Consider the following 81294-nt stretch of genomic DNA (forward strand, 5'->3'; position numbering starts at 1 on the left):
TTCAGGTACTGACGAAGCTTTTCTTCGTTACTCGCCATCGAACGTCACTTCTCCATCAGTGAAGGGCACCGGGGGTGGGGGAAGGTTGGGGGGGGGCAGAGGGTCGCTGCTCTCGGTCGGTAGGGCGGTAGGGCGGTAGGGCGGTAGGGCGGTAGGGCGGTAGTTCAAGCGGCAGGTCGGCAGGTCATAGTTCGCGGTCGATGAACTCGAACATCTCGTCGTCGGAGACGTCGTCGAGCGCCTCCAGGCCCGCCACGCCCGCCGCTCCGGCCGCGGCACCGGCCCCCGCGCCGTTCACCTTCGCCAGCAAGGTGTTGAGGCGCCTGGTGACCCGGCCGCGCGCGTCGTCGTCGAGGGCCTGACCGAGGGCGTCCAGGGTGGACTCGATCCTGCCGAGTTCGTTGAGTACGGGGTCCGCGGCGTCCTTGAGGGGCGGCGGGGCGCCGTCGGGCGACAGGCGCTCAAGGAGGTGTTCGACGAGTGTGGCGGACTCCGGGTAGTCGAAGACGAGCGCCGCGGGCAGCTTGAGGCCGGTCGCCGCGGCCAGCCGGTTGCGCAGTTCCACGGCGGTCAGGGAGTCGAAGCCGAGCTCTTTGAACGAGGTGTCCGGGCGGACGGCGTCGTGGTCGGTGTGCCCGAGGACGCCTGCGACGTGTGTCCGGACGAGGTCGAGCAGCAGTCGGCGCCGTTCGGCGGGCGGCAGTCCGGCGAGCCGGGTGGCGAGACCGTCCGCCGAGGCGGCCGGAGCGCCCGCCGCCACGGTCCGCCGGGCGCTCCGGCCGCCCGGAACCGTGGCGGCGATGGCGCGCAGGAGGACGGGCCGGGCATCGGTGGGCTGCGCGGCGACGGCTCGCGCGTCGAGGTCCACCACGACGACGTTCGGCCGGCCGTGGGCGCGGGCGGCGTCGAGCAGCGCCAGTGCGCGCTCGGTGGTCAACGGGGTGAACCCGGTGCGTTTCATGCGTGCCAGGTCGGTCTCGCCCAGATGCCCGGTCATGCCGCTCGCGGTCCGCCACAGGCCCCAGCCGATGGAGAGGCCGGTCAGTCCCTCGGCCCGGCGGCGCCGGACGAGGGCCTCGGCGTAGGCGTTGGCGGCCGCGTAGTTGGCCTGGCCGGGGCTGCCGAGGGTCGCGGCTGCCGAGGAGAACACCACGAACAGGCCGAGCCGCATCCCGCGTGTCGCCTCGTGCAGATGGCGCGTCGCGGCCGCCTTCGCGGCCCACACCCGGGCGAGCCGGTCGGGGGTCTGCGCGGTGACGACCGCGTCGTCCAGGACGCCGGCGGCATGGATCACTCCGGTCAGCGGGTGCGCCGGGTCCGTCTTGCCGACGAGCTCCGCCACGACATCCGCGTCACTGACATCGGCCGCGACTACGCTCACCTCGGCGCCCAACTCCCTTAGCTGCACCGCCCGTTCAGTGCTTCCGGGCGCCTCGGGTCCACGCCTTCCGGCCAGCAGCAGATGCCGTACGCCCCACCGCGTGACCAGGTGCTCGGCCACGGCGGCAGCGAGGACACCGGTACCTCCGGTGATGAGCACCGTGCCGTCCGGGTCGAGAGCGGGCGGGATCTCCAGCACCAGCTTGCCGGTGTGCTTGGCCTGACTCATGAACCGGAAGGCGTCCCGCGCCCGCCCCAGCGGCCAGGACGTGACCGGCGGCGGGGCCAGAGCGCCGGAGGCGAACAGCTCTCCCAGCTCCGCCAGCATCACCCCGATCCGTTCGGGTCCGGCGTGCGGCACGAGGTCGAAGGCCCGGTACCAGGCGCCCGCGTGGTCGGCCGCGACCCGGTCGGGGTCCCGTTTGTCGGTCTTGCCCATGTCGACCATGCGTCCGCCCTCGGCGAGCAGGCGCAGCGAGGCGTCGGTGAACTCCCCCGCCAGGCTGTTGAGTACGACGTCCACGCCCCGCCCGCCCGTCGCCTCCCGCAGGACCTGCTCGAAGCCGAGATCGCGGGACGACGCGCGGTGGGCCGTGTCGATGCCCATGCCGTCGAGCACACCGTGCTTGCCGGGGCTCGCGGTGGCGTACACCTCGGCGCCCAGATGGCGGGCGATTTGGACGGCGGCCATGCCCACGCCGCCGGTACCGGCGTGGATGAGCAGCGACTCACCCGCTTGGAGGCGCCCGAGGTCGACCAGCCCGTACCAGGCCGTCAGGAACGCCACGGGCACCGCTGCCGCCTCCCGCAGACTCCAGCCCTCCGGCACCGGGACGACCATCCGGGCATCCGCGACCGCCAGCGGGGCGAACGCGCCCTCGAAGAGGCCCATCACACGGTCACCGACCGACAGATGGGTCACGCCGGGCCCGACCTCCGTCACATGGCCCGCGCCCTCGCTCCCGGCGAAGGTGCCCTTGTCGGGGTACATGCCCAACGCGATCAGCACGTCGCGGAAGTTCATGCCCGCCGCCCGTACGGCGATCCGCACCTGACCAGCCTCCAACGGTGCGAGCGCCTCCGGGGCGTCGATGACCGACAGGTTCTCCAGGGTGGCGGTGCCCGAGGTGCCGAGACGCCAGATGGAGGCGCCGACCGGGGGGACCAGCTCTTCGGGCGCGCCTGCGGGCATCATCCTGGGGACGAGCACGGAGCCGCCGCGTAGGGCGAGTTGGGTCTCGTCGAGGTCTTCGACGGCTTGGCGCAGCAGGGTTTGCGGCAGCTGGCTGCCGTCCGGGCCATCCAGGCCGTCCAGGCGGTCCAAGCCGCCCGCCGCGGCACCGGGCTCGACGTCGAGCAGGGCGAACCTGCCCGGGTTCTCCGACTGCGCGGTGCGCACCAGGCCCCACACGGCCGCGGCGGAGGTGTCCACGTCCGCATCGCCATGGGTGGCCACCGCGCCCCGTGTCACCACGAGGAGCCGCGAGTCCGCCAGCTCCGGCACGGCCAGGAACTCCTGCACCAGCGCGAGGACCCGCTCGACGACCGGCATGCCGCCGTCACCGGCGGAGGCCTCGACGGGAGCGAGCACCGCCCAGGGCACGGCGCCGCCCACCGGCACCACGTCGGCCGGACCGACTTCGCCCGTCAGCCCGACCCAGCCGGCGCCGTCCGGCGCGGCGGCCCGCGGCGCGGGGAGCGGCGTCCACTCCACGGTGTAGAGCCCGTCGACACCGGTGTTGACGGCGGACGCCAGTTGCCGGGGGTCGGCCGCGCGCAGTGTCAGCGCGTCGGCCCTCAGAACGGGCGCGCCGGTACCGTCGGCGATCTCGACCCGCAGCTCCCGCTCGGCCGCATCGCCCTGCGGGCTGAGCCGGACACGGACGTGGGTCGCACCGTCCGCACACAGGGACACCCCGCGCCACGCGAACGGCAGCCACATCTGTCCGTCGCCGGGCCGGTCGAGGAGCATGAGCGGGTGCAGGGCGGCGTCGAGCAGGGCGGGGTGAATCCCGAACCCGTCGCGTGTGCCCGCCTGTTCGGGCAGCTCAACCTCGGCGAGCAGATCGGAGCCGAGCCGCCACAGCGCCCGCAGCCCTTGGAACGCCGGGCCGTACTCGTACCCGGCCTCCGAGGCCCGCGCGTAGAAGTCCGCGACGTCCACCGCTTCGGCACCGGACGGCGGCCACTCGCCTGCCACCTGCGGCTCCGCAGGCACAGGTTCAGGGCTCACCGCGCCAACGGCATGGCACAGCCAAGCGGCGCCGCCACCCGCTCGGTCCAGTCGCGAGTACACGTGTACGTCACGTCGGCCGCCCTCGTCCGCCGCCCCCACGGTCACCTGGATCTGTAGCCCGCCGGAGTCGGGGAGTATCAGGGGCGCCTGGAGCAGCAGCTCGTCCAGGGTGGCGCAGCCCGCCTCGTCCGCCGCTCGCAGCGCCCACTCGACCAGCGCCGCGCCGGGCACGAGGACCGTTCCAGCCACCACGTGTTCGGCCAGCCATGAGGGCGCCTTGGGCGTGAGCCGCCCGGTGAGCACGTACGAGTCGGACTCGGCGAGCTCCACGCAGGCGCCCAGCAACGGATGACCGACGGAGGACATCCCGAGGCCTGCGGCGTCACCCGTGCCTGCGGTGGGTTCCTCCAGCCAGTAGTGCTGGTGCTGGAATGCGTAGGTGGGGAGGTCGACGGTACGGGGGGTGGGGTCGGCCGGGAACCAGCCCGTCCAGTCGATGTCGGCGCCTGCGGTGAAGGCGTGGGCGGCGGCGCGGGTGAGCTGGGTGGTGTCGCCGTGGTCGCGGCGGAGGGTGGGGACGACGGTGGCGGAGACGTCCGCCTGCTCGATGGTCTCCTCCATGCCGAGGTTGAGGACGGGGTGGGGGCTGGCCTCGATGAAGAGCCGGTAACCGTCGGCCAACAGCGTCTCGATGGTGTCGGCGAAGCGGACGGGCCGGCGGAGGTTGGTGACCCAGTAGGCGGTGTCCAGGGCAGTGGTATCGGCAAGCCGTTCCGCGCTCACCGTCGAGTAGAACGCCACGTCCGTACGGGAGGGCCGGATGTCGGCGAGACGCTCGGTGAGCAGGTCGTGGAGCTGGTCGATCTGGGGACCGTGGGAGGCATACCCGACGTCGATGACGCGAGCCCTGAACCCACATGCCTCGGCATCCGCCACAACAGCGGCCACATGCTCGGGCGGGCCCGAAATGACGGTGGACGAGGGACCGTTGACCGCTGCGATGCACACGCCGGGCCGGTCGTCCCCGATCAGCTCAGCCGCTTCCTCCGCACTCACCCCCAACGAGGCCATATCCCCGTGCCCCTGCAACTGCCTCAGCGCATCACTGCGTACGGCCACGATCCGCGCCGCATCCTCCAACGACAGCGCACCGGCCACACACGCAGCCGCCATCTCCCCCTGCGAATGCCCCACCACAGCAGCCGGTACGACCCCACAGTCCGCCCACACGGCCGCCAGCGACACCATCACCGCCCACAACACCGGCTGCACCACCTCAACCCGGGACAGCTCACTGCCGTCCCCGTGCAGCACCTCCGTCAGCGACCAGTCCACATACGCCGACAGCGCCCGCTCACACTCCGCGATTCGAGCCGCGAACACCGGCGACTCATCCAGCAGCCGAGCCCCCATCCCCACCCACTGCGACCCCTGCCCCGGAAACACCAACACCGGCCCGGCACCGGAAGCCCCCCGCACAGCTCCCTCGACCACATGCGCCGACGGCTCACCCGCAGCCAGCGAACGCAACCCCGCCACAAGCTCCGCACGCTCCCGGCCCACCACCACAGCCCGGTTCTCGAACACCGACCGCGTCTTGACCAGCGACCAGCCGACTTCCGCCGACGCTGCCGCCGAGGTGCTCAGTGAATCCGCAGTCGCCAGGAACTCGCTCAGCCGACGCGCCTGTTCCCGCAATGCGGCCTCGCCACGTCCGGACACCACCCACGGCACCACAGCCCCGGGCGCCTCCTGCGACACCTCAGGCACCGTCTCCTCCGGCGCATCCTCCGGCGCTTCCTCCAGGATCAGATGCGCGTTCGTCCCCGAGATGCCGAAGGACGACACCCCGGCGCGGCGCGCACGTTCGCCGCGCGACCACGGGACCGGTTCGGTCAGCAGGCGTACTCCGCCTCCTTGCCACTCCACGTGGGGGCTCGGCTCGTCGGCGTGCAGGGTGGTGGGCAATTGCTCGTGGCGCAGCGCCATCACCATCTTGATGACACCGGCGACGCCTGCCGCAGCCTGCGTATGGCCGATGTTCGACTTGATCGAACCGAGCCACAACGGCCGTTCCGCATCGCGCTCTTGGCCGTACGTCGCAAGGAGCGCCTGCGCCTCGATCGGGTCGCCCAGCGTCGTGCCGGTGCCGTGCGCCTCCACCGCGTCGATGTCTTCGGGGGTGTGGCCCGCGCCGGACAGGGCGGCGCGGATGACGCGTTCCTGGGAGGGGCCGTTCGGGGCCGTCATGCCGTTGCTGGCGCCGTCCTGGTTGACCGCCGAGCCGCGCAGCAGGGCCAAAACCTTGTGGCCGTTGCGGCGGGCGTCGGAGAGGCGTTCCAGGACGACGAGTCCGGCGCCCTCGCCCCAGCCCGTGCCGTCGGCCGCGGCGGCGAACGGCTTGCAGCGGCCGTCGGGGGCCAGGCCGCGCTGGCGCGAGAACTCGACGAAGGTGTTCGGGGTCGCCATGACGGTCGCGCCGCCGGCGAGCGCCAGGTCGCATTCTCCCTGCCGCAGCGACTGGGCCGCCAGGTGCATCGCGACCAGTGAGGAGGAGCAGGCGGTGTCCACCGTGATGGCGGGGCCTTCCAGGCCGAAGGTGTAGGCGACCCGGCCGGAGGCGACGCTCGGTGTGCTGCCGGTCATGATGCGGCCCTCGAAGCCGTCCGGTTTGCGGGCGAGGAAGCGGGAGCCGTAGTCGTCGTACATGATCCCGGTGATGACGCCGCAGGAGGTGCCCCGCAGGGCGGCCGGGTCGATGCCCGCGTGTTCGAAGGCCTGCCAGGCGGTTTCGAGCAGCAGTCGCTGCTGCGGGTCGGTGGCCGCTGCCTCGCGCGGGCTGATGCCGAAGAACCCTGCGTCGAACCGGGCGGCGTCGTAGAGGAAGCCGCCTTCGCGGGTGTAGCTGTGGCCGACCCGGTCGGGGTCGGGGTCGAACAGGGTGTCCGTGTCCCAGCCGCGGTCCTCGGGGAACGGGCCGACGGCGTCGGTGCCACTCGCCACGAGCTGCCACAGCTCTTCGGGGGAGGTCACGCCGCCCGGGTAGCGGCAGGCCATGCCGACGATGGCGATGGGGTCGTCGTCGGTGGCCGTGGTGCGTGCCGTCGGCGCGAGGGCGGCCGGGGCCGTGGGCCGGTCGCCGTCGGGGAGGAGGCTGCGCAGGTGGCGTACGAGGGCGCTGGGGCTGGGGTGGTCGAAGATGAGGGTGGCGGGGAGCCGGATGCCGGTTGCGGTGGAGAGGCGGTTGCGCAGTTCCAGGGCGGTGAGCGAGTCGAAGCCCAACTCCTGGAAGGCGCGGCCCAGTTCGATGGTGTGCGGGGAAGGGTGGGCCAGGACGGTCGCGATCTGCTCGCGGATGAGTTCGCTGAGTGCGCGGTCGCGGTCGGCGTCGGTCAGGCGGGCGAGCCGGGCGCTCCATGAGGTGGGCGCGCTCTCTTCGGCGGTGGCGGCGGTGGCTGCGGTGGGGCGCGGGGCTCGTACCAGGCCGCGCAGGGCGGGCTGCAGGGTGCGGGCGGCGGCCTGGCCGCGCAGCACGGCCCGGTCGAAGCGGGTGGCGAGGACCGTGGGGTGCGGGGAGCGGAGAGCCGCGTCGAAGAGGGCGAAGGCCTGGCCGTCGTCGAGACCGCGCACTCCGGTACGGAGGATGCGGGCGCGGTCGGCCTCGGCGAGCCGGGCGGCCATGCCTCCGGACGCCGACTCCCACAGGCCCCAGGCGACCGAGGTGGCGGCCAGGCCGTGGGCGCGCCGGTGCTCGGCGAGGGTGTTGAGGAAGGCGTTGGCGGCGGCGTAGTTGGCCTGGCCGGCGTTGCCGATGACGGAGGCGCCGGAGGAGAAGAGGACGAAGGCCGCGAGGTCCCTGTCGCGGGTGAGTTCGTGCAGGTGCCAGGCCGCGTCGGCCTTCGGTGCGAGGACGGTGTCGAGCCGGTCGGGCGTCATCGTCGCGATGAGGCTGTCGTCGATGACCCCCGCGGCGTGGATGACGGCGGTGAGCGGATGCGCGGCGGGAATGTCGGACAGGAGTCCGGTCAGCGCGTCGGGGTCGGTGATGTCGCAGGCCGCTACGCGCACGTCGACGCCGGCACCGAGGTCGGCGAGCTCGGCGCGCAGCTCCGCGACGCCTTCGGCGGCTTCGCCCCGGCGGCCGGCGAGGAGCAGGTGGCGGGCGCCGTGTGCGGTGGCCAGGTGCCGGGCGACGGCCCGGCCGAGCCCGCCGGTGCCGCCGGTGATGAGGACGGTGCCCTCGGGGGCGATGGGCGGGGCGGGGGTGTCGGGGCGGGGCGGGGTGACGGCGAGGCGCGGCACGAGTGCGGTGCCCGCGCGGAGGGCGAGTTCCGGCTCGGCGTGGCTGACCGCGGCGGCCAGGGCGGACGGCAGCGCGTGGCGTGACGCGGCGTCCTGGTCGATGTCCACCAGCAGGACGCGGTCCGGCTGCTCGGCCTGGGCGGCGCGGACCAGCCCCCAGAGGGGCGCGGTGGTCAGGTCGGCGGGGGCGTCGCCGGTGCGGGCGGTGACGGCACCGCTGGTGAGGATGACGAGCCGGGCGGCGGTGAGGCTGTCCGCGGCGAGCCAGTCGCGCAGCAGCTCCAGGGCGCGCTGGGCGTGGGCCCGTAGCTGGGCGGGGACGCCTGCCACGCCCCCCTCACGGGTGGGGGTGGCCGTCGTGCCGTCGGCCTCTGCGGGGAAGGGAGCGAAGACGAGATCCGGCTCGGGTTCGCCGTTCGCGACGGCGGCCGTCAGGGCGGACAGGTCCGGGTGGTGGGCGGCGGGGCCGATTCCCGCGTCGTCGGAGCCGAGTACGGCCCAAGTTCTGCCGGTGAACGCCTCGTCCGCCAGCGGGAGTTGCTGCCAGTCCAGGTGGTACAGGGGTGGGCTCGTGGTGGGGCGGGCGGCGCGCCAGCGGTCGGCGGGGATCAGGCGCAGCCGCAGGGTGTCGATGGTGGCGACCGGGGCGCCCTCGGGGTCCGTCAGCGTCAGCCGCAGCTGGTCGTCGCCGCGGGGGCTGAGGCGGGCCAGCAGGCGGGTGGCGCCGGTGGCGTGCTGGCGTATGTCGCTGAAGGAGAACGGCAGCCGGACCGGGGCCTCCGCCTCCCCCTCACCGTCGTGGTAGAGCTCGTCGACGGCGTGCAGGGCGGCGTCGAGCAGGGCGGGGTGCAGGCCGAACGCGTCGGCTTCGGCGCGCTGTTCGTCGGCGAGGCGGACGTCGGCGTACAGGTCGTCGCCGTGCCGCCAGGCGGCGTGGACGGCGCGGAAGGCGGGCCCGTAGTGGTAGCCCTGCGCGTCGAGGCGGTCGTACAGCGCGTCGACGTCCAGGGCGGTGGCTTCGGCGGGCGGCCAGGGCGCGGCATCGGGCGCGGACGGTTCGGTGGCCGGGCCCGCTGCGAGGACGCCGGTGGCGTGGCGGCGCCAGCTGTGGTGTCCCGCGCTGTCGCCGCCGTAGTCGGCACCGGTATCGACCCCGGCTCCGCTTCCACTTCCCGTGCCGGTGCCGGTGACGTCGTCGGCTGGGCGGGTGTGGACGGTGAGGGTACGGCGACCGGACGCGTCCGGGGCGGTGAGGGCGACCTGTATGTGAACGGCACCGGAAGCGGTACCGACACCGGAAGCGGTACCGATACCAGGACCGGCGCCCGCCTCGTCGAGCAGCAGCGGGCTTTCCAGGGTCAGATCGTCGACGGTGTCGCAGTCGGCGTACCGCCCCGCGAGCAGGGCGAGTTCGACGAAGGCGGTGGCGGGCAGCGGTACGCCGCCCGCGATGGTGTGGTCGGCGAGCCATGGGTGCGTACGCAGGGACAGGCGTCCCGCGAGCAGGAGGCCGCCGTCTGCCTGCCGGATGACGGCTGGCAGGAGCGGGTGGCCGGTTTCGTGGAGGTCGGCGGCGCGGGCGGGTGCGGCGGCGTCGGGAGTCGTACGCCAGTAGCGCCGACGCTGGAAGCGGTAGGTGGGGAGCGGCAGTTGCGCGGCCCCGGCCGGGACGAGGGAGGTGAAGTCGGCGGTGTGGCCGTCGGTGTGCAGCGCGGCGACGGCGCTCAGGAGCGTGCGTGTCTCGTCGTGTCCGGCGCGCAGGACGGCCGTCACGACCGGCGCGGCCTCCTCGGCGGTGCCGGTGCCGGTGCCGGTGCCGGTGTCGGTGTCGGCCTCGGTGTCGTCCGTCGGAACCGCCCGGTCCGGGAGGCAGTCCTGGACCATGGTGGCGAGGACGGGGTCGGGCCCCAACTCCACGTACCGCGCGACGTTCTGGCCGTCGAGCGTGACCAGCCCGTCGAAGAAGCGCACGGGGCGGCGGACGTGCCGCACCCAGTACTCGGGGTCGGTCAGGAGTTCCGCGTCGGCGAGTCGGCCGGTGAGGTTGGAGACGACGGGCAGCGTCGGCGGGTGGAGAGTCAGCGTGCGGACCACGCGCCGGAAGTCGTCGAGCATCGGCTCGATGAGCGGCGAGTGGAAGGCGTGGCTGACGTTGAGGCGCTTGGTCTTCACTCCGCCGGTCTTCCGTTCACCGTCCTTCGGCCCCCGCCCCCGCAGGGCCCGTTCGAGCTCCGTGACGGCGGTGGCCTCGCCCGAGACGACGACGGCGGTGGGGCCGTTGACCGCGGCGAGGGAGAGACGCTCCTCCTTCCCTTCGAGCAGCGGGAGCACGTCGTCCTCGGCCGCCTGGACGGCGAGCATGGCGCCGCCGGGGGGCAGGGCCTGCATGAGGCGACCGCGCGCCGCGACCAGTTTGCAGGCGTCCGGCAGGGAGAACACCCCGGCCACGTGCGCGGCGGCGATCTCGCCCACGGAGTGCCCGGTCAGCTGAGTGGGCTTGATGCCGAAGGAGGTGACCAGGCGGTACAGCGCGACTTCGAGGGCGAATAGGGCGGCCTGGGTCACCCCGGTCCCGTGCAGCGCCGCCGCCTGCGCGGTGTCGGCTGCGGCGAACAGGACGGGCTTCAGCGGCTGGTCGAGCAACGGGTCCAGGTGGGCGCAGATCTCGTCCAAGGCATCGGCGAAGACGTCGAAGTCCGCGTACAACTGAGCGCCCATGCCGGTGCGTTGGCTGCCCTGACCGGTGAACAGGAAGGCGGTGCCGCCGGGCCTCGCCGGGCCCGCGGCGCGGGTGAGGGCGGGGTGGGAGCGGCCCGCGGCGAGGGCTGCCAGCGCTGCGGCACACGCGTCGTGGTCGTCGCCGAGCACCACGGCGCGGTGCTCGAACAGGGTGCGGCGCAGCAGTGTCGCGCCGACGTCGGCCGCGGGGCTTTCGGGCCGGGCGGTGAGGTACCCGGCCAGCGCGTCGGCCTGGGCGCGCAGTGCGGCGGGGGTGCGGGCGGAGAGCAGCCAGGGCAGCGGTCGCCGTTCGGCGGTCTGCGGGTGTTCGACGGTCTGCGGGAGTTCGGCGTTCAGCAGCCGGGTGACGGGCCGTGGTGCGGCGCCTTCATCGGGGGCGCTCTCGGCGGCTGCCGGTTCGGCGCCGGTCGGAGGTGCCTCTTCGAGGATGAGGTGGGCGTTGGTGCCGGAGATGCCGAAGGAGGAGATGCCCGCCCTGCGGACCCGGCCGTCCCCCTGCGGCCAGTCGACCGGTTCGGTGAGCAGGCGTACCGCGCCCGACTCCCAGTCGGCGTGCGGGGTGGGCTCGTCGGCGTACAACGTCGCGGGCAGCGTCTGGTGGCGCAGTGCCTGGACCATCTTGATCAGGCCCGCGGCGCCCGCCGCGCCCTGGGTGTGGCCGATGTTGGACTTGACCGAGCCGAGCCACAGCGGCCGGCTCCCGTGCCGCTCCTGCCCGTACGTGGCGAGGAGCGCGTCGGCCTCGATGGGGTCGCCGAGCCGGGTGCCGGTGCCGTGCGCCTCGACCGCGTCGACCTCCGCGGGCGAGAGCCGCGCCCCGGCGAGGGCGGCGCGGATGACCCGCTGCTGGGCGGGGCCGTTGGGGGCGGTCAGGCCGTTGCTGGCGCCGTCCTGGTTGACGGCGGAGCCGCGGATGACGGCGAGCACCCGGTGGCCCGCGCGGCGGGCGTCGCAGAGGCGTTCCAGTACGAGGAGTCCGGCACCCTCGGAGAAGGCGGTGCCGTCGGCGGCGGCCGCGAAGGGCTTGCAGCGGCCGTCGGCGGCCAGGCCCCGCTGGCGGGAGAACTCGGTGAACACGTACGGGTTGGTCATGACCGTGACGCCGCCCGCGAGCGCCAGGTCGCACTCCCGGCGGCGCAGCGCGTGGGCGGCCAGGTGCACGGCGACCAGCGACGACGAGCAGGCGGTGTCGATGGTCACCGCCGGGCCTTCAAGGCCGAAGGTGTAGGCGAGTCGGCCCGAGAGGACGCTGGGGGCACTGCCGGTGACGAGGTGGCCCTCGGCCGCCGGGTCGATGTGCGGGGTGCCGAAGCCGGGCAGCGCGGCCCCCGCGTACACGCCGGTGCGGCTCCCCCGCAGGGCCCGCGGGTCGATGCCCGCACGCTCAAGCGCCTCCCAGGCGCACTCCAGGAGCAGCCGCTGCTGCGGGTCGAGTACGGCGGCCTCGCGCGGGCTGATGCCGAAGAACTCCGGGTCGAAGAGGTCGGCGTCGTGGAGGAACCCGCCCTCGCGGGCGTAGCTCGTCCCCGGGTGGTCGGGGTCGGGGTGGAAGAGCCGCTCCAGGTCCCAGCCCCGGTTGTCGGGGAAGGGGCCCAGCGCGTGGCCGCCCGCGGAGACCAGGCCCCACAGGTCCTCGGGGGTGCGGATGCCGCCGGGGTAGCGGCAGGCCGTCTCCACGACGGCCACCGGTTCCTGGTCGCGCTCCTCGGCCTCGCGCAGCCGCTGTCGGGTGGCGTGCAGGTCCGCGGAGACACGCTTGAGGTAGTCGACCAGCTTCTCTTCGCTCACCATGTGCGCTTTAGCTCCCCGCCCGTGATCGCGGGGTGCGCCGCCGCCATGCGGCTCACACCCCGAGTTCGTTGTCGATGAAGTCCAGTACCTGCTCGGCGGTGGCCGTCTCCAGCTGGTCCGCCGCATCGTCGCCGCCCGCGCCGGTCGCCGTGGCCGATGTGGCCGATGTGGCCGATGCAGCTGATGCGCCTGATGCACCTGATGCGGTTGCCGTCGCCGCCGTCGCTGTCGCCGTCGCCGCTGTGAAGTGCGCGAGCAGCGCCTCCAGGCGGGCCGCGACCGCCGCCTGGTCCAGGCCCTGCGCGAGGGCGGCGGACAGGGTGTGCTCGACCCGTGCCACCTCTTGCAGGACCTGGGCGGTGGTGTCACCGGCCTGGTCCCGCGCCCCGTCGCGGGTGAGGCGTTCAGCGAGGTGGGCGGCGAGCAGGCGGGCTTGCGGGTAGTCGAAGACCAGGGCCGCGGGCAGCTTCAGGCCGGTCGCGGCGGCGAGCCGGTTGCGGAGTTCGACGGCGGTCAGGGAGTCGAGACCGAGCTCCTTGAACGGCGTGTCCACCTGCACCGACTCGGGGTCGGCGTGACCGAGCACTCCTGCCGCGTGGGTGCGCACCAGGCCGATGAGGAGTTCCCGTCGCCCGTCCGGGGTGAGGGCGGCGAGCCTGCTCCCCCAGTCCTCCGCCCCGGCGGCCGCGGTCGCCGCCGCGGTGGGGCGGGCGGCAGCCGGTGTCCCCGTGGCCGCGAGGGCGCGGAGCACGGCGGGGACGGCGTCGGGAGTCGCGCCGGAGCCGGCCGGTACGCGGGTGTCCAGGTCCATGGCGAGGAGGTCGGGGCGCCCGTGGGCGCGCGCGGCGGCCAGCAGGGCGCAGCCGCGGGCGGCGCCGGTCGGCTTGATGCCGTACCGGTCGATGCGGGCCCGGTCGGCGGCGGACAGTGTCCCGGTCAGGCCACTGGTGGTCTCCCACAGCCCCCACGCCACGGACAGTCCAGGGCGCCCCTGCGCCCGGCGGCGTACGGCCAATGCGTCGCAGTAGGCGTTGGCAGCCGCGTAGTTGGCCTGCCCAGGGGTGCCCAAGGTGGAGGCGAAGGAGGAGAACATCACGAAGAGCCCGAGCCTCATATCCCTTGTCGCCTCGTGCAGTTGCTGTGCGGCGGCGGCCTTGGCCGCCCACACGCGGGCAAGGCTTTCGGGGCTCTGCGATCCGATCAGGGCGTTGTCGAGTACGCCCGCGGCGTGTACGACACCGGTCAGCGGATGCGCCGGATCGATTCCCGCGATCAGCGACGCGACCGTGCCGGGCTCGCTCAAGTCGGCCGCGACGAAGGTGGCCTCGGCGCCCAACTCGGCGAGCCGCTGCCCCAGTTCGTCCGCTCCGTCGGCGGCGGGTCCACGGCGGCCGGCGATCAGCAGGTGCTTGCTCTCGCCGGTACGCGCCAGGTGTTCGGCCACGGTGGCGCCGATGGTCCCGGTGCCGCCGGTGATGAGGACGGTGCCCTCGGGGTCGAGCCGCGCGGGTACGTCGAGGACCAGTTTTCCGGTGTGCTTGGCCTGGCTCATGAACCGGAACGCCTCCCTCGCCCGCCCCAGGGGCCACCCGGTGACCGGCAGCGGCTCCAGCGCACCGGAGGCGAAGAGTTCGCCGAGCCGGTCGAGCATCTGCCCGAGCCGCTCGGGCCCGGCGTCGGCGACCAGGTCGAAGGCCCTGTAGGCCACCCCGGGGTGTGCCGACCCGATGAATGCGGGCTCACGGAGATCGCTCTTGCCCATCTCCACGAACCGGCCGCCGTCGTCGAGCAACCGCAGGGAAGCATCGATGAACTCGCCGGTGAGGCTGTTGAGTACGACATCCACGCCACGCCCGCCCGTGGCCCGCCGGACGGCGTCCTCGAAGGCGAGATCCCGCGAGGAGGCCCGATGTTCGGTGTCGATGCCCATCGCTTCGAGCGCGGCGTGCTTGCCGGGACTGGCGGTGGCGAAGACTTCCGCGCCCAGGTGACGGGCGATCCGCACCGCCGCCATCCCCACACCGCCCGTACCGGCATGGATCAGCACACGCTCCCCCGGCCGCAGGCCCGCAAGCTCCACGAGGCCGTACCAGGCCGTCAGGAACGCGGCGGGGGCAGCGGCAGCCCGACGCATGTCCCAGCCGGCCGGGACAGGGGCAAGCATGCGCGCGTCGGCGACGGCCCACGGGCCGAAAGCGCCGTCCAGCATGCCCATCACACGGTCGCCGACCGACAGACGCGTCACGCCGGGCCCGACCTCCGTCACCACACCGGACGCCTCGGTGCCGGGCAGCGCGCCCTGGTCCGGGTACATGCCCAGCGCGATCAGTACGTCACGGAAGTTGATCCCCGCCGCGTGCACAGCGATCCGCACCTGCCCCTGCTCCAACGGGCGCAGCACCTCGTCACAGGCCTCCGCCACGACCGCGTCCAGCGTCCCGGACGCTCCGGCGACCAGGCGCCAGGCCCTCGCTCCGGGCGGCGGCGCCAGCTCGGCGGGGCTGTCGGCGCGGGCCCAGCGGGGTACGAGTACGCGAGGGCCGCGCAGGGCCAGTTGGGGTTCACGGGCGTTGATGGCGTGTTGGACCGCGGCCAGGAGGGAGGGGCGGGGGCCGTCGGGCGCACCCGGAGCGTCGAGTGGCCCTGCGGTGTCGAACGGTCCGGCAGTATCGAGCAGTATGAACCGGTCCGGGTGCTCCGACTGCGCGCTGCGCACCAGGCCCCATACGGCCGCACCCGCCGGGTCCACGGAGCCGATGGGATCCGCCTCCACCGAGTCCATGGGTTCCACCGAGCCACCCATGAGGTCCTCCGCATGCACGGAACCGGCCGCGTCCACCGCGCCCCGCGTCACGAACACCAGGTGCGCCTGATCCAGACTCGGCGTGGCCAGGAACTCCTGGACGACACTCAGCACCCGCCCCACCACGTCGAGCCCGTCCTCACCGGCGGTGTCCACAGGAGCGAGGACCAGGGATGGCGAGGGGGCGGAGTCGGGGAGAGCGCCGAGAGTACGCACGTCCCGGCAACGGTCCAGGCCACTCAACGCCCGGTCGGTACCGTCCAGTTCGCGGAGCACAACACACCCGGACATGTCCCGCGCACCGTCATCCTCAGCGGCCGGTACGGGAAGCGGCGTCCACCGCAGTTCGTAGAGCCCGTCCGTGCCGAGCCCCGCCGTGGCCCGCACCTGCTGGGCGCTGGTGGAGCGCAGCCGCAGCTCCGCCACGTCCAGCACGGGGCCACCGGCGGGATCGGTCACCGTCAGCGACACCGTCTCCTCGCCGCCGCCGCGCAGCCCGGCGAGCCGCACCCGCACAGTGGTGGCCTCGGTGGCCCACAGTGACACACCGCTCCACGTGAACGGCAGCCGTACGTCGGCTCCGGCATCCCCGCCCTGCCCGCGCTGCGCGAGCAGCGGATGCAGGGCGGCGTCCAGCAACGCAGGGTGGACACCGAAACCGGCTGCCGACCCGGCCTGCTCAGGCAACTCCACTTCCGCCACCAGGTCCTGGCCGTGCCGCCACAGCGTCCGCAGCCCACGGAAAGCCGGGCCGTACTCGTACCCGGCCGCGGCGACCCCCTCATAGAAGCCGCTCACGTCCACCGGCTCGGCGCCCGCCGGGGGCCACTGCCCGGCCTGCCCGGCCTGCCGGGAGGGCCGCTCCGCCGCCTCGCGCCCGAGCTCCCCGATGGCGTGGCACACCCACGCGGCCGAGGCGTCTCGCTCAAGGCGCGAGTACACGCTTACGTCACGTCGGCCGTGCTCGTCGGCCGCCCCCACGGCCACCTGCACCTGGAGGCCGCCGGTCTCGGGCAGTACCAGCGGCGCCCGCAGCGTCAGCTCCTCCAACGTGGCACAGCCCGCTTCATCAGCGGCCCACAGCACCCACTCCACCAACGCCGCGCCCGGCACCAGTGCCGTCCCGGCCACCACGTGCCCGCCGAGCCAGCCACCGCGCTCCGCGGAGACCCGGCCGTTGAGCACCACTCCCCCATCGGCGAGAGCGACCGAGGTGGGCAACTGCGCGTGGCCGGAACCGCTCCGGTCCCGTCCGGCGTTACGCGTCGCGGCGTCGGCCAGCCAGTAGCGCCGACGTTGGAATGCGTAGGTGGGGAGGTCGACGGTACGGGGGGTGGGGTCGGCCGGGAACCAGCGGCGCCAGTCGATGTCGGCGCCTGCGGTGAAGGCGTGGGCGGCGGCGCGGGTGAGCTGGGTGGTGTCGCCGTGGTCGCGGCGAAGGGTGGGGACGACGGTGGCGGAGACGTCCGCCTTCTCGATGGTCTCCTCCATACCGAGGTTGAGGACGGGGTGGGGGCTGGCTTCGATGAAGAGCCGGTAGCCGTCGGCCAACAGCGTCTCGATGGTGTCGGCGAAGCGGACGGGCCGGCGGAGGTTGGTGACCCAGTAGGCGGTGTCGAGGGCGGTGGTGTCGGCAAGCCGTTCCGCGCTCACCGTGGAGTAGAACGCCACGTCCGTACGGGAGGGCCGGATGTCGGCGAGACGCTCGGTGAGCAGGTCGTGGAGCTGGTCGATCTGGGGGCCGTGGGAGGCGTATCCGACGTCGATGACGCGGGCGCGCAGGCCACGTGCCTCGGCATCCGCCACGACAGCGGCCACGTGCTCGGGCGGGCCCGAAATGACGGTGGACGAGGGCCCGTTGACGGCGGCGACGCACACGCCGGGCCGGCCGTCCCCGATCAGCGCAGCCGCTTCCTCCGCGCTCACCCCCAGCGAGGCCATGTCCCCGTGCCCCTGCAACTGCCTCAGCGCATCACTGCGTACGGCCACGATCCGCGCCGCATCCTCCAACGACAGCACACCGGCCACACACGCAGCCGCCATCTCCCCTTGAGAGTGACCGATCACAGCAGCGGGCCTGATGCCGCAGTCCGCCCACACCGCGGCCAGCGACACCATCACCGCCCACAACACCGGCTGCACCACCTCAACGCGGGACAGCTCACTGCCGTCCCCCCGCAACACCTCCGTCAACGACCAGTCCACATACGCCGACAACGCCCGCTCACACTCAGCGATTCGAGCCGCGAACACCGGCGACTCATCCAGCAGTCGAGCCCCCATCCCCACCCACTGCGACCCCTGCCCCGGAAACACCAACACCGGCCCCGGACCCACATCACCCGCAACCCCCGACACCACATCCTGCGACGCCTCGCCCACCGCCAGCGCCCCAAGACCCGCCGTCAACGCCTCACGGTCCCGGCCCACCACCACAGCCCGGTGCTCGAACACCGACCGCGTCGTGGCCAGCGACCACCCGACCTCCACAGGCAGCGCTTCCGGGTCGCCCGTGACGAACTCGCCCAGGCGCCGTGCCTGTTCACGCAGCGCATCCGAGCCGCCCCGCCCGGAGACCACCCACGGCACCACCGCGCCCGGCGCGTGCTCAGGGGCCTCAGGAGCCCGCTGCCGCGGTTCTTCGGGTGTCTCCTCGGGTGCCTGCTCAAGGATCAGGTGGGCGTTCGTGCCCGAGATGCCGAACGCGGACACCCCGGCGCGCCGGGGGCGGCCGGTGTCGGGCCACGTGGTGGGTTCGGTGACGACCTCGACGGCTCCCGCGTCCCAGTCGACGTGCGGGCTCAGTTCCTCCACGTGGAGGGTGGCGGGCACCAGGCCGTTGCGGATGGCCATGACGGTCTTGATGACACCGGCGACACCGGCGGTGGCGTGCGTGTGGCCGATGTTGGACTTGAGGGAGCCGAGCAGGAGGGGACGGTCACGGTGTCGGCCGTAGGTTGCGAGCAGGGCGCCGGCCTCGATGGGGTCGCCCAGCTTGGTGCCGGTGCCGTGCGCCTCGACGGCATCCACTTCGGCGGGGGCGAGGCGGGCATGATCGAGGGCGGCGCGGATCACCTGTTCCTGCGCGGCGTCGTTGGGGGCCGTCAGGCCGTTGCTCGCGCCGTCCTGGTTGACGGCCGAACCCCGGACGACGGCCAGAACGTTGTGGCCGTTGCGGCGGGCGTCGGAGAGGCGTTCCAGGAGGATGAGGCCGATGCCCTCGGAGAATCCCGTGCCGTCGGCCGCCGCGGCGAACGGCTTGCAGCGGCCGTCGGGCGCCAGACCGCGCTGACGGCAGAACTCGGTGAACATCAGAGGGCTCGACAGCACGAGCACACCGCCCGCGAGGGCCAGGTCGCACTCGCGCTGGCGCAGCGCCTGGCTCGCCAGGTGGATCGCGACGAGGGAGGCGGAGCAGGCCGTGTCGACGGTGACCGCGGGGCCTTCCAGGCCGTAGTTGTAGGCCACTCGCCCCGAGATCACACTGGTGAGGCTGCCGGTGGTGGCATGCCCTTCGAACCCCTCCGGAATGCGCGGGAGTTGGGACATGTAGTCCTCGCTGGACACTCCGGCGTAGACGCCGGTGCGGCTGCCCTTGAGGGAGACGGGGTCGATGCCGGAACGCTCGAAGAGTTCCCAGGACGTCTCCAGCATCAGCCTCTGCTGCGGGTCCATGGCCAGCGCCTCGCGCGGGCTGATGCCGAAGAAGTCGGCGTCGAAGGAGCACGCGTCGTCCACGAAACCGCCGTGGCGCACATAGCTGGTGCCATAGTGGGCCGGGTCCGGGTGGTACAGGGCCTCCAGGTCCCAGCCCCGGTCGGTGGGGAAGTCCTCGATGGCGTCCTTGCCTGCGGCCACCAGGTCCCAGAGGTCCTCCGGCGAGGCCACCCCGCCCGGGAACCGGCAGGCCATGCCGACCACGGCCACCGGCTCCTGTCGGCGGTCCTCCTCCTGTGCGAGGCGGCGGCGGGTGTCGTGCAGCTCGGTGGTCACCCTGCGCAGATACTCGACCAGTTGCTCTTCAGTCGCCATGTGGGGTCACCCGGCCTTCGGAGTGGGGGTCGCGCGCGAGGTGTCGGGCCCGACACCAAGCTCGTTGTCGATGAAGTCGAAGATCTGATCGGCGGAGGCGGCCTTGAGCCGGTCGGCGGCGCTGTCGTCCTCGCCCTCGGCGGCGTTCGCGCTCTTCCACCGGGTGAGGAGCGCCTCAAGCCGTGTGGTGACCTCGCCCGTCTCTCCGTCCGACAGCTGGGCGGCGAGCGCGGTCAGGGTGTTCTCCATGCGGGTCAGGTCGCTCAGTGCGTCACCGGCGACAGCGCCCGCACCGGCGCTGGCGCCGGTCGGCCCGGCGGGCGTCCGGGCGGTCGACTCGGCTCCGGTCGACTCGGCTGCGGACGTCTCGGCTACGGGCGTCCCGCTCCCACCGGTGAGCCGCTCGCGCAGATGCCCGGCGATGGCCGTCGGCGTCGGATAGCGGAACACGAGCGCGGTGGGCAGGCGCAGGCCGGTGTCCTCCACGAGCCGGTTGCGCAGTTCGACTGCGGTGAGCGAGTCCAGGCCGAGCTGCTTGAAGGTGGCGTCGCCGCGCAGCGCCTCCGGGTCGGTGCGGCCGAGGACCGCTGCGGCGTGGCCCCGTACGGCGTCGACGAGCCGGCGGAGCTGTTCCGCGGTGGACAGGCCTGCCAGGCGGGCGGACCAGTCCGTGGGCGGCGTGCGGTCGGCGGCGGCGGTACGGCGGGTCGAAGCCTGGGCCGCGGCCAGGGCGCGCAAGAGCGCGGGCAGGGCGTCGGCCTGCTCCGCCGTCGCCAGGGCGCGGGCGACGATCCGTACGCCGAGGAGGGGACGGCCGCCGTGTCCGCGGGCGGCGTCGAGCAGGGCGGGCAGTTGTTCGAGGGCCGTGCCCTTGACGCCGACCCTCGGCGCGGTGGGCGGTCCGTAGGCCAGCGCCAGGCCCGATGTGGTCTGGGTGTGGCGTCGCAGGGCGGTGGCCTCGCGGAAGGCGTCGGCGCCCGCGGTGGCGGCCGTCCTGGGGATGCCCAAGGCCTCGCCCGCCGGGGACAGGACTGCGAAGAGAGCCAGTGGCTGGTGGGCGGTCGCGTCGTGCAGGGCGGCCGTGACGCCGGCGCTCGCCGCCCATGTCTCGGCGACGGCGGCCTCGCTGCCGTCGGCGGTGCCGGTTTCGGTGCCGACATCGGCGCCGGTGACGTGGATGACTCCCGTGAGGGGGTGCTCCTCGTCGACGGCTGCGACGGCCTCGGCCATGGCGGCCGGGTCCGTCGGGTCGGCGGCGACGAGTCGTACGGTGGCGCCCGCCTGGCGCAACCCCGCTGCCGTTGGCCCCAGTTCACCCTCATCGGAAAGATCGGAGAGGAGGAGCAGATGCGTGCACTGTCCGGTGCGTACGAGGTGTTCGGCGAGGGCAGCCACCGTCGCGCCCGCCGATCCGACGAGCAGCACGGTGCCGTCCGGGTCGAGGGGTCGTACTCCGTCCCCGGCATCCGCGTTCCCGAGCAGGGTGAGGCGGCGGGCGAGAACTTGCCGCGCGCGTACGGCTAGTTGGGGCTCGTTCACGGCGAGAGCGGCGGTCACGGCATGTGCCAGGGCGGGTTCGCCTGCCCCGGTCCCGGCGCTCGTGCCCGTTCCCGTGCCCGCGTCGGTGCCCATGTCGATGAGGAACACCCGTCCCGGGTGCCTGACCTGGGCGTCCTCGATCACCCCTCGTACCGCGGCGGCTGCCGGAGCGGGAACGCACCCATCACCCGTGGCGACCGCGCCCCGCGTGATCAGCACCAGCGGGGTATCGGCCAGACGCACGTCGGCGAGCCAGCGTGCCACTAGTGTGCCGGTTCGTCGCACCGCGGCCAGACCGGCGTCCGCCTCGCCGCCCGCGGTACCGGAAGTGTCAGCGGATACGGCGGATACGGCGGGAGCGGTGGCGAGGACGACTGACGGCACCGGCGTCCCGGCGTCGAGGGCCGCGCCCAGAGCCTCCAGGTCCCGGTACCCGTCCTCTCCGAGCCACGCCCAGGCCGAGCCATCGGCCACCGTCGTGGGTGCGGATGTGTGCGCGGACAGCGCGGTCCACGGGGTCCACTGCACGGCGTACAGATCAGGCAGATGGCCTCCCGCGGCCCGCAGCTCCCGGGAGCTCGCCGCCACGAGGTCCAGCCCTTCGCACGTCAGTACCTCGGCACCGGTCGGATCACTCACCCGGATCCGCCAGGTCCGCCCGTCCTGCGCCGCCCGCCCGTCCTGTCCGTCGTCCAGCGGGGTGAGCCGGACGCGTACGGAGGTGGCGCCGGTGGCCCACAGGGACACTCCGGTCAGGGCGAAGGGCAACCACACCCGACCGTCCTTGGCCGACGGCTCGTCGAGGAGCGCGGCATCGAGGAGCGCGGGGTGCAGTGCGGCGTCGAGGAGCGCGGGGTGGATGCCGAATCCGCCCGCGTCCTGGGCATCTCGGGGCAGTGCCACCTCGGCGAACAGCTCCGCGCCCCGCCGCCACAGGGCATGCAGCCCCCTGAACACCGGGCCGTAGCCGACACCTGCCTCGGCGGCGCGCTCGTAGAACTCGCTCAGACCGAGGGGCTCGGCACCGGACGGCGGCCACACCGCGTCCGAGGCACCCATGGCGTCCGGCGCACCCACAACATCCGGCGATTCCGGATCCGCCGCCCTGCGCAACGCGGCGACGGCCAGCCGCCCACTGGCGTGACAGGTCCAGGCCGCACCCCTCCCGTCGGGCCCCGCCTCGTCCTCCGGGCGGGCGTACACGTGCAACTCCCGGTACCCGCCCCGTACATCGGCCGGACCCACCACGATCTGCACCTGTACGCCCCCGGTCTCGGGCAGCGTCAGCGGAGCCTGGAACGTGAGGTCGTCGACGCCCGCGCAACCCGCCTCGTCGGCGGCGCGCAGCGCCCATTCCGCGAGGACGGACGCGGGGACGACGGCGGTGCCGAAGAGCGTGTGCTGGGCGAGCCACGGATGGCTTTGGCGACCGATACGGCCGGTGAGCAGGCGTACGCCACCGTCGGCGAGGTCCGCGGTCGCGCCCAGGAGCGGGTGGCCGACCGCGGCGAGACCCAGCCCGGCCGCGTCCTGCGTACCCGTGGGGGCGTTCAGCCAGTAGCGGCGCCGCTGGAAGGCGTACGTGGGCAATTGCGGTCGCAGGGGAGCCGCGTCCTCGACGGCCGAGGGGTCACCCGGCGCGGACGCACCACCGACGGGGAACCAGTTCTCCCACCGGACCGCGCATCCGGCGCCGAACGCCTGCGCCAGCGAGAGGGCCAGGCGCGTCAGGCCGCCGTCCTCGCGCCGCAGCGTCGGTACGGTGACCGCGGTGACCTCGGCCTCCTCGAAAGTCTCCTGCAGACCCAGGGTGAGGACAGGGTGGCTGCTGGACTCGATGAAGACCCGGTGCCCGTCGTCGAGGAGTGCGCCGACGGCGTCGGCGAACCGGACCGGTTGCCGCAGGTTGGTGACCCAGTAGTCGGCGTCGAGGCTCGTGGTGTCGACGCGGGTCCCGGTCACGGCCGAGTAGAACGCCACCGGGGCCGGGGCCTGGGCGGGGCGGACGTCAGCCAGGACGCGGGTCAGTTCGTCCGTGATGGCGTCGACCTGCGGGCTGTGCGAGGCGTAGTCCACGTCGATGACGCGGCCCCGCAGTTCGCGTGCCTCGGCGTCGGCGACGACGGCGGCCACCTGCTCCGGGGGGCCCGAAATGACCGTGGACGAGGGTCCGTTGACGGCGGCGATGCCTACGTCCGCGTACCCCTCGATGAGTTCGGTGACCCGGCCCCGGCCCACCCCGAGGGAGGCCATGGCACCCTTGCCCGAAAGCTGCCGCAGCGCCCGGCTGCGCAGCGCCACGATCTTGGCGCCGTCCGCCAGGGTGAGCGCTCCGGCGACGACGGCCGCCGCGATCTCGCCCTGCGAGTGCCCGACCACGGCGGCGGGTTTGACGCCGTGGTCCGCCCACACAGCGGCCAGCGACACCATCACCGCCCACAGCACCGGCTGGACGACCTCTACCCGGGACAGCTCGCTCCCGTCCCCGCGCAGCACGCCGGTCAGGGACCAGTCGACGTACGCGGACAGCGCCTGCTCACACTCGGCGATCCGCTCCGCGAACACCGGTGACTCGTTGAGGAGTTGGGCGCCCATGCCCGCCCACTGCGACCCCTGGCCGGGAAACACCAACACCGGCCCAGGGCCCACATCACGCGCAAGCCCGGTCACCACGCTTCCCGGCGTCTCCCCCGCCGCCAATGCCCCGAGACCGGCCGTCAACGCCTCCCGGTCCCGGCCCACCACCACGGCCCGGTGCTCGAAGACCGCCCGCGTCGTGATCAGCGACCGGCCGACCTCCGCCGCCCCCACTCCCTCCAGGCCGGACACGAACTCGGCCAGCGTGAGGGCCTGTTCACGCAGTGCCGCCTCGGTGCGGCCGGAGACCACCCACGGCAGCACGGTGTCGCCGTCCACCGTCTCGCCGCCGGGCTCCTGTGACGCCCGCTCGGCCTCCGCGCCCTTCCCGGTCCGCGCCTCTTCCAGGACGAGGTGCGCGTTCGTACCTGAGATGCCGAAGGAGGAGATCCCCGCGCGGCGCGGACGGTCGCCGCGCGGCCAGGCGACCGGCTCGGTGAGCAGCCGCACCGTGCCCGTCGACCAGTCCACGTGCGCGCTCGGTTCGTCGACGTGCAGGGTGGCGGGCAGCTGCTCATGGCGCAGCGCCATCACCATCTTGATGACGCCCGCGACGCCGGCCGCGGCCTGCGTGTGACCGATGTTGGACTTCACCGAGCCGAGCCACAACGGCCGTTGCGCGGAGCGGCCTTGGCCGTACGTCGCGAGGAGCGCCTGCGCCTCGATCGGGTCGCCCAGCGTGGTGCCGGTGCCGTGCGCCTCCACCACGTCGACGTCGTCCGTCGCGAGCCGTGCGTCCGCGAGCGCGGCACGGATGACGCGCTGCTGGGAGGGGCCGTTGGGGGCGGTCAGGCCGTTGCTCGCGCCGTCCTGGTTGACCGCTGAGCCACGGATCACCGCGAGGACGTCGTGGCCCTTGCGCCGCGCCGCCGAGAGGCGTTCGAGGAGGACGAGGCCCACGCCCTCGGCCCAGCCGGTACCGTCGGCGCTCTCGGCGAACGGCTTGCAGCGGCCGTCGGGTGACAGGCCCCGCTGGCGCGAGAACTCCGTGAACATCCCCGGCGTGGCGAGGACGGTGGCGCCCCCGGCCAGCGCCAGATCGCACTCGCCGCGCCGCAGCGCCTGGGCCGCGAGATGGAGCGTGACCAGCGACGACGAGCACGCGGTGTCGACCGTCAGGGCGGGCCCTTCGAGGCCGAAGCTGAACGAGAGGCGGCCCGAGGCCACGCTGGGGGTGCTGCCGGTCAGGAGGTAGCCGTCGGTGGACAGGGACGGTTCGTGCAGCCGGGGGCCGTAGTCCTGGCCCGTCATTCCGACGAAGACGCCGGTGGGGCTTCCCTTGAGCGCCTGCGGGGTCAGGCCCGCGCGTTCGAACGCCTCCCAGGCGCATTCGAGGAGCAGCCGTTGCTGCGGGTCGACGGCGAGCGCCTCGCGCGGGCTGATGTCGAAGAACTCGGCGTCGAAGTCGGCGGCGTCGTACAGGAATCCGCCCCGTCGCGTGCAGCTGGTGCCCGACCGTGTGGCGTCGGGGTGGAAGAGCCGGTCCAGGTCCCAGCCGCGGTCGGTGGGGAACTCGCCGGTCGCGTCGGTACCTTCGGCGACCAGCCGCCACAGGGCTTCCGGGGTGACGGCGCCGCCCGGGTAGCGGCAGCTCATGGCGACGATGGCGATCGGGTCGCCGTCCGTGCCGGGCTCGTCCGTGCGGGTGGGCGGTGCGGTGCCGGGGTCGGCTGCCCCGATGAGCCGGGCGCGCAGGTGGGCGGCCACGGCCGAGGGGGTCGGGTGGTCGAAGGTGAGGGTCGCGGGCAGCGGCAGGCCGGTCGCCGTGCCGAGCCGTTCGCTCAGCTCCGCGGCGGCCATCGAGTCGAAGCCCAGCTGTTTGAAGGTACGGGCGGTACCGATCGCGCCCGAGGCGGACCCGAGTACCGCTGCCACGTGCCTGGCGACCAGGCCGATGAGGGTGCGTTCCTGGTCGGCGGCGGAGAGTGCGGTCAGCCGGCCGGCGAGTCCGGGCCGCTCGTCGGCCCCCGCGTCCGCCATCGCCCGTTCACCGGGAGCGATCCGTCGGCTGTCCGTCGCGTCCGCCCGCGCCTCCCCCCGTACCAGGCCCTCCACCGCCGCGCCCACGGCGCTCGGCCCCGTGCCGGTGTCCGGCCAGTGCCGTTCCCGCTGGAAGGCGTAGGTGGGCAGGCTCGGGCGGCGCCCGGCGCGTACCGCGTCACTGTCGTACGCGGCGGTGAAGTCGATGTCGCAGCCGCGCACGTACGCCTGGGCCAGGGCCGTCATGAACGTGACCGTCTCGTCGCGGCCCCGGCGGCACGCGGCCACCGTCGCGGGGCGCGGGCCGCCCGGCCCCGTGGACGGGGGGAAGCAGGCGCGGGCCATCGCGGACAGCGGTGCGTCGGGGCCGAGTTCGACGAAGGTGGTGACACCGCGTTCGCACAGCGCGCGCACACCGGACTGGAAGCGCACGGGCTCGCGCGCGTGCCGCGCCCAGTACTCGGGATCGGCGTGCTCGGTGCCGGTCACGGGCTCGCCGGTGACGTTGGAGACGACCGGGATGGCCGGTGCGTGGAAGGTCAGGCCCGCGGCGACGGCGCGCAGCTCGTCGAGGACGCAGTCCATGTGCGGCGAGTGAAAGGCGTGGCTGACGTGCAGGCGGTGTGCCTTGCGTCCCCGTCCGCGCCAGGCGGCGGTCAGCTCGTCGACGGTGTCGCGGTCGCCGGAGATCACCACGGCGTCGGGGCCGTTGACGGCGGCGACGGTGGCTCGCCGCTCGTGGCCGGTGAGGAGTTCGGCCGCTTCGTCCGGGCTCGCCTGCCACGCGGCCATCGCGCCGGGCGCGCGTACGGCCTGCATGAGGCGGCCGCGGGCGGCCACCAGAGCGCTCGCGTCCGGCAGCGAGAGGACACCGGCCACGTGCGCGGCGGTGATCTCGCCGACCGAGTGGCCGAGGACGTAGTCGGGTCGCAGCCCGAAGGAGAGGGCCAGGCGGTACAGGCTCGTCTCGATCGCGAACAGCGCGGGCTGGGTGTAGACGGTCCGATCGAGGAGCGCCCGGTGTTCGCTTCCCTCGCCGAAGACGATGTCGCGCAGCGGGCGGTCCAGATGGACGTCCAGCGCCGCGAAGGCCTCGTCCAGGGCAGCGGCGAACACGGGGTACGCGGCGTACAACTGCCTTCCCATGCCCGGTTGTTGGGCACCCTGTCCGCTGAAGAGGAAGGCCGTCCTGCCGTCGTCGTGCGCCTCGCCGCGCACCACGGCGGCGGTGTCCGCGCCCTCGGCCAGTGCGGTCAGGGAGTCGAGCAGGTCGGTGGTGCCGCTCCCGAGCAGGACCGCGCGGTGGGTGAGGGACGCGCGGGTGGTGGCGAGCGCGTGGCCGATGTGCGCGGCGTCGGGGGCGGCGGGGCTGTCGGCCAGGTGTGCGTACAGTCTTCCGGCCTGGGCGCGCAGCGCGGGGGCGCTGTGCGCGGTGACCGGCCAGGGGATGGGTGGCGTGCCGGTCCCTGTCGAGGCCCTGCCCTGCTGCGAGGCCGCCGCGTCGGGCCGCACGGCATGCTCCGAGGCAGACGTCTCGACCGGCTCCGCGGCCAGCACGACGTGGCTGTTCGTGCCGCCCATGCCGAACGAGGACACCCCGGCGATCAGGGGGAGTCCGGGGCGCGGCCAGTCGCCCGTTCGCCGCTGGACGGTCAGGCCGAGGTCGCTCAGAGGTATGGCCGGGTTCGGGGTGGTGAAGTTCAGGCTCGGCGCGAGCTGCCCGTGGTGGATGCTCAGCGCCGTCTTGAGCAGGCCGACGATGCCGGCGGCGGCTTCGAGGTGGCCGACGTTCGTCTTGGCGGAGCCGACCGCCAGCGGTGCGGTGCGCGCCGGGTCCCGGCCGAGGGCGGCGCCGAGCGCGGCTGCCTCGATCGGGTCCCCGACAGGCGTGCCGGTGCCGTGCAGTTCGACGTACTGGACCTGGTCCGGCGTCACCCCGGCCCGTCGGCAGGCCAGCCGCACCACGTCCCGCTGCGCCTGTCCGCTGGGCAGGGTGAGGCCGTCGGTCGCGCCGTCGCTGTTGACGGCGCTCCCCCGGATCACGCAGTAGACCGTGTCGCCGTCGCGCCGGGCCGCCGCGAGCGGCTTGAGCACCACGAGTCCGCCGCCCTCACCGCGTACGAAACCGTCGGCGCGGGCGTCGAAGGTGTGGCAGCGGCCGGTGGCGGAGAGACCGCCGAAGCGGGCCGCCGCCAGCTCGGTGCTGTGCGGGGAGCAGATGAGGTTGACGCCGCCCGCGAAGGCGACCTCGCTCTCGCCGCCGCGGAGGCTCTCGCAGGCCAGGTGCACGGCGACGAGCGAGGAGGACTGCGCGGTGTCGACGGTCAGGCTCGGCCCCGCCAGGTGGTACGTGTACGAGATGCGGTTGGCCAGGATGCTGCGGTGGACGCCGGTCATGGTGTGCCGGGAGACGGTGTCTTCGGTGCGGCCTTTCAGGGTGTGCGCGTGGTCCAGGACGTGCGTGTAGTCGTCCCAGAGGGCGCCGACGAAGACTCCGGTGCGGCTGTGCGCCAGGGTGGACGGCGGGATGCCCGCGTCCTCAAGGGCCTCCCAGCTCAGTTCGAGGAGCAGCCGCTGCTGGGGGTCCATCGTCACGGCTTCGCGCGGGCCGATGTGGAAGAACGCCGCGTCGAATCCGTCGATCCGGTCCAGGTAGCCGCCGGGCCCGTGCAGGCCGGAGTCGGCTCGCCGGGGTTCGGGCGGTGCGGCGCGCACCGCGCTGCGCCCCTCGCGCAACAGCTCCCAGAACGCGTCCGGGCCATCGGCTCCGGGCAGCCGGCAGGCCATCCCGACGACCGCGACCGGCTCGGACACGGGGCGACGACTCGCGTCGGCCGGGTAGGACGACGACGCCGAAGCCGCCGAAGGCGCCGAGGGCGTGGCCATCACGTCAGCTGCGGTCGCGCTGGGAACAACTGGCTGCCACAAGACATCAACGGCGCTCCCGGTCCGAAATCGGAGATCGCTTCGAGTACCGGGCTCATCGTGGGCGGGCTCTCTAAAGGCGAACCAAACCCCGGCTAGCCACCCGCCGCTTTAGAGGCGCGCTATGGCGTGCGGCCAGCATCGGGGTCGAGCGGCACCGGCGACGTCGTGTCGGAGTGTCCGCGGCGGAGCGGGACGAGAGGGAGTGCGATGGACAGGGGCACGGCGCGGGTACCGCAGAAGACCGGGTCCGGGGTGTGGCTGCGCCGCTACCACGACGCCGCGGCGGCACCGGTGAGGCTGGTGTGTTTTCCGTTCGCGGGCGGTTCCGCGAGCTACTACTTCGGGCTCTCCGGGCTGCTCGCACCCGGCATCGAGGTGCTGTCCGTGCAGTATCCGGGGCGCCAGGACCGGCATGCGGAGCCGTGCCTGGAGTCGGTGGCCGAGCTGGCCGACGGCGTGGTGGCCCATCTGCCCGCGGACGGGAAGCCGTTCGCCCTGTTCGGTCACAGCCTGGGCGCCATCGTGGCGTTCGAGGTGGCGCGGCGTCTGCGGGGTCCGGCGGGTCCCGGTCTGCCGGTGCACCTGTTCGCCTCCGGGGGGATCGCGCGGCCCTACCGGCCCGCCGGTGGGGCCAGGCGGTTCGGGGACGCGGACCTCCTGGCCCACCTGCGGGCGATGGGCGGCACCGACGAGCGGTTCTTCGCCAGTCCTGAGCTGCAGGAACTGATCCTTCCCGCGCTGCGGGCCGACTACCGGGCCGTGGGCACCTACGAGGCGCCAGGACCCGGGCGTCTCGCCTGCCCGATCACGGCGCTGATCGGTGACGCCGATGGGCGGACCACCCCGGAGGAGGCCGCGGCCTGGCGGGAGCGCACCGCGGCGGGGTTCGATCTGCGGGTGCTGCCCGGCGGCCACTTCTACCTCGACGGCTGCCAGGAGCGGGTGGCCGACGTCATCGCGGCCGCGCTGGCGGCGGGGCCGGGGGCATGACACAGGCCGTGTAGGGGCGGACGGGCCCCTGGCGTGCTCCGCCGAGGGAAGTCGGAGCACGCCAGGTTGGACCGTACGCGGCAGCCGGGGGGACCGTGGCCGCGCGCGGTCGCCTCTCCCCCTGTGGGCCCCGCGCCCCTGCGGGGGATGTGAGGGGCGCGGGGGTCGTACGCGGCTGCCAAGGGCTGCCGCGTACGACGTCGGTCGAGGGGCGGGGAGGTGTTCCGCCCCTCCACGTCAGGGCCGCAGGTTCTCCAGGCAGCGGAGCGCCTCGTCCAGCGTGGTCGCGAAGTCCATCTCCGGGTCGTTGGCCCAGTCCATGGAGATCTGCAGCATCACCCCGAAGACGGCCCCGGTGTAGGCGCGCACCGCGGGGTCGCGCGGATCGCGTCCGGCCCGTTTGGCCACCTGCTCGCCCATGAGCTCCATGGTCTGGCTGATGTTTCCCAGACTGGCGCCCCAGAGCTCCGGCTCGGAGAGGATCAGGACGAACCGCTCGCGCTGGAGCGCCAGTTCCTGTTCGGGGATGTCCTTCAGTATCGATCGGATGGCTTGCCGTTCGGCCTGGATCGGTGACAGGTCGGGCGACTGGGCCTGGAACATCATCGCGAAGGGCAGGTCGTAGTCGTGAGAGAAGACCAGGTCCTGCTTGGTCGCGAAGTAGCGGAAGACGGTGCTGGGGGCGACCTCGGCGGCTTCGGCGATCTGCTCGATGGTCGTGGCGGAGTAGCCCTGTCCCCTGAACAAGCGCACCGCCTCCCGCTGAATCGCGGCCTTCGTTCTGGCCTTCTTGCGTTCTCTCAGTCCAGGCACGGTTTTGCCCTGGTCAGACTGCGTCTGCGGCTTCATGCTCAGATTCTGCGGGCTGGGCGGTGCTCTGACCAACATGGCGTGGCAGCCACACCACTGCGAGCAGCACGCCGAGCAGGCCGAGGGCTCCGGACACCACGAGGACGACGTCGAGGGCGTGGACGTACGCGGCGCGCACCGAGTCGGCGAGCCCGTTGGACTTGATCGCCTTGGCGACCGCCAGACCGCCGAAGACGGAGTCCTTGACCGCGCCGTGGGCTTGTTCGGGCACGCCGTCGAGGTCGAGCCTGCCGCGGTAGCCGGAGTTGAGGACGGAGCCGAGGATGGCCGCGCCGAAGCTGCCGCCGAGGGTGCGGATCGACTGGTTGACGCCGGATCCGACGCCTGCGGAGTCCTCCGAGAGGGCGCCGAGGGCCGCGTCCATGGCGGTGGGCAGGGCGATGCCGAGGCCGAGACCGTACGCCGCCGTCCATGCGGCGGCCAGGCCGGTGCCGCTGTCGGTCGCGGTGGTGGCGCCGTAGAACAGCGCGGCGGCCAGCAGGGCGAAGCCGATGCCGACCGAGGTTTTCGGGCCGAGCCCCTTGGCGACCTTGTTGGCGACGGTCACGCCCACGAGCAGGCCGCCGACCATCGGCAGCAGCCGGAAGCCGCTGCCCATCGCGTCGGTGCCGAGGACCGCCTGGTAGTACTGCGGCATGGTGAACAGCACACCGAACATGGTGAAGTTGATCACCGTGCCGAGCATGGTGCCCGAGGTGAACCGGGCCGAGCGGAACAGCGAGAGGTCGACCAGCGGGTCGGCCGTCCTCTTCTCCCAGAAGACGAAGACCACGATGGCGAGCGCGCCGCCGAGGGTCGGCACGAGCGTGGTGACGTCGGTCCAGCCCTTCTCGCCGCCCTGGATGACGCCGTACGTCATCGCGGCGAGACCCACGCTGGAGAAGACCAGGCCACCGATGTCGAACGGCTTGGCCTCCTTGGCCTTGGACTCCGGCAGCCAGGCGGACACCGCGAGGAAGGCGAGGATCACCACCGGCACGTTGATCAGGAAGACCGAGCCCCACCAGAAGTGGTTGAGGAGGTAGCCGCCCAGGATGGGGCCGAGCGGATAGGCCAGCATGGCCGCGCCCGCCACCGCTCCGATCGCCTTGGGCCGCTCCTCGTCGGAGAACATCACCGGCAGCAGCGACAACGTGGTCGGCATGATCAGCGCGGCGCCGAGGCCGAGGACCGCACGCGCGCCGATGAACGTGCCCGAGGACGTGGCGTAGGCGCAGGCGAGCGAGCTGATGCCGAAGATCACGAGCGCCGTGAGCAGGACCTTCTTGCGCCCGAAGCGGTCACCGAGCATGCCCGCGGGGATCATTCCGGCCGCGAACACCAGCGTGTACGACGTGACGAACCACTGCAGTTCGACGTTGTTCGCACCCAGATCGTCGGCCATGGCCGGCAGCGCCAGGCTGAGGATCGTCACATCGAAGCCCACAACCATCGACGCGAGCACGAGAGCCCCGACGGCCCACCACCGCCGCGCACCCAGATCTGACACGAGAGTCGACCTCCTAAAGAGAGCTCAATCTTTAGTCGGAGCCTACTCTCATTTTTTTCGGCGCGGTACCACCCGTTCCGTAAGGGAGCCGTCAAGACGCGCGGGCCCCAGTAGGGGTGGTCCCGGATTGCCCTTAGGGGCTGTTGAGGGGCAGGGCTGGGGTTGTGACCGCCCGCGGCGCGCCGTGACGCTGAGGCCGTGACGAAGAACGCGACGACCAAGAAGCCCCCGACGGTGAACAAGACCGTCGCCCCCGAGCCCAGCGACATCGGCCACTACTACGACCACAAGGTCTTCGATCTGATGACCCAGCTCGGAGACGGCAACCTGCACTACGGCTACTGGTTCGACGGCGGCGCCCAGGAAGCCACGTTCGACCAGGCCATGGTCCAGATGACGGACGAGATGATCCGGCGTCTCGACCCCGGCCCCGGCGACCGCGTCCTCGACATCGGCTGCGGCAACGGCACCCCGGCCATGCAGCTGGCCCGCGCCCGCGACGTCGAGGTGGTCGGCATCTCGGTGAGCGCCCGCCAGGTCGAGCGCGGCAACCGCCGGGCGCGCGAGGCCGGCCTAGCCGACCGCGTCAGGTTCGAGCAGGTCGACGCCATGAACCTGCCGTTCGACGACGGGTCCTTCGACCACTGCTGGGCCCTGGAGTCCATGCTGCACATGCCCGACAAGCAGCAGGTCCTCACCGAGGCGCTGCGCGTCGTGAAGCCCGGCGCGCGGATGCCCATCGCCGACATGGTCTATCTCAACCCCGACCCCGGCAAGCCGCGCACCGCCACCGTCAGCGACACCACCATCTACGCCGCGCTCACCGACATCGGGGACTACCCCGACATCTTCCGCGCGGCCGGCTGGACGGTCCTCGAACTGACCGACATCACCCGCGAGACCAACAAGACCTACGACGGATACGTCGAGTGGATCCGCGCCCACCGGGACGAGTACGTCGACATCATCGGCGTCGAGGGCTACGAACTCTTCCTGCACAACCAGGCCGCCCTCGGCAAGATGCCCGAGCTCGGGTACATCTTCGCGACCGCGCAGCGCCCCTGAGAGGGCCCGCCCGTGAAGAACCTCCGCGTCCCCGTCTCGAAGACCGTCACCCTCAACGTCCGGCACCTGCCCGCAGCGGGTAAGGGAGCCGTGGGCCGCCCGTACCTGCTGCTGCACGGCATGCTCTCGAACGCCCGGATGTGGGACGAGGTCGCCGGACGCGTGGCCGCTGCAGGACACCCGGTCTACGCCGTCGACCACCGCGGCCACGGCGACTCGGACGCGCCGCCGGACGGCTACGAGAACGCGGCGGTCGTCGCGGACCTGATAGCGGCGGTCACCGCCCTCGGCCTGTCCGGCGCCCTGGTGGCCGGCCACTCCTGGGGCGCGCACCTGGCGCTGCGCCTCGCGGCCGGGCGGCCCGACCTGGTGTCCGGTCTGGTCCTGATCGACGGCGGCTGGTACGAGTTCGACGGGCCGGTGATGCGGGCCTTCTGGGAACGCACCGCCGACGTGGTCCGACGGGCGCAGCAGGGCACCACCAGCGCGGCCGACATGCGCGCCTACCTGAAGGCCACCCACCCCAACTGGTCGCCGGCCTCCGTCGAGGCGCGCCTCGCGGACTACCGGATCGGGCCGGACGGAATGCTCGTCCCCCGCCTCACCGCCGAGCAGGTCATGTCGATCGTGGAGAGCCTGCAGCGGGAGGCCCCCGCCGACTGGTACCCGAGGATCGCCGTCCCGGTCCGACTGCTGCCCATCATCCCGGCCATCCCTCAACTCTCCGACCAGGTACGGGCGTGGGTGGCCGCCGCCGAAGCGGCCCTGGACCGGGTGACCGTGCGCTGGTACCCCGGCTCCGACCACGACCTGCACGCCGGGGCGCCCGACGAGATCGCGGCCGACCTCCTGCGCCTGGCACGCGAGCTGGACGCGCCCGCGGGAGCGCCGCGGCCCGGCGGCAAGACGGGGGTTAGACCCGCTTAAGCAGCCGCGGCAACCCTGGCACCGACAGGGTGCGGTGCACGCCCGCCCGCCCCGTACTCGGTCTCCTTGAGGCTCCTTGAGGCTCCCACCTGAGGCTTCACGCGCGAGAACAGGAAGGCTGACCATTCCCGTGGCGAATGAAGAGAAGCTCGTCGAATACCTCAAGTGGACGACCGCCGAACTGCACCAGGCGCGGCAGCAGCTGCGCGAGCTGAGGGCCGCGCGCCACGAACCGATCGCCGTCGTCTCCATGGCCTGCCGTCTGCCCGGCAAGACCCGCACCCCCGACGACTTGTGGGACCTCGTCTCCGAGGGGCGCGACGCCGTCACCGGTTTCCCCGACGACCGCGCCTGGGAGCTCCCCGAGGAACCCCCGTACGCGGAACTCGGCGGCTTCCTCGACGACGCGGCCGGATTCGACGCCGGCTTCTTCGGCATCGGCGCGACGGAGGCCGTGGCCACCGAACCGCTGCAGCGCCTGATGCTGCACCTCGCCTGGGAGACCGTCGAGCGCGCCCGCATCGCCCCGCACACCCTGCGCTCCTCCCTCACCGGCTGCTACGTCGGCGCCACCGGGCACGACTACGCGACGCGCCTGGAGACCGCGCCCGACGAGCTGCTCCCCTACCTCGGCGGCGGCACGTCGGGCAGCCTCGTCTCCGGGCGGATCGCCTACGCCCTCGGCCTTGAAGGCCCCGCGATCAGCGTGGACACGGCCTGCTCGTCGTCGCTGGTCGCCATCCACCTGGCCTGTCAGGCGCTGCGCCGCGGGGAGTGCTCCCTCGCGCTCGCCGGTGGCGGCACGGTGATGTCGACGCCGCACACGTTCCACGCGTTCGCCCACCAGAAGTCCCTGGCGCCGGACGGCCGTTGCAAGCCGTTCGCCGCGGCGGCGGACGGCATGGGCCTGGGCGAAGGGGTCGGCCTCGTCCTCCTGGAGCGGCTCGGCGACGCGCAGCGGAACGGCCACCCCGTGCTGGCCGTCATCCGCGGCTCCGCCGTCAACCAGGACGGTGCAGGCTACGGCCTCGCCGCCCCCAACGGCCCCTCCCAGCAGCAGGTGATCCGCGCCGCCCTCGCCGACGCCCGGCTCGCCCCCGACCAGGTCGACGCCGTCGAGGCGCACGGCACGGGCACGCCCATCGGCGACGCCATCGAGGTGCAGGCCCTCCTGGCCACCTATGGTGCGGGCAGGAGCGCCGACCGGCCGCTGTGGCTCGGCTCCGTCAAATCCAACACGGGCCACACGCAGGGCGCCGCCGGCAGCGCCGCGGTCATCAAGATGGTGCAGGCCCTGCGGCACGGCACGCTGCCCCCGACCCTCCACGTGGACCGTCCCACGCCCCTCGCGGCCTGGAAGAAGGGCGGGGTCCAGCTGCTCACCGAGGCGGTCGACTGGCCCCGCCGCACGGAGCCACGGCGGGTCGGCATCTCCGCGTTCGCCACGTCCGGCACGAACGCCCACCTCATCCTGGAAGAGCCTCCGGCCCCCGCGGAACCGGCTCAGGACGCGCCCACCGACCCCGCTGCCCCCGCGCGTCCGCCGGTGGTCTGGCCCCTCTCCGCACGCACCCCCCAAGCGCTCCGGGCGCAGGCCGACGCCCTCGTCACCCACCTGTCCGCCGTCGACCCCACGCCCTCGCCCGCCGAGGTCGCGTACGCGCTGGCCGGCACCCGCAGCCCCATGGAGCACCGCGCGGTCCTCACCGGCGCGGACCCCGCCGAACTCCTCGCCGCCACGCGCGCGCTGGCGGCGGGCGACGACCACCCGGCCCTGGTCCGCACCTCCCCCGACGACAGTCCCACAGCCCCCGAGAAGGCCGTCTGGCACTTCGACGGCGGCCCGTCGCCCGACGCCGAAGCGGGCGCCGACCTGTACGCGGCCTTCCCCGCGTTCGCGACCGCCTTCGACGAGGCCCGCGGCCTCCTCGGCACGCATCTGGCCAGCCCCCTGCCCGCCGGGCCCCTGCGCTTCGCGGTCCAGGCCGCGCTCGCCCGTCTGCTCCTCGACGCCGGGCTCCACCCGCACACGCTCACCGGGGACGGCGTCGGCCACATCGCTGCCGCCTACGGCGCCGGCGTCCTCGGCCTGGACGACGCGTGCCGCCTGGCCGCCGCCCACGCCACGGCCACCGCCGACGGCACCCGGCCTCCCACGCCGGATGCCTACGAACCCGTACTGCAACAGCTGACGTTCCAGCCCCCCACACTCACCCTCACGAGCACCGCCCCGAACGGCGCCCCTGTCACCACGCCCGCCTACTGGCACCACCACCTCACCACACCCCCCACCGCCACACCCCCCGACCCCGACGCCCCCACACTTCTCCGCCTCGGCGACCACTCCCCCCACACCCTGCTCAGCGCGCTCGCCGAGCTGTACGTCAAGGGCGGCGCCGTCGACTGGACCCCACTCGTCCGGCGCACGCCCCACCCCCGGCCCGTCGACCTCCCGACGTACCCCTTCCAGGCCACGCGTTACTGGCTGCACGACCACACCGCGCACCCTTCGGTGTGACACGCCACCAACCCACTCACACAGGAGCATTCATGACCAGCACCGGCAACACCCCCGGCCAGGACGCCACCGAGCTGGAGAAGCAGCTCGCCGCGGCCACCTCCGAGGAGCGCGAGCGGCTCCTCACCGACACCATCCGCACCCAGGCCGCCACGCTCCTCAACACCACCCTCGACGACGACAGCAACTTCCTCGAGAACGGCCTCAACTCCCTCACCGCTCTCGAACTCACCAAGACGCTGATGACGCTGACCGGCATGGAGATCGCGATGGTGGCCATCGTCGAGAACCCCACGCCCGCACAGCTCGCCGGCCACCTGAGCCAGGAACTCGCGCACACCACCGCCTAAGAGCCTGTCTTTGAACCCCCGTCGTCCGCGCGAAGCGCGGGCGCAGCGGTGTTCCGTGCGCCGAGCGTGCGTGCCGGGCGCCGGGGCGCAGGCGGGGGTTCAAAGACAGGCCTTAAGCTCGGCCCATGCGGTTGTTGCTGACCTCCGACACCCACGTGCCCGCGCGCGCCAAGCGCCTCCCCGACGCCCTGCTCGCGGGGATCGACCGGGCGGACGTGGTGATCCATGCCGGGGACTGGCTCGACGAGGCCACCCTGGACCTGTTCGAGTCCAGGTCGCGGCGGCTGATCGGCGTGTACGGCAACAACGACGGCCCGGCGCTGCGCCGCCGCCTCGCCGAGGTCGAGCGGGCCGACCTCGCGGGTCTGCGGTTCGGTGTCGTCCATGAGACCGGCGCGGCGGCCGGACGCGAGCGCCGGTGCGCCGAGCGCTTCCCGGATCTCGACGTGCTCGTGTTCGGGCACAGCCACATTCCGTGGGACACCGAGGCCCCCGGCGGCCTCAGGCTCCTCAACCCGGGCTCGCCCACGGACCGCAGGCGCCAGCCGTACTGCACCTTCCTCAGCCTGACCGTCTCGGACGCCGCGCTGCGCGACGTGACCCTGCACCGGCTGCCGCCGAGGCGCTGAGCACGCCGCCGGGCGCCGACCCGTGCGTACGGGTCGGCGCCCTCGATGCGTTGGGCGGGTCAGAACTGCAGGGACCAGGCGTTGATGGTGCCGGTGTCGTTGGTCCAGTTGTCGGTCACGCGCAGCTTCCAGGTGCCGTCGGCGTTCTCACCGGAGGCGTCGACGCGGTAGGTGGTCCTGACGTCGTCGGCGCTGTCGTCGCTGTCGTAGTCCTTCAGGAGGTGGGCGGTGCCGTCGGGGGCGACGAGCTCGATCCTGAGATCACCGCGGTAGGTGTGGCGGATGTCCACGGACACGGCGAGGTCGGCCGGGGCCCTGCCGGCGACGCCGGTGACCGGCAGGGGGGATTCCACGGTGGCGTTGTCGCGGATCGGGTAGTCGTCGGTGTTCTCGAACTTCTTGCCGGTGGGCGGCGTGCCGTCGCCCACGCCGGTGTGCAGGAGCTTGTTCGGGGAGCCGGTGCGGGCGTCGGTGACCTTGCCGGACGTGGCGTCCGCGACCAGCTTGTCGCGGACCTGGGCCGGGGACCACGTCGGGTCGGCGGCGAGCAGCAGGGCGGCCGCGCCCGCGGCGTGCGGGGAGGCCATGGAGGTGCCGCTCATCGTCTGCGAGGCGCTGTCACCGGAGTTGGACGTGGAGACGATGCTGTCGCCGGGCCCGAAGATGTCCAGGCAGGAGCCGTAGTTGGAGCCCTGGCCGTTGGTCCAGCCGGTGGCGCGGGCGTCCCGGCTGTCGGTCGCGCCGACCGTGATGGCCGAGGGGGTGGAGGACGGGGAGTACGAGCACGAGTCGGCGTTGTTGTTGCCGGCCGCGACGACCCAGGTCACGCCGGAGGATATGGAGGCCGCGACGGCGTCGTTCACGGACTGGTTCTTGCCGCCGCCGATGCTCATGTTGGCCACGGCGGGCTTCACGGCGTGCTTGGTCACCCAGTCGATGCCCGCGAGGACCGGGGCCCAGGTGTCCCCCGACGTGCCCTGGCAGTTCAGCACGCGTACGCCGATCAGCTTGACGCCCTTGGCGACACCGTACGAGCCGCCGCCGACGGTCCCGGCGACATGGGTGCCGTGGCCCTGGCAGTCCGAGGCGTTGGAGTCGTCGTCGATGAAGTCGTAGCCGCTGACCGCGCGGCCGCCGAAGTCGCGGTGGCTCATGCGGATGCCGGTGTCGACGATGTACGCGTTCACGTTGGAGGCGGTGGTGTCGTACGTGTACTTCTCGTCGACCGGCAGGTCGCGCTGGTCGACGCGGTCCAGGCCCCAGGAGGGCGGATTGGACTGCGTGTCCACGGCGTACGCCACGCCGTCGGCCTCCACGCGGGCCACCGAAGGTTCGGTGACCAGCTCCTTGGCCTCCTTCTCCGTCATCCGCACGGCGAAGCCGCGCAGGGCCGCGGTGTAGGTGTGGCGCAGGCTGCCCTCGTACTCCTTGGCCAGCGCCTTCGCGGAGGCGGGGACGTCGGCGCGGGCGACCGAGTTCTTGAAGGTGACGATGTACGAGCCTTCGACCGCTCCGGGGCGGTCCGCGCCGACGATGCGGCCTTCGCCGCCGCCCGGTGGCACGGGTGCGGCGGCGGCCCCGGTGGTCGCGGCAACCCCCGCGAGCAGGGCGGTACTTGCGCCGACGGCGAGCACGCGCCGGACGACGCGAGCGTCGATCTTCATGGTTTCTCCCTGGAGAGCCGTTCGGGGCCACGTCCGGGCAGGCCGAATGTCACGGACATGACATGAGGTGAGGTGTGCGCCGCGCGGAGTGCGTCTCCGAGTGACGGCATCGGACGGGCCAGAGCATCGGCCAGGCCGGAGCGCTCCAGCAATCCGTAGCGCTACCCAAAGAGTGCGGAGGCGGCGCGGCTCTCCGTGCCGGCCCGCGGTCCCGGAGCCGCTCCGACGCCGGTCGGAGGCATTCCGTAGGTGGCGGACCCCTATTGCGACGTCGCCCGGTGGACGAGTAGACCACCGTTCAACGAACGCCGGGCGAGGACGGGCCTTCCAGGGACCGGCAACGGCAGGCGAGAGGCGGAGCCGTGGACAGACGATCCTTCGATACGGGCCGGGACGCGGGGTCGACCGGCGGGAGCGGTTCCATCGGGCGGGAGAAGGAGACGCGACGACTGCGGGAAGCGCTGTGCGAGGGTCCGGCCGTCGCGGTGGTACGGGGAGAGTCCGGAACGGGCGTGTCCCGCCTGGTGGACGACGTGCTCGGCGGGGCTCAGTTCGCGGAGTGGACGCAGCTGCGCGGGGTGTGCGCCGACATCCCGGACCCCGTGGCCGCTCCCCTCGCTCCCGTCGCCGACGCGCTGGCCGCGCTGCCCTTGCGCAGCGGCGACCCCGCACGGCCCCTGCCGGCGGTCGCCGGGGCCGTCGGGCTCCTCGTACCCGAGCTGGCCGGCCGGTTGCCGCGACCGCCCGCGGCAACCACCGGCCCGGCGGCGCCGCGCGGCCTGCTGCCGCGAGCCGTCGCGGCGCTGCTCGCCGCGCTCGGGGACGTCGTCCTCATCATGGAGGACGTCCACCACGCCGACCCCGCCACCCTCGCGCTGCTCCACCACCTGACGGCCGCGATGCCGCCCCGGCTGCGGCTGATCGTCACGGAGGACGCCGCGCCCGGACTGCCCGTCTTCGGCGTCCCTCTGCCGGTACGGGCCCGGCTGGAGGAGATCCGGGTCCGGCCGTGGACGTGCGAGGGGACGGAGGAGTTCGTACGCAAGTGGCTGCACACCCACCGGCCACAGCACGTGGACGAACCGCATGAGCTGCCCGAACTGGTCCTGCTGGTCCACGAGTTGACCGGCGGGCTGGCGGAGGTCGCCGAGGCGTTGCTGCGGGCCGCCGCCGGCGAGTGGGGGAAGGAGAGGACCGACGGGTGGGCCGCGGGTGACGGCGGCCGGTCGGCGCCGAACGCCCTGCTCACCGCCGTGCGGGGCGTCGGCGTACCGCCACAGGTCCGGCGCGATTTCGCGTTGCGGTACGCGGGGCTGGGCGAGGACGCCCTGCGCGTCGTGGAGGCAGCGGCGGTACTCGACCGTGCGGTGCCCGTCACCGTGCTCGCCGAGGTGGCCGGAGTCACCCCCGAGGACGCCGAAGCGGCCGTGGACGCGTGCGTGCGCCGGTCCGTGCTGCGGGGTGACGGGGCGCACCCGGTGTTCCGGCACCCGCTGGACCGCCGCGCCGCACTGGCCCGCATGCCGGGGACGCGCCTGGCCCGACTGAGCCTGCGCGCCGCCCGCGCCCTGCACCGGGGAGGCGAAGGACCGCTGCCGCTGGCGGACCTCGCCCGGCTCTACGGGGCGGCCGGTCGCGTACGCGAGGCCGTACGCTGCCTCGTCGCCGCGGCCGACCGGGCGGCCACGGCCGGCGACTACGCCACCGCCACCCGTCTCTACACACGGGCCGTCGCCGAGGACCCGCGCGCCGACGGCCGAATCCGCACCGCCGCGAAACTCGCCCGCACCGCACAACTCGCCCGCGCCGGCGAGCACGTGGTCGCCGCGGTACGGCGGGTCCTCGACGAGGACGCCCCGCCGCCCCGGCTGCGCGGCGAGATCCGGCTGCACCTGAGCGTCGTACTCCGCAATCAGAGCGGAGGAGCCCTCGACAGCCTCACCGAAGTCGCCCGCGCCATACCCGACCTGGAACTCTCGGACCCACAGACCGCCGCCCGCGCCATGGCGGTCGCCGCCATCCCCTCCATCAAGGGGTGGCCCGTCGACCGCCACCTGCACTGGCTGGAGCGCGCCGAGACGCTCGCCGGGCAGGTCACGGACCCGGTCGCCCGGGCCGCCGTCGCCGCCAACCGCGCCACCGCGCTCATGCTGCTCGGCGACCCCCGGGCCTGGACCGCCGCCGAGGCCCTGCGCGGCCCGGCCGCGACCGCCATGGAGGCCGCACACCACGCCCGCGGCTGGACCAACCTGGCGCACGCCGCCACCGCCCTCGGCTACGACGTACGGGCCCGCGAGTACCTCGCACGGGCGGCCCACGGCCTCGCCGAGACCAGCAGCCCGTACCTGGAAGGGCTCACGCGCACCGCCCGCCTGGTGCTCGCCTGGCACGAGGGCCGCTGGGAAGGACTGCACGACGCGGCCGACCGCACCACCCGGCTCTACGAGGAGATACCCGACCTGACCGCCGAAGCCATGCTGGTCCGCGGGCTGACCGCGCTGCATGTGCTCGGCGACGTCCCCCGGGCCCGCCGCGACCTCGCGGAGGCCGCCAGGATCACCCGCTACGACACCGGCGTCATCCTCACCGCCTCGGCCGCCGCCACCGCCCGCGTCCATCTGGAGGCCGGCCGCCCCGGCCAGGCGTGCGAGGCGATGGAGGAGACCCTGAACCGCCTTGAGCGCACGGGTGGTTGGGTGTGGGCGGGAGAGGTGTCGCCCACCGCGGTGGAGGCCCTGCACGGCAGTGGGCAGACCGCGCGGGCCCGGCGGCTCGTCGCCGACTTCGCCGCGGGGACGGAGCGGCGGGACGCGCCCGCCGCGCGCGCCGCCCTGACCATGTGCCGGGCGCTGCTCGCCGGGGCCGACGACCGGCCGAACGACGCGGTCGGGCTGCTCGGCGACGCGGAGGCGCAGTGGCGTGCGCTCGGCCGCCCCTTCGACGCCGCGCGGGCGGCGGAGGCCCGCGGACGGTGCCTGCTCGACCTGCACGGCGAAGCGGCGGCCGACGTGATCCAGGAGGTGAGCCAGACCTATCGGGAACTGGGCGCACGCTGGGACGTGGCCCGCTGCCAACGGCTGCTGCGCCGCCACGACATCGTCACCACCCACCGCCGCGGCCGCCTCGGCTACGGCGACCAGCTCTCCCCGCGCGAGCGGGAGGTGGCCCACCTGGTCGTCCAGGGCCGCGCGAACCGCGAGATCGCCGAGAGCCTGGTCCTGTCGACGAGGACCGTCGAGCACCATGTGGCGCGCATCATGCGGAAGTTGAACGTCACCTCCAGGACCGCCATCGCGCCGGCCGGCCGAGCGGACCACGAGCCGGAGGCCGACCGGGCGTACTGACGGCGTTTCGGCCATGTCCCCTGCGGGCGGAGCCCGTTGGGGGCAAAGGGCCCATGCATCCCGCACCTTCCGCCGACCGCGGGAAACCGCGTTCCGCAAGTCGGCCGAAAGACACGTGTTCGAAAACGTGACGGGATCGTTGAACCCGACAGAGCCGCCACGACCGTCGGCCGTCGGCAAGCCGTCAGGAAGGAGCGACGTTGACACCCACCGGCCCACGCCGCGCCGCCCCGCAGAACCGGAAGAGCACGCAGAGCACGCAGAGCACGCAGCACACAGAGAGCACGACGAGCACGCAGAGCACGAACAACGCGAAGAGATCACCGGCGAAGGACTCCATCTCGAACGCGGAGCGCGAGTTGTACGGGGGCCGGTTGCGCTACGACCAGTCCTTCGTGCGCCACGCGAGCCCGCTGACCAGGCTCTCGTTCAGGCACATGGCCGCCGCGCTGCCCCGCATGGTCGCCCTGGTGCTCCGCACCGGCTGGGAGACGGACCGGCGGGCGATGGCGGCGGTGGTCGCCGCCCAGCTCGGCCTCGGGGTGAGCGCGGCATGGGGCCTTGTCGCGGTCAACAGCGTGCTCACGGACCTGTTCGCGCAGGGCCCGACGGCGGACAAGCTGCGCGAAGCGCTGCCCGCCCTGGCCGCGTTGGCGGCGACCGCGGTACTCGCGGCACTGCTGACGGCGTGGTCGACGGCGATGTCGGGGCGGCTTGAGCCACAGGTGGAGCGTGCCGTCTCCGCGCGGTACTACACGGCCGTCACCCGCGTCGAGCTGGAGGCGACCGAGCGCCCCGAGGTCCAGCGGGTGCTTGAGGCGGGCCGGTTCGGCACGGACTCGGCCCGCAGCATGCTGCGCCTTTCGGTCGGCGTCGGCAACGTCCTGATCGCGATGGTGGCGGCCGCGGTCGTCCTGGCGTCGCTGCACTGGCTGCTGCTGCCGATGCTGCTCGTCATCGCCCTGCCCAAGGGGTGGGGCGCGGTCCGCTGCGCACGCCGCGAGTACGTCTCCAAGCCGCACTGGATCGACCACCGGCGGGCCATCGCCTCGCTCCTTGGCTTCCTGACCCGCCCGCACGCGCAGGGAGAGATCCGCGTGCACGCCGCCGGCGCCAAGCTGCTCTCCAGCTACGAGGAGATGTCCCGCCAGACCGAGGCGGAGCAGCGGCGCCTGGCTCGCGCGCAGGCCTCCACCGACCTGGTCGCGGGCGGGTTCGCGGGTGTCGCGTCGCTCGGCTGCTACGGGGTGCTGTGGTGGCTGCTGGCCGACGGCTCGCTGCCGCTCGCCGTGGGCGGCACCGCGGTCCTCGCGATCCGCGCCTCGACCGCCCGGCTGACCTCCCTGGTCCAGCAGGTCAACCGGCTCTACGAGGAGCTGCTGTTCCTCACCGACACCGAGGACGCCATCACCCTGGCCGCCGAGAATGCCATCCCCACCAGGGGCGCCGCCCTGCCGTCCCGCGTCCACCAGGTCCGCGTGCAGGACGTGTCGTACACCTACCCGGGGGCCGACTCCCCCGCGTTGTGCGACGTCAGCCTGCGGGTCCCCCGTGGCGAGGTGACCGCGCTGGTGGGTGCGAACGGCTCCGGCAAGACCACCCTGACCAAGGTCCTTTCCGGGCTGCTGCTGCCCGCGGGCGGGAACGTGTGGTGGGAGGATGCCGAGGGCAGCAACCGGGTCGAGCTCGGCGACGCCGACAGGGCCGAGGTCTTCTCCCTGGTGGGGCTGCTCGCACAGGACTTCCCCCGGTGGGAGATGACCGCCGCCGCGAACGTGGCGATCGGAGCGGGTGACCGGCTCCGCGACATGGACCGGGTGAGGTCAGCCGCTTCGTCCGCGGGCGTACGCGACATGATCGAGGGCCTGCACCACGGCTGGGACTCGATCGTCTACAAGGGGTACGAGCGGGGCGTGCAGCTCTCGGGCGGGCAGTGGCAGAAGCTCGGCACGGCCCGAAGCCTGTACCGGGGCGCTCCCTTCCTCCTGGTCGACGAACCGACCTCGGCCCTCGACCCGCACGCGGAGATCGCCGCGTTCGACAGCCTGTGGACCCTCGCTCGGGAAGGCCACGCGGTCGTCCTCGTGACCCACCGCCTCGCGGCCACGGCCAACGCCGACCGCATCTACGTCCTCGACCGGGGCCGGGTGGCGGAAGAAGGCACCCACCAGCAGCTCATGGCCCGGCCCGAAGGCATCTACCGAGGCATGTTCACCGCTCAGGCCGCCCAGTACGAGGCACATGCCCCGTCCTAGGCGCCCTGGTCGATCAGGTCGAGCATGCGGCGCGGTTCGTCGTCGCCGCCCAGGCGGGCCATCGCGTAACGATAGGCGAGAGTGTCCGCGTAGACGCCCAGCGTGCTGTCGAGGCGGAGTTCGCTCGTCCACTGGTCGAACAGCCGCCACAGGCCGTCGCGTCCCAGCTCCGACCAGCGGTCCTGAATCACCGACCAGAGCGGGCCGCGGCGCTTCGGCTCCCTGATGGTGTCGTGGACTGCCGCCGTCCACCGCGGGATCTGCTCGGCCGGGATGACGACGGCGATGTCGGCCAGTGCGTGCCACCGCAGGAGATCGGTGGGCCCGCCGACCTCGTAGGCCAGATCGAACGCGTCCTCGTGGGCGCCCAGTGCCGCGTAGCAGCCGGCCAGGGCCGCTCGGAGTGACATGCGTGTGGTGGTGGAGAGGTTGCGGTCCTCGGTGGCCGAAAGCGCGTCCAGTTCGGCGAGGTCCAGAAGCGGAGTCAGCGGCTGGAGGCGGTACGCCCAGTCATCGATGCGCTGGTGCTCTTCGTCGTGATGGATGCCGTAATGCGTGCGCTCGACACCGTCGAGGAACCCGCCGTCGAAAAGCAGTTCCTTGACCGGCGGACGGGCGCGTGGCGCCAGCAGCCTGGCGAAGAAGGGCGTCCAGGAGTCCGTGCCCCGGACCAGCCAAGGGCATCGCTCGGGAAAGCCGACGTCCCGAGCCGAGGCCGCGGCACTCAGGGTCTTCTGCCGCAGCGCGCGCAGGCTCGACGTGATCTCTCCGAGGACGGTGTCGTAGCCACCTCCCGGCGGGAGATGCGTTCCGGCCGCCAGCAGGGTAAGACGCTTCCAGGGATCCGCCGCCGACTCCTTCGCCTCTTCGAGGAGTTGCGGCACGCCCGCCTCCGTCAGAACGCAGGCGCGGTCAAAGGCACGGTCGAGCAGTACCTCTGCTCTGTTGGCGCCTCCGTCGGCGGCCGGGTCCCGGGGCGGGCCCGGCCGGATCGGGTAGCGCCGCACTCCGCTGTCGTACACCGGTATGACGCCCGGCAGATCGATCTCCCGCTGCTCCCACCAGACTTCTCCGTACGCGGCTCGGCCGTTCGGCTGATGGACGGTGTCGGGCAGGTGGCGTTCCATGAGCTGACGCAGCTCACCGGGCAGGGCCTTGGGGTCGGACTGCTCGTATACGAGGTCCAGTGCACGAGCCGCCTCCTGTCGGCCGAAGGAGGCCAGCCGGGGCAGGAGGTATCGGCGTGGTGGACAACTCTCGCGGTCCGCGGGGTCGGGCGAGGTGATGGCCAGCGCGCGCTCGGTCTGGTCCCGCGTCAGCGCGGGGGCGAGACCCTCGATCCAGCCGTTGTCCGCGTCGAGGGTCCCTGCCTCGATCAGGTCCAGGATGCGGTCGGTGTAACCGGCGGCCGCGAACGCGGGGGCGTGGACGCGGGCGATGTCGAAGTGGTTGACCCTGGGAGGCCAGCGTGGCCGGGGGTCGCTGAAGCGGTACGGCAGGGTGTCGAAGACTTCGTCCGCCCGCGTCCGCCGGTCCTCTCCCTCCAGGGAGGGAAGCAGCTGGATGAGCGCCGGCGTGCGGTCGTCGTCCGTCATGCGGCGGGTGATCTGCTCGGCCACCCAGGACGCGTAGCGCGCGGGGACGCCGCTCATCAGTCCGTCGTAGTCGTATGCGAAGGCGACCGGCACCTGGTTGCGTCGCGCGAAGGCGCCGCCCTGGTCGTCCCCGGTGGACAGTCGGCAGAGGACCCGCTCGTGCACCCTGTCTCCGAGCCAGCGGGCGACTGCCACGTATGCCTTGCCGTTCACTCCCACAGGGGGCACCCACCACGGGTAGGGGACGAAGGGCAAGGTGCTGTCGTTCCGGTGGTCGAGGCTCGCGGCCAGCACCTGTCCCGGCCCGTAGGGGCCACCGGGTTCGTCGGCGTACCTGTCGAGACCGGGCTGACTGCGGGCGGCTCTGACCCACTCCGGGAGGGCCTCGTACGGTGTGGGCGGCCAGAGTTGCTCGGCCTGTTGCCTGGTGACGCACCGGGTCAGATGGCAGGCGGCGCGGTCGGGGCACCCGGTGGGCGTGGTGTTCCGCAGGACGGCGGTGAGTACGGTGCGGGCCAGCGGTTCCGGCAGCAGCCGAATCAGTTCGGCCTGGGTCCAGAGGCGGACGAAGGCGCGGTCCGGGTGTTCGTCGGGTGTGGCCGGGCCGCCGGGCGCATGAGGATCCAGCGCAGGAGGCGGCGGCTCGGGAGGGTGTTCGGCCAGCCAGTCGGCCACCGCCAGGGCTTCCTCCGGGCGACCGAGTTCCAGGAGGCGGTGTGCGTAGGCGGCTGTGGCGCGGGCGAGGTCTTCCGTCTCGCCGCTGTGGGGCCGGCGCTCAAGGAGCCGGTACAGCCGCGGCAGGTCCTCGTCCCGCATGAAGGGGGCCAGGTGCGCGATGCCCATCAGACAGGTGTGGCTCCACAGTTCCGCGAAGCCTTCGAGATACGCCAGGGCCCGGCCGGGCCGCCAGAGGTCGTGGCGCACGAGCTGGGCGGCGAGTCCCGGGGTCATCTCGTCGGAGAGGGCGGTACGTTCACCGGCGAGGGCCGCGGCACACACGACCTGTTCGGGCAGGCGCGGCAGACTCCGGTCCGCGGAGAAGGCCCGCTGGTTGGCGCCGCGGACGGCCGCGGCGACCCGCGCCACGTCCCGGCGGTAGCCGTCGACGTCGTCCGCGGTCTCCTCCCGCACCTGCCGCCATCGGGGATGGACGAGCCGCAGGGCGTCGGAGAGGTACTCGGTCGCGTCGTCTCCGTACGACTCGGTGTCGGACTCGGAAGCGGACTCGGACGCCGGTAGCAGGTGCTGGGCGAGGTGGCGGGCTAGGTAGCCCGGTACCCGGGTGGGCGCGAGGTCACCCGAGCGGAGCGCGTCGAGAGTCTGCCGCCCCCAGCCGGTGTACGCGTCCCGGTACTCGTCCAGCTCGTCGTTGTCCCGCAGCTGCCGTGTCCGCAGACCGGCCAGGAGGGGGTGGGCGAGAGCGACGGACGCTTCCCCGGAGCCGGGCAGGGTGAAACGGTCGAGAAGGGTCAGCGCCGCCGCCAGCCGGTCCCCGCTCACCTTCCTGTCGAGCACCTTGCCGGCCAGCAGCCGCAGTTCCCCCAGCGTCACAGGGCCGTGAGCGAGCGCCAGGACACTGAACAGGCACCCCGCGTCGTCGACGAGACCGGGCTCCTTCTGGCCCCAGAGCAGGTTCTGCTCCCGCCACCAGCGGTCCAGGAAACCCTCCAGGCCCGGTCGGGTGGTGCGCAGCCGCGAGATCCACTGTTCCAGGTCCTGGTCCGGCCGCCGGCGCAGGTCCTGGAGGTACAGGGCCGTGGTCACCGGGTCTCCCCCGGTCAGCCGCAGGAGGTGCGGCGCCGCGCGGTCGAGGGCCTCGGTGCTCGTCCCTTCACGGTCGGACACGGCCTGCCGGAGAAGTTCGGCGACCGCGTCGTCGCCCAACGCGGTCAGCAGGGCCGAAGCGCCGTCGGGGCGGACATCGATGGCGTCGAACCAGTGCTCGGCCGTGGGGAGTTGGCGGGTGCGGCGGGCGGATAGCAGGATGCGGACGTCGCGGCCCGGCCGGCGTGGCAGGAGCAGCGGGTACGGCCGGCCGGACAGCCAGCCGTCGACCTCGTCCAGGGCGTCGATCACGACCAGCAGGGTCGTTCCGTGGGGAGCGGCGCGGGCGAGGAGAGCGGCCAGGGCGTCCCGCGGACTCGTGCCGAGGTCCTGCCGGTGTTCGTGCACGCGGGCGATCCGGTGCGCCAGGGCTTCGCAGACCGAGCCTGCCCCAGCGGTGTCGCTGCGCAGGCTGACCGGGAAGAACACGGTGTGCACCGTCGGGTCCGCCCGCTTGACCACGTCCTCGGCCCAGCGGGTGAGCAGGGTGCTCTTGCCGGTGCCCGCGTTGCCGGTGACCAGGTAGTAGGCAGGAGCGTCGGAGTCGGCGAGCCAGGAGTTAAGGGCCGTGAGTTCGTCCCGACGGCCCGCGAACGGGAGCCTGCCGCCGGGGCCGTTGAGGTGGGTGTCGAGGAAGTTGGCGACGAGAGGGTACCCAGGAGCGCCCGGATCACCGGCGAGCTCCTCCAGCGGCTGAACGGTGCGTGCCAGCCGGGGCCAGCGGCGGACGATGTCCTCGGCGAGAGAGGCGTAGACGGTACCGCCCACCGCGCGCGAGGAGTCCGCCTCGTCCTCCTGCATCCAGCGCACGACGCCGACGGCCACCTGACCGCTCACGGTATCCGCGAGGACCGGCCCGCCGCTGAAGCCACGGGGCCGCAGCCCGAACCCCACCTCCCCGGAGAAGAGCTGCATGACCCGCCGGCCGTCGAGGATCGCGGTACTCTCCACAGCGATCTTGGCCGGCATGGTCTGCGGATCGGACGTCGACGGACTGTACAAGGCCCAGCCGAGCGCTTCCACGGGTGTCCCTTTGGGTGCGTCCGCCGCCGTCCCGAGGGAAAGGGGATGCCATCTGCCGGGCAGCGGACTCCCCTTGTCCAGGGTGAGGAGTGCCACGTCGAGGACGGGGTCGTGGTCGCTGTACCTCGCGAGCAGGGTGACGTCCGGTCCCAGCCGTACGGAGAACTCCTCCTGGAGGAGCTCTCCCTTGGCGTCGATGAGGCAGTGCCAGCAGGTGACCAGGGTGCCCGCGTCGACGGCGAAGGCCGTGCCGAGGGAGCCGCCCGCGCCGACGACCTCCCCGACCGCCGGCCGGCTCATGGCTCTCCGGGGCCGCGGGACCAGGTGAGCGACACCTGGAAGGTGGCACCGCTGGAGACCTTCGAGATCAGCACGCCGGTCTCCGCCTCCAGACTGACGGAGAACTGCAGGCTGACCTCGCCGAGCTCCCAGTCGGAGGCGGAGCCGCCGGCGAGGTGCTGCTCAAGGGATGCGCGAATGCGTTCGGCCACGGACCCGATGGACGCGCCCAGTTCCCCGGCCCGCGCCTGGAACCGCTCGACCATCTGACGTGACGTCAGGTTCCCGGCTTGCTGTGGGTCGGGGCGCACCTCGACCTGGATCTTCTCGAAGCCCTGGCCCGTGCTGCTGTCGTCCGGCGGTTCAGCGGCCCTGATCTCGGTCACGACTCCCCCACCCCACCCCGGGCTCGCGTTTCCGGGGGTGTCTCACATGGTCCGGCGCCGCGGGCCCGGTGACAACGGTCGGAGCGCGACCGCTCCCGCACAGGAGGCGACGACGCGGCTCAGTGGGCCTGCCCCTTCCCACCGGCGTCCCCGCCTTCGTCCGCCTCCTCGTCGCTGACGCTCCCCGCAGGCCTCGCGGGGGCCGCCGCCGCACGCGTGTTGACGTACGTGGTCAGCTGCCGCACCTGCCGCTCCAAGTTCTTGATGCGGTCCAGGATGTCCTCGGGAAGATTCGGCATCAGGGGCCCTCCATGCCTTCCAGGTAGAGTTCCGCCGTTTCGGCGCGGCCCCGCTCGGGGGCGGTGACCTTGACTCCGATGACGCGGTACGTCGCGTCGAGGCCCTCGCTGAACCACACATCGTGGATGCGCAGCCGCACGGTCGTCCCGAGGAGCGAGGGCGTGGTGTCCGCGTCGAGGCGGACCCGGACGGCGGGGATCACGACCGGGCCGCCGAGCGCGCCGAGTTCGGTGCGGGCCAGGGCGTCGAGTGTCGCCTTGGCGGTGACGTTGCTGTGGTCGGACGTGGTGTCAAGGCGCGGGAAGCCTGCGCTGATCAGCGCGTGCGCCACCTGTTCGTCCGAGATGACGGGGCGGTCCGCGCCCTCGGGGGTGCCGCCGCGGGCGCGCGCGGTGGTGCCGCCGCGGGTGGCGTCGCGGGGGAAGGAGTACGTGAGGATGTCGCCCGGCAGGTCCAGGACGGTGGTGCCCTCGCCGACCTGGATGCGCGGGACGCCGAACAGCAGCCGCTTGGCGCGCTGCCCGGTCACCGGGTCGCGGTACACGCTCACCAGGTACTCGAAACCCGGTTCCATCGACGCCAGTTGGGCGATCGCCTCCTCCACCGTCGTCTCGTCGCCGTCGCGGTACGTCACCGTGCGCGGTGTGCCCCGTGGCGCGGGCGCGAAGCCGACGCCGATGTCACCGCCGGGCATGCTCTGGATGTGCTCCCACAGGCCGCGCACGATGGTGAGGTCGTCGGTATCGGTGTACGTGAGGTTCCGCCGGAGGTGGCGGTGGCCGGCGTACGAGTCGAAGGTGGCGGCCTGGAGCGCGACGGTGACCATGCCCTGCTCGTCCATGGCCGGGGTGAGCGTCCAGACGATGCCGCCCCAGCACACCTGGTCGCCACGTTCGAGGTAGACGGCGGTACGGCCCTCCACGAGCTCCCTGACCCGCCGTGCCATCCGCCGGTTGGGCACCGGCAGGGTGGCGCTGAGCGAGCCCGGCTTGCCGATGTAGTCGTCGAACTCCAGGCCCTGCATGGGGAGGGCGTCGATGGGGGTGCCCGTGCACAGGTCGGTGAAGTACGCGACGTAGGGGCTGTCCATGCGTCAGGCGACCGGATCGATGCGGATGAAACGGCTGTCGAACCAGGCCTTGGGGGACCCGGCCTTGTGGGCGGCGGTCGCGGTGTACACCACCCCCGGGGTGAGGCGCCCCAGGGGAAAGTTGGTGAACACGGAGGCCGAGCCCGCCCCGGTGTAGACGGCGGCCGCGTCGTCGGAGGCGGTGACGAGGAGTGCGCCGCCCGCCCGCGGCCGGACGTTCACCGAGAAGTAGCCGCCGCCTCCCTCACCCGCGATGCGCGCCCCGACCGATATGTGCACCCAGGTCGAGGAGGGTGCGGTGAACTCGGCGGTGAGCGGGCCCGCGTCGGTGAGGGTCTCGGTGTACGCCGTGGAACTGGTGTACCCCAGGGCCGGGCTGCGTTTGAGCATGGCGTCGGGGATGTACTGCTGCCACTGGCCGCCGTCCCAGCGCTCCAGCCGCCCGCCCGCGTCCCGGTACTGCCCCGCGTACGTGCCCTGGGCGCCGTGTCCGCCCCCGGCGGGCAGGATGCCGCCGAGTGCCGCGGTGTAGCGGCGCCGGTCGGCGACCGCCGTCGCCCAGGTGATGCCCCGCGTGGCGGAGGCGCCCGCACCGACCGACACCTCGTACAGCAGCTCGGCGCTCTTCGGCAGCGCGGGCGGCACCGGCGCGCTCGCGGGGGTGCCCTGGACGATCTCCAGGACGGCCTCGTAGCGCCCCGAGGCGTCGTAGTCCGCGTCGTACACCCGCACCACGAGCGCGTCGATGCGCGGCAGTGTGGCATGGCCGTCGGCGAAGGTGAGCTGCGTGTCGGCGTCCACGGTGACCGGGTAGCCGCCCTGGGCCGCCGCGGAGCCGCCGGGCACCCAGAGGCGGCCCGGGGAGAGGCGGGCCTGCATGCTGGTGGCCGCGCTGCCGGTCAGCTGGAGGCCGCCCACGGCACAGCCGCCGCGGGCGGTCAGCGGGCCGGAGGACGCCATCCCGAGGCTCATGGCGAGCCGGGTGTCCTCCCGGGTCTGTCCGGTGGGCAGGTGCCATGCGGAACGTGTCGTCATGGAACTCTCCAAAGTCGCGCGGATTGCCGGTCGGTGGGGTGGGCGCCGTCCCGCGCTCGGGACACGGGCCGGGCCCCGCGGTACGGGCTCACCACTCGGCCGACCGCCAGGCGACGGTGGCCGACGCCCGCTCCGCGTCGCCGGACTGGGCCCGGAAGGACAGCCGGGACGCGCCGGGGGCCAGGGTGAACAGCTCCTCGGGGACGCTGCCGACGACCGCGGTGTGGCGGCGCGAGGCCGTCCCGTTGAACAGCACGGAGCCTTCGGCGGTGTCGACCTCCAGCACGTCGCCGAGCAACAGGGACAGGTCGTACTCCAGCCAGGTGCCGCTGTCGTGGTTGGCCAGGCGCGGACCGGCACACGGCCCGGTGAAGGTGATCAGCGGGTGGGCGGGGGCGCTCCCCGCGTTCTCCGCCGTCGCCTCGCCGACGGACCCCGGGGTGCCCCAGTTCAAGGGCCACGTCAACGGCCAGGTCAGGCCCGGCTCCCGGCGCGGGAGCCCGATCTCGACCCGGCGCGCGACGCTCTCGTACCGCCGTGGGTCCATGGCCTTCCACTGGAGCGTCACCTTGGCCAGGCGGCCGGCGAGGAACTGCCGGTCCGTGGGCACGACGCGCTGCGTGACGCGCGCCTTCACGGCCAGCGTCTCGCCGTACAGGCGCACCGCGAGCCACTCCTCCTCGTCCCGTATCCCGGTGGCGGAGCGCAGCGCGCGCAGGGCGTCCAGGGCCGCTTCGGGGCCGCCGTCCGGGTCCGGGGCGAGCCACAGCTGAGCGGTGATGGTGCGGGGCTGGGCCCACTGGGTGCCCGGCCAGCCGCCGTGCCCGGTCGGGCGGTTGGCGTCGGACGACTCCAGGCCCGGCAGTTCCTCCCAGCCGGTGAGGCCCTCGGCCGCGACCCAGTAGGCGGTGCCTGGACCGAGCAGGAGCCCCGCCCACTGCACCTGCCCGTCCCTGTCGATCAGCGTCCCGGGCCCGGCGGCGGCCTCCGCCGCGCCGGGCGCGCCGGATCCGTACCGCGTCCCTGTGTCGTTCATCCGCTCACCACCCCCTCACCCCTGGCCTTCATCGGGGCCTCAGCCCCTGGCCTTCATCAGGAACATCAGGTCCTCGGCGGTCTGGCGGGCGCTGCCGCCGCGTGCCTCGTAGTAGTTCTCGATCACCACACCGCCGCGCTGCTGCGGCCCCAGCGCACGGACCGGTCCCCCACCCGGCCGGGGCCCCCGCGCGAGCAGCGCCTCCAGCCTGTTCAAGGGCAGCACGGCCTCGGCCTGCCCGGCCTCACCGAGCAGGGCGAGCGTGCCGCCGGCACGGGGCAGCACGATGCCGCCCTGCGCCAGGGTGGGAATGGTCGGGAGGTTGACGCCGAAGGTCTTGCCGCCGACCCCGGGCACCCAGCCCGGGATGGACACCTTCACCCGGTTCAGCGCGCGGATGGCGTTGTTGACCAGGCCGATCACCGCGTTGATGGGCCCCTTCACGGCGCCGAGGACGCTGTTGAAGACGCCTTTGGTGAAGTTCGCCAGGCCGCTCCAGGCCCGGTGCAGGCCGTCGCGTACGGCACGGAACGCGGCCGGGATGCGCTCGCGGAGGAAGCCCAGCGCCGGTCTGATCACCGCGAGGATCGCGTGGATCACGGTCATGATGATGGTCTTGTAGATCGTGAAGTACGTCTTCACGACGGTCCAGATCACCCTCAGGACGACCTGGAAGGCCACCTTGATGCCGTTCCAGGTGGCCTGCACGACCTGCCGTGCCGCACGCATCGTCGTGCCGATCACCTGCCCGATGATCCGAAACGCCGTCTGCACGATGCGCTGCACGGTCTTGGACTGCATCGCCATGTCGATGAGCTTGGTGATCAGTGGGAGCAGCAGCGCCATGATCGCGCCGAAGACGTTCGCCTTCATGGCGGTGTTCAGGCCGCGCTGCGCGGTGCTGACGCCTTGGAGGCCCGACTTCATCCGTCCCATGAGCCCGCCGCCGCGGGTCGCCGACTTCCCGGCTCCGTCCATGGCCCGGTCGGCCTGCCGGGCGCTGCGGGCGGCGGCGTCCGCCTGCGTCCCGACCCCGCGGAAGGAACTCGCCGTGCGGTCGAGCCCGCTCTTGATCCGGCCGACGGCCCGGTCCGCCTGCTGCACGGTCGCCCGCAGCTTGCCGACCCCGGATTCGGCCTGCCCCGCGCTCGTCCGCAGACCACGGAATCCGGAGGCCGAGCGATTGAGGGCTTGTACGAGTGACATGGGCTGTCTCCTTACGGTGCTCCGGCCCCTGCGGGTGGTATCAGCTCAATGCGCGGGCGAGTCGGTCGACCCGACGCTCCAGTTCCTGGAGGGCACGCGCGGTTTGCTGGATGTTGCCCACGTCCGTTCGCGGTGCGGGCTGCGGCCCACGCCCGGCGGGGGCGCGCGACGCCGCACGCTGCCGCCGCAGTGCGGCCTCCGCTTTGCGTACGCCGTCTCGTGCGGTGCGCAGCGCCCGTTCGGCCGTCGACTTGACCTCGACGACCGTCTGCCGGTCCTGGCGGGCTCTCATGGTGCTCTGGGTGAGGGATCTACGGAGCAGAGTGGTGCGGTTCTTGAGTTCGGCGACCTGGCGGCCGACCTGTCGTTCCAGCGCGTTGATGGACTGTCTGAGGTCTTCGGGCCGCATACGCGCGGCAGCGAGCCGGCCCTGCTCCTGGCGCTCCTTGCGTTCCTCGCTCATCCGCTCCATGTCGAAGAGGGAACGCTCGGCGTTGAAGATCTTTAAGCCGGCGGAGGCGCCGGTGAGCTCGGTCTTGGCCCACGTGGCCGAGGCCTCCAGCCCTTTGACCGACCCGGTCAAGGCCGTGACCTCGGCTTTGAGCCCATTGACTTCGGTACTGACGCCGGTGAGGCCCGTCTTGCGCCAGTCGGCCAGGAACTTGCCCAACCATTCCTTGAGCCACTTCGGTACTTCTGTCTCGGACATGGTCCCTCTCCAGGCGCGGGGTCAGCCGAAGAAGCGGGCCAGCTCGGTTGCGCTGGGTCCCGCGGAAGGAGGTGAATCGTCGGGCTGGGCACCCGGCCGCGGCACCGGCTGCGGTGCCTCCGGTGCCGGCTCGTCCTCGTCCCGGTTGACCGAGGCGAACATCCAGTTGGCGATGGCCAGGTGATCGACCACGGCGGCGAGCAGGTGGTCGGTCAGTGACCACTGCGCCACCTCACCCTCGTGCGCGAGCCGGAACGCGCTGTCCCGCGGCAGGTGCCGGACGAGCACGGCGAGCCGCCGCGACGACAGCTCGCCGCGGTACCAGCCGAGCAGGTCGACGCCGTAGTGGCGCAACAGATCCGCCTCCAGCGCCTCGGCGTGCTCCTCCACGAGCGCGCCGAGGCTCAGCCTTCCCCCATGCTCAGCCCTGTCGCCTCGCCGTAGGCGTTCAGTACGGCGGCCACGTCCTGGACGCTGACCTCGTGCTCGGCGAACCGCTTGTACTGCTCGTCGCCGAGCAGCAGGGCGAGCAGCCCGTCCAGGTCGTTGTCGTCCAAGGAGGAGAGAGTCTGGGCGGAGCGGCGCGGGATCTCGGTGGGGAGTGAGAAGGTCTCTCCGTCCACCTCGAACTCCCAGTTCAAGCCCAGCGATTCGAGCCGCTGGGCGCGGGCGGCGTTGACATTGAAAGGCGCGGACATGGGGCTCCTGGGTCGATGAGTGGTGGGCCGGCCGGGTGACCGCCCCGGCTACCTCTACTTCGCGAACGCGGGGTCGTTCATCAGCCAGATCGCGAGCGGCGTGGTGTTGTCCACCGCGAGGGCGGTGAAGGTGATGCCGAGCTTGACCGACGCGGTACGGGTGAGCTGGACTTCCTCGGTCTCGGTGACCTGGCCGCGCGCGATGGTGAAGCGGTACTTGATGGCTTCGCCGTCCGCGAACTCCACGCCGAGCATCCGCTCGTCCTTCTTGGGCTCGGACAACACCTGGTAGGTGTAGAGCTTGGAACCCTCCGGGGTCTCCTTGACCGTGTCGCCGCCGAAGAAGAACGGCAGGGTGTCCTCGTTGAGCTGGAGGAGAGCGAACTTCACGGTGAGGTCGCGGTCGGAGTACACGAAACGGGCCGGGCTGACCGACTGCCAGGTGTCCACCGGGTCGATCTTGTCCTTCTTGTTGAAGCGGATGCCGTCGGTGCTGGTGTAGCCCAGGTCGCACCAGGGGGCGAGCCAGTCTCCGTTCAGATCGGCGGGCGGCTTCGTACCGAGCGGGGCGGTGAGGATGCGCCCCGTGCCGGCGACGCGGATCTCGTTCGGGTTCATTCCGGGCATGCGGACTCCTTCGAACTGCTCAGGTCGGGCCGACCTCGCACGCGCACGGGCAACGGGCTACGGGCCCCGTCAGGCCGGGCGGATCGAGAGCCGGGTGGTGGACAGGTAGCGGCTGGCCGCCTGCCGGTTGTAGTCGGGCAGCCAGCGCGGCCCGTCCGCCTCGACGGCATCGGTGACGCGGGCACCGCCGTACGTGGTGCCGCGCACGGTCAGCAGTGCCGTACGGGCCGCGGTGGCCACCGTGTGCGCGGCCGGCTTGTCGGGGCCGTAGACCTCCAGGTCGATCAGGGGCTGGTCGAGGTGCTGGTCGTCGACCCACGCGCCGCCCGCCCGGGACACCAGGACGGCCTTCTGGGTACCGTCGAAACCGGGGGGCGTGCGGTTGTCGACGATGACCCCGGCCAGCTCGGGGCGGCTCTTGAGATGGTCGACGACGAGGCGTTCCACGTCCGGGAACACGATGGGCGGATCGCTCACGCGCAACTCCTTGCGTGGTCCGGGACGCTCATTGTGGCCCGCGTGCGGAGTGGGGGCAATGCGCCTGCAAGGGGTCACGGGCACTGTGCACGTGAACGTGATACTCCGTCAACTGAGGCGTTATACGGGCTAGTTGAGGAGCCATACCCTCCGCAAGCGTGGGTCACCTAGCTGCGCGCGGGCAGACAGGTGCGAAGTCGAACGGCTACGTGCTGGGCGGCCCGGTTGAAGGCGTGGATCTCCGGTGCGGTGTTGGTGACGAGCCAGGTGGGCGCCCATTCCAGGGGCGGCGCATCGCTCAGCGGCAGATAGGTGACGCCGGGGCGCGCGTAGAACCGTGACACCTGGGCGCCCATGACGAAAGCTCCTTCGTCGGCGTCGATCAGCGCCAGGGCCTCCTGGAGCGTCTCGAACTGGGGGCCCGGTGCGATGGGGCGGCCCGCGGGCGTCAGGCAGGGTGTGCGGTCTGCGCGCCAGTAGTCGGGAAAGGCCTCGGCCACCTGCAGCATCTTGACCGCGGCCAGGTCTTCGAGCGAAACGCTGTCACGGCGGGCGAGCGGGTGGCCGGACGACACCCCCAGCACCCGGGGTTCGGAGAACAGGACCGGCCCGGTGACCATGTCGGGTTCGTGGTGCGGCAGGCTCACGACCAGCAGGTCGACATCGCCTGCGCGCAAGCGCCGGAGGCCGTCGACGATCTGCATCTCCCTCAGCCGGGCCCGCCAGCCGGGCCGGCCCTGGTCGAAGAGCCGAGCGGCCTGTGCCATGAGCTGTCCTGCGGCGGCGCCGAGGAACCCGACCCGGAGAACGCGGTCGATGCCGCGCGCGGCGTTGATCGCCTTCTCCACCCCGGCCTCGATCTGGTCGTAGGCCGGGCGCACGTCCGCGTGCAGCAGTCGGCCGGCCTCGGTGAGGCTGACATGGCGGCTGTTGCGCTCGAACAGCGGTGTGCCGATGTGCCGTTCCAGCTTCTTGATGGTCTGGCTGATCCGGGCGGTGCTCACGTGCAGGCGTTCGGCCGTGCGGCCGAAGTGCAACTCCTCGGCCAGCGTCAGGAAGGCCTCCAGCTCAAGCCGCTCCAGCACGCGCTCCTCCGAACGTTGAACCCACCTTAACGACCGTTGCACTATGCCAGCTTGTTGGCGCATCGGGCCCGTAGGAGCCTGAACGGGCCAGGCCGCACACGGCACTCGAGCCCGTTTGTCACGACGGATCCCGGAGTTCCGAAGTCCCTTGCCCCGCAACCCATGTCACGAGAGCAGGACCATGCGTTTGTTTCTTTCCTCCTGGAAAATGGGGGACGCCCCCGAACTCCTTGACGATCTCGCCAAAGGCGCCCGGAACGCAGCTGTCATCGGCAACGCGCTGGACGCCCTCCCCACCCCGCAGAGGCAGCAGGCCACCGGCCGGGAGATCGCGATGCTGCGCGAGCGCGGCTACCTGACGACCGAGGTGGATCTGCGGGACCACTTCGGCGACGCGGACACGCTCGCCGAGCGGCTGTCCCGCTTCGGCGTCGTCTGGGTCCACGGCGGCAATCCGTTCGTCCTGCGGCTGGCGATGGCCCTCAGCGGCGCCGACCGGATCCTGCCCGACCTGCTGCACCGCGACGCCCTCGTCTACGCCGGATGGAGCGCCGGCGCCTGCGTCCTGTCACCCAGCCTGCGCGGCCTCGAACTGGTGGACGACCCCGCCGACACCGTCACCGCCTACGACCGGCCGGTGCTCTGGGAAGGTCTCGGCCTCCTGGACTACACCTTCGTTCCCCACTACCGCTCGCCGATCCCCGAGAGCGAGCAGATCGAGCGCGTCGTCGAGCGTTACGACCGCGAAGGAGTGCTCTACCGCGCTTTCCGCGACGGCGAGGTCACCCTCGTCTCCTGACCACCGCCCCCTGCGATCCGATCGCCCCGAAGCAACTCCTGTTAGGGACATGATGAAGCTGCTACCGCCCGCGGGGCCCCCACGCACTCTCGCCCTGGCCCAGTTGAGCAACTCCGTCGGCGACGGCGCGTTCTACGTGACCTCCGCGCTCTACTTCACCCAGGTCGTCGGCCTCGCCCCCGCCAGGATCGGACTCGGCCTCGCGGTGGCCTGGGCCGTCGGCTCGATCGTCGGAGTGCCGCTCGGGCGCCTCGCGGACCGCAGGGGCTCGCGCGGTACGGCCGCGCTGCTCGCCCTCGCGACCAGTGCCTCCGTCGCCGCGTTCCTCGTCGTACGGGACTTCCTGCCGTTCCTCCTGGCCGCCTGTCTCTACGCCACTGCGCAGTCCGGCCTGGCCGCCGCCAGACAGGCACTCCTCGCCGGCCTGATCGCCAGGGAAGAACGCACCGGCACGCTCGCCCACCTCCAGTCCACTCTCAACGCGGGCCTCGCCATCGGCGCGGCCCTCGGCGGCCTCGCTCTCTCCGCCGGTACCCGCAGCGCCTACCTGGCCGTTTTCGCACTCGACGCGGTGAGTTTCCTGCTCTGCGCTCTCGTCCTGCTGCGCCTGCCGACGGTGGCCCCTCACCCCGCGCCGAAGGGTGCCAAGCTCGCGGTGCTGCGCGATCGCCCGTACGCCGCCCTCACCCTCCTCAACACGGTGCTGCTGCTGCGGATGCCCCTGCTCAGCCTCGGCCTGCCGCTGTGGATCACCGAGCGCACCACCGCCCCCGCCTGGCTGGTCTCCGCGCTCTTCGTCCTCAATACCGTCGCGGTCATGTTCTTCCAGGTCCGCACCGCCCGCTCCGTCACCAGCACACCCAGCGCGGCCAAGGCCCTCCGCCGCTCCGGCGCCCTTATGCTCCTCACCTGCGCGGTCTTCGCCCTCTCCGCGGGAACGCCGACCTGGGCGGCCGTCGCCGCCCTGCTCGCGGCATCAGTACTGCTGGTCGCCGGGGAAATGCTCCAGTCCGCGGGCTCCTGGCAGCTCGGCTTCGACCTGGCCCCGCCCGACCGGATCGGCGAGTACCAGGGCTTCTTCGGCACCGGCGTCACCGTCGCCCGCACCGTCGGCCCACTGGCGCTCACCACTCTGCTGATGGGCGTGGGGACCCTGGGCTGGCTCCTCCTCGGCGCTCTCTTCCTGGCCGCATCCTGGGCCATGGGCCCGACGGCCCGCCGCGCGGCCGGAACCCGTCCGCTCCCGGCCCCCGCAATGACCGAGGCGGCCTGAACCCGGAGTCGGAGGACGGAAAGGCGTAGCTGGACGACCGGTTCCAGCAGGTTGGACCAGGTGCAGAAGCGCCTGGAGGACGTCGTGCGGAAGGCCGCCGTGGATGACGGCACCGACTTCGTGGACGTCTACGACCACACCGGGAGCAACGCGGCGTCCGACGGCGCCAATCGGGGCATCGGCGACCTGCTGCGGCCGGACCGAGATGCTCACGAGTCCCGACGGCGCCCACGCCAGGCGGCCAATGGCGGTGCTCTCTTCGCCGCGGCCACATCTCTGGTCCGGCTGCGGGGCACTGCTGCGGGTACCGGCGCGTGGGCGTCGGCCAACCAGACACCGTGGGACGGCAGGCGATGTCAGATCGATACCCCCACCGGCCGGGTGTGGAGCCACCACGGCACCGATTTCTGCAGCGCGTTCGCCGATGTCGCCCGGGCCGCGCGCGCTCTACCGGACGACGTGCCGGCCCTCGGCGACACCGACATCCGCCCACTCGGACAGGGTGCTGCCGAAGTCCGTAGCCGTGATGGAGCTGCGGCTGGACCAGCCGCCGGACGTCGAAGCCGCTGGTCGCCTACAAATCCGCGTCGGCACAGCTGAATTGACCCCGCGGCGGGCCCCGGAGCCTTTCGGGGTAATGCAGACTCGTTTCCTCACTGTCCATACGGGTGAAACACCGGTGCCGTTGGCGCTGAGCGGGCAATAAGGCCACGGCATGTTCCGTTCCAGCCCGGCAGAAAGACCTCTCGATGCGTTTTCGCTCCGCCTTCGCAGCCGCTCTCGGCACCGCCCTGCTCCTGGCCGTGAACCCCGCTTCCGCCTCCGCCGCAACCGGCCAGTTCCGCTACGACTACGTCACCGGCGAGGGCTATGACATCACCGGCTTCCTCACCAACCCGCCCAACGAGCAGTGCCTCACCCTTCCCGGCGTCGGCCAGGACAACCCCCAGCCCGGCCACTCCCCCAAGAACCGCACCGACGCCTGGGCCACGGTCTTCAGCGAGCCCGGCTGCCAGGGCGCGTTCTTCAAGCTCCGCCCGCACACCGGCGGCGCTTCGGAGCGACTGAAGGTGCGCTCGGTCGTCTTCGACTGAGCGCGTTCTCATCCGCCGACGTCTCCTCAGGGCCGCCTCGCCGCCAGGGCGGGCGGCCCCGGGAGCGGGCCGGCACCATGAGCGGCCGCCGCACACGGTGCCGCCCTCAAGCTCGGCTCCCGGTCCTCCGAGCCGTCGCCGAACTCCTCTCCCACCAGCAGACCGCCATCCTGGGTCCGGCACTCACAGGTAGCCAGGTCAGTTCGGTCGTCTCTCCTCGGCCGACCGGGAACGTGGCCGACTGTCCGCGGCCCGTGCCATGGATTGCCATGGCGGGTCCAGCATGTCCCGGACCAGCGCGTCGATGACGGCGACCTGCTCCTCGTCCAGATACTCCCGGAATCCGCCGACGACACCGCGCCGTGTCTTGTACGACTCCGGGTCGCCGGGGACGGACTGCCGCAGCTTCTCCGAGCGCAGTGTGTCGTCGCGTTCCATGGCCCGCATCGCGTCGAATCGGGCGTACTCCGCCGCCACCCGCAACGTCGTGGGTTCCGTGGCCCCGGGCAGGCCGCAGAACTCCAGGATGCGGGCGAGTTCGCCGGTGGTGTCCGCGCTCAGGCGCTCGTAGGAAGAGATCATGAAGGCGGCCGGTGTGCGTTGCTGGGCCTGCCAGATGTTCCAGAACTCCAGGCAGGTGCGTACGCTTCCGACGTCCTCGGACAGGAATTCATCGAGGGTTCCGGTGTAGGGGTTTCCCTCCCGCCGCGTCCGCTGGAAATAGTGGGACACGACCACGTCCCGGATGTCCCGGACCAGCAGTACGACCTTTCGGTCCCGGTAGAACCCCTTGTCCGACGACAATTCGCCGGGTGCCCGCCACGCCACCTGGTCGTCGTGCCAGAAGACGATCCGGGGAACACCGGGGTCGGCCGCGGTGAAATGTGTCAGGTCCAGGTTACGGCACAGCTCCATCGGAAGGCGATGCGCTTCCGAAATGGCGCGGGCCAGCAGGACCCGCAGCCAGGTACGGCCGCATTTGGGGAACGAGACGACGTAGACCTCCCCGTCCGCATCAACTGTCGGAGAACTCCGGTGTGCAGGCGCCGCGTTGTCAGGAGTCACAGCCCGGCATTGTCTCCGGCTCCCCGGCCGGTGACAACAGGTCCGCGTACGGCCGGGAGGACATCGGTCCACGCCGCCCAGGACTGCCCCTCCTCCCGCAGGGCGCCCGCTGCGGACCTCCGTGGTGACGATCAGGACAGCTTCGTCCGGCGAAATGCGTGGAGACGGTTCATCACGGCACCCGACGCATTCCTCACCCGCGCACCCCTGTCACATCCACCTCAGGGAGCAATTCTTTCCGGACGAACTTCGATGATTTTCTGCATGGTGGCTCGAAAGCCTGGAATTTTCGGCAATGGCGCTTTTGCGGCGGCTTCCCGAAGCCCCTTCTTCGACGTGGCGTCCGTTGGGTAACCCCATGTCCGACCGGCGGTGAGAGCCGTCCATTCGTCACGGATGAACCCATCGAAGGAGTGATCCCATGGAGCAGCCGGAGATCGAGCAGGTCACCGAGGAACTGCCGGAGTTCGGCCTGATGATCGACATCCCCAGCGAGGACTGAGGCGCCCGACCCGTCCGCGTAGCAGCACAGGGTGCGTGGTGGTTCGTCCGCCACGCACCTCCGCGACCGAACAACGACGGAGGCCGGAACGTGCTTGTGACCCCTGACGCCGTGGCCGCCCGCCGCGCCGAGGACGCCCTCTGGCACGCCACCGACGCGGTGCTGCGCAGAACGGGAGCGGGCGGGTCCGCACCGTCCCGGCACCCTGCCCGCAAGGCCGCCGCCCATCGGGCCGGCGCGGAACCGCCGCCGCTGACCGCACCACCGGAGCGCACGGCCTCGGTCGGCGAGGATCTGGCAGCCGTTCCCCCGCCCCGTATGGCCGCCGGCCGCTGGGCGGTCGATCTCGCCGACCCGGCTCCCCACCTCGTCGCGGCGGTCGGCCGGGCACTCGCCTCGCTCCCGCAGGCGCGGGAGGCGAAGACGGGTGCGGAGGGGCCGGGCACCGCCGTCCGGGCCTGGGAGCCCGAGCAGGCCGCCGTGCTGGCCGAGACCGCCGAGCGGCTGGATGAGGTGTGGCCGGCGATGCTGGCCGAACTGCACGAAGGTGTACGGCAGATCGTCCTGCTGGCCGGGCGCGCCATCGACGGTTTCACCGACTTCACCACGCACGGCGCCGTGTTCGTCAACGCGACCCGGCTGACCGTGGGGCGCACCGGCCTGCCCGGCTGGGTCAGGCTGGCCGACGCCCTGGTCCACGAAGGCACCCACACCCGGTGTAACGCCGCTGCCTTCAGTACCCCGTTCCTCGTGTCCGCCACGGGGCCCGGCACCTCCGTCATGACCCCGCTGCGGCCGGATCCCCGGCCGCTGACCGGGCTCTTCCAGCAGACGGTGGTCCTGGTCCGTCAGACGGTCCTGTACCGGCTGATCCACCAGGAGGCGCCGCTGTCGGACCCGCAGCGGGAGGCCGTGGCCGAGCGCCGGGCCCGGCTGCTGGAGAAGGCGTTCCAGGGCGTCGACACGCTCGGCCGCCACCGCACCGCCCTCAGCCCCGCCGGTGAGGCCGTGCGCGCCGAGGCGGCAGGCCTGCTGGCGGCGGAGGCCGCGCGGGAAGAAGCGCGTACGGGGCGGCTGTCGGGAGGCCGTGCGTGAGCGTCTTTGCACCGACGGCCTGGGCCCCGGAGGTCTTCGCTCCGTGGCCGCACACCCCGGGCGCGCTGCTGGCCCGCGTCGCCGCCCGGTCAACGGCCTTCGACGCGACCGGCGCCGGGGGCGGCACCTCTGTCCTGATCGGCAGCGCCGCGGGCACGACCGCCGCCGATGTCGGGCGGCGCGCCCGCGGCGAACTGATGGAACGCATGGGCAACGTGCTCGCCGGACGGGCCGCTGAAGCCGAGGCCGAGGCGGAAGCCGGAGCGGGCCGCGCACGGCCGCCGACTGCGGGCGTCGGGCAGGTCCGAACCTGCGACTGGTTCGCGCTGCGCCGCGACGGCCTCCCCGCCGCCGATCCCGCGGATCCCGCCACCGGTCCTGTCCACGGGGCCGACCGCGGTATCCCGGCGCGCGAGGTGCGGCAGCTCTGGTGCCGGGGCCGGGCAGCAGGCTCCGGTGAGGACATCTGGGTACCCGCGGGCGCCGCGTTCCTCCAGCACCGCCCGGCGCCGGGCTGCGCGGCCACCCACCGGGCCGGGTCGACCGGCGTCGCCGCGCACCGGAGCCCGGACGCGGCGGCAGCGCACGCCGCCTGGGAGATCCTGGAGCGCGACCTGGTACGCCGCAGCTGGCACGACCCGCTCCGCCACCCGCCCGTGCCGTTCGACGCCCGTGACGCGCTGCCGCCCGGTGCGAGCGAACTGCGTGTCCTGCTCTGCCGCGAGGGCCTGGAGGCCACCGCGCTCGCCCTCCCCGCCCTCGCGGGAGCCGAGGCCGTCGCCGTCTGTGTGCACGGGCCGGATCGCACACGTCAGACGTTCGGAGCCCGCTGCGGCCCCGCCCACGACCTTCAGGAGACGGTGGCTCGGGCCTGCTGGGAGGCGCTGATGGTCCGCTGGAGCATGAGCGCACCGGTCGCTGTGCGCGCCTGGGATCGTCTGTCACGCACCGGGGACCCACGCACCGGGCTGGACCACGCCCTGTGGACGTTCCACGCCCAGGACGCGCTGACGCACTGGGCCGGACCGGCCACCACCCTCCGCGCCCCTCCTGCCCCGGCCTCGCGGCCCGCCCGGGACCCGGATCCGGTCGCGCTGCTGGCCGCGCACACCGGGCGCGAGGTGATCGCCGTCGACCGCTGCGCGGGTCCTCCGGCGGACGAGGGACTGACCGTCGTGCGGCTGATCGCCCCAGGAGCCTCGCCCCTGCCGGCCCGCCCCGTCCCCGGCGTACTTCCGCACCCGTTCGGCTGATCACCCCGGCGGCCCGTACGCGACAACTACGCCGTGTCCCCGGCCGGCCGCGTCCACCGCTCCGTGCCCCGTCCACTCCTGCACCGGGAGGACCTCATGTCCGCGCTCCCGCACGACACTTCGGCACAGCCCTCGTACGCCGCAATGTTCGCCGACCGGTACGACGACTGGTTCGCCGCGTCGACCACTGACTCCACCGTCGGCTTCCTGGCGGCCCTCGCCAAGGAGGGGCCGCCCGGCCCCCTGCTCGAACTGGGCAGCGGCACCGGGCGGGTGGTCCTGCCACTGGCCGCGCTGGGTCTGACCGTCGAAGGGCTCGACGCCTCCCCCGAGATGACCGCCCAGCTGCACGCCAAGCCCGGCGGCGGCGCGATCAGGGTGACGCTCGGCGACTTCGCCGCGCCCCCGGACCCCGCGGACACCGGGCGGTACGCGCTCGTCTACGCGGCCGGGGGCACCTTCGCCGAACTCGACACCCAGGAGGCCCAGCGCCGCTGCCTCGCCTCCACCGCCCGGCGGCTGAGGCCCGGCGGACGCCTCGTGCTCGACGCGCATCTGCCCGAGGCGCTCGCCACCCTCGGCAGCGGCACACAGCCGGTGGACACCCCTGGTGGGGGCTTCGTGCTCCGCACCCGCACGCTGCACCCCGCCCGCCAGCAGTACACCTCCGACTACGCGGTGCTCGACGACGGCAGGATGCGCCACGTACGCGTCTCCTTCCGCTACTTCTCCCCCGGAGAGCTCGACCTGCTGGCGGAGCTGGCGGGCCTGCGGCTGGTACGGCGTACCGGCGGCTGGTCGGGGCGGCCCCTGACCGATTCCTGTACCCACCACGTCTCCGTGTACGAACTGCCCGCATGACCGCCGCGAGCGCGTCGCGCGACCCCGGACGCTACATCGCGGACAACCACCGGCTCTGGCAGCAGTGGACCCCGCTCAAGGCCGCCTCCGACGACTACGACCTCGACGGTTTCCGTGCGGGCGGCAACCGGATGCGGCCGCTGGAGCGGGCCGAGATGGGCCCCGTCGAGGGCAGGTCCCTGCTCCATCTGCAGTGCCACGTCGGCCTCGACACCCTGTCCTGGGCCCGGCTCGGCGCCCGCGTCACCGGGGTGGACTTCTCCTCCCGCGCCGTGGAGATCGCCACCGGCCTGGCCGCCGACGTCGCTCCGGACGCCCGCTTCGTCGAAGCTGACGTCCTCACCCTGCCGGACGTCCTCACCGGCAGCTACGACATCGTCTACACCTCCAACGGGGTCCTGGGCTGGCTCCCCGATCTGCGTGCCTGGGCACGCGTCGTCGCGCACTTCCTCGCACCCCGCGGCTTCCTCTACCTCTTCGAGTTCCACCCGTCCGCCTGGATGCTCGACACCGCCGTCGAGGGCCCCGAACTGCGCCTTCGCTACTCCTACTTCGGCGAGCCCGCTCCCCTGGCCTTCGAGTACCGCAGCCCCACCTCCGTACCCGAGGCCCGCATCCCGGACGTCGAGTACGTCTGGGGGCACACCATGGGCGACCTGATCACCGCCCTCGCCGACGCCGGGCTGCGGGTGGACTTCCTGCACGAATGGCCTTTCGTGGGCTGGCGCCTGCTGCCGTTCATGGAACGCGACCCAGACGGCTGGTGGAGGCTGCCCGGCACGCTCCCGGCGATACCTCTGTCGTTCTCGCTGCGCGCCTCCAAGCCCGCAGGACCCAGCCGCCCGTGACACCGCCACCGCCACCCACCGCCCGGAGGACCGCCGCATGCGCATCGCCTACCTGCACTCCGGCAGCATCCCGTCGGTCTACGCCAACGGCGTCCACGTCATGCGCATGTGCGACGCGCTGGCCGACGCCGGGCACGACGTGCGCCTCTACGCCCTGCGCGGCGAGATGACCTCCGACGACGTCCACGCCTACTACGGCACCCGCAACCGTTTCCCCGTGCGGACCTTCCCGATGCCCTGGCCGCCGCTGCTCGGCCCCTGGCTGCGCGCCTGGCAGGTGCGCCGCGCGATCCGCCGCGACGGTGTGCCCGACGCGGTGTACGGCCGCGACCTGCGCGCACTCGTGGCCGCCGGCGGCCTGGCGCCAAGCGTCTACGAAACGCACCTGCTGTGGGACAGCCGCCGGGAACGGACGGTCGAACGCCTGCTGCTGCGCGGCCGGTCCTTGCGCGGTGTCGTGTTCGTCTCGCAGGCGCTCGCCGACGACTACGCGCGCGCCTTCCCCGCGCTGCGCGCCGCCGGCGGACCGGTACAGGTCACCGCGTCCGACTGCGCCGACCCGCCCCCGCCCGGACCGGCAACTGATCTCCCCGGGCGGCCGGGCGCGCTCAGGATCGGTTACGTCGGCCATCTGTACCCGGGCCGGGGCACCGACATCATCCTGGCGCTCGCCGGCCGGATGCCGGAGGCCGACTTCCATGTCGTCGGCGGCACCGAGGCCGACCTGGAGCACTGGAGACAACGCACCGACCAGCCCCACCTGTACTTCCACGGCCACCGTCCGCCCGCCGGACTCCACCCGTACTACCGGGCGTTCGACATCGTGCTGGCCCCCTACCAGCAGCGCGTGGCCTGCGCGCAGGGCGTCGGGGACATCAGCCGCTGGGTCTCGCCCATGAAGCTGTTCGAGTACATGTCCCACGGGCTGCCCGTGGTCTCCTCCGACCTGCCCGTGCTGCGCGAGGTCATGGCCGACGGCGTCAACTGCCTCCTCGTGCCACCCGACGACATCGACGCGTGGGAACGGGCGATCCGCCGGCTCGCCGCCGACCCGGCCCTCCGGGCGGCTCTGGGGGCGCAGGCCCGCCGCCAGTTGCTGACCACGTACACCTGGCGGCACCGCGCCGACCGCGTGCTGGCCCCGTTCACCGGGCCGCGCCCGGCCGCCGTCCCGGCCGCCCGTCCGGGGAGGCGCTGATGCGCGCGCTGGTCACCGGCGCGGCCGGTTTCATCGGATCCCATCTGTGCGAGCACCTGCTGGCGGCCGGTGACGAGGTCGTGGGCGTCGACTCCCTCACCGATCACTACGACCCGGCGGTCAAGCGCCGCAATCTGCGAACCGCCCTGAACAACCTCCGCTTCACCTTCCGCCGAGCAGACCTGCTCGGCACCGACCCGGCCAGGCTTCTCGCCGGTGCGGACGTCGTGTACCACCTGGCGGGCCAGCCGGGTGTCCGGCCGTCCTGGGGAGAACACTTCGCCCTCTACAGCAGCCGCAACGTGCTCGCCACGCAGCGCCTGCTGGAGGCCGCGCGCGCCCACCCGCCCGCCAAGTTCGTGTACGCGTCCAGCTCCTCCGTCTACGGAGACGCGCTCGGCCGCCCCACCCCGGAGACCGCGCACCCGCGGCCGGTCTCCCCGTACGGAGTCACCAAGCTCGCCGGCGAGCATCTCTGCGAGCTGTACCGCACGGTGCACGGGCTGCCCACGGTCGCGCTGCGCCTGTTCACGGTCTACGGGCCGCGGCAGCGGCCCGACATGGCGCTGGCCCGCCTGCTCTCCGCGGCGAGCGGAGGGCCTGCGTTCCGGCTCTACGGCGACGGCGAGCAGACCCGCGACTTCACGTACGTCTCCGATGTCGTGGCCGCGATGCGCGCCGCGGCCCGCAGTCCGTTCACCGGCGTCGCCAACATCGGCGGCGGCAGCCCGGTCTCCATGAACATGGCCGTCGCCGCCTTCGAACGCCTCGTCGGACCGGTGCTGTTGTCCCGTCACCCGGCCGTCCCGGGCGATGCCCGGCACACCGGCGCCGACATCGGCCGGGCCCGCGCCGCCTTCGGCTTCCGGCCCCGCGTCGAGTTCATGGAAGGTCTGGCGGCCATGGCACGGGCTGCCGACCCGGCCTTCGCCCCGGCGCCGGGCCGGACCGCCGTCCCGGTGGGCGCACCACCCGCCCACCCGTCGGACAAGCGCGGTGGCGCGCGGACAGGAGACGACCGGTGATCCCGCCTTCCTCCCGCCCTCCGGGACCCACCGCCGTCCGGTCCGCCGCGCTGCACAGGGTGGAGCCCGCTCCTGCCGGGTTCCCCGTCGCACTGCGGCGGGTGCTCGCCGGGGACCTCGTCGTCCTCGCCGGTGGGCTCCGCCACCTCGGCCATCTGCCCGACATCGAACGGCTCGCCCGCGCGGCCACGGCCCACCGACTGCCGGACAGCACGGCCGTGCAGGCGCCCCTGCACGAGCTGCACCGGCACGCCGACACCCGCGCGATCGAGGCGATCCGTACCGACCTGGAAACCCGGCTGCGCCCGCTGGGGCGACGCGTCCTGCACGACGTGACGGCCGCCATCACCCCGCGCGACACCCGCCCCTACCTCAGCGAGCACCTCGGCGTCCGCATCATGCCGCCGCTCGGTACGGTCACCGATCGCTCCGAATTCGCCTCGCGCGAGGGCTTCCTGACGCCCCGCGACGCCCACGTCGATTCCTGGTTCAACACAGCCCTGAACTCCGTCAATCTCTGGATGGCCATCACCCCCGTACAGCGCGGCAACGGCCTGATCCTCTATCCGGACGCCTTCCGCCGCCCCCTCCGCCACGACGGCCACACCCTGCTTCCCGGGCAGCACACGGGCGATCCGGTCGATCTCGCCCTCGAGCCCGGCGACATCCTCCTGTTCGCCGGAGACCACCTGCATGCCTCGCAGCCCAACACCACCGACGCCACCCGGTTCGTCCTGACCAAACGCTTCTCGGCCGGGCCTCCCCGCTACCCCCTGCGGGCCACCGGGTGGGTCCCCTACCTCGACCAGCGGCTGCTCAGCACCCCCCTCGCCCCGCTGGCCCCGCTGCGCTCCCGGCTGACGCCCGCCGGCCTGCGGCATGCGCTGCGAGGCCGCCGATGAGCCCCGGGGAGTCCCCCAGCCGCAAAATCTTCGGCATCGGCCTCTCGCGCACCGGCACCCAGTCACTGACCGCCGCCCTGCACGTCTTGGGGTACGACGTCGTCCACTACCCGGCGGACGAGGACACGTACCGGACGCTGCTGCGCGGTGACGCGCGCTTCCCACTGCTCACCCGCCACGACGGGATCACCGACATCACGACCGTCCCCTACGTCGCCCAGCTCGACCGGGCGTGGCCAGGCGCGAAATTCGTCCTCACCGTCCGCGACGAGGACCTGTGGCTGCGCTCCTGCGCCCGCCACTGGAGCCGTCCACTACACCGCAAGACCGAGTACGGGGAGCGCTACCTCTCGCTGCAGCTCTTCCTGCGGGCTGCGGTGTACGGCTGCGACACGTTCGACGAGGACCGGTTCCGGCACGTCCACCGCCGTCATGTGGCCGAGGTCCGCGCTCTGTTCGCCAACCGTCCGGACTCCCTGCTGATCCTCGATCCGTCCTCCCCGGCCCCCTACGCCCGTCTGGCCGCCTTCCTGGGCCGCCCGGTCCCGGAGACCCCGTATCCGCACGAGGGCCGCTGGACCGCCTGATGTGGGGTTGCCATGCCGGCGGAATCCTGTTGCTCCCGAACACGAAGTAGGGGCCATCCGAAGATGACCCCTACCTGCGACGTTTCCGTCGGGACGACAGGATTTGAACCTGCGACCCCTTGACCCCCAGGAGTGAGGGCCACAGGAACTACCTGCATATATCCGACGAAACTAGGGCGCAGGGCGTGCGTCTGGGCGCGTGCTGTTCAGGGTCGCGAGCTCCGTGTGGTCCCCAACTGGTCCCCACGGCAATGACGCAGACCAGATGGATCAGCCTCTCGAGGAGGATCCCAATCCCAGCCCGACATCTCAAGAGATCTCGTCCCGACGGGCCCTCTCGACCTTACGTTTGAGGTTCCTGATGGCCTCGTGCCACCGCCAGGAATCGCTGGTGTACCAGCCCTCTTCGTCGATCGGCTCCCAGTCCGCCAGTTCCTCCAGCTGTGAGAGCACCGTGTCGGCATCGTCGTGACTCCTGCCCCGGTCGAGTTGACCTGTGATGGCGTGGAGTCGGTGGGCGGCACGGTAGAACGAGACCTGGCTGTCGGTCAGCCTGCGTACGGCGTAACCGCCACACTTGCCGCACCAGTCGAAGTCGTCTCTCGCAAGCAGGTCAGTGACGGTCAAAAGATCGTCGTTGGCTGCGACACCGCGTTCCCTGGCGTGACGGCACAGTGGTGAGTGGCCCTTGCCTTCGATCTGCGGATCCGCGTTCGTGGTGTAGATCTGGGCTACAGCCAAAGGCCCCAGAGGAAGACCGCTACCACGGTGCTACCGGTCAGCGCCGGGTTGCCTGAAGGGCGCGAGGTCCAGCCGGTCGCTGGCGAGCGTCCCCTCCCACACGGCCAAGGGCAGCATCCGCTCGCTGCCTGCGTCGAGGGTTCGCAGATCGTGCACCCCTCGCGTCAAGGCGAGCAGGCGTAGGTTGCGTGCCCGATCGGCGTCGAAGTAGGTGCGGCGAACGGTCTGACGCGCGCCGTCGGTGCCCCCGAACTCTTCACCGAAGTGCAGATCGTGAGCGCCGCTGCAACCACCCGTCCAGTGGCTTCCGCTCGCCTCGGGCTCGGACCTGGCGGTCTGAGCCCACGTTCCGATCAGGCTCTCCGGAAGATCGGATGCCCCTGCGACGAGAACTCCTCTCCACCACATCAAGGGGCAGGACTTCGACTCCCCCACTCACCGAAATGACAATGTAGAGCTGGTCAGAACTGCCAGTGAAGGTTCGCAGGGCGCGGATGTGTTCGGCAGTGACAGGTTGCCGGTCGAAGACCGGGGTGTCGTCGAATACCCCGGGGCGGATTGAACTCGGCCGACCAGCTGGGGTGCGACTCGGTTCGATCGCATCGGCCTCTTCGCAGGGCGGTTCGCACGCCACGTCGCTGGACGGGGCGTGCAGCCTTTCCGCGATGAGGGCAGGAACGTCAAGCGTGAGCGTACGGCGCCCCCAGTCCGCGCCCACGACCCACGTGGCCACGACACCCTGCGTCCACGAATCCAGCCCTTCGAGCAGTCCTCCCCGCGCCTCTCGTGCCGTCTCCTCAGTGGCCTCGGGCAGGCGCGCGGTGACGCGCTGCGTCGGCTTGCCCTCAGCCGATGCAGCCAGAGCGCGAGCCTGGGCCTCCCAGGAGTCGATCAGACGTGCCGCCCCAGCCAGCGCATCGTCATGACCCTTCCGGTTGCTGCGGATGCCCTGCACAAGGTAGTGAGACATGTACGAGCGAGCTGGAGATCCCACCCAACTGCTCTCGGCCGCACCCTGCCACCGACGCCACAGCGCGTTCAGCGCCATGGAGATCTTGTCGCTGCTGCCCAGTACCGCGAAGGCCGGGTCCTCTCCGGAAAGCCGGGGCCGCTCCATCGTTGCCGCCGCCGCAGCCACGAGCAGTCCCGCCGGCTCGACGAACAGGGCGGCCTGAGAGCGCAAGGTCTCCAGGAACTCCGCCTTCGTCTCCAAGGCCCGCTGCGCCCAGTCCTCAAGCCAAGGGAAGGAGGCGAGGATGGACTGAGCCCGGTGCAGGCTCTCCGCCGCGCCGTGCCAGTAGGAGAAGACCAGCCCCTGCAGACGCTCCGCATCCTCGCGCACGTCCTCCCCGTCGTCATCCGTCGCGGCCGAATCCGAACGCAGGACTTGAGCGGCAGCTTCCACCTCTTCCTGTGTCCAGCACTCGTCCTCGTCAGGTTCGGTGTAGGACTGCAGCTGATGGAGCAGGCCCACTCCGCCGAGTGCCCGGAGGAACATCCCCAACGCGGTCGTCGGCCGTACCCACGACCCCCACTCCGTACAGCGAGAGCACAGCCGCCCCATCACCGCCGCGTCCAAAACGACCTGTGCGGTCTTGACGTCAGACGCACGAAGCTGCCCGCATGCTCTGGCAACGTGCAGTCTGGCATTTTTCCCTCGGGCCGAGTACACCGTGATCGGCGTGCCCTCAAACGGTCCGAGCGGCACATCAGCCAACAAGTATTCCTGCATGAACCTCCCCCAATCCTCCGCTTCGCCAGCTTAGAGCCGAGGACTGACACACATCGCTGCATACGCGGGACTCGGCTCTCTCGCTGCCGAGGCCAAAGCCGCTGGTACTCAACTCGCTGCCTCCACAAGCGCGCAAGCGGCACGAACCTGCGTGCACGTGGCACCGGTCCCCAGGCGTGGTCCCCAAGTGATGGCACACGCAAGGTAGACAAGGCTGCGATGCGACCGACTGTCGGCGTGCACTGGTCGGCTGGATAGGGTCGCGGTACCCGAGCTGGAGAGGCAGTTGCATGGCCCACGAGATTGTGATCGCGCAGACAACCAGGGACGACGAGGACCAAGCGAAGGCGCTGGCCCGGGGCGCGGTCGAGAGCAAGCTGGCAGCGGGCGTTCACATTGATGCGCCGATCACCGCCTTCTACTGGTGGAAGGGGGAGGTCGAGACAGCGCAGGAGTGGCGGATCTCGTACATGACTACTAGAGACCGTCTCCCGGCACTGGAGGCGTGGCTGCACGAGAAGCATCCGTATGACGTCCCCCAGTGGATCACGCTGCCCGTGACCGGAGGGTCGGAGGCGTACCTGTCCTGGGTGGTCGAGGAGGCTCATCCGCAGTAGGGCACGCCCCCCGGCACCTCACCGTCACCGAGCCTGCGCGCCATGATGGCTCACGACGCGAACGCCAGTAGGTGGCCAGCCAGGTCGCGCTCCGTGTCGGGGAGCCAGGCAGCGATGCTCTGCGCCCGCTGACGTCCCATGGTGTTCGGCTTTGACTCCGCTGCTGCTGCGAACTGCCGCGCGACGTAGACCCCACGGTCTACGTCGCCGCCGCGCAGAAGCGCCGAGGCCAGATCCCCGAGGACCACCACTCCAGAGTCGGGCAATTCTCTACCGAGGCGCTCGACCGCAGCGTCGGCTGTAACCGTCAGTTCTTGGCACTTGAGTTCGCCGTATACCGAAATCGCAAGTGAGTCCATCCGGTACGGCGTCACGAAGCGAACCCACGCCTGCTCGCCCGTGTGATTCGCAAAGTCATACGCGAATCTCGCCTGTTCCAGGGCCCGGAGGGCTCCGGCATCGTCCCCTGACTGCGCCGCCTCCTCCGCATACCGCCCCAACGCCCACGCCGCTGCGGTCGCGTTACCGTGCCCACGCACATCCTGTGCCGCCTGCGACAACATCTCCAGCGCCTTACCCGGGGTAGGCGCACCATAGCTCGCGTAGCCCAGCGCCAGGGCGCGCAGAGGTGGATGCCCGGCCTGCTTCGCACACTCCTTCCGGGATCGGTAAGCGCGGGGTGGGCCGGCCGGGTCGTGCGGTGGTGGGCCCACCCCGCGGGTGGTGGTCAGGCAGGCAGGACCTGTTCGAGAGTGGCGATGATCTGGGGTGCGTCGGGTTCGGTCTGCGGGCTGAAGCGGGCGGCGACCGTGCCGTCGGGGGCGATGAGGAACTTCTCGAAGTTCCAGCGGACCTCCCCGCTGTATCCGTCGGCGTCCGCGGTGGTGATCAGTTCGGCGTAGAGAGGATGGCGGCCTTCGCCGTGCACGTCGGTCTTCTGCGTCATCGGGAAGGAGGCGCCGTAGGTGGCCGAGCAGAAGGTGGCGATCTCCTCGGGTGTGCCGGGCTCCTGGCCCATGAACTGGTTGCAGGGCACCCCCAGGACGGTGAAGCCGCGCGGCGCGTAGTGCTGCTGGAGTTTCTCCAGTGCCGCGTACTGGGGGGTCAGGCCGCACTGGGAGGCGACGTTGACGATCAGAACAGCCCTGCCCCGGTACTGGGCGAGGTCGGCCGGTCCGCCGGCCAGGGCGCCGATCTCGATGTCGAAGACAGACATGTCACTCCTTGGATGTGAGCTGGATTGAGGGGTGGCGTGGTTCACCGGGCGGTTTGGCCGGTGCGGGAGGGAAGCATCGCCGGCATGACGGCGGCGGTCAGGGCGAAGGCGCAGGCGGTGATGAGGAAGACCAGCGCGTAGCCGTCGGCCAGCTGTGCGGGGCTGCCGGGGGTCGCACCGTGGCCGGTGTGGGAGGCGGCGACGGCGGAGAGGATGGACAGGCCCAGGGCGCCGCCCATCTGGCGGGCGGTGTTGTTGATGCCGGAGGCAGCTCCGGTGTCCTCGGTGGCCACGCAGTCGGTGGTCAGGGAGGTGAGTGCGGTGGCGGCGTAGCCCAGGCCCAGGGACATCACCAGGCCGGGCAGCAGGAAGGCGGTCAGGTAGGTGCCATCGGCGCTCAGGGCCGCGTACTGCCACAGCGATCCGGCCGCCGCAAGGGCCAGCCCCCCGGTGATGAGCATCGTGCGGCCGGCGCGCCGGGCGAGGCGGGCCGAGGTCTTCGAGGCGAGCACGATCGCCAGCGAGTGCGGGAGGAAGGACAGGCCCGCTTGCAGCGGGGAGTAGTGCAGGACGTTCTGGGCGTAGAGGTTGAGGAAGAACCACATCACCACGAACATCGCCCCCACCGGCAGGATGCCGACCGTGGTCGCGCGCAGGCTGCGGTTGGCGAACAGCCGCAGCGCCATCAGCGGCGCAGCAGTGCGTGCTTGGACCAGCACGAACAGCGCCAGCAGGATCACCCCGGCGATCAAGGGCAGCAGCGTGCCCGCCGCCTGCCACCCCGCGGTCTCCGAGCGGCTGATGCCGAACGTGAGCGCGGCCAGTCCCGTACACACCAGCACCGCCCCCGGCACATCCAGCTTCGCCGAGCCGGCCGGACGCACCTTGGGCAGCCAGGCCAGGGAGCCGACCAGTACCAGCAGGCCCACCGGCACGTTGATCAGCAACACCGAGCGCCAGGACAGGTACTCCACCAGCACCCCGCCCACCAGGCTGCCTGCGGCTCCTCCGGCGGAAGCGACCGCAGCCCAGGTGCCGATCGCCCGCGAGCGGGCCTCAACCTCGGTGAAGGCGGTGCTCACCAGCGTGAGCGTGACCGGCGCGACGGCAGCCGACCCCACGCCCTGCGCGGCCCGGGCCACAAGAATCTGCCACGGCTCCTGCGCCAGCCCGCCGCCCAGGCTCGCGAGCGTGAAGAGGGCCATGCCGGTGATGAAGACCGTCCGCTGACCCCACAGGTCACCCAGACGCCCGAACAGCAGCATCAACCCCGAGAACGGGATCACGTAGGCGATGGTCACCCACTGCAGGGCCGAGGGACTCATCCCCAGGTCCTGGCGCATCGGCGGGATCGCCACATTCATCACCGACACATCGAGGATGACCAGGAACTGGCCCAGGCACGCCAGGACCAGCACCGCCCACCGCGGCCCACGGCCCGCAGCCGGTCCGGGATCACCGCCTTGAGGGGCCGGGCGAGAGGAAGGGGCCAAGGTACGCATGAAGAACTGCCTTCGTGACTCAGACGGGAAGAGGGACGCCCCCACCTTCCAGCCGCATCACCCTCCAGCCCGAGTCATATCCTGGATCCCGGGAAGAACCCACATCAGGATCGGAGATACGAGTGGAATCCGTCAGCCTGGACGAGATGGATCACCAGTTCCTGCGTATCCTCCAGCATGACCCACGCGCCCCTTTCGCCCGCATCGGCACGATGCTGGGGGCCTCCGAGACCACCGTGACCCGCCGCTACCAGCGCCTGCGCGGCCTGGGCCTGCGCATCACCGCCCAACCCGTCCCCTCCCGCCTCGGCCTGACCCGCTGGCTGCTGCGCCTGCACACCGTGCCCCACGCCGCCACCACGATCGCCGAAGCCCTCGCCCGCCGCCCCGACACCAGCTGGGTCACCCTCGCTTCCGGCGGTACCTAGATCAACTGCGCGGTCAACACCCGCAGCCGCCACGAGCGCAACGTCCTGCTGCTGGAGAAGCTCCCCCGCACCCCACAGGTCAGCTCCGTCACCGCCCACTGCCTGCTGCACATCTTCACCGGCGCCGCCAGCACCTGGCATGCCACCCGCTTCGGGACCGACGCCCACCTGCTCGCCGCCGACCCCGACACCAGCACCGAACCGGTCACCCTGGACACCACCGACTACGCACTCCTCGGGCAGCTCGCCACCGACGGGCGCATGTCCATCACCGAACTCGCCGCCACCACCGGGCGGTCCACCTCCACCGTCCAGCGCCGCCTCGACCACCTGCGCGCCACCGGCGCCGTCAGCTTCGCCATCGACTTCGACCCCGAACTCCTCGGCTACCACATGAACACCCGCCTGTGGCTACGCGTCTCCCCCACCCACCTGCGCACCGTCGGCAAAGCCCTGGCCACCCACCCCGAAATCGCATTCGCCGCGGCCACCACCGGCCCCTCCAACCTCGTCGCCAGCGGCCTCTTCCGCGACCCTTACGACCTGTACCGCTACATGGACGAGAAACTCGGCCCCCTCCCCATCGACACCACCGAGACCGCCCCCATCCTCCGCGACGTCAAACGCCTCACCACGACCTGACCTGCCACAAGGACACCCGAAAACCCCTCGGCTCTGCGGCGAACGCCAAGGCCAAGCTGAAGCTGGTCGCGCCCGGGGGAACAGTGCACTCGCCGCTCTACGGCCCCAAGCAGGCCACGGAGTTCCATCCCACACTCTTCGCCGATGCCCAAGTTGACGAGATCTTCACCCACTCCCCGGCCTTCGCCCTCCGCCTCATGGCCTAACAGGAAGGCAGCTCACGGCGGTTCGCGTTCCAGCACGCGTCTACCACCACAGGAAATGCAAGATCCAATGACACGAACCGAGCTCACCCCGGGCTTCGTGTTCCTTCATCCCACAGATCAGCACTGCAGGCCGATGCAACGATGAACTTCAACGGACACACGTTGTCCTGTGACTGTGGAGGCTGCGGATTGCAGCTGTATGTTGCGGGGGATCTTGCGGGTTGAAGAGTTACCTTGCGGTGATGGGTGGGGTTAGGCAGTCGTGGTCCGTGCGTTAGAGGTCCTGCCTGGCGGTTCTGCGGGGCCGCCAGCGACCGGGTTCGAGGTCGCGTACGTAGCTCCGGACGGGACGGAGTTACGGCGTCCGCTGGTGGAGGCGTGGGCCGTGCCGTTCGAGCACGCTCTTCCCGTACGCGTCTTCGCGTCGTACCGCCGACAGCGCAACCTGCCGGGCCTGTGGTGGTCGGCGACGACGGGCGGGCACGTCGGGTACGAGTCCTGGCTGGAGCGCGACCACGTCATGCTGCTGGACTTCGACCCGGCGGTGGCGGGGATTTCCTCGCAGCCGTTCTGGCTGTTCTGGGCGGCGGCGAACGGGCGGCCTCTCTCGCACGCGCCGGACTACTTCGCCCGTCGCGACGACGGGACGGCCGTGATCGTCGACTGCCGCCCGGCTGAACGCCGCAGCCCGCGGGACGTGGTGAAGTTCGAGGCGACGGCGGTGGCCTGTACCGAGGTGGGGTGGGAGTTCCGGCTGCTGGGCGCCCCAGACCCGGTCGTGGTCCGCAACGTGCGGTGGCTGTCGGGCTACCGGCACCCCCGGCACCGGGTGGAGTCGGCCGCCTCGCGGCTGCGGGAGGTGTTCGCCGAGCCGCTGCCCCTGATGACGGGGCCGCGGAGGCGGGTGAGCCGCTTGCGGTCCTGCCGGTGCTGTTCCACCTGCTGTGGTCGCACGAGCTGACGGTGGATGTCTCGGCGCCCAGGCACGGCGGCCCCCTGGTCGCGCCGGGGGTGAGCCGATGGGGTCGGCGCGGGTTCGCCGGTGAGCATCCATCCCCACGTCATCAGCGGAATCAGGTAGATCCGCGCGGAGGACTTCGCGATGCCCGCGCCAGTGAGGTAGCGCTCGACCGCCGCGGTGTACGACGAGGGCGGGGCGGACAGGGGCACGACCCGAGCGTGCGGCAACCCAAGTGCGTCCCCACTCCCGCGTTCGGTCGCCGGTTCGATTGTCGCGCTGCCCCTACCCTTCCGGCACTACCGCAGTAAATGCGTACACCTCGCCCCGGCGGCCGGAGTAGCCCGCCGCAGGTCGCGGTGATCACGGTAGGGGCTCTGCCGCAGTAAATCCGGCATTTACTGCGATGGCCCTTTGGAAGGGTGGACGTCACAGATTGAAGCGGTGATTACCGACAGCTACTTGTCGGGGGTGACGGCTTATGGCGAGCAACAGAGCTGATCCGGCTGCCTGATGGCACCGCCCTCCCTTTCCCCTCGCGGGTTGAGTGGAAGAGTTTGCCCAGGCCGCCGCGAGCGCGACGTCGGGTGTCAGCCTTCTACGGCTGGGTGCGTGCGGCGAGCTCCGTTCAGTACGGAGTCGAGCAGGCCGGGGAACAACGCGTCCAGGTCGTCACGGCGTAGCCGCACCAGCCGGGATCGGCCCTTGACGGTCGTCCAGGTGACTCCCGCCTCGCGCAGCACCCTGTAGTGGTGGGACAGCGTCGTCTGGTGAACGTCCAGGTCGCCACCGATGGCGTTGCAGGGCTCCTCACCGGTCACGGCGAGCCGTTGGATGATCTCCAGTCGCACCGGATCGGCCAGCGCACGCAGCACCTCCACCATCCGGATCGCCTCGGTCGCCGGCTGGGACACCTCACGCATCGCTTCCCTCCGTCCGTGCCAGGACCGAAGCTTATCCACTCATTGATTCATGGACAAGCATCCATGTATTGCTTACAGTGCCGATCACCTACCTACGCGGCACTCCGGAAAGGCGGAACGATCCTTGCTGAAACGACTCCTTCCCCTGGCCCTGGCGACGTTCGCCGTCGGCACCGACGGCTACGTCATCGCGGGCTTGCTCCCCTCCATCGCTGCCGACCTTGCAGTGTCCACCCCGGCGGCCGGTCAGCTAGTGACGGTCTTCGCCTTGACACTGGCGTTGTCGGCGCCGGTGATGGGGGCCCTCACCAGCGGCATGGATCGGCGGTCGGCATTGCTGATCGCATTGGGTGTGTTCGTGATCGGCAACGCTGTCACCGCCCTAAGCACCAGTTACGAGGTGGTGATGGCCGCTCGGATCGTTACCGCCGTGGGAGCGGGCATCATCACCTCCACTGCCTCCAGCACCGCGGCGGCCATCGCTCCGCCGGAACGCCGTGGCCGGGCCCTGGCCTTCGTGTTGGGCGGCCTGACCTCGGCGACCGCGCTGGGACTGCCGCTCGGCACGCTGATCGGCCGAACCGACTGGCGCATCACCCTGTGGGCCGTCGCCGGGATCGGCCTGCTGGCGATCGTCGGCATCATCGTCGGCCTCCCCAGCGTGACGCTCCCCGCCGCCTCCCTGCCCGACCGCCTGCGTCCGCTCAAGCAGGGCCGCGTACTGGCACTGCTGGCGGTCACCTCCCTCGCTTTCCTCGGTGCCTACACCCTCTACACCTACATCGCCCCGGCCTTGCGGGACGCCACCGGCGGCAACGAGTCGCTACTGACCCTGATCCTGCTGGCCTGGGGCGTCGGCACCCTGGCCGGGAACATCACCGCCGGACGCCTGGTCGACCGTCACGACTCCGCCCGCGTCCTCACCGGCTCCCTCGCCCTCGCGGCTCTCGCCCTGGCACTGACCTCGCTGGCGACACGCGCCCTCGCGCCCACCCTGGTCTGGGCGGCGGTCTGGGGCGTGAGTGTCGGCGTCATCGTCGTCCCGCAGCAGCACCGGCTCATCGCCCTCAGCCCCGCCGCCGCGCCGGTCCTGCTCGGTCTCAACTCCTCCGCGCTCTACATCGGCGTCGCCCTCGGCGGCGGTTTCGGCGGGCTGGCACAGGAGTGGTTCGGGCTCGCCCCGGCCGAACTTGGGCTGGTGGCTGCCAGCGTCACCGCCCTCACCCTCCTATGGCACCTGGGGACCACGCGTCGCCCCGTCGCGCCTACCCCCGTGACGCCAGCGCCGACCTCGGCCGGCCCGGAGAAGTCCAAGACGTGACTGGCCCTCCTCATGGCGCCCCCGGGGTCGATACCCGCTCCGGGGGCACACCGTTCTGCACGGGCAGCCTCAACAGTTGGGAGGCACTGTAGAGGCGCCGACCCGTGCGTACGGGGCGGGCTGGTGGGAGTCCTTCGGTACTCAGGCGGCCTTGCCGATGCCAGCGGTAGTCAGGTCCGGCTCGCGCGGCGGGGTGAAGTCGACGTCGAGCTTCGGGTCGTACGCCTCTGGCTCGATGCCGAGTTCGTGCGTGCTGTACTCGCCGAACCGCTTGATGTGTTCGGTCAGGTACGGCGAGATGTGGTTCGACTCGGATCTCTTCGTCTTGCAGCCTCACTCTTCATGTGATCATGCGCCTTGCAGGGTGAACCTTTCGTCGTGGGGTGGGGTTGGCGGGTCGTGGCACGTGCGTTAGGACTGCTGTCGGGCGGGACCGACGGGCCGCCGACGGAGGGGTTCCAGGTCGCGTACGCCGACCGGGACGGGTCCGAGTTCCGCCTGCCGCTGGCGGACGCCTGGGCAGTGCAGTTCGAGGACGTCGTTCCGGTGTATGCCGGTTGACCCCCTACTGCCCCCCCCGCTACCCGCACTGGTTCCGCCCCGACGAGGCGCGGACGCGGCCCGCATAGGATCGGCGCCCATGAACGACGCCACCGACATAACCGCCG

54 protein-coding genes and 1 pseudogene (1 of these 55 cut by a window edge) are annotated in these 81294 nt (G+C 72.2%); 27 read left to right on the forward strand and 28 right to left on the reverse strand.

Going from position 1 to position 81294, the window contains the following annotated elements:
* From ACFVYR_RS01140 to ACFVYR_RS01155, 4 genes are all read right to left on the reverse strand, one after another.
* Nucleotides 1-38, reverse strand: partial view of an SDR family NAD(P)-dependent oxidoreductase gene (locus ACFVYR_RS01140; RefSeq protein ID WP_384247311.1) — the beginning only. Its footprint begins 12160 nt before the window's first position; only the first 38 of its 12198 coding nucleotides appear in the window; the start codon lies at nucleotides 36-38; the stop codon falls past the left edge of the window.
* Nucleotides 39-184: 146 nt separating this feature from the next.
* On the reverse strand, nucleotides 185-12448 hold the full coding sequence (locus ACFVYR_RS01145; protein WP_389611065.1) for an SDR family NAD(P)-dependent oxidoreductase: 12264 nt from the start codon (nucleotides 12446-12448) through the stop codon (nucleotides 185-187).
* A 52-nt stretch (nucleotides 12449-12500) separates the two neighbouring features.
* Complete coding sequence (locus tag ACFVYR_RS01150) at nucleotides 12501-19283, reverse strand: SDR family NAD(P)-dependent oxidoreductase (RefSeq protein WP_384247316.1); 6783 nt, start codon at nucleotides 19281-19283, stop codon at nucleotides 12501-12503.
* A gap of 6 nt (nucleotides 19284-19289) precedes the next feature.
* Nucleotides 19290-28325 carry a beta-ketoacyl synthase N-terminal-like domain-containing protein gene (locus tag ACFVYR_RS01155; RefSeq protein ID WP_384247982.1) on the reverse strand — a complete coding sequence of 3012 codons (9036 nt, stop codon included), beginning with the start codon at nucleotides 28323-28325 and terminating at the stop codon, nucleotides 19290-19292.
* Nucleotides 28326-28574: 249 nt separating this feature from the next.
* Here ACFVYR_RS01155 and ACFVYR_RS01160 point away from each other — a divergent pair, with 249 nt between their 5' ends.
* Nucleotides 28575-29357 (forward strand): thioesterase II family protein, encoded by a 783-nt coding sequence (locus ACFVYR_RS01160; RefSeq protein ID WP_384247318.1) that lies wholly within the window; start codon nucleotides 28575-28577, stop codon nucleotides 29355-29357.
* A gap of 237 nt (nucleotides 29358-29594) precedes the next feature.
* On the opposite strand, the gene ACFVYR_RS01165 is transcribed toward ACFVYR_RS01160, so the two are convergent.
* The gene (locus tag ACFVYR_RS01165) at nucleotides 29595-30206 is read right to left on the reverse strand and encodes a TetR family transcriptional regulator (RefSeq protein ID WP_384247320.1); all 612 of its coding nucleotides are present in this window, start codon (nucleotides 30204-30206) and stop codon (nucleotides 29595-29597) included.
* Nucleotides 30184-31716 (reverse strand): DHA2 family efflux MFS transporter permease subunit, encoded by a 1533-nt coding sequence (locus tag ACFVYR_RS01170; RefSeq protein WP_384247322.1) that lies wholly within the window; start codon nucleotides 31714-31716, stop codon nucleotides 30184-30186. Before ACFVYR_RS01170 ends, ACFVYR_RS01165 begins: the two co-directional genes overlap by 23 nt.
* Nucleotides 31717-31914: 198 nt before the next feature.
* On the opposite strand from ACFVYR_RS01170, the gene ACFVYR_RS01175 reads away from it, so the two are divergent.
* From ACFVYR_RS01175 to ACFVYR_RS01195, 5 genes are all read left to right on the forward strand, one after another.
* Entirely contained in the window at nucleotides 31915-32781 is an 867-nt protein-coding gene (locus tag ACFVYR_RS01175; protein ID WP_384247325.1) for an SAM-dependent methyltransferase, read from the forward strand.
* 12 nt (nucleotides 32782-32793) lie between these two features.
* The gene (locus tag ACFVYR_RS01180; RefSeq protein ID WP_384247327.1) at nucleotides 32794-33708 is read left to right on the forward strand and encodes an alpha/beta fold hydrolase; all 915 of its coding nucleotides are present in this window, start codon (nucleotides 32794-32796) and stop codon (nucleotides 33706-33708) included.
* A 130-nt stretch (nucleotides 33709-33838) separates the two neighbouring features.
* A complete protein-coding gene (locus ACFVYR_RS01185; protein ID WP_384247329.1) occupies nucleotides 33839-36226 on the forward strand; it encodes a type I polyketide synthase in 2388 nt (795 codons plus the stop codon).
* A gap of 32 nt (nucleotides 36227-36258) precedes the next feature.
* Nucleotides 36259-36576 carry an acyl carrier protein gene (locus tag ACFVYR_RS01190; RefSeq protein ID WP_384247331.1) on the forward strand — a complete coding sequence of 106 codons (318 nt, stop codon included), beginning with the start codon at nucleotides 36259-36261 and terminating at the stop codon, nucleotides 36574-36576.
* Between the two features lie 125 nt (nucleotides 36577-36701).
* Nucleotides 36702-37205: a metallophosphoesterase family protein gene (locus tag ACFVYR_RS01195; RefSeq protein ID WP_384247334.1), complete on the forward strand. Its 504-nt coding sequence runs from the start codon at nucleotides 36702-36704 to the stop codon at nucleotides 37203-37205.
* 59 nt (nucleotides 37206-37264) lie between these two features.
* Here the strand turns inward: ACFVYR_RS01195 and ACFVYR_RS01200 are convergent, their stop codons facing one another.
* Nucleotides 37265-38869: a S8 family peptidase gene (locus ACFVYR_RS01200; RefSeq protein WP_384247336.1), complete on the reverse strand. Its 1605-nt coding sequence runs from the start codon at nucleotides 38867-38869 to the stop codon at nucleotides 37265-37267.
* 362 nt (nucleotides 38870-39231) lie between these two features.
* Between ACFVYR_RS01200 and ACFVYR_RS01205 the strand changes: the two genes are divergently transcribed.
* Entirely contained in the window at nucleotides 39232-42213 is a 2982-nt protein-coding gene (locus tag ACFVYR_RS01205) for a LuxR C-terminal-related transcriptional regulator (protein WP_384247339.1), read from the forward strand.
* 338 nt (nucleotides 42214-42551) lie between these two features.
* A complete protein-coding gene (locus ACFVYR_RS01210) occupies nucleotides 42552-44468 on the forward strand; it encodes an ATP-binding cassette domain-containing protein (protein ID WP_384247983.1) in 1917 nt (638 codons plus the stop codon).
* Here the strand turns inward: ACFVYR_RS01210 and ACFVYR_RS01215 are convergent.
* From ACFVYR_RS01215 to ACFVYR_RS01275, 13 genes are all read right to left on the reverse strand, one after another.
* Nucleotides 44465-49210, reverse strand: a complete 4746-nt coding sequence (locus ACFVYR_RS01215) for an AAA family ATPase (protein WP_384247342.1) — start codon at nucleotides 49208-49210, stop codon at nucleotides 44465-44467. The two genes, ACFVYR_RS01210 and ACFVYR_RS01215, sit on opposite strands and share 4 nt — an antisense overlap.
* Complete coding sequence (locus ACFVYR_RS01220) at nucleotides 49207-49575, reverse strand: CU044_2847 family protein (protein ID WP_384247344.1); 369 nt, start codon at nucleotides 49573-49575, stop codon at nucleotides 49207-49209. The genes ACFVYR_RS01215 and ACFVYR_RS01220 overlap by 4 nt, the downstream gene beginning before the upstream one ends.
* Before the next feature lie 119 nt (nucleotides 49576-49694).
* Nucleotides 49695-49874 carry a hypothetical protein gene (locus tag ACFVYR_RS01225; protein ID WP_384247347.1) on the reverse strand — a complete coding sequence of 60 codons (180 nt, stop codon included), beginning with the start codon at nucleotides 49872-49874 and terminating at the stop codon, nucleotides 49695-49697.
* On the reverse strand, nucleotides 49874-50965 hold the full coding sequence (locus tag ACFVYR_RS01230) for a hypothetical protein (protein WP_384247349.1): 1092 nt from the start codon (nucleotides 50963-50965) through the stop codon (nucleotides 49874-49876). The genes ACFVYR_RS01225 and ACFVYR_RS01230 overlap by 1 nt, the downstream gene beginning before the upstream one ends.
* Before the next feature lie 3 nt (nucleotides 50966-50968).
* Nucleotides 50969-52000: a hypothetical protein gene (locus ACFVYR_RS01235; protein WP_384247352.1), complete on the reverse strand. Its 1032-nt coding sequence runs from the start codon at nucleotides 51998-52000 to the stop codon at nucleotides 50969-50971.
* A gap of 88 nt (nucleotides 52001-52088) precedes the next feature.
* Entirely contained in the window at nucleotides 52089-53036 is a 948-nt protein-coding gene (locus ACFVYR_RS01240) for a phage distal tail protein (protein ID WP_384247356.1), read from the reverse strand.
* 39 nt (nucleotides 53037-53075) lie between these two features.
* Nucleotides 53076-54242, reverse strand: coding sequence for a hypothetical protein (locus tag ACFVYR_RS01245; RefSeq protein ID WP_384247359.1), 1167 nt, complete (start codon nucleotides 54240-54242; stop codon nucleotides 53076-53078).
* A 40-nt stretch (nucleotides 54243-54282) separates the two neighbouring features.
* Entirely contained in the window at nucleotides 54283-54951 is a 669-nt protein-coding gene (locus ACFVYR_RS01250) for a hypothetical protein (RefSeq protein ID WP_384247362.1), read from the reverse strand.
* 21 nt (nucleotides 54952-54972) lie between these two features.
* Nucleotides 54973-55341, reverse strand: a complete 369-nt coding sequence (locus ACFVYR_RS01255) for a hypothetical protein (RefSeq protein WP_384247365.1) — start codon at nucleotides 55339-55341, stop codon at nucleotides 54973-54975.
* Between the two features lie 14 nt (nucleotides 55342-55355).
* Nucleotides 55356-55649 (reverse strand): hypothetical protein, encoded by a 294-nt coding sequence (locus ACFVYR_RS01260; protein ID WP_384247368.1) that lies wholly within the window; start codon nucleotides 55647-55649, stop codon nucleotides 55356-55358.
* A gap of 54 nt (nucleotides 55650-55703) precedes the next feature.
* Nucleotides 55704-56276, reverse strand: a complete 573-nt coding sequence (locus ACFVYR_RS01265) for a phage tail protein (protein ID WP_384247370.1) — start codon at nucleotides 56274-56276, stop codon at nucleotides 55704-55706.
* Between the two features lie 69 nt (nucleotides 56277-56345).
* On the reverse strand, nucleotides 56346-56753 hold the full coding sequence (locus tag ACFVYR_RS01270; protein ID WP_384247373.1) for a hypothetical protein: 408 nt from the start codon (nucleotides 56751-56753) through the stop codon (nucleotides 56346-56348).
* A 167-nt stretch (nucleotides 56754-56920) separates the two neighbouring features.
* Nucleotides 56921-57838 carry a LysR family transcriptional regulator gene (locus ACFVYR_RS01275; protein WP_384247376.1) on the reverse strand — a complete coding sequence of 306 codons (918 nt, stop codon included), beginning with the start codon at nucleotides 57836-57838 and terminating at the stop codon, nucleotides 56921-56923.
* Between the two features lie 208 nt (nucleotides 57839-58046).
* Between ACFVYR_RS01275 and ACFVYR_RS01280 the strand changes: the two genes are divergently transcribed.
* From ACFVYR_RS01280 to ACFVYR_RS01295, 4 genes are all read left to right on the forward strand, one after another.
* On the forward strand, nucleotides 58047-58637 hold the full coding sequence (locus ACFVYR_RS01280; protein ID WP_384247379.1) for a Type 1 glutamine amidotransferase-like domain-containing protein: 591 nt from the start codon (nucleotides 58047-58049) through the stop codon (nucleotides 58635-58637).
* A gap of 49 nt (nucleotides 58638-58686) precedes the next feature.
* Entirely contained in the window at nucleotides 58687-59910 is a 1224-nt protein-coding gene (locus ACFVYR_RS01285; protein ID WP_384247381.1) for an MFS transporter, read from the forward strand.
* A 60-nt stretch (nucleotides 59911-59970) separates the two neighbouring features.
* A complete protein-coding gene (locus ACFVYR_RS01290) occupies nucleotides 59971-60510 on the forward strand; it encodes a hypothetical protein (RefSeq protein ID WP_384247384.1) in 540 nt (179 codons plus the stop codon).
* A gap of 149 nt (nucleotides 60511-60659) precedes the next feature.
* Complete coding sequence (locus ACFVYR_RS01295) at nucleotides 60660-61004, forward strand: hypothetical protein (RefSeq protein ID WP_384247386.1); 345 nt, start codon at nucleotides 60660-60662, stop codon at nucleotides 61002-61004.
* Between the two features lie 198 nt (nucleotides 61005-61202).
* Here the strand turns inward: ACFVYR_RS01295 and ACFVYR_RS01300 are convergent, their stop codons facing one another.
* The gene (locus ACFVYR_RS01300) at nucleotides 61203-62141 is read right to left on the reverse strand and encodes a sulfotransferase domain-containing protein (protein ID WP_384247388.1); all 939 of its coding nucleotides are present in this window, start codon (nucleotides 62139-62141) and stop codon (nucleotides 61203-61205) included.
* Between the two features lie 520 nt (nucleotides 62142-62661).
* Between ACFVYR_RS01300 and ACFVYR_RS01305 the strand changes: the two genes are divergently transcribed.
* The 8 genes from ACFVYR_RS01305 (at nucleotide 62662) to ACFVYR_RS01340 (ending at nucleotide 70340) form a co-directional block, all read left to right on the forward strand.
* Nucleotides 62662-63666 carry an aKG-HExxH-type peptide beta-hydroxylase gene (locus ACFVYR_RS01305; protein WP_384247390.1) on the forward strand — a complete coding sequence of 335 codons (1005 nt, stop codon included), beginning with the start codon at nucleotides 62662-62664 and terminating at the stop codon, nucleotides 63664-63666.
* Nucleotides 63663-64919 (forward strand): YcaO-like family protein, encoded by a 1257-nt coding sequence (locus ACFVYR_RS01310; RefSeq protein ID WP_384247393.1) that lies wholly within the window; start codon nucleotides 63663-63665, stop codon nucleotides 64917-64919. Before ACFVYR_RS01305 ends, ACFVYR_RS01310 begins: the two co-directional genes overlap by 4 nt.
* Before the next feature lie 96 nt (nucleotides 64920-65015).
* Nucleotides 65016-65780: a class I SAM-dependent DNA methyltransferase gene (locus ACFVYR_RS01315; protein WP_384247395.1), complete on the forward strand. Its 765-nt coding sequence runs from the start codon at nucleotides 65016-65018 to the stop codon at nucleotides 65778-65780.
* Nucleotides 65777-66628 carry a class I SAM-dependent methyltransferase gene (locus ACFVYR_RS01320; protein WP_384247398.1) on the forward strand — a complete coding sequence of 284 codons (852 nt, stop codon included), beginning with the start codon at nucleotides 65777-65779 and terminating at the stop codon, nucleotides 66626-66628. Before ACFVYR_RS01315 ends, ACFVYR_RS01320 begins: the two co-directional genes overlap by 4 nt.
* A gap of 37 nt (nucleotides 66629-66665) precedes the next feature.
* A complete protein-coding gene (locus ACFVYR_RS01325) occupies nucleotides 66666-67826 on the forward strand; it encodes a glycosyltransferase family 4 protein (protein WP_384247400.1) in 1161 nt (386 codons plus the stop codon).
* Entirely contained in the window at nucleotides 67826-68851 is a 1026-nt protein-coding gene (locus tag ACFVYR_RS01330; protein WP_384247403.1) for an NAD-dependent epimerase/dehydratase family protein, read from the forward strand. The genes ACFVYR_RS01325 and ACFVYR_RS01330 overlap by 1 nt, the downstream gene beginning before the upstream one ends.
* The gene (locus ACFVYR_RS01335) at nucleotides 68848-69753 is read left to right on the forward strand and encodes a phytanoyl-CoA dioxygenase family protein (RefSeq protein WP_384247406.1); all 906 of its coding nucleotides are present in this window, start codon (nucleotides 68848-68850) and stop codon (nucleotides 69751-69753) included. Before ACFVYR_RS01330 ends, ACFVYR_RS01335 begins: the two co-directional genes overlap by 4 nt.
* Nucleotides 69750-70340: a sulfotransferase family protein gene (locus ACFVYR_RS01340; RefSeq protein ID WP_384247409.1), complete on the forward strand. Its 591-nt coding sequence runs from the start codon at nucleotides 69750-69752 to the stop codon at nucleotides 70338-70340. Before ACFVYR_RS01335 ends, ACFVYR_RS01340 begins: the two co-directional genes overlap by 4 nt.
* 309 nt (nucleotides 70341-70649) lie before the next feature.
* Here ACFVYR_RS01340 and ACFVYR_RS01345 read toward each other — a convergent pair whose 3' ends face one another.
* Nucleotides 70650-71081: a hypothetical protein gene (locus ACFVYR_RS01345; protein ID WP_384247411.1), complete on the reverse strand. Its 432-nt coding sequence runs from the start codon at nucleotides 71079-71081 to the stop codon at nucleotides 70650-70652.
* Between the two features lie 256 nt (nucleotides 71082-71337).
* Complete coding sequence (locus tag ACFVYR_RS01350) at nucleotides 71338-72813, reverse strand: hypothetical protein (protein ID WP_384247414.1); 1476 nt, start codon at nucleotides 72811-72813, stop codon at nucleotides 71338-71340.
* Nucleotides 72814-73103: 290 nt separating this feature from the next.
* On the opposite strand from ACFVYR_RS01350, the gene cutA reads away from it, so the two are divergent.
* On the forward strand, nucleotides 73104-73430 hold the full coding sequence (gene cutA / locus ACFVYR_RS01355; RefSeq protein WP_384247416.1) for a divalent-cation tolerance protein CutA: 327 nt from the start codon (nucleotides 73104-73106) through the stop codon (nucleotides 73428-73430).
* 50 nt (nucleotides 73431-73480) lie between these two features.
* Here the strand turns inward: cutA and ACFVYR_RS01360 are convergent.
* The 3 genes and pseudogenes from ACFVYR_RS01360 to ACFVYR_RS01370 form a co-directional block, all read right to left on the reverse strand.
* Nucleotides 73481-74101 (reverse strand): annotated as a pseudogene (locus tag ACFVYR_RS01360) (transcriptional regulator); the annotation flags it as partial.
* A gap of 56 nt (nucleotides 74102-74157) precedes the next feature.
* Nucleotides 74158-74646, reverse strand: a complete 489-nt coding sequence (locus ACFVYR_RS01365) for a glutathione peroxidase (protein WP_384247418.1) — start codon at nucleotides 74644-74646, stop codon at nucleotides 74158-74160.
* 41 nt (nucleotides 74647-74687) lie between these two features.
* The gene (locus ACFVYR_RS01370) at nucleotides 74688-76064 is read right to left on the reverse strand and encodes an MFS transporter (protein ID WP_384247421.1); all 1377 of its coding nucleotides are present in this window, start codon (nucleotides 76062-76064) and stop codon (nucleotides 74688-74690) included.
* Between the two features lie 230 nt (nucleotides 76065-76294).
* Between ACFVYR_RS01370 and ACFVYR_RS01375 the strand changes: the two genes are divergently transcribed.
* Entirely contained in the window at nucleotides 76295-76576 is a 282-nt protein-coding gene (locus ACFVYR_RS01375; RefSeq protein ID WP_384247423.1) for an Lrp/AsnC family transcriptional regulator, read from the forward strand.
* On the opposite strand, the gene ACFVYR_RS01380 is transcribed toward ACFVYR_RS01375, so the two are convergent.
* Nucleotides 76573-76797: a hypothetical protein gene (locus ACFVYR_RS01380; RefSeq protein WP_384247426.1), complete on the reverse strand. Its 225-nt coding sequence runs from the start codon at nucleotides 76795-76797 to the stop codon at nucleotides 76573-76575. The genes ACFVYR_RS01375 and ACFVYR_RS01380 overlap by 4 nt on opposite strands.
* Here ACFVYR_RS01380 and ACFVYR_RS01385 point away from each other — a divergent pair.
* The 3 genes from ACFVYR_RS01385 (at nucleotide 76787) to ACFVYR_RS01395 (ending at nucleotide 78385) form a co-directional block, all read left to right on the forward strand.
* Nucleotides 76787-77218 carry an Lrp/AsnC family transcriptional regulator gene (locus tag ACFVYR_RS01385; protein ID WP_384247985.1) on the forward strand — a complete coding sequence of 144 codons (432 nt, stop codon included), beginning with the start codon at nucleotides 76787-76789 and terminating at the stop codon, nucleotides 77216-77218. The two genes, ACFVYR_RS01380 and ACFVYR_RS01385, sit on opposite strands and share 11 nt — an antisense overlap.
* 83 nt (nucleotides 77219-77301) lie before the next feature.
* Nucleotides 77302-77424 carry a hypothetical protein gene (locus tag ACFVYR_RS01390; RefSeq protein ID WP_384247428.1) on the forward strand — a complete coding sequence of 41 codons (123 nt, stop codon included), beginning with the start codon at nucleotides 77302-77304 and terminating at the stop codon, nucleotides 77422-77424.
* Nucleotides 77425-77809: 385 nt separating this feature from the next.
* Complete coding sequence (locus ACFVYR_RS01395; protein ID WP_384247430.1) at nucleotides 77810-78385, forward strand: TnsA-like heteromeric transposase endonuclease subunit; 576 nt, start codon at nucleotides 77810-77812, stop codon at nucleotides 78383-78385.
* A gap of 587 nt (nucleotides 78386-78972) precedes the next feature.
* Here the strand turns inward: ACFVYR_RS01395 and ACFVYR_RS01400 are convergent.
* Nucleotides 78973-79305 carry an ArsR/SmtB family transcription factor gene (locus ACFVYR_RS01400; RefSeq protein ID WP_384247433.1) on the reverse strand — a complete coding sequence of 111 codons (333 nt, stop codon included), beginning with the start codon at nucleotides 79303-79305 and terminating at the stop codon, nucleotides 78973-78975.
* 124 nt (nucleotides 79306-79429) lie between these two features.
* Here ACFVYR_RS01400 and ACFVYR_RS01405 point away from each other — a divergent pair, with 124 nt between their 5' ends.
* Nucleotides 79430-80626 carry an MFS transporter gene (locus tag ACFVYR_RS01405; protein ID WP_384247435.1) on the forward strand — a complete coding sequence of 399 codons (1197 nt, stop codon included), beginning with the start codon at nucleotides 79430-79432 and terminating at the stop codon, nucleotides 80624-80626.
* 399 nt (nucleotides 80627-81025) lie between these two features.
* Nucleotides 81026-81187 carry a hypothetical protein gene (locus ACFVYR_RS01410; RefSeq protein WP_384247437.1) on the forward strand — a complete coding sequence of 54 codons (162 nt, stop codon included), beginning with the start codon at nucleotides 81026-81028 and terminating at the stop codon, nucleotides 81185-81187.
* The last annotated feature ends 107 nt before the right edge of the window (nucleotides 81188-81294 follow it).

Source organism: Streptomyces sp. NPDC058284, from assembly GCF_042881135.1.
In the GTDB taxonomy this organism is placed as follows: Bacteria; Actinomycetota; Actinomycetes; order Streptomycetales; family Streptomycetaceae; genus Streptomyces.

Coding starts and splice junctions, on each gene's coding strand:
- ACFVYR_RS01375 (WP_384247423.1), top strand. CDS start 76,295: ATGGATCACCAGTTCCTGCGTATCCTCCAGCATGACCCACGCGCCCCT.
- ACFVYR_RS01260 (WP_384247368.1), bottom strand. CDS start 55,649: ATGTCCGCGCCTTTCAATGTCAACGCCGCCCGCGCCCAGCGGCTCGAA.
- ACFVYR_RS01340 (WP_384247409.1), top strand. CDS start 69,750: ATGAGCCCCGGGGAGTCCCCCAGCCGCAAAATCTTCGGCATCGGCCTC.
- ACFVYR_RS01160 (WP_384247318.1), top strand. CDS start 28,575: ATGGACAGGGGCACGGCGCGGGTACCGCAGAAGACCGGGTCCGGGGTG.
- ACFVYR_RS01230 (WP_384247349.1), bottom strand. CDS start 50,965: ATGGACAGCCCCTACGTCGCGTACTTCACCGACCTGTGCACGGGCACC.
- ACFVYR_RS01320 (WP_384247398.1), top strand. CDS start 65,777: ATGACCGCCGCGAGCGCGTCGCGCGACCCCGGACGCTACATCGCGGAC.
- ACFVYR_RS01325 (WP_384247400.1), top strand. CDS start 66,666: ATGCGCATCGCCTACCTGCACTCCGGCAGCATCCCGTCGGTCTACGCC.
- ACFVYR_RS01155 (WP_384247982.1), bottom strand. CDS start 28,325: ATGGCCACGCCCTCGGCGCCTTCGGCGGCTTCGGCGTCGTCGTCCTAC.
- ACFVYR_RS01285 (WP_384247381.1), top strand. CDS start 58,687: ATGATGAAGCTGCTACCGCCCGCGGGGCCCCCACGCACTCTCGCCCTG.
- ACFVYR_RS01265 (WP_384247370.1), bottom strand. CDS start 56,276: ATGCCCGGAATGAACCCGAACGAGATCCGCGTCGCCGGCACGGGGCGC.
- ACFVYR_RS01365 (WP_384247418.1), bottom strand. CDS start 74,646: ATGTCTGTCTTCGACATCGAGATCGGCGCCCTGGCCGGCGGACCGGCC.
- ACFVYR_RS01400 (WP_384247433.1), bottom strand. CDS start 79,305: ATGCGTGAGGTGTCCCAGCCGGCGACCGAGGCGATCCGGATGGTGGAG.
- ACFVYR_RS01280 (WP_384247379.1), top strand. CDS start 58,047: ATGGGGGACGCCCCCGAACTCCTTGACGATCTCGCCAAAGGCGCCCGG.
- ACFVYR_RS01195 (WP_384247334.1), top strand. CDS start 36,702: ATGCGGTTGTTGCTGACCTCCGACACCCACGTGCCCGCGCGCGCCAAG.
- ACFVYR_RS01215 (WP_384247342.1), bottom strand. CDS start 49,210: ATGAGCCGGCCGGCGGTCGGGGAGGTCGTCGGCGCGGGCGGCTCCCTC.
- ACFVYR_RS01240 (WP_384247356.1), bottom strand. CDS start 53,036: ATGAACGACACAGGGACGCGGTACGGATCCGGCGCGCCCGGCGCGGCG.
- ACFVYR_RS01250 (WP_384247362.1), bottom strand. CDS start 54,951: ATGTCCGAGACAGAAGTACCGAAGTGGCTCAAGGAATGGTTGGGCAAG.
- ACFVYR_RS01245 (WP_384247359.1), bottom strand. CDS start 54,242: ATGTCACTCGTACAAGCCCTCAATCGCTCGGCCTCCGGATTCCGTGGT.
- ACFVYR_RS01200 (WP_384247336.1), bottom strand. CDS start 38,869: ATGAAGATCGACGCTCGCGTCGTCCGGCGCGTGCTCGCCGTCGGCGCA.
- ACFVYR_RS01150 (WP_384247316.1), bottom strand. CDS start 19,283: ATGGCGACTGAAGAGCAACTGGTCGAGTATCTGCGCAGGGTGACCACC.
- ACFVYR_RS01145 (WP_389611065.1), bottom strand. CDS start 12,448: ATGGTGAGCGAAGAGAAGCTGGTCGACTACCTCAAGCGTGTCTCCGCG.
- ACFVYR_RS01235 (WP_384247352.1), bottom strand. CDS start 52,000: ATGACGACACGTTCCGCATGGCACCTGCCCACCGGACAGACCCGGGAG.
- ACFVYR_RS01225 (WP_384247347.1), bottom strand. CDS start 49,874: ATGCCGAATCTTCCCGAGGACATCCTGGACCGCATCAAGAACTTGGAG.
- ACFVYR_RS01295 (WP_384247386.1), top strand. CDS start 60,660: ATGCGTTTTCGCTCCGCCTTCGCAGCCGCTCTCGGCACCGCCCTGCTC.
- ACFVYR_RS01350 (WP_384247414.1), bottom strand. CDS start 72,813: ATGCAGGAATACTTGTTGGCTGATGTGCCGCTCGGACCGTTTGAGGGC.
- ACFVYR_RS01165 (WP_384247320.1), bottom strand. CDS start 30,206: ATGAAGCCGCAGACGCAGTCTGACCAGGGCAAAACCGTGCCTGGACTG.
- ACFVYR_RS01315 (WP_384247395.1), top strand. CDS start 65,016: ATGTCCGCGCTCCCGCACGACACTTCGGCACAGCCCTCGTACGCCGCA.
- cutA (WP_384247416.1), top strand. CDS start 73,104: ATGGCCCACGAGATTGTGATCGCGCAGACAACCAGGGACGACGAGGAC.
- ACFVYR_RS01190 (WP_384247331.1), top strand. CDS start 36,259: ATGACCAGCACCGGCAACACCCCCGGCCAGGACGCCACCGAGCTGGAG.
- ACFVYR_RS01330 (WP_384247403.1), top strand. CDS start 67,826: ATGCGCGCGCTGGTCACCGGCGCGGCCGGTTTCATCGGATCCCATCTG.